The organism is Streptomyces sp. TOM-9, from assembly GCF_056858595.1.
This window is the reverse complement of the sequence record NZ_JBXEQB010000001.1, coordinates 1011126-1119782: the sequence shown is the minus strand read 5'-3', so window position 1 is coordinate 1119782 and position 108657 is coordinate 1011126. Positions and strand designations below refer to the sequence as shown.

Annotated in this window: 115 protein-coding genes and 2 pseudogenes (1 of these 117 cut by a window edge); 68 read left to right on the top strand and 49 right to left on the bottom strand. The window is 71.6% G+C overall.

Translation table 11 applies throughout. The annotated features are described in order from the left end of the window. Positions 1-45 precede the first annotated feature (45 nt). Positions 46-555 carry an SMI1/KNR4 family protein gene (locus AC1VWI_RS05250; RefSeq protein ID WP_499509737.1) on the bottom strand — a complete coding sequence of 170 codons (510 nt, stop codon included), beginning with the start codon at positions 553-555 and terminating at the stop codon, positions 46-48. A 73-nt stretch (positions 556-628) separates the two neighbouring features. Then, on the bottom strand, positions 629-1660 hold the full coding sequence (locus AC1VWI_RS05245) for a saccharopine dehydrogenase family protein (RefSeq protein ID WP_499509736.1): 1032 nt from the start codon (positions 1658-1660) through the stop codon (positions 629-631). A gap of 111 nt (positions 1661-1771) precedes the next feature. Between AC1VWI_RS05245 and AC1VWI_RS05240 the strand changes: the two genes are divergently transcribed. Beyond that, the gene (locus AC1VWI_RS05240; RefSeq protein WP_499509735.1) at positions 1772-2734 is read left to right on the top strand and encodes a helix-turn-helix domain-containing protein; all 963 of its coding nucleotides are present in this window, start codon (positions 1772-1774) and stop codon (positions 2732-2734) included. Between the two features lie 34 nt (positions 2735-2768). On the opposite strand, the gene AC1VWI_RS05235 is transcribed toward AC1VWI_RS05240, so the two are convergent. The 3 genes from AC1VWI_RS05235 to AC1VWI_RS05225 all read right to left on the bottom strand — a co-directional run bounded on the left by AC1VWI_RS05235 (position 2769) and on the right by AC1VWI_RS05225 (position 6316). Then, entirely contained in the window at positions 2769-3419 is a 651-nt protein-coding gene (locus tag AC1VWI_RS05235) for a cysteine hydrolase family protein (protein ID WP_499509734.1), read from the bottom strand. 584 nt (positions 3420-4003) lie between these two features. Continuing rightward, on the bottom strand, positions 4004-5548 hold the full coding sequence (locus AC1VWI_RS05230) for a SpoIIE family protein phosphatase (RefSeq protein WP_499509733.1): 1545 nt from the start codon (positions 5546-5548) through the stop codon (positions 4004-4006). A gap of 66 nt (positions 5549-5614) precedes the next feature. After that, on the bottom strand, positions 5615-6316 hold the full coding sequence (locus tag AC1VWI_RS05225; protein ID WP_499509732.1) for an SDR family oxidoreductase: 702 nt from the start codon (positions 6314-6316) through the stop codon (positions 5615-5617). 163 nt (positions 6317-6479) lie between these two features. Here AC1VWI_RS05225 and AC1VWI_RS05220 point away from each other — a divergent pair, with 163 nt between their 5' ends. After that, positions 6480-7049, top strand: coding sequence for a TetR/AcrR family transcriptional regulator (locus AC1VWI_RS05220; protein WP_499516724.1), 570 nt, complete (start codon positions 6480-6482; stop codon positions 7047-7049). A gap of 61 nt (positions 7050-7110) precedes the next feature. Here the strand turns inward: AC1VWI_RS05220 and AC1VWI_RS05215 are convergent, their stop codons facing one another. From AC1VWI_RS05215 to AC1VWI_RS05205, 3 genes are all read right to left on the bottom strand, one after another. Further along, positions 7111-7719 (bottom strand): type 1 glutamine amidotransferase family protein, encoded by a 609-nt coding sequence (locus AC1VWI_RS05215; RefSeq protein WP_499509731.1) that lies wholly within the window; start codon positions 7717-7719, stop codon positions 7111-7113. Positions 7720-8194: 475 nt separating this feature from the next. Beyond that, positions 8195-9004, bottom strand: a complete 810-nt coding sequence (locus AC1VWI_RS05210; protein WP_499509730.1) for a helix-turn-helix transcriptional regulator — start codon at positions 9002-9004, stop codon at positions 8195-8197. A 79-nt stretch (positions 9005-9083) separates the two neighbouring features. After that, entirely contained in the window at positions 9084-9578 is a 495-nt protein-coding gene (locus AC1VWI_RS05205) for a GNAT family N-acetyltransferase (RefSeq protein ID WP_499509729.1), read from the bottom strand. A 263-nt stretch (positions 9579-9841) separates the two neighbouring features. Here AC1VWI_RS05205 and AC1VWI_RS05200 point away from each other — a divergent pair, with 263 nt between their 5' ends. From AC1VWI_RS05200 to AC1VWI_RS05180, 5 genes are all read left to right on the top strand, one after another. Further along, a complete protein-coding gene (locus tag AC1VWI_RS05200) occupies positions 9842-11302 on the top strand; it encodes an aminotransferase-like domain-containing protein (protein WP_499509728.1) in 1461 nt (486 codons plus the stop codon). A gap of 286 nt (positions 11303-11588) precedes the next feature. Next, positions 11589-12401, top strand: a complete 813-nt coding sequence (locus AC1VWI_RS05195) for a thioesterase family protein (protein ID WP_499509727.1) — start codon at positions 11589-11591, stop codon at positions 12399-12401. Beyond that, on the top strand, positions 12398-13342 hold the full coding sequence (locus tag AC1VWI_RS05190; RefSeq protein WP_499509726.1) for a patatin-like phospholipase family protein: 945 nt from the start codon (positions 12398-12400) through the stop codon (positions 13340-13342). Before AC1VWI_RS05195 ends, AC1VWI_RS05190 begins: the two co-directional genes overlap by 4 nt. Before the next feature lie 120 nt (positions 13343-13462). After that, complete coding sequence (locus AC1VWI_RS05185; protein ID WP_499509725.1) at positions 13463-15289, top strand: acyl-CoA dehydrogenase; 1827 nt, start codon at positions 13463-13465, stop codon at positions 15287-15289. Between the two features lie 213 nt (positions 15290-15502). Further along, a complete protein-coding gene (locus tag AC1VWI_RS05180) occupies positions 15503-15703 on the top strand; it encodes a cold-shock protein (protein WP_499509724.1) in 201 nt (66 codons plus the stop codon). A gap of 88 nt (positions 15704-15791) precedes the next feature. Here the strand turns inward: AC1VWI_RS05180 and AC1VWI_RS05175 are convergent, their stop codons facing one another. Together AC1VWI_RS05175 and AC1VWI_RS05170 are read right to left on the bottom strand one after the other, a co-directional pair. Beyond that, the gene (locus tag AC1VWI_RS05175) at positions 15792-19193 is read right to left on the bottom strand and encodes a S8 family serine peptidase (RefSeq protein ID WP_499509723.1); all 3402 of its coding nucleotides are present in this window, start codon (positions 19191-19193) and stop codon (positions 15792-15794) included. 646 nt (positions 19194-19839) lie between these two features. Then, a complete protein-coding gene (locus AC1VWI_RS05170; RefSeq protein ID WP_499509722.1) occupies positions 19840-20007 on the bottom strand; it encodes a DUF5670 family protein in 168 nt (55 codons plus the stop codon). Positions 20008-20172: 165 nt separating this feature from the next. Here AC1VWI_RS05170 and AC1VWI_RS05165 point away from each other — a divergent pair, with 165 nt between their 5' ends. The 3 genes from AC1VWI_RS05165 (at position 20173) to AC1VWI_RS05155 (ending at position 21798) form a co-directional block, all read left to right on the top strand. Continuing rightward, positions 20173-20355, top strand: a complete 183-nt coding sequence (locus tag AC1VWI_RS05165) for a hypothetical protein (RefSeq protein ID WP_499509721.1) — start codon at positions 20173-20175, stop codon at positions 20353-20355. Between the two features lie 152 nt (positions 20356-20507). After that, the gene (locus AC1VWI_RS05160) at positions 20508-21206 is read left to right on the top strand and encodes a hypothetical protein (RefSeq protein WP_499509720.1); all 699 of its coding nucleotides are present in this window, start codon (positions 20508-20510) and stop codon (positions 21204-21206) included. Next, complete coding sequence (locus tag AC1VWI_RS05155) at positions 21193-21798, top strand: Fic family protein (RefSeq protein WP_499509719.1); 606 nt, start codon at positions 21193-21195, stop codon at positions 21796-21798. The genes AC1VWI_RS05160 and AC1VWI_RS05155 overlap by 14 nt, the downstream gene beginning before the upstream one ends. Positions 21799-22288: 490 nt before the next feature. Here the strand turns inward: AC1VWI_RS05155 and AC1VWI_RS05150 are convergent, their stop codons facing one another. Continuing rightward, complete coding sequence (locus AC1VWI_RS05150; protein ID WP_499509718.1) at positions 22289-23248, bottom strand: SDR family NAD(P)-dependent oxidoreductase; 960 nt, start codon at positions 23246-23248, stop codon at positions 22289-22291. Between the two features lie 161 nt (positions 23249-23409). Between AC1VWI_RS05150 and AC1VWI_RS05145 the strand changes: the two genes are divergently transcribed. Both AC1VWI_RS05145 and AC1VWI_RS05140 read left to right on the top strand, forming a co-directional pair. After that, positions 23410-24003 (top strand): TetR/AcrR family transcriptional regulator, encoded by a 594-nt coding sequence (locus AC1VWI_RS05145; protein ID WP_499509717.1) that lies wholly within the window; start codon positions 23410-23412, stop codon positions 24001-24003. A 105-nt stretch (positions 24004-24108) separates the two neighbouring features. Next, on the top strand, positions 24109-24318 hold the full coding sequence (locus AC1VWI_RS05140; RefSeq protein WP_499509716.1) for a hypothetical protein: 210 nt from the start codon (positions 24109-24111) through the stop codon (positions 24316-24318). A 287-nt stretch (positions 24319-24605) separates the two neighbouring features. Here AC1VWI_RS05140 and AC1VWI_RS05135 read toward each other — a convergent pair whose 3' ends face one another. Next, on the bottom strand, positions 24606-25187 hold the full coding sequence (locus tag AC1VWI_RS05135) for a hypothetical protein (protein WP_499509715.1): 582 nt from the start codon (positions 25185-25187) through the stop codon (positions 24606-24608). Positions 25188-25371: 184 nt separating this feature from the next. Further along, entirely contained in the window at positions 25372-27066 is a 1695-nt protein-coding gene (locus AC1VWI_RS05130) for a SpoIIE family protein phosphatase (RefSeq protein WP_499509714.1), read from the bottom strand. A gap of 797 nt (positions 27067-27863) precedes the next feature. Between AC1VWI_RS05130 and AC1VWI_RS05125 the strand changes: the two genes are divergently transcribed. The 3 genes from AC1VWI_RS05125 to AC1VWI_RS05115 all read left to right on the top strand — a co-directional run bounded on the left by AC1VWI_RS05125 (position 27864) and on the right by AC1VWI_RS05115 (position 29974). Next, complete coding sequence (locus AC1VWI_RS05125; protein WP_499509713.1) at positions 27864-28421, top strand: DUF1990 domain-containing protein; 558 nt, start codon at positions 27864-27866, stop codon at positions 28419-28421. A 100-nt stretch (positions 28422-28521) separates the two neighbouring features. Continuing rightward, positions 28522-29106: a 2'-5' RNA ligase family protein gene (locus tag AC1VWI_RS05120; RefSeq protein WP_499509712.1), complete on the top strand. Its 585-nt coding sequence runs from the start codon at positions 28522-28524 to the stop codon at positions 29104-29106. A gap of 436 nt (positions 29107-29542) precedes the next feature. Continuing rightward, on the top strand, positions 29543-29974 hold the full coding sequence (locus tag AC1VWI_RS05115) for a DUF7144 family membrane protein (protein ID WP_499509711.1): 432 nt from the start codon (positions 29543-29545) through the stop codon (positions 29972-29974). A 68-nt stretch (positions 29975-30042) separates the two neighbouring features. Here the strand turns inward: AC1VWI_RS05115 and AC1VWI_RS05110 are convergent, their stop codons facing one another. Further along, positions 30043-31035: an alpha/beta fold hydrolase gene (locus AC1VWI_RS05110; protein ID WP_499509710.1), complete on the bottom strand. Its 993-nt coding sequence runs from the start codon at positions 31033-31035 to the stop codon at positions 30043-30045. 132 nt (positions 31036-31167) lie between these two features. Here AC1VWI_RS05110 and AC1VWI_RS05105 point away from each other — a divergent pair, with 132 nt between their 5' ends. The 3 genes from AC1VWI_RS05105 (at position 31168) to AC1VWI_RS05095 (ending at position 33472) form a co-directional block, all read left to right on the top strand. Next, entirely contained in the window at positions 31168-31773 is a 606-nt protein-coding gene (locus AC1VWI_RS05105; RefSeq protein WP_499509709.1) for a helix-turn-helix domain-containing protein, read from the top strand. A gap of 258 nt (positions 31774-32031) precedes the next feature. After that, entirely contained in the window at positions 32032-32955 is a 924-nt protein-coding gene (locus AC1VWI_RS05100; RefSeq protein ID WP_499509708.1) for a right-handed parallel beta-helix repeat-containing protein, read from the top strand. 112 nt (positions 32956-33067) lie between these two features. After that, the gene (locus AC1VWI_RS05095) at positions 33068-33472 is read left to right on the top strand and encodes a hypothetical protein (protein WP_499509707.1); all 405 of its coding nucleotides are present in this window, start codon (positions 33068-33070) and stop codon (positions 33470-33472) included. Between the two features lie 243 nt (positions 33473-33715). Here AC1VWI_RS05095 and AC1VWI_RS05090 read toward each other — a convergent pair whose 3' ends face one another. Next, positions 33716-34498 (bottom strand): MFS transporter, encoded by a 783-nt coding sequence (locus tag AC1VWI_RS05090; RefSeq protein WP_499516723.1) that lies wholly within the window; start codon positions 34496-34498, stop codon positions 33716-33718. 295 nt (positions 34499-34793) lie between these two features. Here AC1VWI_RS05090 and AC1VWI_RS05085 point away from each other — a divergent pair, with 295 nt between their 5' ends. Together AC1VWI_RS05085 and AC1VWI_RS05080 are read left to right on the top strand one after the other, a co-directional pair. Next, complete coding sequence (locus AC1VWI_RS05085; protein WP_499509706.1) at positions 34794-35171, top strand: winged helix-turn-helix transcriptional regulator; 378 nt, start codon at positions 34794-34796, stop codon at positions 35169-35171. Positions 35172-35279: 108 nt separating this feature from the next. Further along, positions 35280-35495: a hypothetical protein gene (locus AC1VWI_RS05080; protein ID WP_499509705.1), complete on the top strand. Its 216-nt coding sequence runs from the start codon at positions 35280-35282 to the stop codon at positions 35493-35495. 38 nt (positions 35496-35533) lie between these two features. Here AC1VWI_RS05080 and AC1VWI_RS05075 read toward each other — a convergent pair whose 3' ends face one another. Both AC1VWI_RS05075 and AC1VWI_RS05070 read right to left on the bottom strand, forming a co-directional pair. Continuing rightward, complete coding sequence (locus AC1VWI_RS05075) at positions 35534-35737, bottom strand: hypothetical protein (RefSeq protein ID WP_499509704.1); 204 nt, start codon at positions 35735-35737, stop codon at positions 35534-35536. 81 nt (positions 35738-35818) lie between these two features. Then, positions 35819-36874 (bottom strand): NAD(P)-dependent alcohol dehydrogenase, encoded by a 1056-nt coding sequence (locus AC1VWI_RS05070; RefSeq protein ID WP_499509703.1) that lies wholly within the window; start codon positions 36872-36874, stop codon positions 35819-35821. Positions 36875-37036: 162 nt separating this feature from the next. Between AC1VWI_RS05070 and AC1VWI_RS05065 the strand changes: the two genes are divergently transcribed. Further along, entirely contained in the window at positions 37037-37906 is an 870-nt protein-coding gene (locus AC1VWI_RS05065) for a helix-turn-helix transcriptional regulator (protein ID WP_499509702.1), read from the top strand. 81 nt (positions 37907-37987) lie between these two features. On the opposite strand, the gene AC1VWI_RS05060 is transcribed toward AC1VWI_RS05065, so the two are convergent. The 3 genes from AC1VWI_RS05060 to AC1VWI_RS05050 are packed head-to-tail and all read right to left on the bottom strand — an operon-like array spanning position 37988 to position 40712. Beyond that, positions 37988-38884 carry a metal ABC transporter permease gene (locus AC1VWI_RS05060; RefSeq protein ID WP_499509701.1) on the bottom strand — a complete coding sequence of 299 codons (897 nt, stop codon included), beginning with the start codon at positions 38882-38884 and terminating at the stop codon, positions 37988-37990. Continuing rightward, complete coding sequence (locus AC1VWI_RS05055) at positions 38881-39786, bottom strand: metal ABC transporter ATP-binding protein (RefSeq protein WP_499509700.1); 906 nt, start codon at positions 39784-39786, stop codon at positions 38881-38883. Before AC1VWI_RS05055 ends, AC1VWI_RS05060 begins: the two co-directional genes overlap by 4 nt. Continuing rightward, positions 39783-40712, bottom strand: a complete 930-nt coding sequence (locus tag AC1VWI_RS05050; RefSeq protein WP_499509699.1) for a metal ABC transporter solute-binding protein, Zn/Mn family — start codon at positions 40710-40712, stop codon at positions 39783-39785. The genes AC1VWI_RS05055 and AC1VWI_RS05050 overlap by 4 nt, the downstream gene beginning before the upstream one ends. Positions 40713-40968: 256 nt before the next feature. Between AC1VWI_RS05050 and AC1VWI_RS05045 the strand changes: the two genes are divergently transcribed. Continuing rightward, the gene (locus AC1VWI_RS05045) at positions 40969-41271 is read left to right on the top strand and encodes a hypothetical protein (RefSeq protein WP_499509698.1); all 303 of its coding nucleotides are present in this window, start codon (positions 40969-40971) and stop codon (positions 41269-41271) included. Between the two features lie 42 nt (positions 41272-41313). On the opposite strand, the gene AC1VWI_RS05040 is transcribed toward AC1VWI_RS05045, so the two are convergent. Beyond that, positions 41314-42318 (bottom strand): phosphotransferase family protein, encoded by a 1005-nt coding sequence (locus AC1VWI_RS05040; protein WP_499509697.1) that lies wholly within the window; start codon positions 42316-42318, stop codon positions 41314-41316. Positions 42319-42431: 113 nt separating this feature from the next. Then, positions 42432-43049, bottom strand: coding sequence for a hypothetical protein (locus AC1VWI_RS05035; protein WP_499509696.1), 618 nt, complete (start codon positions 43047-43049; stop codon positions 42432-42434). Positions 43050-43213: 164 nt separating this feature from the next. Here AC1VWI_RS05035 and AC1VWI_RS05030 point away from each other — a divergent pair, with 164 nt between their 5' ends. Next, positions 43214-44575 (top strand): hypothetical protein, encoded by a 1362-nt coding sequence (locus AC1VWI_RS05030; RefSeq protein WP_499509695.1) that lies wholly within the window; start codon positions 43214-43216, stop codon positions 44573-44575. Positions 44576-44606: 31 nt separating this feature from the next. Here AC1VWI_RS05030 and AC1VWI_RS05025 read toward each other — a convergent pair whose 3' ends face one another. After that, a complete protein-coding gene (locus tag AC1VWI_RS05025; protein WP_499509694.1) occupies positions 44607-45020 on the bottom strand; it encodes a (R)-mandelonitrile lyase in 414 nt (137 codons plus the stop codon). Positions 45021-45149: 129 nt separating this feature from the next. Next, positions 45150-45773: a TetR/AcrR family transcriptional regulator gene (locus AC1VWI_RS05020; protein WP_499509693.1), complete on the bottom strand. Its 624-nt coding sequence runs from the start codon at positions 45771-45773 to the stop codon at positions 45150-45152. Positions 45774-45845: 72 nt separating this feature from the next. On the opposite strand from AC1VWI_RS05020, the gene AC1VWI_RS05015 reads away from it, so the two are divergent. From AC1VWI_RS05015 to AC1VWI_RS04985, 7 genes are all read left to right on the top strand, one after another. Then, a complete protein-coding gene (locus AC1VWI_RS05015; RefSeq protein WP_499509692.1) occupies positions 45846-46490 on the top strand; it encodes a hemerythrin domain-containing protein in 645 nt (214 codons plus the stop codon). A 303-nt stretch (positions 46491-46793) separates the two neighbouring features. Beyond that, positions 46794-47060 (top strand): hypothetical protein, encoded by a 267-nt coding sequence (locus tag AC1VWI_RS05010; RefSeq protein WP_499509691.1) that lies wholly within the window; start codon positions 46794-46796, stop codon positions 47058-47060. A gap of 37 nt (positions 47061-47097) precedes the next feature. Further along, the gene (locus AC1VWI_RS05005) at positions 47098-48012 is read left to right on the top strand and encodes an ABC transporter ATP-binding protein (RefSeq protein WP_499509690.1); all 915 of its coding nucleotides are present in this window, start codon (positions 47098-47100) and stop codon (positions 48010-48012) included. Next, on the top strand, positions 48009-49040 hold the full coding sequence (locus tag AC1VWI_RS05000) for an ABC-2 membrane transporter-related protein (protein WP_499509689.1): 1032 nt from the start codon (positions 48009-48011) through the stop codon (positions 49038-49040). The genes AC1VWI_RS05005 and AC1VWI_RS05000 overlap by 4 nt, the downstream gene beginning before the upstream one ends. A gap of 166 nt (positions 49041-49206) precedes the next feature. Beyond that, positions 49207-49962, top strand: a complete 756-nt coding sequence (locus AC1VWI_RS04995; RefSeq protein ID WP_499516722.1) for an SDR family oxidoreductase — start codon at positions 49207-49209, stop codon at positions 49960-49962. 123 nt (positions 49963-50085) lie between these two features. Continuing rightward, positions 50086-50925 carry a helix-turn-helix transcriptional regulator gene (locus tag AC1VWI_RS04990; RefSeq protein WP_499509688.1) on the top strand — a complete coding sequence of 280 codons (840 nt, stop codon included), beginning with the start codon at positions 50086-50088 and terminating at the stop codon, positions 50923-50925. Between the two features lie 267 nt (positions 50926-51192). Continuing rightward, positions 51193-52383, top strand: a complete 1191-nt coding sequence (locus AC1VWI_RS04985) for a zinc-dependent alcohol dehydrogenase (protein ID WP_499509687.1) — start codon at positions 51193-51195, stop codon at positions 52381-52383. A gap of 488 nt (positions 52384-52871) precedes the next feature. Here the strand turns inward: AC1VWI_RS04985 and AC1VWI_RS04980 are convergent, their stop codons facing one another. Then, positions 52872-53096, bottom strand: coding sequence for a CDGSH iron-sulfur domain-containing protein (locus tag AC1VWI_RS04980; protein WP_499509686.1), 225 nt, complete (start codon positions 53094-53096; stop codon positions 52872-52874). After that, on the bottom strand, positions 53077-53733 hold the full coding sequence (locus AC1VWI_RS04975) for a HemK2/MTQ2 family protein methyltransferase (RefSeq protein WP_499509685.1): 657 nt from the start codon (positions 53731-53733) through the stop codon (positions 53077-53079). Before AC1VWI_RS04975 ends, AC1VWI_RS04980 begins: the two co-directional genes overlap by 20 nt. 215 nt (positions 53734-53948) lie before the next feature. Between AC1VWI_RS04975 and AC1VWI_RS04970 the strand changes: the two genes are divergently transcribed. The 10 genes from AC1VWI_RS04970 (at position 53949) to AC1VWI_RS04925 (ending at position 60429) form a co-directional block, all read left to right on the top strand. Then, positions 53949-55676: a PP2C family protein-serine/threonine phosphatase gene (locus tag AC1VWI_RS04970; RefSeq protein ID WP_499509684.1), complete on the top strand. Its 1728-nt coding sequence runs from the start codon at positions 53949-53951 to the stop codon at positions 55674-55676. An 81-nt stretch (positions 55677-55757) separates the two neighbouring features. Further along, a complete protein-coding gene (locus tag AC1VWI_RS04965) occupies positions 55758-56915 on the top strand; it encodes a PP2C family protein-serine/threonine phosphatase (RefSeq protein WP_499509683.1) in 1158 nt (385 codons plus the stop codon). 129 nt (positions 56916-57044) lie between these two features. Beyond that, the gene (locus tag AC1VWI_RS04960) at positions 57045-57881 is read left to right on the top strand and encodes a Rieske (2Fe-2S) protein (RefSeq protein ID WP_499509682.1); all 837 of its coding nucleotides are present in this window, start codon (positions 57045-57047) and stop codon (positions 57879-57881) included. Between the two features lie 39 nt (positions 57882-57920). Then, on the top strand, positions 57921-58397 hold the full coding sequence (locus tag AC1VWI_RS04955; protein ID WP_499509681.1) for a hypothetical protein: 477 nt from the start codon (positions 57921-57923) through the stop codon (positions 58395-58397). 160 nt (positions 58398-58557) lie between these two features. Beyond that, positions 58558-58884 (top strand): plasmid stabilization protein, encoded by a 327-nt coding sequence (locus AC1VWI_RS04950; protein ID WP_499509680.1) that lies wholly within the window; start codon positions 58558-58560, stop codon positions 58882-58884. Between the two features lie 30 nt (positions 58885-58914). Next, a complete protein-coding gene (locus AC1VWI_RS04945) occupies positions 58915-59070 on the top strand; it encodes a DUF6131 family protein (RefSeq protein ID WP_326579019.1) in 156 nt (51 codons plus the stop codon). Between the two features lie 263 nt (positions 59071-59333). After that, positions 59334-59465 carry a hypothetical protein gene (locus tag AC1VWI_RS04940; protein WP_499509679.1) on the top strand — a complete coding sequence of 44 codons (132 nt, stop codon included), beginning with the start codon at positions 59334-59336 and terminating at the stop codon, positions 59463-59465. A 78-nt stretch (positions 59466-59543) separates the two neighbouring features. Next, entirely contained in the window at positions 59544-59774 is a 231-nt protein-coding gene (locus AC1VWI_RS04935; RefSeq protein WP_499509678.1) for a DUF6480 family protein, read from the top strand. A gap of 51 nt (positions 59775-59825) precedes the next feature. After that, positions 59826-60041, top strand: coding sequence for a hypervirulence associated TUDOR domain-containing protein (locus tag AC1VWI_RS04930; RefSeq protein ID WP_499509677.1), 216 nt, complete (start codon positions 59826-59828; stop codon positions 60039-60041). Between the two features lie 214 nt (positions 60042-60255). Next, on the top strand, positions 60256-60429 hold the full coding sequence (locus AC1VWI_RS04925) for a hypothetical protein (protein WP_499509676.1): 174 nt from the start codon (positions 60256-60258) through the stop codon (positions 60427-60429). A 309-nt stretch (positions 60430-60738) separates the two neighbouring features. On the opposite strand, the gene AC1VWI_RS04920 is transcribed toward AC1VWI_RS04925, so the two are convergent. Continuing rightward, a complete protein-coding gene (locus AC1VWI_RS04920) occupies positions 60739-61299 on the bottom strand; it encodes a hemerythrin domain-containing protein (RefSeq protein ID WP_499509675.1) in 561 nt (186 codons plus the stop codon). Between the two features lie 160 nt (positions 61300-61459). Further along, entirely contained in the window at positions 61460-61627 is a 168-nt protein-coding gene (locus AC1VWI_RS04915) for a DUF5670 family protein (RefSeq protein WP_018561957.1), read from the bottom strand. Positions 61628-61736: 109 nt separating this feature from the next. Here AC1VWI_RS04915 and AC1VWI_RS04910 point away from each other — a divergent pair, with 109 nt between their 5' ends. After that, the gene (locus AC1VWI_RS04910; protein ID WP_499509674.1) at positions 61737-62876 is read left to right on the top strand and encodes a winged helix DNA-binding domain-containing protein; all 1140 of its coding nucleotides are present in this window, start codon (positions 61737-61739) and stop codon (positions 62874-62876) included. A gap of 72 nt (positions 62877-62948) precedes the next feature. Here the strand turns inward: AC1VWI_RS04910 and AC1VWI_RS04905 are convergent, their stop codons facing one another. From AC1VWI_RS04905 to AC1VWI_RS04885, 5 genes are all read right to left on the bottom strand, one after another. Beyond that, entirely contained in the window at positions 62949-63257 is a 309-nt protein-coding gene (locus AC1VWI_RS04905) for a hypothetical protein (protein ID WP_499509673.1), read from the bottom strand. 211 nt (positions 63258-63468) lie between these two features. Then, positions 63469-64026, bottom strand: coding sequence for a hypothetical protein (locus AC1VWI_RS04900; RefSeq protein WP_499509672.1), 558 nt, complete (start codon positions 64024-64026; stop codon positions 63469-63471). Positions 64027-64140: 114 nt separating this feature from the next. Next, positions 64141-64617, bottom strand: coding sequence for a MarR family winged helix-turn-helix transcriptional regulator (locus AC1VWI_RS04895; RefSeq protein ID WP_499509671.1), 477 nt, complete (start codon positions 64615-64617; stop codon positions 64141-64143). Positions 64618-64863: 246 nt separating this feature from the next. Continuing rightward, positions 64864-66486: a phytoene desaturase family protein gene (locus AC1VWI_RS04890; protein ID WP_499509670.1), complete on the bottom strand. Its 1623-nt coding sequence runs from the start codon at positions 66484-66486 to the stop codon at positions 64864-64866. A gap of 25 nt (positions 66487-66511) precedes the next feature. Then, the gene (locus AC1VWI_RS04885; protein WP_499509669.1) at positions 66512-66970 is read right to left on the bottom strand and encodes an SRPBCC family protein; all 459 of its coding nucleotides are present in this window, start codon (positions 66968-66970) and stop codon (positions 66512-66514) included. 109 nt (positions 66971-67079) lie between these two features. Between AC1VWI_RS04885 and AC1VWI_RS04880 the strand changes: the two genes are divergently transcribed. Both AC1VWI_RS04880 and AC1VWI_RS04875 read left to right on the top strand, forming a co-directional pair. Beyond that, on the top strand, positions 67080-67919 hold the full coding sequence (locus tag AC1VWI_RS04880) for an SDR family oxidoreductase (protein WP_499509668.1): 840 nt from the start codon (positions 67080-67082) through the stop codon (positions 67917-67919). A 25-nt stretch (positions 67920-67944) separates the two neighbouring features. Further along, the gene (locus AC1VWI_RS04875; protein WP_499509667.1) at positions 67945-68424 is read left to right on the top strand and encodes a DUF5994 family protein; all 480 of its coding nucleotides are present in this window, start codon (positions 67945-67947) and stop codon (positions 68422-68424) included. Between the two features lie 375 nt (positions 68425-68799). Here AC1VWI_RS04875 and AC1VWI_RS04870 read toward each other — a convergent pair whose 3' ends face one another. Both AC1VWI_RS04870 and AC1VWI_RS04865 read right to left on the bottom strand, forming a co-directional pair. Further along, the gene (locus AC1VWI_RS04870; protein WP_499517068.1) at positions 68800-69534 is read right to left on the bottom strand and encodes a hypothetical protein; all 735 of its coding nucleotides are present in this window, start codon (positions 69532-69534) and stop codon (positions 68800-68802) included. After that, positions 69531-70025 (bottom strand): DUF5994 family protein, encoded by a 495-nt coding sequence (locus AC1VWI_RS04865; RefSeq protein WP_499509666.1) that lies wholly within the window; start codon positions 70023-70025, stop codon positions 69531-69533. The genes AC1VWI_RS04870 and AC1VWI_RS04865 overlap by 4 nt, the downstream gene beginning before the upstream one ends. Before the next feature lie 302 nt (positions 70026-70327). Here AC1VWI_RS04865 and AC1VWI_RS04860 point away from each other — a divergent pair, with 302 nt between their 5' ends. Next, a complete protein-coding gene (locus tag AC1VWI_RS04860) occupies positions 70328-71047 on the top strand; it encodes a hypothetical protein (RefSeq protein WP_499509665.1) in 720 nt (239 codons plus the stop codon). Positions 71048-71050: 3 nt separating this feature from the next. Here AC1VWI_RS04860 and AC1VWI_RS04855 read toward each other — a convergent pair whose 3' ends face one another. Beyond that, positions 71051-71548: an Ohr family peroxiredoxin gene (locus tag AC1VWI_RS04855; protein WP_499509664.1), complete on the bottom strand. Its 498-nt coding sequence runs from the start codon at positions 71546-71548 to the stop codon at positions 71051-71053. Between the two features lie 276 nt (positions 71549-71824). Between AC1VWI_RS04855 and AC1VWI_RS04850 the strand changes: the two genes are divergently transcribed. From AC1VWI_RS04850 to AC1VWI_RS04835, 4 genes are all read left to right on the top strand, one after another. Then, positions 71825-72091, top strand: coding sequence for a WhiB family transcriptional regulator (locus AC1VWI_RS04850; RefSeq protein WP_499509663.1), 267 nt, complete (start codon positions 71825-71827; stop codon positions 72089-72091). A gap of 216 nt (positions 72092-72307) precedes the next feature. Then, positions 72308-73531 (top strand): PP2C family protein-serine/threonine phosphatase, encoded by a 1224-nt coding sequence (locus tag AC1VWI_RS04845; protein WP_499509662.1) that lies wholly within the window; start codon positions 72308-72310, stop codon positions 73529-73531. Between the two features lie 146 nt (positions 73532-73677). Next, positions 73678-74409, top strand: coding sequence for an SDR family oxidoreductase (locus AC1VWI_RS04840; RefSeq protein ID WP_499509661.1), 732 nt, complete (start codon positions 73678-73680; stop codon positions 74407-74409). A 48-nt stretch (positions 74410-74457) separates the two neighbouring features. Continuing rightward, positions 74458-75333, top strand: a complete 876-nt coding sequence (locus tag AC1VWI_RS04835) for an RNA polymerase sigma-70 factor (RefSeq protein WP_499509660.1) — start codon at positions 74458-74460, stop codon at positions 75331-75333. Between the two features lie 57 nt (positions 75334-75390). Here the strand turns inward: AC1VWI_RS04835 and AC1VWI_RS04830 are convergent, their stop codons facing one another. Together AC1VWI_RS04830 and AC1VWI_RS04825 are read right to left on the bottom strand one after the other, a co-directional pair. Continuing rightward, positions 75391-75870, bottom strand: coding sequence for a cupin domain-containing protein (locus tag AC1VWI_RS04830; RefSeq protein ID WP_499509659.1), 480 nt, complete (start codon positions 75868-75870; stop codon positions 75391-75393). A gap of 138 nt (positions 75871-76008) precedes the next feature. Next, positions 76009-76470, bottom strand: a complete 462-nt coding sequence (locus AC1VWI_RS04825) for a hypothetical protein (RefSeq protein WP_499509658.1) — start codon at positions 76468-76470, stop codon at positions 76009-76011. 283 nt (positions 76471-76753) lie between these two features. Between AC1VWI_RS04825 and AC1VWI_RS04820 the strand changes: the two genes are divergently transcribed. The 3 genes and pseudogenes from AC1VWI_RS04820 to AC1VWI_RS04810 all read left to right on the top strand — a co-directional run. Continuing rightward, on the top strand, positions 76754-78109 hold the full coding sequence (locus AC1VWI_RS04820) for an NAD(P)/FAD-dependent oxidoreductase (RefSeq protein WP_499509657.1): 1356 nt from the start codon (positions 76754-76756) through the stop codon (positions 78107-78109). Further along, positions 78106-78546 (top strand): MarR family winged helix-turn-helix transcriptional regulator, encoded by a 441-nt coding sequence (locus AC1VWI_RS04815; RefSeq protein WP_499509656.1) that lies wholly within the window; start codon positions 78106-78108, stop codon positions 78544-78546. The genes AC1VWI_RS04820 and AC1VWI_RS04815 overlap by 4 nt, the downstream gene beginning before the upstream one ends. Positions 78547-78978: 432 nt before the next feature. Then, a pseudogene (locus AC1VWI_RS04810) lies at positions 78979-79620 on the top strand (sigma-70 family RNA polymerase sigma factor); the annotation flags it as partial. 25 nt (positions 79621-79645) lie between these two features. On the opposite strand, the gene AC1VWI_RS04805 reads toward AC1VWI_RS04810, so the two are convergent. Continuing rightward, positions 79646-80530, bottom strand: a complete 885-nt coding sequence (locus AC1VWI_RS04805) for a sigma-70 family RNA polymerase sigma factor family protein (RefSeq protein ID WP_499509655.1) — start codon at positions 80528-80530, stop codon at positions 79646-79648. Between the two features lie 289 nt (positions 80531-80819). Between AC1VWI_RS04805 and qcrB the strand changes: the two genes are divergently transcribed. From qcrB to AC1VWI_RS04780, 5 genes are all read left to right on the top strand, one after another. After that, positions 80820-82448, top strand: a complete 1629-nt coding sequence (gene qcrB, locus AC1VWI_RS04800; protein ID WP_499509654.1) for a cytochrome bc1 complex cytochrome b subunit — start codon at positions 80820-80822, stop codon at positions 82446-82448. 77 nt (positions 82449-82525) lie between these two features. Continuing rightward, positions 82526-83476 (top strand): alpha/beta hydrolase, encoded by a 951-nt coding sequence (locus AC1VWI_RS04795; RefSeq protein WP_499509653.1) that lies wholly within the window; start codon positions 82526-82528, stop codon positions 83474-83476. Positions 83477-83709: 233 nt separating this feature from the next. Continuing rightward, on the top strand, positions 83710-84561 hold the full coding sequence (locus AC1VWI_RS04790; RefSeq protein ID WP_499509652.1) for an alpha/beta fold hydrolase: 852 nt from the start codon (positions 83710-83712) through the stop codon (positions 84559-84561). Between the two features lie 400 nt (positions 84562-84961). Further along, a complete protein-coding gene (locus AC1VWI_RS04785) occupies positions 84962-85597 on the top strand; it encodes a DUF1062 domain-containing protein (protein ID WP_499509651.1) in 636 nt (211 codons plus the stop codon). Between the two features lie 247 nt (positions 85598-85844). Further along, positions 85845-87077, top strand: a complete 1233-nt coding sequence (locus tag AC1VWI_RS04780; protein WP_499509650.1) for an MFS transporter — start codon at positions 85845-85847, stop codon at positions 87075-87077. A gap of 16 nt (positions 87078-87093) precedes the next feature. Here the strand turns inward: AC1VWI_RS04780 and AC1VWI_RS04775 are convergent, their stop codons facing one another. After that, positions 87094-87555, bottom strand: a complete 462-nt coding sequence (locus AC1VWI_RS04775) for a hypothetical protein (protein ID WP_499509649.1) — start codon at positions 87553-87555, stop codon at positions 87094-87096. A gap of 113 nt (positions 87556-87668) precedes the next feature. Here AC1VWI_RS04775 and AC1VWI_RS04770 point away from each other — a divergent pair, with 113 nt between their 5' ends. The 3 genes from AC1VWI_RS04770 to AC1VWI_RS04760 all read left to right on the top strand — a co-directional run bounded on the left by AC1VWI_RS04770 (position 87669) and on the right by AC1VWI_RS04760 (position 91359). Further along, on the top strand, positions 87669-88241 hold the full coding sequence (locus tag AC1VWI_RS04770; protein ID WP_499509648.1) for a GNAT family N-acetyltransferase: 573 nt from the start codon (positions 87669-87671) through the stop codon (positions 88239-88241). 84 nt (positions 88242-88325) lie between these two features. Further along, entirely contained in the window at positions 88326-88736 is a 411-nt protein-coding gene (locus tag AC1VWI_RS04765; RefSeq protein ID WP_499509647.1) for a VOC family protein, read from the top strand. 241 nt (positions 88737-88977) lie between these two features. Then, complete coding sequence (locus AC1VWI_RS04760; RefSeq protein ID WP_499509646.1) at positions 88978-91359, top strand: ATP-binding cassette domain-containing protein; 2382 nt, start codon at positions 88978-88980, stop codon at positions 91357-91359. Between the two features lie 74 nt (positions 91360-91433). On the opposite strand, the gene AC1VWI_RS04755 is transcribed toward AC1VWI_RS04760, so the two are convergent. Further along, entirely contained in the window at positions 91434-92516 is a 1083-nt protein-coding gene (locus AC1VWI_RS04755) for an aldo/keto reductase (RefSeq protein ID WP_499509645.1), read from the bottom strand. 178 nt (positions 92517-92694) lie between these two features. On the opposite strand from AC1VWI_RS04755, the gene AC1VWI_RS04750 reads away from it, so the two are divergent. Continuing rightward, positions 92695-93588 (top strand): AraC family transcriptional regulator, encoded by an 894-nt coding sequence (locus AC1VWI_RS04750; protein ID WP_499509644.1) that lies wholly within the window; start codon positions 92695-92697, stop codon positions 93586-93588. A gap of 9 nt (positions 93589-93597) precedes the next feature. Here the strand turns inward: AC1VWI_RS04750 and AC1VWI_RS04745 are convergent, their stop codons facing one another. Next, the gene (locus AC1VWI_RS04745; RefSeq protein WP_499509643.1) at positions 93598-94005 is read right to left on the bottom strand and encodes a nuclear transport factor 2 family protein; all 408 of its coding nucleotides are present in this window, start codon (positions 94003-94005) and stop codon (positions 93598-93600) included. 232 nt (positions 94006-94237) lie between these two features. Between AC1VWI_RS04745 and AC1VWI_RS04740 the strand changes: the two genes are divergently transcribed. Then, complete coding sequence (locus AC1VWI_RS04740; protein ID WP_499509642.1) at positions 94238-94960, top strand: DUF6082 family protein; 723 nt, start codon at positions 94238-94240, stop codon at positions 94958-94960. An 88-nt stretch (positions 94961-95048) separates the two neighbouring features. Next, the gene (locus AC1VWI_RS04735; protein ID WP_499509641.1) at positions 95049-95402 is read left to right on the top strand and encodes a VOC family protein; all 354 of its coding nucleotides are present in this window, start codon (positions 95049-95051) and stop codon (positions 95400-95402) included. Between the two features lie 12 nt (positions 95403-95414). Here the strand turns inward: AC1VWI_RS04735 and AC1VWI_RS04730 are convergent, their stop codons facing one another. The 5 genes from AC1VWI_RS04730 to AC1VWI_RS04710 form a co-directional block, all read right to left on the bottom strand. Then, the gene (locus AC1VWI_RS04730) at positions 95415-95621 is read right to left on the bottom strand and encodes a hypothetical protein (RefSeq protein WP_499509640.1); all 207 of its coding nucleotides are present in this window, start codon (positions 95619-95621) and stop codon (positions 95415-95417) included. Then, on the bottom strand, positions 95621-96217 hold the full coding sequence (locus AC1VWI_RS04725) for a YceI family protein (RefSeq protein WP_499509639.1): 597 nt from the start codon (positions 96215-96217) through the stop codon (positions 95621-95623). Before AC1VWI_RS04725 ends, AC1VWI_RS04730 begins: the two co-directional genes overlap by 1 nt. 79 nt (positions 96218-96296) lie before the next feature. Next, positions 96297-97046, bottom strand: a complete 750-nt coding sequence (locus AC1VWI_RS04720; RefSeq protein ID WP_499509638.1) for an SDR family oxidoreductase — start codon at positions 97044-97046, stop codon at positions 96297-96299. Positions 97047-97212: 166 nt separating this feature from the next. After that, positions 97213-98913, bottom strand: a complete 1701-nt coding sequence (locus tag AC1VWI_RS04715) for an L-aspartate oxidase (RefSeq protein WP_499509637.1) — start codon at positions 98911-98913, stop codon at positions 97213-97215. Positions 98914-99101: 188 nt separating this feature from the next. Beyond that, entirely contained in the window at positions 99102-100346 is a 1245-nt protein-coding gene (locus AC1VWI_RS04710) for an NAD(P)/FAD-dependent oxidoreductase (protein WP_499509636.1), read from the bottom strand. Positions 100347-100555: 209 nt separating this feature from the next. Here AC1VWI_RS04710 and fdxA point away from each other — a divergent pair. The 4 genes and pseudogenes from fdxA to AC1VWI_RS04690 form a co-directional block, all read left to right on the top strand. Further along, positions 100556-100867, top strand: a pseudogene (gene fdxA / locus AC1VWI_RS04705) (ferredoxin); the annotation flags it as partial. A 163-nt stretch (positions 100868-101030) separates the two neighbouring features. Beyond that, positions 101031-101513 (top strand): GNAT family N-acetyltransferase, encoded by a 483-nt coding sequence (locus AC1VWI_RS04700; RefSeq protein ID WP_499509635.1) that lies wholly within the window; start codon positions 101031-101033, stop codon positions 101511-101513. A gap of 138 nt (positions 101514-101651) precedes the next feature. Continuing rightward, the gene (locus tag AC1VWI_RS04695; protein WP_499509634.1) at positions 101652-104105 is read left to right on the top strand and encodes a SpoIIE family protein phosphatase; all 2454 of its coding nucleotides are present in this window, start codon (positions 101652-101654) and stop codon (positions 104103-104105) included. Positions 104106-104132: 27 nt separating this feature from the next. Continuing rightward, on the top strand, positions 104133-104864 hold the full coding sequence (locus AC1VWI_RS04690; RefSeq protein WP_499509633.1) for a DNA alkylation repair protein: 732 nt from the start codon (positions 104133-104135) through the stop codon (positions 104862-104864). Positions 104865-104898: 34 nt separating this feature from the next. On the opposite strand, the gene AC1VWI_RS04685 is transcribed toward AC1VWI_RS04690, so the two are convergent. Further along, positions 104899-105531, bottom strand: a complete 633-nt coding sequence (locus AC1VWI_RS04685) for a response regulator (protein WP_499516721.1) — start codon at positions 105529-105531, stop codon at positions 104899-104901. Further along, positions 105531-106820 (bottom strand): sensor histidine kinase, encoded by a 1290-nt coding sequence (locus tag AC1VWI_RS04680; protein WP_499509632.1) that lies wholly within the window; start codon positions 106818-106820, stop codon positions 105531-105533. The genes AC1VWI_RS04685 and AC1VWI_RS04680 overlap by 1 nt, the downstream gene beginning before the upstream one ends. 212 nt (positions 106821-107032) lie before the next feature. On the opposite strand from AC1VWI_RS04680, the gene AC1VWI_RS04675 reads away from it, so the two are divergent. Together AC1VWI_RS04675 and AC1VWI_RS04670 are read left to right on the top strand one after the other, a co-directional pair. After that, positions 107033-107770, top strand: a complete 738-nt coding sequence (locus tag AC1VWI_RS04675) for an ABC transporter ATP-binding protein (protein WP_499509631.1) — start codon at positions 107033-107035, stop codon at positions 107768-107770. Next, a protein-coding gene (locus tag AC1VWI_RS04670; RefSeq protein WP_499509630.1) for an ABC transporter permease crosses the window boundary here: on the top strand, positions 107764-108657 show its 5' portion. 1560 nt of this gene lie beyond the right edge of the window; only the first 894 of its 2454 coding nucleotides appear in the window; it begins with the start codon at positions 107764-107766; its stop codon lies off the right edge, out of view. Before AC1VWI_RS04675 ends, AC1VWI_RS04670 begins: the two co-directional genes overlap by 7 nt.

Genomic DNA, 108657 nt, shown 5'->3' with positions numbered 1-108657 from the left:
TCGTGCCTGATGCTGAACGGCCGGCTCGTCCGACCCGGTGAGGAATCAGTCCTCGTCGCCGGACTCGGTGGCATCAGGGAAGACGTGGGTGCTGATGCGTCCCGACAGCCATCCGACCAGGAACTCGACCGCACCCACGGGATGGGCGTCGTCATACCAGCCTCGCGGATTCCAGCAGACGACCGTCCACTCGTCCGGCTTCCCGTCGGTGAGCCAGCACACGCGGTCCCCGTTGTCGGTTCCTGCCCACGGAAGGAGTCCGCCCGGCTCCGGGTAGAAGGGGTACGGGCAGTCTTCGGGGTGGCTGTCCCGGAAGTTGCGTTCCTGGTCCAGCAGCCGCTTCGCCGGGCCGACGAGCAGGTCCCGCCCGCCGAAGGGGGTCAGCGGCGTCAGGAAATCGGCGAAGTGGTAGGCCCCGTAGGTTTCGACCAACTGCTTGAAGTCCGACGGGAGTTCCCTGTCAAGTGCTGCCTCCACCTCATTCCAGTCTCCGTTCGCCCACAGCGGCTGCGACGGCGGAGGGACGAGGCGAGTGAGGTCGTCGAACGCGGTCATGGGGTCGAGCTTAGGGGTGCACGTCACGCCCGCCGCATGGGGGCGCAGCGCACCGGGCCACCGGTTCAGTCCGCTACGCGTCCAGGTCCACGGACACGTACGGGGACAGGGCGCGGAGGAAGTCGGGCGCGTCGAAGATCGCTCCGGCGGAGGCGACACCGACCGTCGTGGTCCGTCCCGACAGGATGCGGTCGACCGCTTCCACGACCAGCGGTGCGGTGACGGCGTAGATGTCCTGGCCCTTCGCCGTGGCGCGCCGTTCGTGGCCCTTGGAGCGTACGACGACGTCGACGAGGAAGGTCTGCGCGGACCGCCCGCGCTCGTCGACGGGGGCCGGCGACGGTGTGTCCGGGGAGGCCAGATCCGTGGCCGCCTCGGCCGTCATGTAGGTGCGCACTTCGGGGATGGACAGGTGGCTGGGAACGGTGACGACGTCGGCCATGGTGAACTCCCCGATGACGCTGCGGGGGCCCATCGGGTCGGGGAAGGGCCACGTCAGGGTCGGCGGGGCGTCGTCGCGGTACTCCAGCTGCCCGTTCGTGAAGCGGACGCGTCGCCCGCCCCGCCGCTGCCGGGAGACCGCGCCCGCGGCACGCGTGCCGGCGGTGGGGTGCCAGCTGTCCAGCCCGTAGGCGACGTGTGCCTCGTCCGCCGTCGTCCAGTCGCCCATGGCGGCGGTGGTCAGCAGGTCGCCGAGACCGCCGTAGAAAGCCATGGCAGGGACGATCACAGTCCCTGCCGCGCGGGCGCGGTCGTCGAAGTCCGCGAACGTATCGGCATTGGCCTCGATTTCGGCGGCCACGTCCACGTACGGGATTCCGGCGCGCAGTGCCGCCTCGATCACGGGGGCGGCGGTCGTCGCGAAGGGCCCGGCGCAGTTGACCACGGCAGCCGTACCGGCAAGTGCGCGGTCGAGGGAGGCCGCGTCGTCGACCGACGCCTGGCGGGCGTCCAGCCCGGGTCCGGATGTCGCGAGCTCCTTCAACTTGTCGGTGTCGCGCCCGGAAAGCACCGGGACGAACCCGCGATCCCGCAGATGCGCCACCACGAAGCGCCCGGTGTGTCCGTACGCGCCGAACACCGCCACCTTGAGCCCTGAATCCATGGGTTCCCCCCGTATCGGAATGATCCGTTGTGATCGGCCGAGGAACATCCTGTCCGGGGCGGGCACCGGAACGTGAGTGTCCGGAACGCCATGCCCCGTACAATTCCGGACATGGGCACTGTGGCGCTGGCCGTTACCGACGGGATGCTGCACTTCGAACTCTCCCTCGCGTACGAGGTCTTCGGCTCCGCCCCGGACGGCGTGGCAGGTCCGTGGTACGACCTGGTCGTCTGCGGGCCGGGCGCCGTGCGGGCCGGCCGGTTCGCGCTGGAGCCGGATCACGGCCTCGACCGGCTCCCGGGCGCCGACACCGTGATCGTCCCGGGTTGGGCCGACGTCGACGAGGACCCGCCCGCCGAACTGGTCGACGCGGTGCGCGCGGCCCACGAGGCCGGCGCGCGCGTGGCCTCCCTGTGCACCGGCGCGTTCGTACTGGCGGCCGCGGGCCTGCTCGACGGGAGACGCGCGACCACGCACTGGGCGCACACCGAGGTCATGGCCGCCCGCTACCCGAAGGTGACGGTGGACCCGGACGTCCTCTACGTGGACAACGGCAGCGTGCTCACCTCCGCCGGCAAGGCCGCCGCCATGGACCTGTGCCTGCACATCGTCCGCCTGGACCACGGTTCGTCGGTCACCAACGCCGTCGCCCGCCGCCTGGTCGTGCCACCTCACCGGGACGGCGGACAGGCCCAGTTCGTCACGGCCCCGGCGCCCGCCCCGGACCACCACCCCCTCGCCGAACTGTTCCCCTGGGTGATCGAACGCCTCGACCGGCCCCTGACCGTGGAGGACCTGGCCCGCCGGGCACGGATGAGCTCACGGAACCTGGGACGCCATTTCCGGTCGGTGACCGGCACCACGCCACTGCAGTGGCTGCTCACCCAGCGGATCCGGCACGCCCAGGTGCTGCTGGAGACCACCGACGACAGCGTCGACTCCATCGCGGCGGCCGCCGGCATGGGGACCGCGACAACACTGCGCCGGCACTTCCACCGCACGGTCGGCGTGCCTCCCGACACCTACCGCCGCACGTTCCGTCTGCGCAGCCGCCCGGCCCCGAACGGCAGTTGACCGCCGTTGTGCGCAGGTGGGCCCCGGAGCCGGGTCACATGGCCATCGCCTGGGGCTGCTTGCCCACGATCGTCAGGAATTCGTCGGTGGTGAGGATGGCGTGCGCGTACGCAGGGCCGTTGATGTCGAACGTCGCCTTCATCTCGTCCCAGTTGAAGGCGCCGATGGCGTCGCGGATGAGCGTGACGTGGTAGCCGAGTTCCTGGCCGAAGCGCGCGGTGGTGTCGACACAGGTGTTGGCCTTCATGCCGATGAAGATGACCTTCTGGATGCGGTGTTGCTTGAGCAGCATGTCCAGGTCGGTGTTGGCGAAGCCGCTCGAGGCCCAGTGCTGGCGCATGACCAGCTCGTCCTCGCGCGGCACGAAGTCGGGGTGCCACTCGGCTCCCCAGCTGCCGGCGGCGAAGGTCTGCCCCTGCACGACGCGCTGCTGGGTGGGGGAGAGGTGGTCCCACGTGCGGTAGTCGTCGGGTGTCGTCTGGTGGTGAGGCACGATGAAGACGTGGAAGCCTAGGTCACGTGCCGCACCGAGCATGGCGCGCATGTTGTCGAGCAGGCCGATGCCTTCCGCCACCGCTTTGGCGGCCGGCCACAGCTTCCCGCCCTCGGACAGGAAGTCGTTGTACGGGTCGATGATCAGCAGGGCTGTCTCGTCCGGCGCGTAGGTGTTCGCTTGGACGTCCATCGTTTCCTCGCTCCTGTCTCGTCGCAGATGCCGGCACCTGCGCACCAATGTGACCGATGAGGTTGAAGTCCACTCCCTTGCCTGGGGACGGGGCTCTTCGCCTGGTGCGTCGCGATGGAGTGGGCACAGCGCGAGCGTGCTGACACGGTGCACCCGGATTGCGACCCGAATACGCGACGTGGGAAACGCCGTGATGCCCGAAATCACAGTCTAAAACGGTGCCCATGAACCCGCTCTCCGCCGGTTGCACGGGTGATCGTGCGCCCCTTGCGGCTCGCGGCGATTTGGCGGGGATCGCAGCGCCGAACGGCCTGTGCCGATCACCGACTGCCGCGCCTGGCGAGGTAAACGTCCGGCTCAGCGATGATGTGTCCGATATCGGCGTCCGTGATCAAAGGGGGCGGCGCCTCATCCGGCCCGTCGCAAGACGACCGGCGGTCGCCCCTCAGGCGAGGTGTTCCGCAGGCCGCGGCCACCGCGGGGTCGTCGCTGACGACGGCCCCGGTACGGCGGCGCGACCGGGCTGCCGCCGCCGATCTCGGCGAACTCATCGAAGCCGCCCGGGAGCTCTTCGCCGAACCGCTTCACGTCTGAGCCGCGCCGCCGGCGAGTGCCTGTTCGGCCCAGATGGTCTTGCCCTGGCCGCTGTACCGCACCCCCCAGCACCGCGAGCATTCGGCCACGAGGAACAGGCCGCGCCCTCCCTCGTCGCTGGTGTTCGCCCGGCGGATGTGCGGCGAGGTGCTGCTGCCGTCGGACACCTCGCAGATCAAGGTCCGGTCGTGGATCAGCCGCAGCCGGATCGGCTCACGGCCGTAGCGGATGGCGTTGGTGACCAGTTCGCTCGCGATCAGCTCCGTGGTGAAGCCGAGGTCACCGATGCCCCACTGGTCGAGTTGCCGCACCACGAGGGAGCGGGCGCCCGCGACACCGGCAGGGTCGCGCGGCAGCTCCCAGGTGACCGCGTGGTCGTCGCTGAGTCCGTGCGTGCGGACGAGGAGGAGCGACAGGTCGTCCTCGGCCGCCAGGAGCGGCGCCGCGATGTCCGCGGTGCCCCCGCAGACGTCCTCGACCGACCGGCCGCCGCGCCGCATGGCGGTCCGCAGCAGCCGGGGGACTGCGTCTTCGCTGCCGCACGCGCGCACCAGACTGCCCGTGTGGAAGAGCAGGGTGCTGCCTTCGGCGAGCTCCAGGTCCAGGGGTTCGAAGACCGGCTCGCCCATGCCCAAGGGCCGGTTGCCCGGCAGTTCGAGGACGTGAGCGGATGCGTCCGGACCGGCCACGGCGGGCGGGGGATGGCCCGCGCTGGCCAGGACGCAGCGGCGCCCGACCGGGTCCCACACCGCGTAGAGGAACGTCGTGCCGACCAGTCGTTCCACGAACCACGTGGACCACTGGTCGGGCTCACCCGAGGCATAGCGGGACACGATGTCGTCCAACCGGGCGAGGACTTCCTCGGGTGCGAGATCGAGTTCCGACAGGGCCCGGACCGCGGCGCCGATCAAACCGATGCAGACGGTGGCCTGTACCCCGGAGACCAGGACGTCACCGACGCTGAAGGCGACCCGCATACCGGACAACGGGACGACGTCGCTCCACGCGCCGCTCACCCCCGTGCCACTGCGGGCGGGCACGTAGGAGCGGGAGATCTCGGCCGCGCTGTGGTCCGGTGCGTGAGCGGCCTCCATGCGCCTTCTCAGGCCGACCGCCACAAGGTGCTCGTGGTGGTCGAGCAGGCTGCGCGCCGCCTCGTCCTCCGAGATCTGCGGCAGCGGACCGGCGGTCGCCAAGATCACCGTTCGCTCGCTGCCCGGAAGGGCGGAGGTCACGGACGAGGCCATGAGCGCGACGGGCACAGCGCGGCCGAGCCGATGCATGAGGACGACCGAGAGCCAGGGGGTACTGCTGCTCTCCGCGGCCGGCACCAGTTGCCGGAGGGCGTCCCACGGAAGTACCGGGCAAAGCTCGCCGACCGGTCTGCCCACGACCTCGGGAGTCTCGTACCCCAGAAGACGCTCGGCCGCCGGACTCCATCCGCACACCAGGCCCGCCGCGTCCACCACGAAGGCCGCCGGGCCTCCGTCGAGGGCCGGGGTGCGGGCGGGGGATGCCCCATCCAAGGTGTCCATCTCACCGACCTCGTTCGGTGAGGAAGCTCCTACACGTTGACGATACGACGCCGCCGGGGCGTGCGCTCAGGAAGCCAGCTGCGGGTACAGGGCGGCGGGGTCGGCCGCCAGGCCCGCCTTGACCTGGCGGGACAGCTCGTCGGCCAGCACTTCGTAGGCGTCGGATTCGATGCCGTCCAGCGCCTGCTCGGCGACGCTCTCCGGCGACGACTTCGGGGCGTCGATGTGCGCCGCCAGATCGGTGTCGACGTAACCGACGTGCAGCCCGGTCACGTTGACGCCGCGTGGCTTCAGCTCCAGGCGCAGCGAGTCGGTCTGGGACCACAGCGCTGCCTTGGAAGCGCTGTAGGAACCGGCGAGAGCGACCCAGGACAGGACGGAGTGCACGTTGAGCAGATGGCCGCCGCCGTTGGCCTCGATGATCGGGGCGAAGGCCCGGGTCATCTGCAGGGGGCCGTAGAAGTTCGTCTCGAACTCGCGGCGGACGTCGTCCACCGGGGCGGTCAGGAAGGACGCCGCCACGGCCGCCGCGGCGTTGTTGACCAGGATGGTGACGTCCCGTGCCTGTGCCGCGACGGCGGCGACCGACGCGGGGTCGGTGACCTCCAGGGGCAGTGCGACCGCGCCGGGGTGGGTGACGCTGCGGGGGTCGCGGGCGGTGGCGTAGACCTTCTTGGCGCCCCGGGCGTACAGGGACTCGACCAGGGCCTTGCCGATGCCCCGGCTGCCCCCGGTGACGAGCACGGTCGAACCTGCGATTGCGGTCATGAGCTGCTCCCAGTTGCGTTGCGGCCGACGGTGGAAACCGATCGGTTTTCTGTACCGTAAACCGATCGGTTTCTTCCTGGCAAGCAGCGGGCGTAGCCTGTGGCGTATGACTTCGACCGCATCGGCCTCGTCCGAGTCCGCGCCGGCGGCTGCGACCGCGAGGGTGGCTGCGACCGCGACGAGCCCAAGCCGTGAGCGGCTCCTCGACGCCGCAGCCGGGCTCTTCTACCGGGAGGGCGTGAACATCGGCGTCGAGGCGCTGTGCCGGGCGGCGGGGGTCTCCAAGCGGTCGATGTACCAGCTCTTCACGAGCAAGGACGACGTCCTCGCGGCCAGCCTGGAGCGCGCGGGGTCCCGCTACCTGGCCCGGCTGCTGCCCGCCCCCGGGGCCGACCTGCCACCGCGCGACCGCATCATGCACGTCTTCGAACGGCTCGAGTCGCTGTCCGCGTCCCCGGAGTACCTGGGCTGCCCCTTCCTGGCGACCGCGTTCGAACTCAAGGACCCCCTCCACCCCGCCAGGGTGGTGGCGCGACGCTACAAGGACGCGCTCACCGACTTCTTCCGAGAGGAGGCGAGCCGCGGTGACGCGCACGACCCGGATGTGCTGGCCCGCCAGCTCACCATCGCCTTCGACGGATCCAGCTCCCGCGCCGTAGCCCAGGCCCAAGGTCTGGGCGGGCTGGCCGTCGCCACGGCCGCGGCCATGCTGGACGCGGCGGGCATGGCCTGAGTGCCCGCGGACCCACGCGCTCACGCGCCCTCAGGCGTGAAGCCCGGGGACCCGTGGGGTGTCAGTGCAGTGCGACCTCGCCCGCGCGGACGGCCCGCATGGCGCGCTCGACGGTCTCCTGGTTCTCACCGACCGGGGCCACGTAGTCGATGACGCCGCGCGCCGCGTCCTCCCCGAGCGTCCGGGTGATCACCCATGCGGCGAGGTACTGGGACGCCAGGCAGCCGCCCGCCGTGGCGATGTTCCCCTCGGCGTGGAACGGCGCGTCCAGCACGGTGACGTCGCAGGCCTCGACGAAAGCCCGGCTCTTCTTGTCGGTGCACGCCGGCATGTCACCCAGCACACCGAGGCGCGCCAGCACCAGCGCGCCGGAGCACTGCGAACCGATCAGCTGTCGCGAAGGGTCGAGCGGCAGCATCGAGAGCAACCGGTCGTCGGCGACCACGTCGCGCGTCCTCACGCCGCTTCCGATGAGTACGACGTCGGCCTCGCGCACGAATTCCATCGGGCGCTGCCCGGTGACCTCGAGGCCGTTCATCGAGGTGACCACCGGCGTCGGTGTCGTGATGAAGGCCTCCAGGCCGTCCTTGCGGCACCTGTTGATCAACGAGGCGGCGATGAAGCTGTCGAGCTCGTTGAACCCGTCGAACGTGACCACGGCTACCTGCATCGCAACTCCTCCGAAAATGGCGTCGGACCTCTTGCGCTGAGACCGGACCGGACCGGCTCCGCGGGCGTGCTCGCGATCGGGGTGCGGAAGGGGCCGAGTCGCACACCGGGCGCTCAGCCGGCATCGGCGACCGCGAGAGGTCAGCGGGTTCTCACGGGACCCGAGTCCATGAGGTGCTGCAGGACCGCCGTGTATGGCGATCGCCACACGGCCGGGCATGCCTGGCCGGGCGGGGGGAGCGTGGGCGCCCCTCCCGACCCGTCACCCGATTGCGCCTCCCGCCTGGCAGCCGTGGCCGGCCGGGGCGAGGCTTGGCACGTGCATGAGGGTCCGTCGACCTCCCCCAGACGTCCCCTCGGCCGAGAGCCGGGCCCCCGCCGCTGCGAAGCGCCGGGGGCCTGTCTCTTGAGGAAACGGACTTCAGTGCTACTCAGCTGGAGAGGATCGGATCTCGTCCCGGCTCCGGCTGTCGGTGTCACAGCTGTCCGTTCAGCCGTGCGCGGTGCGCCGCGGCCGTACGGTTGCGGGCTTCCAGCTTGCGCATCGCCGACCGCAGGTACGTCTTGACCGTCTCCAGGCTCAGCCCGAGGCGGTCCGCGATCTCCACGTTGCCCGCGCCCACTTCCACCAGCCGGAGCACGTCGATCTCCCGGGGTGAGAGCAGCGGCCTCACCGTGCCGGGTGCCGACCGACCCGACAGGGCCTGCTGGATCCGCACCAGCCGGGCACGCAGCGCGGGGTCGTCCGTGTCGCGGATGACGGCGGCGAGCTCGGCCAGTGCGCCGCGGGTCTGCGGGGAGCCCGCCCCGGGCGTGGAGCTCAGCCGTTCCTCGACGTCACGCCGCAGCTGGTCGGCCACGACCGCGGCGGTGCGGACCGTCCGCTCGCCGAGGGGACTGCGGCCGCGCACCGCACCGTACAGGACGCATCCGACCTCGCCCCGGATGAGCACGGGTACGGCGAAGACGGAGGTGAGGCGCTCAGCCCGCACGACCCGGTCGTATTCGTGGGTGATCGCCATGGTGGTGAGGTAGTCGTTGACCCGAAGGGGAGCACGGCGACGCAATACGCTCCCGCCGAGCCCCTTGCCCGCCTGTACGACCAGTCCGCGCATCGAGTCGCCCACCGTGCCCAGGAGGCAGTCGAGCACCAGGCACAGGCCCCTGACGTGGTGCCGAGTGGTGCCACCGAGGGCGACCGGCACGCCGGTCGCCTCCCGCAGTCGTTCCAGTCGCTCGGGCAGCAGCGCGTTGATCAGCTGCCGGGCCTCAATGCGGTCGTCCACCGACCGCTACCCGCATCTCAGTAGTAGCACTACTCGTAAGCCTCATAAAAAATGATAGCGCCTGTGCGCCCGTGTCCCGTCAAGCGGCGTGCGGGGTGAGACTGCCGCGTACGGTCACCGTCGCGCCGCTGCGCTCCAGTCGAAGGTCGGGCATCAAGCGACGGAGCCACTCCAGCACGAAGCGGTTCTCGCCGAGTACGTCGCAGCACACCTGCGTGCAGCCCAGCGCTTCGAGGGTGCCTCCCAGTTCACGCACCAGTCGGCCACCGATCCCGCGGTACCGGTACCCCTCGGCGACGACGATCCCCACGTCGACGGTGCGCTCGCCGGTGCGGACCGCCATCACGTGCCCGAGGACGGCGTCCCCGTCCAGGGCGAGCAGGACGAACTGACGGGGCGTTACGGTGACCATCTTCCGGACCAGGGCGGGGCTGACATGCCGGATGGGGGAGAAGAACCGCCGGTGGCGGCTGTCCACGGACAGCCCGGCCAGGAACGCGCCGACCGACTCGCCATCCTGGTGGCGGGCCTGCCGCACGGCGATCCGGTCCATACGTTCGGACCCGGCCGTCATGACGCCTGAGCCTCCCCTTCGCAGAGCCATGAAGATCCTCCGCGCCGAAGACCGCAGCGCCGGCCCGCCGAACCGGGGCCCACCCTTGGCGCTTTCCCAATGTGGACCACGCCGTGACGGGCGGGCCCGTCGCTCCCCTCGAAAGCGGGTGGGCGCTTTGATGGACACGCGTCAACTTGCAACCATGGCGCCGCAGGTCGGAGATCGACGACAGGGTGGCTACGCGATCGCGCGCGTGACCGGAAGCACTATCCTTGTTTATCATGAAAAGAAGTAGCAGATCCGACAGTATCGCAGCGACCCTGCGGCAGGAGCTCGAGCGCTACTCCCCGGGAGAGAAACTGCCGTCCAGCCGGGCCCTCGTCGAGCGCTTCGCGGTCAGCCCGGTCACCGTCTCGCGCGCGCTGGCCGCGCTCGCCGCCGAGGGGCTGGTGATCACCCGGCCCGGGGCCGGGGCCTACCGTGCGCACCACAGCGTCGTCGACACCAGGGCCGTCGACACGTCCTGGCAGCAGATCGCGCTCACGGCCGAGGACCAGCAACACGCCGAGCCCGCACCGCGGATCGTCGACGCCTCCTCCATTTTCGCCAGCCTCGCGCTTCCTCCTCCAGGCGTGATCGCCTTCAACGGCGGCTACCTGCACTCCTCCCTCCAGCCCCAACAGGCCCTGGGAGCGGCCTTCGCCCGCGCCGCCCGCCGTCCCGACGCGTGGGTGCGGCCGCCACTGGAGGGCCTGACCGCACTGCGCACCTGGTTCGCCCGTGAGGTGGGCGGGTCAGGGGGTGGCGTCATCCCCTCACAGGTGCTCGTCACCGGAGGCGGTCAGGCCGCGCTGACCACCGCCCTGCAGGCGCTCGCTCCCCCCGGCTCCCCGTTGCTCGTGGAGTCGCCCACCTACCCCGGCCTGCTGGCCGCCGCCCGGGCCGCGGGGCTGCGCCCCGTGCCGGTGCCGATGGACGACGACGGCGTGCGCGTCGACCTCCTGGAGGACGCCTTCGCCGCCACCGGAGCGCGCGTCTTCTACTGCCAGCCGCTCTTCCACAACCCCACGGGTGCGGTCCTGGCTCCGGACCGGCGCCGCCGCATCACCGAGATCGCGCACGCCGCACGCGCCTTCATCATCGAGGACGACTTCGCGCGTCGTCTCGGCCACGGCGGACAACTCCCTCCGCCGCTCGTGGCCGATGACGCCTACGGCACCGTCGTGCACGTCAGCTCGCTGACCAAGCCGGCCTCGCCGAACCTCCGGGTCGGCGCGCTCGTCGCCCGCGGACCGGTCATGGAGCGACTGCGAGCCATCCAGTTGGTCGACAGCTTCTTCGTGCCGCGGCCGCTCCAGGAGGCCGCCCTCGAACTCGTCGGGACCCCTGCCTGGCCCCGTCATCTGCGCACCATCACCTCCGCCCTGCACGAGCGCCGCGAGGCCATGCTCGCCGCACTGCACCGTTACCTGCCGGGTGTCGCCGCCGGCGTCCGCGCTCCCGCGGGCGGCTACCACCTGTGGCTCCGCCTGCCGGACGGCACCGACGAGGCCGCGCTCACCGCCGCACTCCTCCGGGCCGACGTGGCCGTGTCCCCCGGCCGCCCCTACTTCGCCGCCGAGGCTCCGGGCCCGTACATCCGGCTCAGCTTCGCCGACATCGCCGGCACCGAGGAGATCGCCGAGGGCATTCACCGCATGGCCACCGTCTGCGCCGACTCCGGTATGGCGACCGGTGTCTGACGGAATGGCCCGGGGTCCGACCTCGCCGCATATCGCTACGCATTATTTTTGATAGCGCTACTCTAAATTTGCTATTTGACAGTAGCGATTTACTGGCGGACACTCATTGAAGTGCGCGTTACCCGCGAGTAGGTTCACCGTCTCCGACGCTGAGGCGGCACGACTGGCGACCCCTTCAAGGGGTGTGGGGAGCCGCGCTCGCTCTGCCGGTCCTTCGATCCCGGCCCCGACGCGGCGAGCCTTCTCATCCTGCTCGCCCCCGTGCTTCAGCTGAGGAGAACACCCGTTGACCCCGACCGCCGCTCCCGGTGAGAGCTACTACCACCGCACGGGCGAGCATCGCTACACACCCACCACCCACGCGGAGGGCGCCTGGAACGCGGGGGAGCACCACTTCGGCCCCGTGGCCGGTCTCGTCGTCCACGCGATCGACGGGCACCGGGCCGCCGGCCCCGCCGACGACCTGGTCCTGGCCCGGATCAGCTACGACATCCTCGGTTTCCTCGCCCTCGACGAGTGCGAGATCACCGTGGAGACCATCCGCCCCGGCCGCACCGTCGAACTACTGGAGGCCGTCGTCGCCGTGGCGGGACGTCCGGTGATCCGGGCCCGTGCCTGGCTCCTCACGGCTCTCGACACCGCCGCGGTCGCCGACACCCCCTTCGAACGGCTCGCCCCACCCGGGACCTTCGCACCGTGGGCGATGAGCGAGCTGTGGGACTGCGGTTACACCCGCTCCCTTCACGTCCGCCGACGGGCATCCGGCCAGGCGGGCCGTGCCGCCGCGTGGGTCGGCAGCCACGTCGGCCTCGTCGCCGGCGAACCGAGCAGCGCCCTCGCGGCGTTCGTCGCCCGCGTGGACGTCGTCAACGGCATGGCCGTGCAGCGGCCCCCCACGAAGTGGACGTACCCCAACGTGGACATGACCCTCCACTTCCACCGCCGGCCCGAAGGGAGCTGGACCGGCCTGGACACCACCGTCAGCTTCGGCCCCGATGGGCATGGCCTGACCAGCGCCGTTCTCCACGACGTCGGCGGCCCGGTCGGCCACGTCCAGGAGATCCTCACCGTCCGCCCGCTGGAAGGCAGCCAACGATGAGCGAAACCGTCCTTCAGTTGCTGCGCGAGCGTCAGCGGCAGGGGAGCACCCCCGGACGCCGCCGCGACGACGCGCGCCTGGTCCTCCTGGTCGAAGGCGGAAGCTCCCGCGGCGCCTACTCCAGCGGTATGGCGATCGCCATCGAGCAACTCGGGCTCCTACCGCTGTTCGACGCCGTCTACGGCAGCTCCGCGGGAGCGCTGAACGCGGCGTGGCTGCTGTGCGGACGCGCCGAGTCCACCATGCACGCCTGGTGGACTCCGATGATCATGAGGACGACCATCAACCCACGACGCGTCCTGAGCCGCCGGCCCGTGGTGGACACCCGCTTCCTGGTCCACACCGTGTACACCGAGATCATGCCGATGGGGTTCCAGGAGATCCTCGACAGCACCGTCGAGTTCCACCCGATCGCCACGGACGCCCTCACCGGCCGGCCCACGGACCTGCACGAGCAGATCCGTGACCAGGCCAGCCTGCAGGCAGCACTGCGCGCCTCGGCCGCCATGCCCCTCCTCGCCGGCGGACCCGTCGAGATCGACGGGCGGTCCTTCGTCGACGCCGGCGTGAGCGAGGCCGTCCCCGTACGCACGGCACTCGCGCAGAAGGCCACCCACATCGTGGCCCTGCGCACCCGGCGTACGGACGAGACCCCGTCCGCCCCGCCGCTCGGCCAACGCCTGGTGATGTCGCGCTGGTTCGCCCGGAGGGCACCAGGAGCCCTCATGCCCTGGCTGCAACGCGAGGCCGTCAGGACGGAGGAGGAGCGGCTCCTCGCCTCGCACCCCGCGACCCTGCAGATCCGTCCCCCTCTCGGCAGCGTGCCGATCAGCAACACCGAACGACGCCCGGGCCCGCTCCGTGCAGCCGTCGACACCGGCCGGCAGGCGGCGCTGGACGCGCTGGCGGGCTGCAACGAGGAGCCCCTGGTAGCGGGCTGAACCGACGCACCATCAGCGGGCAGCGGTTGCGCGTCGACGCACACCTGGACACCCCCCGCCCCCGACACCCACCGGCGGGCCCCTCCTCAGGGCCTTCCAGACACTTACGGAGCTCGCGCCATGGGGCACTACAAGTCGAATCTCCGCGACATCGAGTTCAACCTCTTCGAGGTCCTCGGCCGCGAAAAGGTCTACGGAACCGGCCCGTTCGCGGAGATGGACGTGGACACCGCCACGACCATCCTCAAAGAGGTCGCCCGTCTCGCGGAGGACGACCTCGCCGCGTCCTTCGAGGACGGTGACCGCAACCCGCCCGTCTTCGACCCTTCCAGCGGCAGCGCACCGTTGCCCGACACCTTCAAGAACAGCTACCGGGCCTTCATGGACTCCGGCTACTGGCGTCTCGGCCTGCCCGAACGGATCGGCGGCACCCCCGCTCCCCGTTCCCTGATGTGGGCCTACGCGGAACTGGTGCTCGGGGCCAACCCGGCCGTGTGGATGTACGTCTCCGGCCCGGCCTACGCCATGGTGCTCTTCGAGGAGGGCACCGAAGAACAGAAGAGGATCGCCACCCTCGCCGTGGAGAGGCAGTGGGGTTCCACGATGGTGCTCACCGAGCCGGACGCAGGATCGGACGTGGGCGCCGGCCGCACGAAGGCGGTCGAGCAGGAGGACGGGTCCTGGCACATCGAGGGTGTGAAGCGCTTCATCACCTCGGGCGAACACGACCTCAGCGACAACATCCTCCATTACGTCCTCGCCCGCCCCGAGGGCGCCGGCCCCGGCACCAAGGGCCTGTCCCTCTTCCTCGTCCCGAAGTACCTCTTCGACGTCGAGACCGGCGAGCTGGGCGAGCGCAACGGCGTCTACGCCACGAACGTCGAGCACAAGATGGGCCTCAAGGTGTCCAACACCTGTGAGATGACCTTCGGCGACCAGCACCCCGCCAAGGGCCGACTCATCGGCGACAAGCACGACGGCATCCGCCAGATGTTCCGCATCATCGAGCTCGCCCGCATGACGGTCGGAACCAAGGCCATCGCGACGCTGTCGACCGGCTACCTCAACGCGCTGGAGTACGCCAGGAACCGCGTCCAGGGCACCGACCTGGCGGACTTCACGGACAAGAGCGCGCCCAAGGTCACCATCACCCACCACCCCGACGTACGGCGCTCCCTGCTGACGCAGAAGGCCTACGCCGAGGGCATGCGCGCGCTGGTGCTCCACACCGCCACCGTGCAGGACGAGATCGAGGTCAAGGAAGCGGCCGGCGAGGACGCCTCGGCCCTGCACAGCGTCAACGACCTGCTGCTGCCGATCGTCAAGGGCTACGGCTCCGAGAAGGGCTACGAGCAGCTCGCCCAGTCCCTGCAGATCTTCGGCGGCTCCGGCTTCCTGCAGGAGTACCCGATCGAGCAGTACATCCGCGACGCCAAGATCGACACCCTCTACGAGGGCACCACGGCGATCCAGGGCCAGGACTACTTCTTCCGGAAGATCGTCCGCAACCAGGGCGCAGCGCTGACCGCCCTCACCGAGGAGATCAAGAAGTTCCTGGCGGCCGGGACCGGCGGTGACGAGCTGGCCGCCGCGCGCGACCGGCTCGCCCAGGCCGTGACCGATCTGGAGGCCATCGTCGGCGTCATGCTCACCGACCTCGCCGCCACCGAGCAGGACGTGAAGTCCATCTACAGGGTGGGCCTGAACACCACCCGCCTGCTGATGGCGTCCGGTGACGTGCTCGTCGGCTACCTGCTGCTCCGCGGCGCGGCCGTGGCGCAGGCGAGACTGGCGCACGCGTCCGCCAAGGACAGGGCGTTCTACAACGGCAAGATCGCCGCCGCGAAGTTCTTCGCGGCCGACATCCTGCCCGGGGTCACCGCCGCCCGCCGCGGCGCCGAATCCGTCGACGGTTCGCTGATGGAACTGGCCGAAGCAGCCCTCTGACCTGCACCCCGATCATCCCGATTGGTGCCCTACCGGGACGGTACGTTCCCGGTGCGCGGTGGCAGGCCACTCGAGCGACCACTTGGTCCTGCATCGGCGTATTCGGTAGCGCTGTGGCAGGGACATGCGGTAATTAGTGCCCTGGCGGCCCGACTACGGGGGTCCGCCGGCGCACCAAGGGCGCGCCTCAGCAGCATGAAAAGGACGAACTCAGTGGCATCTGGCGTTGTGAAGTGGTTCAACTCGGAGAAGGGCTTCGGCTTCATCGCACAGGACGGTGGGCCGGACGTGTTCGCCCATTACTCCAACATCCAGAGCACCGGATACCGCGAGCTCGTGGAGGGTGAGCGCGTCACGTTCGACGTGACGCAGGGGCAGAAGGGCCCGCAGGCGGAGAACATCGTCCGCGGCTGACCTTGGTGCTGCCGATGCAGCACGGACACGAAGCGGCCTCGCCCACGGTTTCCGGCCGTCGGCGAGGCCGCCTCGTGCGGGAGTCCCCCTACCGTCGGGGGGCTATCCGGAAGGAACGGATGACCGTCTGGTCGACGGCGTCGCCCGCCGCGTCCTTGGCGGTGAGGCGGATCGAGGCGTAACCGCCGGCCGAGGGCGTGGTCAGCTTCACGAAGCCGCGGTCGCCTGCGCGCCAGACCTTGAGGGTCTTCCAGCTCCTGCCGTCGTCGAAGGAGACCCGCAGGCCCAGCGAGGTGGTGACGGCCTTGCTGCCGCGCTCGGCGGCGACGGTGAAGAGGTACGTGCGGCCGCCCGTGACGGTGCCGGAGGCGTTCAGCGGGCCGCCCAGCCGGACGTTCATCAGCGGCAGTTCGGCCGGTTCCGGGCCCGTCGGGCGTCCGGAGGTGAAGGTCCAGGTGGCGGAGGCCCTGCTGCCCAGGCTCGACCAGCCGACCTTGCGGGTGCCGGACGAGGTCAGGGTGTAGGTCGCCTTCTCGTAGGGAACCGCCGCCTGCAGCCGGCCCAGGGAGTCCAGCGACGCGATCTTCACGCCGTCGCGGTACAGGGTCGACGAGCCCGTGGTGTCCCGGGCCTCGCCCGAGTGCGTCGCGGTGTTCTCGGCGGCCGTGGAGAACAGGCCGGGGGTGAGGTACAGCCCGTCCTCGAGCCGCAGGGCGTCCACCGACCGGGCACGCAGCGGCCCCTGGTTCCACCCTCGGGTGTAGGCCTTGCCCGGGGTGAACCGTGTGGTGCCCGCGAACTGGATCTCGTCGTAGCCCGCGGTGTCCTGGGCGCGCATGCCGAGGGTGCGGTCCCAGACGATCGCGGAGTCGTCGGTGTAGTAGCGGGTCTGCCTGCCGGGGACCGGGACCTGGTTGCCGTCCACGAACGTGATGGCGCCGTAGGTCGGGACCGGGGTGTCGATCCGGACCCCGAGCGGCTTGCCGCCCTGGTCGGCGTAGGTCTCCTCGACCCGGGCGAGGGACCTGTCGTGCATCGGGCGGGTGAGGGTGTCCGGGATGCCGCCCTTGGTGTTGACGGCCAGGTTGTAGGCGTAGCTCCAGGCCGGCTTGGTGGCGGTCCTGGGGACCGTGCCGCTCCACCGCTGGGTGGCGAGGAACCAGAACGGGTGGCTGGTGACCTTCGTCGTGGTCGGGGTGGCGTAGACGCGGCTGCCCGGGAAGCCCAGCACGAACTTCTGGGTGCCGTAACGGCCGTCCGCGCTGATCGACGTCGTACTGGCGAAGATGCCGTCGTTCTGCGCCGTGCCCTTGTCGACGGTGAGGTCGACCGGCTTCGCGGTGCGGCCGTCGAGGACGAGCGTGGTGTCGACGGTGAGGTCGACGCCGGGCCGGGAGAAGAGGACCGAGGTCTGCGCGACGGGGTCGAACTTGCTCGCCGAGATGTCGTACTCGCTCTCGGGCAGCTGCATCGCCACCTTGCCGTCGGCGTCGGTGGAGGCGTTGTACTGCAGACCGGTCCGGCTGTCGAAGGCGGCGACGTTGATGTCCGGGCCCACGGGCTTGCCGTCGAGGCCGAGGACGGCCAGCGACAGGGCGCGGGTGAGCGGCTCGGCGTAGACACCGAAGGCGTCGCGGACCGTGGTGGTGCCGTCCTCCGTGGTGGCGACGATGGAACCGCCGTAGGCGCCCGCCATCGTGTCGTCGACGGAGGCGGTGAGGGTGGCGGAGGCGGTGCCGCCGGCCGCGACGGTCACCGTGTCGGCCGACAGGGCGAAGGCCCCCGCGGGAGCGGCTGTGCCTCGGGGCCCGTACGCGTCGACGGAGAGGTGGAGCGTGACGTCGGCTGCGCCGTCGTTGGTGTAGGTGACGGTGCCGGTCCGGGTGACGTCCTGGTGCGGGTAGTCGGCCTTGCCCAGGCTGATGCTGCCCGAGGTGGCGCGTACGTTCTGCGCGCTGGCGCGGGCGACGTCCAGCCGGCCGGTGCCCTGGTCGTACGCGGTCAGGCCGGGCAGGCCCTTGGCGGCACTGGTGAGGGCGGCCTTGAAGTCGGCGGCCTTCCAGGCCGGGTGCTGCTGGGCGAGCAGCGCCACCGCTCCCGTGACGTGCGGGGTCGCCATCGAGGTACCGGACGCGGTGACGTAGGAGGAGCCGACCGGGTCGCCCATGGTGGTGCCCGCCGCGCGGGCCGCGGTGATGTCCTGGCCGGGCGCGACGATGTCCGGCTTGACGGCGAAGTCCTCGATCCGCGGGCCGCGGCTGGAGAAGGTGCTGAGCGAGTCCTGCTTGGTGGTGCTGCCCACGGTGAGCGCGGAGTCGGCGATGCCGGGGGAGCCCACGGTGCCGCCGAAGTAGTCGGCCGCGGGGGCGCCTTCGTTGCCGGCCGCGATCACGAACAGGGTGCCGTGCTCGGCGGTCAGCGTGTCGACCGCCTCGGTGAGCGGGTCGGTCTTCGCGTACGGGGCTGCCCCCAGGCTGAGGTTGACGGCCTTGGCACCCGCCTCGGCCGCCCACGTCATGCCGTTGATGACGGCGTCGTCGGGGCAGAAGCCGTCATCGGTGCAGACCTTGCCGATCAGCAGCTTGGCGTCGGGCGCGACGCCCTTGTACGTGCCGGCGGAGGCCGCGCCGGTGCCCGCGATGGTGGAAGCGGTGTGGGTGCCGTGGCCGTTGCCGTCCACCACCGAACCGGTGCCCGTGAAGTCCCTGGTCCCGCCGGTGGAGGCCTTGTCCGAGAGGTCGGGGTGGGTGGGGTCGTAGCCGGTGTCGAGGTCGGCGACGGTGACGCCCTGCCCGGTGATGTGCGCGCCGGTTGAGTCGACGCTGTCCCAGACCTTCGGGGCGCCGATGATGGCGGTGCTCTCGGCGAGGGCCACGCGGCTGCGGCCGTTGAGCCACAGCTTGTCCAGCGGGCCGCGCAGGCCCTGCGTCCCGCTGACGAACGTCCAGAACGCGGTGGCGTCGCGCTTGGCCGGGGCGAGGCTGCCTCCGTGGAGGACGTCCAGGGTCCGGGTGATCCTGGCGCCGTGCCGCTGGATCGCTCCGCGGGCGGCGGAGGAAGAGGCGCTGTGGCTGGAGTAGATGAGCCGCAGCGAGTCGCTCGAGGCGTCGTCGTAGCCGGCGTCGAGCTGCTCGGTGACGTCGAAGAGACGCGGGTCGAGCTTCCCGGCGGTCAACAGCGGCTGTGCGTCGGACGGGACCACGAGGATGTGGTGGTCCGTGCCCTTCCACTGGTGGGACACGTCGAAACCGATGCGGTCGCGGCCCGGGCCGCGTGTGACGCTGACCGCGGGGACGCCGCCGGCGCCTTGGGTGACGGTGACCTTGTCACCGGTGATCAGGGTCAGGGTGCGGACCGCCTTCGCGCCGGGCGAGGCGGGGCCCAGGGCGGGTACGGGCGGTGCGGAGTTCGGGGATGCCTGCGCGGCGCCTGGTACGGCGCCGGCGACCAGCCCGGCCAACGCCAGGGCCCATCCGGCTCGTATACGCATGTATGAGTACCTTTTGGCCGCCCGGGGAGACCTGGGACGCGGGCGGCGGACAGAGAGGTGCCCGGCGGTCGCCGGCCACCCGGGAGACGGCCTGGGCAGGCCTGCGCTGGGGCGAGTTGCCCCTCAGGTCGAACGCCCGACCGAGTCCTTGGTCACGAGCGATGAGAGAACCACACTTGATCAAGGATGCATAGGGGTGAGTGTCTGTTACCGCTGGTCAGAGCGCAGGCCGGCGCGGAGGAGGGGGAGGTCGCGGCCGTTGGAACGGGAGGGCCTGGCTCGGCAGCCTCGCGCCCAACACGCGCAGGGCGAGGGCCCTTCGGATGGCTGCCTGCGGCGGTGGGTGGCCGGCAGTTGCAACCCACCGCTCACAGGGCCGTGCACATCGGTGGTCAACACCACCGATGCGGCATTCCGAGTCAACCCGATGAGAAGGTGTGAAACCGGGCGGCGTGGCGTGGTGTTGGGCGGTTGTCACTCCAACGGCGGTGTGGCCGCCGGGGAGGTTCCACGCTGATGGCGAACGCGGCGCCGGCGAGCCATCCGTGGTGCGCCCACCGTGACGCGTCCGGGCAGTGCAAAGGGTGGGGTTCGCGGCCCTTCCGGCAGCGCGAACCCCACCCTGGCACGGGGGAGAGGCGTCAGGTCACCATCGGTACCAGCGGCGGCGCCCGCCGCCCTCGGCGGCCCGGAACACGAAGCCGAGCAGCCACACCACCAGCACGATGATGGCGATCCACCACAGGGCCTTGAGGGCGAACCCGGCCCCGAACAGCAGCAGAGCCAGCAGCAGGACGAGAAGCAAGGGAACCATGTCGTCAACCTCCTGACCACGCGTCTGCCCCGACCCACGATCGCCATGCGTGGACCACGGGGCACCGGATGGCGTGCGAACGGGGCCGCCGTTTTCCGCATGGAACCCGAAGGGCCGGAAAGGGGCAGGTCGTGGCCGTCACCGGCCACGCACCGAGGAGGACTCATGGCCACGTCAGAACAAGACCGCCGGAAGAGCGCCGGGACCGGCGACATCACCCGGCGATCCCGCAAGGAATCCCAGGACGAAGGAGGCCGCGACTCCTCGCACCGTGAGCAGGGCACCGTCGGGGACGCCCTCCGCAAGGCGATGGAGGAGGCCGCGGTCGACAGGGAGGACTTCGCCTGAGCCCGGCGAAAACCGTTGGTCAACCTGGTGACCGAGGGCCGAGACTGGAGGGCTCATCACACCGGACGGACAGAGCGGGGCCGGAACTGACGTACAACCGGGACACCCTTCCCCTTCCCGAGAACCGCGTGCCTCCCGCCTCCCTCACGGGCATGCACGACTGGGCCGATCTCGACCCGGGCCGCCACCCGTTCGCCTGGGACGAGGACGAGGAGGCCCGGCTCCGCGCGCTGGTCCGTGAATGGGTGCCACCCGTGCTCTCCGGCATGGCGGGTGGGTGGGAGGGCGAGCACTGGTGCGAACGCCAGGTGGACGCGATCATCCGGGAGCGGTACGGGACCTGGGCGCAGGGATGGAACTGGTGCTACCGGTACGGCGGGGTCGTCGGCAGTTGGGTCACCGGAGCCGGCTCGGTGACGACCCCCGACGAGACCGCCGCCCGCGTCGTCGCGGCGCTGCTGGAGTGGCGGGAGTGGTTGGAGAGGACGGCCCGGCGATTCGCCGAGCTGGCACCGCCACCGGACGCCTCTCCGGAGGATCTCAGCTGGCATCTCGAGCGGGCCTGCGTCCGGCTCGTGACGTACGCACTCGACTCCGGCGCGGAGGGCGGCTGGCACGGGCAGGCAGGTCTGCTCCTGCGCTGGTACCTGACCACCGGCGGCATGAGCCAGGCCGATGCCGGACGGACGGTCGAGGCCGCGATCGGCGGCCGGTTCCGGAGCTGGGTCGCCCCCGCGCGGACACTGATCGAATCGGTCGGTGAGGACCTCGCCGTCGGCCTCACCGGCCACGCCCCCTACCAGGACCACCGTGACCGAGAGGACCTGGAGGAGCGCCATGACCGCTCCTGACAGCCTCGCGACCTGGCTGCGCGTACGCCGCGAGTCCGCCTGGCACCAGGCACCCGCCCTGCGACGGGTGCGGCCCGCGCGCGACGGGTTCCGCGCGTGGTGCGAAGGGCCGGTACGCCGGCGCGACCGCGTCCGCGCGGAGCGCCTGCTCGCCGCCTACACCCTGGCCCGCGCCGACGCCGCCCGCCGGGCCCCGCTGGACTTCGCGCTGCTGGCCGGCTGGCAGCGCGAGGTCTTCGGCGGGGGACAGGCGCCGTTCCGCGAGACGGACGCCTATGCGAAGGCCGGCCGCGAACGCTACGGCCTGACGCCGACGACCCAGGCCGACTTCGCCGCCTGCCTGCGCGAGGCGACCGACCCGCAGGTCCCGCCGGCGGCACGCGCGGCCCGCGCGTACCTCGACGTGGCGTTCTTCCACCCCTTCACCGATGGCAATGCCCGCGCGGCCCTGCTGACCCTGGTCCACGTGCTGGCCCGCGAGGACATCGTCCTCCCGGAGGTCGGCCCGCTCCTGACGACCCGCTACGCGGACGACCCGGCGGGCGCCGCCGACCTGGCCACGCTCATCGGTGTGCTCAACCGGCGCCGGTAGCGCGAGGTCGACAGGCGAGGTCGGCGCGCCGCCGGGACCTCGAAGGGCTCCAAGGGGTCGCCGTCGACGCGCCGACCGGTGCGAGCCTATGCCCCGGCTCGCCTCTCCAGCGTGCCCGAGAGCCGATGGCGCCGCATCCTGTACGTGCGGCCTCGCCGCCTTCCGCCCTGGCCGGCGAGGCCGCTCCTCCCGCCGCGGGATCACGCGGGTTGCCGCAATTCCCGGGGCCGGCGGGGTGACGGTGCGGCCGCCGTGGGCGGCCGCGGTGGCGAGGGGGTCGCGGAACCGCCGGGGTGTGGACCCGGCGCGTCCGGCGACGGTGACGGTGCAGCCGGCCGCCGCCAGGGCGATGGCGCTCGCCCGGCCGATGCCGGTGCCGCCGCCGGTGACCAGTGCCGTGGTGCCGGTGAATGCGTGTGGCATCTCGTGGTGCCCTTCTTGGCGGGCCGCCCGTTCCCGGGCGGCCCGCCGCTCGTGTGCGGGGGTGGTGTCAGGCGCTGGTCACGGAGGACGCGATCATGTCGAGGGAGACCTGCCACAGCAGCGCCGCCCGGTCGGGGTCCATGGCGTGGGCGGCGACGCCGCGGCGTACCCCGGGGGTGTGCGGGGCAGCCTCGTTGCAGTCCTCGAAGTAGCGGCCGGAGATGCCTTCGACCAGCGGCGATGCGGCGAGCAGCACGGAGGTGGCGGCCCCCTGCTCGATGTCCTTCCAGGACACGTCCGTGCTGGTGGCGTCGAAGGTGGTGGGGCTGTTGGAGATGTCACCGATGTGGCGGCCGAGGCGGGTGGTGGTGATGCGGCCGGGGTTGAGGGCGTTGACGGCGATCAGGTCCGGTGCCCACCGGCGGGCCGCCTCGATGGTGAACAGGACGTTGGCGGTCTTGGACTGGCTGTAGGCCGCCCAGGGGTCGTAGGGGTGGTGCTCGAAGTGGAAGTCGTCGAACAGCACGTCGCCGTTCACGTGGCCGACCGAGCTGACCGCGACCACACGTGCCCCGCGCGCCGCGGCGAGGGCGTCGTGCAGGCCGGTGGCGAGGGTGAAGTGGCCGAGATGGTTGGTGGCGAACTGCAGCTCCCAGCCCTCCTCGGTCCGCTCCAGCGGCGGAGCCATCACTCCGGCGTTGAGGACCAGGACGTGCAGCGGTCCCGACCAGGAAGCCACGAAGGCACGCACGGATCCCTGGTCGGCGAGGTCGAGCAGGGCGGCGCGCACGCTTCCCGGGCCGCTCGCGGGGGAGATCTCCCGGGCGACCCGGTTGCCCGCGGCCAGGTCGCGGACGCCGATGGTGACCTCGGCCCCGGCGGCGGCGAGGGTGCGCGCGGTCTCGCGGCCGATGCCGGAGGCCGCCCCGGTGACGATGGCACGCCGGCCCGCGAGGTCGACGCCGGCGAGCACGTCGGCGGCGGTGGTCTGCGCTCCGAAGGGCGTGGTGATGAGCTGGTCGGTCATGACGTTCTCCCAGGAAGGCGGTGATGCGGGGCACGCGTGCGGCCGGTGGCGCACGGGCACGGTGCCGCCGTACTCTCGTATCCGGAACTGGTTCCGGTTCGCTTCGGGACTGTAAGCGGAACCGGTTCCGCTTGCAAGTGGCGGCGGGAAGGGAGACGGGATTGACCGGCGACGACGAGGCCCCGGCACGGCGCGGCAGACCCCTGCGCGCCGACGCGCAGCGCAACGAGGACCGGGTGCTGGAGGCGGCGGCCGCGGCTTTCGCGCAGGACGGCATCGGCGCCTCCGTCAAGGACATCGCCCGCGACGCCGGCGTCGGCGTCGGAACGCTCTACCGCCGCTTCCCCTCCAAGGAACTACTGGTCGAGGCGACCTACCGGCACGAAGTGCAGCGTCTGTGCGAGGCGGCGCCCCACCTGGCGGCCACGCGCCCACCGGAGGAGGCCCTGCGCACCTGGATGGAGTCCTTCATCGACTTCATGGCCGCCAAGCACGGCATGGCCGACGCGCTGCGCGTGGTGCTGACCGACGACAGCGAGAAGATGCACACCCGGGCCCTGCTCGCCGAGGCCATCACCCACCTGCTCGCCCCCAGGGACGGGGGGGACGGGCAGCAGTTGGCGCGCCCGGACGTCGACCCCCAGGACGTCCTCATGGCCCTCGGCGGGATCAGCCTCATGGCCGCCAGCGAGGAACACCGCGACCTGGCCACCCGGCTCATCGACCTGCTGCTCCACGGCATCCTGCGCTGCTGATATGCCGCGGCCGGGCCCGGCGGTGCGGGTCGGGCCGGATGCCGTACGGGCGCGCGCTGCCGCGCGTCCCCGGAGCGGCGGACGGCTCGACCGGGCTCAGGCGCAGTGGTCGTCGAAGCGGGCCCGGTGCCGGACGGCGAAGCTCTCGACGTCCAGGGGGTCGTCGCCGCCGATCCGCTTCACCAGGTCCTTCTTGCCGGAGAAGACGCCGTGACGGTAGTCGACGGCGACGGCGAGGAGGTGCTGGACGAGGTGGGGGAGGCGCCGCGCTTCTCCAGGATGGCGGCGAATTCGTCGAGGTCGATCGGTACGTAGGTGACGTGACGGCCCAGGGCGCGTGACATGGCCTCGGCGATCTCGTAGTGGCACGGGCCGGCTCCCCGCCCTGCGCATGAACGTCGTGACCGGCGGCGGCCAGGGCGGCCCGGCGGTGACGGTCGCGCCCAGCGGCCGCTCGCGCTGACGTACTCCGACGACTACGACCAGAACGGCCACAACGAGATGCGGCTGCGCGACGCCTTCCGCAACGCCTGACCCCGGCACCGGCCGGACGCCGACGGACCCGGCGCACCGAACGGTGCGCCGGGTCCGTCCGGCTCATGTCAGGGCGTGGCCCTGAGCGCACAGGCGACGACCGCGGTCACGGTGTGCGGGCCCACGCCCGCGGGTACCGCGTTCACCGTCCACCCGGTGGAGGGGTTCGCGAACGGGACGCTGGTCACGATCGTGGCCGTGTCGAGCGCGAATCCGCCGCCGACGGCCAACTCGCCCGTGGGGCAGGACAACGTGTGGTCGAGGCCGTCCGCCGCGAACGTGGCGACCAGGGTGTGGGCACCGGAGAGCCCGCCAGGGGGGCCCGGGACACCGGGGGTGCCCTGGGGCCCGGGAGTTCCGGGAGGCCCGGCCTGGCCGGGGGGACCTGCGGGACCGGCCGGTCCCTGCGGGCCGGGAGGACCGGGGATGCCCGGACGGTTCAGGCAGTAGTTGGGGTAGGACGGGTACGGGTAGCACGGGTGCACGGACCCCTGCTGGGCGGCGCCGTACTCCGTGCTGTCAGCCGTCGTGGAGCTGCCTTCCGCGGGCGCCGAGTACGCCGTACCCGTCACCACGCAGGACGCGAGTGCCGCGCTCGCGGCCACCGTCCACACGCGGACACGGCCGTAGCGTCGCTGTGCCGATGACATGGGCCTGGTTATTCGGTACAACACGTCACCTCCAGGTATGGGTTCTGCGGGCGGCCTGTGCAGCCCGCCCCGCCGTACGCAGCGGGGACCGTCACGCAGGACGTCGAACCCACAGCAAGGATTACTGTTCGTACTCATTTGCGCACGCCGTGTAGCCGAAGGGGTGACGTGATGCGGCCGGCTCTCATGACGGGGGCAGCCGCAGGGCGAGGAGGGCGATGTCGTCGACGTTGCCGGGGGGCATGCGGCTCAGGAGCTGGTCGCAGAAGTCGTCCAGCGGCTCGTCGGCCAGTGCGAGGGCGTTGCGGCGGAGCCGGCTGAGGCCGGTGTCGAGGTCGGCGCCGGGGAGTTCGATGAGGCCGTCGGTGTAGAGCAGGAGCGTGGACCCCGGCGGCAGGGGTGTGGTGGCGTCGGGCCGGGGTTCGCGGACGCCGATGCGCGCGCCCAGCAGAGGACTTCGCGCGTCGTCGAGGTAGCGGCCTGGGCCGTCCGGGGTGAGCAGCAGTGGCGGGGGATGTCCGGCGTTGGTCCAGCGCAGGGTCCACGGGCCGTTGCGGGGACCTTCGACGCGGGCGAGGACGAGCGTGGCCATGGGGACGGTCGTGATCACGGGCATGGCGTCGTCGAGGCGGTCGACGACGGCGCCGGGGGGTTCGGTGCGATCCCACGCCAAGGACCGCAGCATGCCCCGGAGTTGGGCCATTCCGGCGGCGGCGGTCAGGTCGTGGCCGACGACATCGCCGATGACCAATGCGGTCGCGCCGTCCTTGAGCTGGAACGCGTCGTACCAGTCGCCACCGACCTGGGACGCGGCGGGTGCGGGCTCGTAGCGCGCGGACATGAGCAGGCGTCCGGGCTGGGGGAGGGGCGTGAGCAGGTTGCGTTGCATGGCCTCGGCGACGTCTCGTTGACGGCCGAACCGGCGCGTGTTCTCCAGGATCTGGCCGACCCGGCGGCCGATGTCCACCACGACCTGCAGGTCGTCGTTGCCGAAGGGGGCGGAGGGGTCGGTGCGGACCAGGGTCAGGGCACCGGTGGAATTCCTCCCCGAGCCCAGCGGAACGGTGAGTGCCGATGCGGCGCCCACCGACTGGAGGAAGCCGTTGTGCAGGGCGGCCAGCGGCGAGTCCGGCCGTGCGGTCGCACCGGCCGGGTCCTGCAGGACGGGCACCGCCCCGCGCACGGCCTGGACCAGCGGGGAACGGGACTCGCCCGCTGGGGGGAGGCGGGCGCTCCAGCCTTCCTGCCCACGGTCCCGGCCCTCCGGTCCGGTGACCGCCACCCGGTGCGTCTCGCTGTCGTCGACGAGCAGGTCGACCGCCACCCAGTCGGCGAGCCCGGGGACCAGCAGGCGCCCCAGGCGGGCGAGTGCCTCGTCGGTCTCGAGGGTCTGGCCGAGCACCGCGGTGATCTGCGCGACCAGCGTCAGGCGGCCGGTCAGGTCCTCCAAGGCGTGCATCTGCTCGGCACGTTCACTGCCGTAGTTGGTCAGGCCGGCGAACAGCATCGCGGTGCCCTTGAACGAGGTACCGTCCGTCACCGGCGCGGCGGACCAGGAGACCTCGACCAGCTTGCCGTCACCGCACAGGTACCTGTCGCCGTCCGCGCGCCCCGCACCCTTGAGGGTCAGCGCTTCGAGCAGCCTGCACCGGGCCCCGGTGCGCTCACGATCCGTGTGCCGGTGCACGAGGTCGTGGAAGTCCTCGCCGACCATCGCGTCGGCGGCGCGGTCCAGCAGCCGTTCGGCGGCCGGGTTGACCGCGACGACCCGGCCGGCGGGGTCGACCACGGCCAGCGATGCCCCCAGATGATCGACGACCTGCCGCCAGAAGCCCGGCTGGGACGCCCACCGCCGTCCCTCGTCAGCGTCGTCCGACACCGCACCCTCCCTGATCGCCTCCGCGGCTCGCCACAAGCGCCTTCCCGGACAGGGGCACCGCGGACGACGACCGTCCCCCCATGCTCCCGCCTGTGGGAACCCGACCGCGGCCGACACGACGGGGTGCCGGCGCCCACGCCTCCGGCCCTCGGCCGGTGCGCGATCCGGGGACGAACCCGTCGTGGCACGGCCTCAGTCGAGGCCGCACGCGCCTGCGCGGCCCACATGTACCGCATTTCCGGGGACGCGTCGCTTCACTCGATTGGGTGGTGCACCAATCTCGGGCCGCCTGGGTGGCGCATCACTTGCGTGAGGATCCACAGCAAGCAGCACCTGGCACGCGGCGGCCCGGCCGCGTTCTCCGGTCTGCTGGCCGCCTTCGCCGAGCTCGCGGTGGCGGAAGCCGTCGGCAGGGGCGCCCCCTGGCCGTCATCACCCTGTGACGGCGGCGGCGAAGCCCGGGGCGGCTGCGCGACGAGCTCGAACCGGGCGGCGAGCCGTGCACTTCCGTCAGGAGGCACGTTTCCGGATGCTGCTTGCGCAGCGTGTACCGGATGGGCAGCCTGAGGAAGTCACTGACGGAGCGATACGGATCGGTGCTGGTCGCGCTGATCTTCGGTCCTGTATTGGGCGCCGTCTACTCGATGACGAGGACTGATACCACGCGGTCGGGGACAGCCCGTAGGTACAGCTCTGAACCGAGCTGTACCGTGCTCCCATGGCCCGGGACAGGTCATTTCGCGGGCGGCCACGTCTTGGACCCATCACCGTTCACTGTTCGGTAGGAGTCTCATCTCATGCCTGAGCGCAGTACGAGCCGCCCTTCGAGTGGTGCGCTCAACTACGGCGCTGTGGGAGCGACGCGGCCCGAGGATCGGCAGTGGTCGGTGCAGGGCACGGGCTTGCGGCCCTTCTCGCGCACCGTCGTCATCGGACGCGGGGACGCGGACTGGCGCGCCGCGGCGGACGCCGTTCTGCGCTGGGGTATGAAGCGGCGAAGCGGCTTCACCGTCACGGGCTGCGACGGCGCCGGGGAGAAGGTCGCCGAGGGAGCCGAGTACCGGATCACCGCGGGCTTCGGCCCGTTCGTGGTGCGGGAGCCCGTGCGGGTCGTGGCGGTGGTCGACATGCCGGACCGTTGCGGCTTCGCCTATGGGACTCTGCCCGGGCATCCTGTCTGTGGCGAGGAGGCCTTCGTCGTCCACCGCGCACCCGACGGTACGGTCTCACTCACGATTCGCTCCCTGACCCGTGCCGCTCCACACGGACCATGGCGACTGCTGTTCCCGGCGTTGCTCTTGGCCCAGCGATTCTTCCGGCGCCGTTACCTACGTGCCCTGATGGCGTCCTCTTGATTTTCGCCCCCCGAGGTCCTCACTCCGCGGGCTCGAAAACCTCCGCCCCTGGAGGTCGTGATCTTGCCGGCGGGGGTCGACTGGCTGAGATCATGTCGCCATGGCAGCAGACGGCGTTGGTCAGTATCGGGCGGGTGAGACAGCACTGATCGTTAAGGTGCCCGAGGCCGAGCCGGTCGTGGGCGGCTGGCGTGAGCGGTTCGACGCGTCGGTGGGGGCCGGGGTCCCGGCGCATGTGTCGGTGCTCTATCCGTTTCTGAGTCAGGACGGCGTCGGTGATCAAGTCTTGGGAGTCCTGGGCGAACTCTTCGGATCCCACAGCGCTTTTGATCTTCGTTTCTGGAGGTGCGGTCGCTTCCCCGGGGTGCTTTACCTCGCCCCGGAGCCGGACGATCAGTTCCGGGCACTCATCCTGGCCGTCGCTGACCGGTGGCCGGAGGCACCGCCGTATGGGGGCCGGTTTGCCGAGGTCATTCCTCATCTGACGGTGGCGCATGGCCAGGAGCCGAGTGTGTTGGACGCCGTTGAGGCCGATCTGGCGGGTCGGCTGCCGGTCACGACGCACGTCAGTTCGGTCCAGTTGCTGGTCTTCGACGGCATCGTGTGGCGTGAACGGGCGGACTTCGCCCTGCGTGCACCACGGGTCGATGCTGGTCAGGCGGCTTCGAGTGGGCTGCCGTCGTAGGTCCAGCGGTAGGGTTTCGCCGTGGCGTCATGCTCGATGACGTAGGTGTCGAGCTTGTCGATGAGGGCGTCGCGGCTGGGGAAGTCTCCGTGCCGCCAGGACCCGGCGGGTCGGGACGGAGAAGAACAGTGTCACCTGGCTCAACCAGGAGGCGTGCGGCGGGGTCCAGTGCATGGTCCAGCACCGGTGTACCCGGCTGGACGGGAAGGACGCACCGGGCGAAGTCATCGGCGCCGCTGCCCAGGGCACCGGTTCCGGCGCGGTCGGCGACAGTTCCCGAACCGCCCCGCCTTACCTCCCGCGAATCGCCGAAACCCCTGCGGACGCATCCGGTCGCGGTGGCGAACGTTTGTGGTGATGCTGTCAGAGACAGCGTGGCCGCTCTCGCGCAAGCAGTGTGCGTCGGTGGCCGCGCCGTACAGGAAAGGCGGCGGTCATGACGGCGATGCCCACAGCACGGCAAGGAAACGGGGGCCCCGGCGGCGGCGAGATGCTCAGTGGCGCGTCCGTGGCCGCCGGGTCCCTGCTGATGCTCAGCGGGCCGCTCAGCATCCTCATGGGTGCGACCGCCATTGCAAAGGACACGCTGTTCGTCACGTCGTCCCACTACGCCTACGAGTTCGACCTGACCGCCTGGGGAGTCATCCACCTTGTCATCGGAGTGGCGCTCGTCGTCGCCGGTTTCGGTGTCCTGATGAACAAGAGCTGGGGGCGGGGGGCCGGCGCAGCGCTGGCGGGGATCAGTTTGATCACCCAGTTCATGTTCGTTCCGTATTACCCCGCATGGGCGATTCCCGTGATGGTTCTCGACCTCATCATCGTGTTCACCCTGACCAGGTTCCACGCTGGGTCCAGCGGCGGCCACTGAACGGTGCGTAAGGGCAGCCGAGCTGAGTGTCCGACAGCGCTACAACGGGCCTGAACTCAGGTGGACGCCTATGCCGGCTGAGGCAGTGCCGCGAGCCAGGTGGTCAGCAGGTGGTTGACCTCTTGGGGCCGTTCCTGCTGGAGCCAGTGGCCGCAGTCGTGCAGGAGGTGGGAGGAGACCAGGCCGGGCAAGGTGGTCGGGTAGGCGTCGATCGCGTCGGACATCCAGGTGGTGGAGGCGTCCAGGGTGCCGCCGATGAACAGGGACGGCTGGGTCAGGGGGGCGCCGTTGAACTCGGCGAGGTCCTCCCAGTCGCGGTCCATGTTCCGGTAGCGGTTGAGTGCTCCCGTGAGGCCGGTGCGCTCGAACTCCCCGGCGTAGTGGTCGAGGTCGGCCTCGGTGAGCCAGGAGGGGAGCCGGTCGGCGGGGAAGCGGTCGCGCAGGGTTCCGCCTGCGCTGACGAAGTGCGGGTCGGGCTGTCCCGGGGCCGGCATGGTGTCGGCGGACAGGGCGGCGTAGAAGCCCGCGAGCCAGCCCCGGACATCGGGCGCGATCTCGGCCTCGGCGCGGCCCGGCTGCTGGAGGTAGGAGACGTAGAACTCCTCGTCTCCGCCCATCTGCGCGAAGACGTCGCTGGGCCGCGGTCCGCCGGGCGGGGCGTAGGGGACGCTGAGCAGGCCCACGGCGCGGAAGACGTCGGGGTGCAGCAGGGCGGAAGCGGCGGCGATGTTCGAGCCCCAGTCGTGCCCGATGACCACCGCTGTCTCCTCGCCCAGCGCGTGCGCCAGGGCGACGTTGTCCTCCACCAGGGCGCGCATGCGGTACTCGCTCGCCTCCGTCGGCGTGGAGGAGCGGCCGTAGCCGCGCACGTCCAGTGCCGCCGCCCGGTATCCCGCCGCTGCCAGGGCCGGGAGTTGGTGGCGCCAGGAGTACCAGGACTCGGGGAAGCCGTGGACGAGCAGGACCAGCGGCCCCCTGCCTTGCTCGACCAGGTGCAGCCGTCCGGCGGGCGCCTCGACGGTGTGGTGACGCAGGTCGCCGGACGGCGTGGGCTGGTGCATGGCTTCTCCTCGGGTTCCCCGGTGGCTGCGGTACCCGTCGATCATGCGGTGTCGACGGACGGGGATGCGAGCCGCGTTGACGAACTGGCAAAATGGCAGGTCAGGGCGGACGCGCGAGGGAGGCGAAGGGCAATGGCGGACGATGTCGCCGCGGTCCTGGCCGCCATGGGGCCGCGGCTGCGGGCCGCGCGCGAGAAGCGCGGGGACACGCTCTCCGAGGTCAGCCGGGCCACCGGGATCGCCTCCAGCACGCTGTCACGGGTCGAGAACGGCCTGCGCAAACCGAATCTGGAACTGTTGCTGCGCCTGGCGAAGGCGTATGGCGTCTCCCTGGACACTCTGGCCGGCACCGCCGAGGCCCCCGCGCAGCAGCCGTCCCGCCCGGTGCAGCGCGCGGTGGACGACAAGGCGGTACTGCCGCTGACCCGCTATGTCGGAGGGCTGCACGCGCACAAGCACGTCCTGCCGGCCACCGACGAACAGCCGCCACGGCCGCGTCAGTCGTCGCACGAAGGATACGAATGGCTCTGCGTGCTGTCCGGGCGGCTGTGGCTGGCACTCGGCGACCATGACCTCGTCCTGACCTCCGGAGAGGTCGCCGAGTTCGACACCCGTACCCCTCATGGATTCGCCAACGCCGGCCTCGGCGCACCAGTCGAATACCTGATCATGTACGGGCCCCAAGGCGAACGCCTGCGCCCCCGCGTCCAGCCGACGGCGCACCACGACCGCCTCTAAGGTGCCGGGCAAGCAGCCCGGGAGACCTCCACGGCGATCGCGCCCATGGCCCGCACCGAACCCGCCGGGGGCCGTCCTTCGGCCGCACGGGTCATTGTCCCAGGCCGTTCGGGGGGCGTGCGGCCTTGCATCGGCGTGCCTCCCACACCGCCGGGGCACCGGTGGTCTTCGGGTGTGGGTGTGCAGGCCGTCCATGCCGGAAGGACGACAGCGGCGCAGGACCCCGTGCGTGCCCCGCGCGGAGACAGGAGAAGCTGCATGCTCAAGGGATCAGCTCGTGCGGCGCTTTCGTCGACGGTTCTGGCGGCGACGACGGGAGCGGTCGGCCTGGTCGGAGCGGCTCCGGCCGCGGCCGCCCAATTCACCGTGGTGGACTGCCGCGGAAACGCCACAGCCCTGCAGCCTGCCATCAACAGCGCCGCCCCGGGGGCGGCGCTACTGGTGAGCGGGACCTGTAGCGGCCCCTTCACCATCAACAAGGACCTGACCCTGATCGGCCTCAAACCCACCGTCCTCGACGGCAACCGAGCCGGCTCGACCGTGACCGTGACCGGAGCCGTCCGGGTGCGACTGGACACGCTGACCATCACCAACGGCACGGGCAGCGGCATCCGCAACAACGGGGGCACGGTGGAACTGACCGGCTCCACGGTGGAGCACAACACGGCAGGCCCAGGTGGCGGCATCTACAACGACGTCAACAGCACGGTGACGCTGACCGGCTCCACGGTGCGCGACAACACCTCTCACTCCGGCGGCGGCATCATCAACTTCGGCGCCGTGAGGCTGACCGGGTCCACCGTGGAGCACAACACGTCGACGATCGACGGCGGCGGCATCTACAACAACTTCAACGGGACGCTGACTCTGACGGGCTCCACGGTGCGCGACAACACGGCGGCGAGATCCGGTGGCGGCATCTACAACATCTTCAACAGCAAGGTGACGTCGACCAGTTCCACGGTGGGCGACAACACGGCGGGAGCCGAAGGCGGCGGCATCTGGAACGACATCAACAGCACGGTCGCACTGATCGGTTCCACGGTGGGCGACAACACGGCCGGAACCGGCGGCGGCGTCTACAACAAGGACGGCACGGTGACACTGACCGGCTCCACGGTGCGCAACAACCGCCCGGACAACTGCGGCGGGCCCGTTCCCGTCCCCGGCTGCACCGGCTGACCTCCCCACATCCCGCCAAGCTCCGCGTCGTGTCGATCACTCCCAGCCAATCCCACGAGCAAGACCCGCGGAATGCCACGGCGCCCCCTCGTGACCGGGTGAAAATCATGCGATGAAGAGAATCGCCCTCGTGGCCCTGGCCTGTGCCGGATCCGTCACCCTGCTGTCCGGCTGTACCGAGCACAGTGCTTCCGCCACCGATGGCTACACCCCTGGCCCGACGGTCACCTCCACTGTCGCGCCCGATCCTGCGGTCCAGTTGGCCGAGCACTACCGCCATTCCGGCGGAGTGACGGACGTGTACGGGCTTCAGCGCGGTTCCGGCCCTGGCGGTGTTCCCCTGGTGACGGTGTGGACGCACAACTCGGACGATGATCCCGAGCCCTTCGAGGAACTCAAGGAATCGATCACCGACTTCCTGCGGCGTGAAGAGGGGGTTTCCTTGAACAAGGGGTACCTGATGGACGTCTTCGGCCCGGATGGTCGCTTGCAGCACCGCCTCGACGCCCGGCCGTAACTCCGGGTCGGCGGCCGTACGCGCCGCCGCGGCCGCAGGAGTTCGCGACTGCGGCGACGAACCGTCCGGGGCGCGGCACCGATCCCGGTCTCACCGGGACCGCAGGCTCCGCCCGGCGGGGAGCTCTGCTTTGGGAAGGGGTAGCGCCATCGTTTCTCTCCCTGTCCGTGGGCCCGTTGGGCCGTGCGCCATGAAGACACCGGCCGGCCCGCCCGTGTGACACCCGGGCACAGAGGTCACCCGTCACGGACGGAGGCGGGGGCCGCGGACGGTGACGATCGCCGCGACCAGTGCGGTCAGCCCCACGAACACCCCGAAGGTGGTGAACGCACCCCGCGGGCCGAGCCACGACTGCGCCGCGCCGACCGCCACGATGGGCACGCTCACCGCGGCCGTCGACCCCGTGAAGGTGAGCCCGAAGCTGGCGCCCGTGAGGCTCGCGCCGACGGAAGGGAGCCCAGGAGACCGGTGACCGACAGCGGCGGCTGCCAACTCCACGCCCAGCGCCAGACAGACCCACGACGGCCCAGCCCACGACGACGGTCGGCGCCTCCCGCAGCAGCGCCGAGCGCGTTTCCCCGCCGAGGTGCGGACGGCGCGGGCGCCACGACCGCGGCGAGGGCCGCCGCCCCCGGCCAGGACGGCGCCCAGCGCGATGCCCGCCGAGGCCGCGGCGCTGTTGGCCGCCGCCGCGCGGACGTCCCGGCGCGGGTGCAGATCCGCCAGCGCGACCCCGGCACCGCTGGTGAGCAGTCCGACGCCGACGCCCTGCACGAGACGTGCCAGGTACAGCGCCCATACCCCCGGAGCGGTCAGGAACAGCAGGAAACCGCAGCCGGGGACGACGACCGCCGCCAGGAGCACGCGCCGGCGTCCCACGTGGCCGCTGAGCCTCCCGCCACGAGCAGCGTGAGGACGGCGCCCGCGGCGTAGCAGGCGTGGACGGGCGTCGTCGTGACCGTGCCGAGGTGCCGTCGCTCCTGGTAGAGGCCGTAGAGGGGGGGAGGGTGTGCTGCTCGCCGCCATGGCGAGGAAGACGATCGCGGTGACCGTCGCGAAGCCTCGCACCGTCCTGGCGGGCGGCGCCTGCGGCAGCTCCCGGATCCGTCGTCCGTGTGGTGTCTCGGGGGCGTCCGCACGCGTGGTCCTCGCTGGTCGTGGTGTGCCGTCCGGCTCGCCGTCCGGCGCCGGGCCCGGGCGCCGGGACGGCTCCCCGGCTGGGCCGCGACCGGGCCCGGCTGCCAGCGAGGACCCTTCCTGGTACCGGCCGTACCAGGCACGACGCCCGCCCGGGCGGCAGGGCAGGGCTACGCTCCGAGGAATGACCACGGGATCCCACGAGACGATCAGCCCCCAGCCGCTGCGCCTGGAGCGCGGCTCGGTCCACGACGAGGCGTGCCCGAGCTTCCAAGGCGCCGTCGAGCTCGTCGGACGCCGGTGGACGGGCGCGATCCTGGCCGCGGCGGCCCAGGGAGCGCGCCGGTTCGGCGAGTACCGTGCCGTCATCGCCGGGATCTCCGACCGGCTGCTCGCCCAGCGCCTGAAGGAACTCGAGGCCGAGGGCCTCATCGAGCGCTCCGTCATCCCGAGCACCCCCGTGCAGGTCCGTTACGCGCTCGCCCCCGACGGCCAGGCGCTCATCGCCGCCCTGCAGCCGCTCGCGCAGTGGAGCGCACGCCGGTTGCGCCGTGCCCGGTAGCGGGGAAGGAGGGGCTGCTGCCATGGAGATGGCCCGGAATGGGTGTATGTCGTGGCGAATGGGTAATAACCACGCAAAATCTCCCGAGGCAGTGCAGAGGGGTGTCTCATGACCCGAGGAGCAGAGGGGTTGCCCTACCCCACTCCCCGCGCGAACGTCGACCTGGCCCGCGAATGCGGAGCCTGCTTCGGCTGGGGAACCGTCATCACCGACCAAGGCCGGCACGAACTCTGCGGGGACTGCCAGGACGACGGGCTCACCGAGCAGCTGCGCGTCAGGGCCGTACGCCTACGGCCGGGCTCCCGCTACAGCTCGCCCCGCTGACCCGCTCCCGCCCGCCCTCACGGATGCGCCGGGCGTCGTCACCACGCCTCCGGGCCGCCCCCACGCCACTCCACCTGACCCGGGTCGGTCAAGCTGACCGTCCCCGCGTCGTACCCGGCGAGCCACAGGTACCGCAACAGGTCCGCCAGGGAGTGCGCGGTGCCGAAGTACTCGCCCCGGATCACGACCCTTGGTCCGTCGACCGGCGGTTCCACGATCACCGGCGGCCCCTCGGTGCGCATAACCCCAGCCTGCAACAGCAACCGCGCCGGGCGCACGGCGGCGCCCCCTCACCCCGGCCCCGGCTCCGGCGCACTCGTCGCTCACCGCGAGGCCCCGAGGGTGGAGACGTCGATGACGAAGCGGTAGCGCACGTCGCCGCGGTCCAGACGCTCCAGAGCGGTGTTGACCTGGTCCGCGGGCAGGGTCTCGATGTCCGCGGCGATGCCGTGGCTCGCGCAGAAGTCGAGCATCTCCTGGTTCTCGCGGATGCTGCCGTTCCTCGTCGAGGTGATGATCCGGCGCGGGCTGCCGAGGAGCATGCCCTGGAAGGTGGCGGCCTCGGCGGTGACGCCCGCGTTGACCAGCACGCCGTCCAGGCGCAGCAGTGCGAGGTAGGCGTTGGTGTCGATGCCGCCCGACACCGTGTTGACGATCAGGTCGAAGCTCTGCCCGTGATCCCGGACGTAGGAACCGTCCTCGGTGGACACGTAGTCGTCCGCTCCGAACCGCAGACCGTCCTCGCGCTTGGACAGGCTCCGGCTGAGCACGGTGACCTCCGCGCCCATCGCGTGCGCCAACTTCACCCCGATGTGCCCGAGGCCGCCCATGCCGACGACGGCGACCTTCCTGCCCGCCGCCGCGCCCCAGCGCCGCAGCGGCGCGTACATCGTGACCCCGGCGCAGAGCAGCGGGGCGGCGACGTCCAGGGCGAGCCCGTCGGGGATGCGGAGGACGTAGTTCTCGTCGACGACGATCCTCCGGCTGTAGCCGCCGAAGGTGGGCCGCCCGTCGTAGTCGAGCGCGCCGTAGGTGAGGACCTCGCCCTTGAGGCAGTGCTGCTCCTCGCCCGCGAGGCAGTTCACGCACGTGCGGCAGGAGTCGACGTAGCAGCCGACGCCCACCCGGTCACCGACGGCGTACCGGGTGACGTCCGGGCCGGTCGCGACGACGGTCCCGGTGATCTCGTGGCCCGGGACCATGGGGAACAGGCCCTCCATCCAGTGGTTGCGCAGGAGGGCGATGTCGGTGTGGCAGATGCCGGTGTACGCGATGTCGATGATGACGTCGTGAGGGCCCGGGTCACGGCGCTCGACGGTCGTGAGCTCGACCGGGGCGTCGGGGCCGGCTGCGGCGAGGGCGGGAACCACGAAAGGCATGCTGTCTCCTGGTGGGGCGACGTCGGACGGGGGGAACTTCCGTCTTCGACTGCACCAGGTGCGGGGCCCCCGGCGAAGAGGGAGCGTGACCGTGCTGAGGGTGCTACTCGCAGAGCCACCTTCGGGGCCCCACGCAGGCGGGGCTCGGCTATACCTGGGGGTATGGACGCTGAGAGGGCCTTGCGGGACTTCCTCGTCTCCCGGCGGGCGGCGATCGACCCCGGGCAGACGGGACTGCCGGTCGGCTACGGCAGCCGACGGGTGCCGGGACTCCGGCGCGAGGAGGTCGCGGCCCTCGCCGGGGTGAGCGTGGCCTACTACACGAAGCTGGAACAGGGGCGGATCGGCCGCATCTCCGAGGAGGTCCTCGGAGCGGTGGAGAAGGCACTCCAGCTCGACCAGCTGGAGTGCGCGCACCTCCGCACGCTGGTACGGAACGCGGGAAGCCGGCCCACCCCCTCGGCGCCGCCCCCGGTGAAGGCCAGGCCGGGCGTCGTCGCCATGGTGCACGCGCTCGACCTGCCCGCCATGGTGCACGGGCCGCGACTGGAGGTGCTGGCGGTCAACCACACCGCCAGGCTCCTCATCGACGACTTCGACGCCATGCCCGTCAAGGAGCGCAACCTCGCCCGCTGGACGTTCCTCAACCCCCGGGCCAGGACCGTCTACCCCGAGTGGAACAGGATCGCGCCCCAGGTCGCGGCGGCGCTGCGCCAGGTCGCCGCGGACCGGGCGGCGGACCCTGTGCTGGAGCAGCTCGTGGGGGAGATCGCGGTGGCCTCGCCGGACTTCGCGCGGTACTGGGCGGAGTACCGGCTGTACGAGCACTCGTACGGCGTGAAGCGGTTCTTCAACGAGACCGTCGGCGAGATGAGCCTGCACTACGAGACGATGGCCCTGCCGGGCGGCAAGGGCCAGAGCGTCATCGTCTTCAGGGCCGACCGGGGCTCGCCGTCGGAGGAGAAACTGCGCATCCTGGCCAGCTGGAACGTGCCCGCGGCCGAGGACGCCGACCGTCACGTCCGGCCGTAGGGCCAGGCCGGTGCCCGCGGGTCATCCGATCGTCGGTCGACGTGGCTCCACAGCAGGGAGCTCGCCGTCACCGGGTGGATTTCAGCCGCGTACGGGTCCGCCGGCGACCGCCGTCACCGTGCGGGTCGTGCGCCCGTGCCGAGCGCGTCGTGTTCCGACGGCCCGGCACGTGGCATAGACGAGGAACGAGATGGTCGTGACGTAGGGGCTGATGGGGATGCTGCTGCCGAGGGCGAGGAGGATGCCGCTCTCGACGGCGAGGACGGCGAAGAGCACGCTCAGCAACGGCAGGAGCAGGGGGGAGGCGGTGACCCGGCCGGCCGCCGCGGCAGGGGTGACGACCAGACTGAGGACCAGGAGCGCCCCGACGACCTGTACCGACAGGGCGATCGTGATTCCCAGGAGGAGCATGAAGGCCACGGACAGCCCGCGGACGGGCAAGCCGCGTGCTTCGGCGACGTACACGTCTGCGCTGGTGAAGGCCAGAGGGCGCCAGATGACGGCGAGGGCGATCAGCACCAGCGCGGACAGGGTGAGCATCCACCCGGTCTGCGGATCGTCGACGGCCACGATCTGGCCGGTCAGCAGGCCGAACTTGTTGGCCGAACGGCCCTTGTAGAGCGCGAGGAAGAGGACGCCGAGGCCGAGCCCGAACGGCATCAGGATGCCGATGATCGAGTTGCGGTCCCGGGCGCGGGAGCCCAGTACGCCGATCGCCAGGGCGGCGATGAGCGATCCGGCGATCGAGCCGGCCACCACGTTCACCCCGAGCAGCAGCGCCAAAGAGGCGCCCGCGAAGGACAGTTCGCTGATGCCGTGTACGGCGAAGGGCAGGTCGCGGAGGAGTACGAAGACTCCGGTCAGTCCGCCGACCAGGCCCAGCACACCGCCCACGATGAGGGAGTTGCGCACCAGGCCGAGCAGGGCGCCGTAGTCCTGGAAGTTGAACATCTGCTGCCACATCTCGGCCGCCGTCATGGGTGCGCTCCGTCCGTTGCGTGTGCGTCCGCGGCGTCGAGTCCCGGGTGGTGCACGGCCTGCTGGTCATGGGTGTCATGGGTGCCGACGACGACGATCCTGCCCCGCACCCGCAGGACGTCGACCCGGGAGCCGTACAGGGCCGACAGGGACTCCGAGGTCAGCACGTCCTCCGGGGAGCCGGTGCGGTGTCCCTGTGGGGCGAGGTAGAGCACCCGGTCCACCAGGTCGAGGACGGGGTTGATCTCATGGGTCACGAACACCACGGCGGTCCCGTGGTCCCGGCGCCTTCGGTCGATGAGCTCGGTCACCGCCCGCTGGTGGTGGAGGTCCAGGGAGAGTGTGGGCTCGTCGCACAGCAGCAGGCGGGGGTCGGTGGCCAGGGCCTGCCCTATGCGGACGCGCTGCCGCTCGCCGCCGGAGAGGGTGCCGAGGGGCGCGTTCGCGTAGCCTGACGCGCCGACGGCGTCCATGACGGCGTCGATGCGCCGCCGGGTGGCGGCGTCGCGCCGGCGGAGCCCGAACCGGTGTCCGTCCAGGCCGTAGCCCACCAGATCACGCGCCCGCACCATGTCGTGCGCCATGGCCGTCCCCTGCTGGGGCACGTACCCGATGTGACGCGCGGCCTGACGGGGTTCGTCGCCGAGCACGTGCAGGGTGCCTGAGGAGAGCGGCCGGCGCCCCAGAAGGGCCTGGACCAGACTCGTCTTGCCGGAGCCGTTCGGTCCGAGCACCGCCCAGAACTCCCCGGGCGCCACGTCCAGGTCGAGATCCTTCCAGAGGGTGCGGTCCCCGTACCGGAGACCGCCCTTCCTCATCCGGATCAGCGGCCCGGGCCTGCCGTCGACGTCCGGGTCGCCCGTGCGGGGCCCGGGTACCGACGGCGAGGGCTGCCGGGTCACTTGTTCAGGGCGTCGGCGAGTGCGTCGACGTTGTCGCTCATCCACGTCAGGTAGTCCTTGCCTTCGGGCAGGGTCTCGGTGACGGGTACCACGGGCACACCGGCCGCCTCGGCCGCCGACTTGACCTTCTCCGTCTGGGCGCCGGAGGTCTGCTCGTTGTAGACCAGGGCCTTGACCTTCTTGCCGGAGAAGAGGTCCAGGGTGGCCTTGAGGACCTTGGCGGAGACGTCGTCGCCCTCCTCGACGGCCTCGCTGAACTCTTCGGGGGTCTGGTTGACCAGGCCGGACGCTGCGAGCAGGTAACCCGGCACGGGCTCGGTGATCGCCACGCCCTCGCCGTCGTGCGCGGACTTCAGGGAAGCCTCCTTGTCCTCCAGCGCGCTGAGGCTCTTCTTGAAGGCGGCGGCGTTCTTGGTGAAGGTGCCGGCGTGGTCCGGGTCCGCCTTGCCCAGGGCACCGGCAACGCGGTCGGCGATCTTGCTCACCGAGGGGAAGTCGTACCAGACATGCTCGTTGAGCTCTCCGCCGGCCGGAGCGGTCCGGCCCGAGACCTCGACGGCGTTGATGACGTCCGCCGAGGCGTTGCCGCTCCCCAGCATCCGGTCGATGAAGTCGTCGTACCCCCCGCCGTTCTCCACCACGAGCTTCGCCTTGGACAGGGCCAGCTGGTTGCGGGTGTCGGCCTCGTAGGAGTGCGGGTCCTGGTCGGGATCGCTGATGATCGAGGTGACGTCGACCCGGTCGCCGCCTATCCGCTCGACGATGTCGCCGTAGACGTCGGTGGAGGCGACGACGGAGACCTTGGACGGGGAAGCGCTGCTCTTGGCGCTCGCGGCATCGTCGGAGGAAGCGCCACAGCCGGCCAGCAGGCCGAGTGATGCGGCACCGGCCAGCAGGATGGCGAGACGGGAAGGGGACTGGGACATGACGGAAGCCTCCGAGGGCTGCGAAAGGGAGTTGCCGGGTGGGCGCAGGGCCACACGCACACCGGCAGCTTAGATGAAAATGAATACCACTATCGACAGGGGGTGGGCAAAGGGCGGCCCGAAGGCCGTCGCGTCACCATCGGAGTGTGTGAATGGCGCATATCGGGCACTAAGATGCTTATCGGTTGTCGATGCTCCACCGGTGACGAACAACCGGCGGCGCGCTCGCATGCGAGGCGTCAGGGAAGGAGTCCTGATGGAGAGCACAGGCCAGCACCGTCCGCACGATCGGCACGAGCACACTCATGGCGAAGGTTGCGGCCACGTCGCCGTGCCGCACGGCGACCACACCGACTACGCCCACGACGGTCACATCCACCGCACCCACGGCGACCACATCGACGAATGCAACGCTCCGGCCCACGTGGCCCACGAAGGGCACGGCCATGAGCACGCCGCGGGCTGCGGCCACGTCGCCGTGCCGCACGGGGACCACATCGACTACGTCCACGACGGGCACCGTCACGCAGCCCATGACGGGCACTGGGACGACCACTGACGTCCTCGCCCGCCTTCGCGAGCGCCGGGAAGGCCGCCCGCTTCAGCCGGGCAGGTCCAGTTCCGCCAGCACGCCTGCCATGCCTCCGTACGTGCCGTGGACCCCAGCGGTGCTGGCCAGGCGATGGTGTTCCAGCCGGATCGCACCGAGGTGACGCGCCCGGTACACGTGGGAGCGCCACACCGCGGCGGGCGAGTCCGCCGGTGAGCCGTAGCCGTCGGCGTCCCAGAACGCGTCCCGCTCGCTGCCGGGCCTGGCCCGTGCCATGTGGATCGTCCAGTCCGCCGCCGGATCGCCCCACAAGGTCCGGTCCAGGTCCAGGACCCCGGTGATCCGGGGCTCGGGAGAACCTTCGGCGATCAGGACGTTCACGGTCCACAGGTCGCCGGCGAGCATGCGTGGCTCGGTGACCTCGTCGAGCACCGCACGGCGTTCCATGGCCACGGCCGCCACCTTGCGGAGATCCGCCGCGTCCAGGCCGACGCCGTCGAGGTCGGTGGCGATGTCCTCGATCGAGGTCACGACCGCCTCGCTCCACGTGGCGTACCCGGGACCGGCGACCGGCCCGAAGTGCGGGCCGCGCACCGAGTGCACCGTCCTGGCCACCGCGCCCAGTTGCCGGAAGAAGCCCGGCCAGGCCGATCGGGGGTACGCGTCCAGATGGCCCGGCGCCGGCACACCGTCGAGCAGGCTCTGCACCATCCAGTCCCGCCCGATCACCTCGTGCGACCAGTCGGCGGCGATCACGCGCGGCATCAACGGGGCGACCACCGACAGCCACGGCACGCTCGCGTACTCGTTGCGCATCAGCTCCCGCTCGGACAGGAACTGCCTGCGTGGCTCCGGTGCGACGCGCAGGATCACCGGCCGTTGCCGCCCGGCCAGTGTGAGGCGGTACGTGTTGTTGTACATCCCCAGGCCCAGCTCCACGGCCGAGACGACCCGGGCCGCGGCCCCGAAGGCGCGGCCGGCGACGGCCTGGATCTCCTGCGCGGACAGGCCCTGCTGAAAAGCGTGTTCGGCGCGCAGGATCGGCTCGAAGTCCACATCCGTCCTTCCCCGGCCCACCGGCCGCCACCTGAGCCGTGCCACCCGGCTGCGCCCGACAGCACCGAGACTAGCCGTATGGGCCTGGAGCGCCGGACGGTGCAGGGCGCCCGTCAGCCGCTGGTCCCCGCGAAGAGACCGGCCGGGTCCCGGGCGGCGCCGTCGCCGTTCGCCGGGAGGTCGCCGCGCTCGGGCCGACCCCGGCCGCCCCCGTCCTCGGACGGCAGGACACGGGCGGACTCCGCGTCGGAGGCCCGGTGGACGTGTTCGGCGGCCTGCCGCAGGACGTCGCGCCCGACGGTGCCCGGATCCGCGGACAGCCGGATCACGCGGCCCGCGTCCTCCAGCACGTACGAGTGCGACGTACTCGTCGCCCGGTACCAGTGGTTCCCCTCCTGCTCGCAGGTCGCCTGATCGGTTCCCGTCCCGCCGGTGTCCTCGGCGCAACCGTCCGGGCCGCTGAAAGCGCGCTCGTCGACCCGCAGTTCGATGGTCCCTCCCTCCGGGCCGCTGTACGAGACCCCGAACCCGTGGTCGCCGATGACGCCGACGGACTGGAGGGCGACGCGGTAGCCGGGGACGTCGGTGACGTACACCATGGCTGGCTCGATCCCCAGGGACCGCGCCCTGCTCTCGAGTGCGGCCCCGTTCGCGGACTGCGTCCCGCAGGCGGACAGCGCCAACAGAGCCGACAGGAGGAGCGGTTGCAGAGCCGATCGGGTGTGCGCCATGCGTTCATGATCTCCTGTCCGATGGTGGGCGGAGGGTGATTCCGCGTCAGCGGGGAGCGGCTGTCACTCCGGGCTGCGCTGGCCGGCTCGTAGACGTCGATCGGTGCCGCTGCCTTGTACCCCCGACCGGTGGAAGGCCGCTGCCGCGCCGCTACGTTGGGCGCATGACGAGCCTCACGCATCCGCGGCTCTCCGGGCTGGGGAGCAATCCCGCGGTTTCCGACGACGTCCTGGTGCGCCTGGCCGCGCACGCCGCCGGTCGGCACGGGGTGGAGCTGCGCGCGGATCGGCTGGCGGACGAGGTCGTCGAGGCCCTGCTGGCGCACGGCGGGAGCGACAGCGCGGTGCTCCTGCGCCGGGACCTGATCTCGCCGCGGATGCGCCGCAGGATCGCCGGGCATCCCGATGCGGCGATCCGTGACGCACACGCGGACTTCGTCCGCTCCATGGTCGACCGTGGGGTGCCGATCGGCATCGACGCTCTCGAGGAGGTCTATGGCGAGCGCCGCACGGCACTCGCCGGCGCGCCGGACCCGAAGCTGCGTGCCGCGGTCGCGCGGACCTGGTGGGAGCGGCCCGTCGAGGTGCAGGTGGCCATGCTCGCCGACCCTGATCCGCAGGTCCGGGCGGCCGCGACGAGGCACGAGCGACCGGGGGTTCCGCCGGAGTGGTGGGACCGGTGCCTCGCCGACCCCGCCACCCGTGCCAACGTGGCGTGCCATGTCCCGCTCACGGGGGAGCAGTTCCTCGCGCTCATGCGAGACGGGGACGAGGACGCCCGGCAGGCTGTCGCCGGAAACCCGCACCTGACGGCCGACATGGTGGCCCGGCTCCTGGACGCGGACGACCCGGTCGTCCGCTTCGTGGCCGCCCAAAGCCGTCACGTGGACCGCGGGACGAGGGACCGGGTGTACGCCTCCGTCGAGGCGGAGAGCGCAGGCGGCAGCATGGGCGCCGACCTGGCGTTGAGCTGGCCCGTCGCGCCACCGCACTGGTTGCGTGAGGTGCCCCTCGAGGAACGCCTGACGTACCTGGACTGCCGCCACGTGGCATTCCGGCGGGTACTGGCCTCCTGCCGCGACCTGCCCGAGGAGGCGTGGCAACGGCTCGACGACGACCCCGACCTCAACGTCCGCCGCATCGCCGCCCGTCGGCCCGACACTCCCCCGGAGGTCCTGGAACGGCTCGTACGTGCCCACGGTGACGAATTCCGCGTACGGCCTCCGCTCGTCGAGCACCCCCACTTCCCCCGCCACACGCTGCGTACGTTCGCCGACGAACCGGATGCCCGTGTGCGTTACGTCGCCCTGCAGGACCCCGAACTGCCCTGGCCGCTCCTGGAGCGACTTGCCGCCGCGGAGGAGTCCTTCCTGCGCCAAGCGGTCGCGCGGCACCCCAACATCACGGATGCGCTGCTGGAACGACTGCTCCGCGACCCGGATCCGGAGGTCGTGCACCGTGCCGCCGCCAACCCCGTGCTGCGCCCTGAGCGGATGCACCGCATCCTCGCCGACGCCGGTCTGTGAAGCCGGACCGTGCCCGAGCGGTGGCGTGGGGTCAGTGGCTCCGGGTGCGGGGACCGCGGTACTGCTCGTCGGCGACCTTCTCCAGCCACGTGGTCTCCGGACGGTCGTCCCCCGGGCCCTCCCACATCGCGAGGTGCTGCATGAACCTCTCCGGCGTCGCGCCGTGCCAGTGGTCCTCATCGGGCGGGCAGGCGACCGTCTCACCGGGGTGGACCTCGAAGAGCGTCCCGTCGCGGGTGCCGACCAGGGCGACGCCCTCGACGACGTGCAGGGTCTGGCCGACGGCGTGACGGTGCCAGGCCGTGCGGGCGCCGGGGGAGAAGCGGACCATGTTCGCACGCATCCGCGAGGGCTCCACGCCCGCGAGGATCACGTCGAACCACACGTCCCCGGTGAACCATTCCTCAGGACCCCTGACGGTGGGCCTGGACGTCACGAATTCCATGAGTCCTCCTTCGGCGTCGGGTAGTCGCGGGCGACGGCGCATGCGCGGTGCCGCGCTTTCCAGGCTGGCACCCCGGCCCCCGACGCACAGCCCGACGACCAGGCCCCGGCCGGAACGACCGAAGTCGCCTCAGGCCGGCTTGAGCAGTTCCCGGCAGGCGGCACGGGCGATCCAGGTCTGGGCGCGGTCGAAGGCCCAGCCCCGTTCACCGACGAGCGTGATCCAGGCGTGCGGGCCGAGGTGGAACCACAGCACGTCGACGGCCTCGGCGCGACTCACCTCGGAGCGGAGCGCGTCGAGCGCCACGAGGCGGTCCGCGACCCGGTTCAGGGCCTGGACGTAGTCGTCCGCCCCCTTGTCCAGCACCGCCTTGACGGCCGGCTCCCCGGGCGGATCCCGGTAGAAGAGCCCGTACACCAGCTCCCAGTGGCGTTCGTGCGTGAGCCGAGTGCCCGCGGCGGTCAGCCCGATGACGGCGCGCGGGTCGTCGCTGGTGTCGACGGCGGCGAGGGAGTCGGCGATGGCGGGGTCGGTGAGGGCCGGCTCCAGCAAGGCCGTCAGGATCTTCGGCTTGTTCCCCACGCTGCTGTACACCGTGGGCACGGCGACCTTCCCCGCCTCCGCGATCTCCCCGATGGTCACCCCGACGTACCCACGGGCGAGGAAGAGCGCCTGGGCGCTGTTCAGGATCGCTTCGCGCGTGCTCGCGGCCGAATGGGCGCGCAGCGGGGAGTGGTACTTCCGGCTCGTCACGGACGCATCGTACCCCTCCACCGTAAGTGACTATATTGACAATAACTATTTCTAATGAATATGTTCCGCTCCATGAACCACTCCTCCCAAGAGCCCATGGCCGTCATCGAGACCCGGCTCGCCCACGAGGTCCACCGCGTGGCCACGACACTGCTGGCGGAAGCGGCCGTTCGGCCTTCCGCACCCCTGGGCACGCTGGCCCAGCTGCGTGACTTCCTCGTGGTGAACCTCCGCCACCACCACGAGACCGAGGACGAGGACCTGTGGCCGCGGATCCTGACGACGGCACCGGCGGCCGCGGACGCGCTCAAGGAGCTGAGCGCGGAACACGAGCGCCTGGAGGAGGGCCTCGACCGGCTCGCCACCGTCGAGCTGGGCGACGGGGAGGGCGACGGAGCCCGGGCCGCGCTCCGCGAGGCGGCCGTCGCCGTGCGCGACACGGTGCACAGCCACCTGGCCCACGAAGAGCCCGTCCTCTTCCCGGCACTGCGGGAGCACATCACCCCCGAGTACTGGGCGGACTTCTCGCAGCGGGTGATCGCCACCACGCCGCCCGTGGCCGGACACCTCATGATCGGATTCCTGGACGAGGTGGGGTCCACCGAGGAGGTCGCACTCATGCTCGCCGCCCTCCCGGAGCCGGTGCGGCCGCTCGTGCCCCTGCTGCGGCAGCAGGCGGCGGACGACCTCCGGAGCCTGCGCGGCGGCGAGGCCTGACCTGCGCACGAGGGGCGGGGTGCCCAGGTCAGGCCTGCGGACGGACGCCGGGCGGCCCCGCCCCGAGGGCGGATTCGGCAAGCGGGAGCGGGGCCGCATCTCCAGGGTGCGCCCCGGAGCGGCCCGGGACACTTCGGGGCGCACGGACACCGGCGAACCGCCCGCGGGCGACCCGCCGGGCCCGGGCGGCGCGAAGCAATAGACGAAGGTATGGGTGCCGTCGCCGGTCGCGACTTTCGTCACCCGTGGAACGCAGACTTTCTGCCGAAGCCCGGCGCCGGCCCGCGCCATAACGTCGTTTCCATGAACCGAACTTCGCGTACGGACACCGTCCTCCCGGCCCAGCGACCCGCACTGCTCGCCGCCGGCCTGCTCGGTGCGGCGCTCCTCCTGCTGGGCGGTGTGCCGCTGGCCGGGCGACTGCTCGCCCATCTGACGCTGTGGGGCGCCGCTCTGCCCGTCCCCGGACTGCCCCACCTGGCCCTCTTCGCCGTGGGCGCCGCGCTGCTGGCCCTGTTCTGGCGACGCCGGTACGCCGCGGCCCCGGCCGCCCCTCCGGCCGGTGAATGACCAGGACGCACAGGAAGACCACACGGACCACCACGTCATGACCGATTCCCCCAACGTCCCCGCCATCGAGACCATCGGGCTGGGCAGGCGCTACCGCCGCGGGTGGGCGCTGCGCGACACCTCCTTCCGCCTGCCCGCGGGGCGCGTCTGCGCGCTCGTCGGCCCCAACGGCGCGGGCAAGACGACCCTGCTGTCCCTGGCCGCCGACCTGATCACGCCGTCCACCGGCACGATCACGCTGTCCGGGCACCGTCCCGGCAGCGCGCGGGCCCGCCAGAGCACCGCGTTCCTCAGCCAGCAGAAGGCCCTCTACCCGCGGTTCCGCGTCAGCGAGGTCCTGCGCATGGGCCAGGAGTTGAACCCCACCTGGCACCAGGAGACCGCCGAGTCCGTCATCGACGCCGGCGGGGTCCCCCTGAACGCCCGGGTCGGCACCCTCTCCGGCGGACAGGCCACCCGCGTCGCCTTCGCCCTCGCCCTGGGCAAGCGCCCCCGACTGATGCTCCTGGACGAGCCGATGGCCGACCTGGACCCCCTGGTCCGGCACCAGATGACCGACATCCTCCAGGCCGAGGCCCGGCGGCACGGTTCGACCGTCGTGATGTCCTCGCACCTGGTCTCCGAGCTGGAGAGCGCCTGCGACTACCTCGTGCTCGTCAACAACGGCACCGTCCGGCTGGCCGGCGAGGTGGAACTCCTCCTCGCCGGGCACCGGCAGCTCACCACGCGCCGGCGGGAGGACCTGGACGGCCACCAGGTCATCGCGACCACCGGCAGCGAGGGAGCGTTCACCTCGCTGGTGCGGACCCCCGACGCACCGCCCCCCGACGCCGACCACCGCGCCCCCACCCTGGAGGAACTCGTCCTCGGGTACCTCAGGACGCCCGACGCACCCGCGCTGTTCACCCCGAGCGCGCAGGTCGGCACCGGCCGCGAGGTGGTGGCGGCATGAGCATCGGGACCCGCACCGGCACGCCCATCGGCACACCCATGGGCACGCGCACCGCCGTCCGCCGCCGACCGCGACTGCACGGGCTGACCTGGCTGATCTGGCGGCAGAACCGCACCGCCTTCTGGATCGGACTGGCGGCCGCGGCAACGATCGCCGTCTACGCCGTCGTACAGCACCAGCACGTAGCCGCGGCCGTCGCCGCGCAGCACCTCGACGCCTGCCACGGCCACGAGTACTCCGACTCCTGCCTCGGCCGCCTCAACACGTTCGGGCAGCGGTACCAGTTCCCGATGCGGCGGCCACTCCAGGCGATGCTGCTGCTGCCGTTCCTGTTCGGGCTGTTCCTCGGCGGGCCGCAGCTCGCGCAGGAGCTGGAATCGGGCACGTACCGCACGGTGGCCACCCAGTCCGTGACCCGCATGCGCTGGTTCGCGGCGAAGCTGGGCGTGCCGCTCGCCATGACCGCGGTCGTCAGCGGCGTCATCGCCGCCGCCATGACCTGGTGGTGGCACCCGGTCGCCAAGGCCATGGGCCCCCTGTTCGACTGGCACATGTGGTACCCGTTCTACGGGGTCGGGCCGCTCGTCGTCGGCCTCAGCGTCCTGCTCTACCTCCTCGGGACGACCCTCGGCCTCGTCCTGCGCCGTACCGTGCCGGCCATGGGCGCGACCCTCGTCACCGGCGCCGGGCTGTTCGCCCTGCTGGAGGCGGTCCGGCCCGGCATCTGGCCGGTCAGCACCGCGTACGCGCAGCACACCTCGGAACCGCCGGCCCCCAGGACCGCGTGGCTGCTGGCGGACGGCCCGCTGTCCAAGGACGGGCGGCGCGTGCCCGAGGCCTGGGACTGCTACGCCGCCGGGAACGTGAAGCAGTGCCTCGCCTCCCGCGGCGTCACCGGCCGCTGGGCGGAGTACCACCCCGCGTCGGACTTCTGGCCGCTGCAATGGACGGCCACGGGCCTGTGCCTGGCACTGGGCGTCGCGTTGATCGCCCTGTCCGTGTGGTGGATCCGCCGGAACCCGGCCTGACCGGATCCGCGCTCCCGGGGCGACCCCGCCAAAGGGGGATCGGCGCTCCCTGGATCGGTGATGCCTTCATCCGTGCGGCGCCCCCGCCGAACCTGGTGGTGAGCGGTTCGGGGCCCGGCCAGGGCCCCGACCGCGGACCGAGGATGCAGGAGAGCTGAACATGAGCGTGAACACGATCGCGGTGATCACCGGCGGCAACCGGGGACTGGGCCGGGCCACGGCCCTCGCCCTGGGCGCCGCGGGGACGGACGTCGTCCTCACCTACCGGAGCAGCGAGAAGGAAGCCGAGGAGGTGGTGGAGGCACTGACCGCCATGGGGCGCCGGGCGGCCGCGCTGCGGCTGGACACCACCGCGTTCACGGACTTCCCGGCCTTCACGCGGACGCTGGGCGACACCCTGCGCAGCACGTGGGGGCGCGAGTCGTTCGACTTCCTGGTCAACAACGCGGGCGTGGGGGCGGTGAGCCCGCTGGGCGCCACCAGTGCCGAGACCTTCGACCTGATGGTCGACGTGCACTTCAAGGGCGTGTTCTTCCTGACCCAGGAGCTGCTCCCGCTGCTCGCGGACGGCGGGCGGATCGTCAACACCTCCACCGGACTGACACGGTTCGTGGGCGAGGGCTGGTCGGTGTACGCGGCGGTCAAGTCGGCCGTCGAGACCTACACCCGGTACCTGGCCAAGGAGCTGGGCCCGCGGCGCATCAGCGTCAACGCGGTCGCGCCGGGTCCGGTCGCGACCGACTTCGGCGGCGGGATGATCCGTGACGACGAGGGGCTGCGCACGGCGATGGCCGAGCGGGCGGCGCTCGGCCGCGTCGGGGAGCCGGAGGACATCGGGCCGGTGGTGGCCGCCCTGCTGGCACCGGGCACCGGCTGGATCACCGGCCAGCGCGTCGAGGCCTCCGGCGGCACGCTCCTGTAGCCCGCCGGTACGCCCGCCCGTACGCCCACCCATTCGCCCGGCCGCCTGCCCGCGGCCGGGCGTACCCTTCGGACCGAGCGGCCGGGGCGCACCCGGCCGCGGCAGTCGCGACGAGGAAACACCATGGACCGAGCACAACTGGCCGACTTCCTGCACACCCGGCGGGAGGCGCTCCAGCCGGAGGACGTGGGCCTGCCGCGCGGGCCGCGCCGCCGCACCCGCGGCCTGCGCAGGGAGGAGGCCGCCGTGCTGTGCGGCATGTCCACGGACTACTACGCCCGGCTGGAGCAGCAGCGCGGCCCGCAGCCGTCCGAGCCGATGCTCGCGGCCATCGCCCGGGGGCTGCGGCTGTCCCTGGACGAACGCGACCACCTGTTCCGGCTGGCCGGGCACAACACCCCCGGCCGGGCACTGCGCGGCGACCACGTCAGCCCGGGCATGATGCGCATCCTGGACCGGCTCGCGGACACCCCGGCCCAGGTGATCACCGCGCTGGGGGAGACCCTGCTGCAGACGCGCCTGTCGGTCGCGCTGCTCGGGGACGAGACACGCTTCACCGGACCGGCCCGCAGCTTCGTCTACCGCTGGTTCACCGACCCCGCCGCCAGGCATGCCTACCACGAGGGCGACCGGCCCGGGCTGAGCCGCCGCTTCGTCGCCGACCTGCGCGCGGTCTACTCCCGGCTCGGCGCGGACTCGCGGGCCGGGGCCATCGTCGAGGCCTTGCTCGCGCAGAGCCCGGAGTTCCGCGACCTGTGGCAGGCACACGAGATCGGCGTGCGGTGCGGCGAGGTGAAGCGGCTGCTCCACCCGGAGCTGGGGCTGCTCGAACTGAACTGCCAGGTGCTGTACGACGCCGACCAGGCCCAGTCCCTGCTCGTCTACACCGCCACCCCGGGCTCGGAGACCCACGAGAAGCTGCAACTGCTCCCGGTGCTCGGCGACCGCGCGCCCGGCACCTGAGCCGCGGCTGCCCGGCCGCGGCGGGCGGGCTCACGGTTCGCCGTGGCCGTGGCGCCCTGGCCACGAGGGCGGCGGCGGTAGCGTCGTCCGCTTCTGCTCGTCGGTGAACCGCCTAGGTGCCCCGGTCATGCGTATCCGGAACGTACGGTCTCCAACGCCTCCGTGCGCGGATCGGCCGGATGACGGCACGCACCGGCGGTTCACCGGCGTGTCCTCGGGTACCCGATGGTCCTGCCGTGAAGGACAACCGCGAGGAAGTGATCGATCATGCGGGCGACCGTGTGGCACGGCAAACACGACGTACGGGTCGAGACCGTGCCCGACCCCCGGATCGAAGAGCCGACCGACGCGGTGGTGCGCGTGACGTCCACCGGCCTGTGCGGATCGGACCTGCACCTGTACGAGGTCCTCGCCCCGCTCATGACGCCCGGCGACATCCTGGGGCACGAACCCATGGGCATCGTCGAGGAGACCGGCTCCGAGGTGGACAACATCTCTCCGGGTGACCGGGTGGTGGTGCCGTTCCAGATCGCCTGCGGCACCTGCTACATGTGCCGCGAGGGGCTGCCGACGCAGTGCGAGACGACCCAGGTCACCGAGTACGGCTGCGGGGCGGAGCTCTTCGGCTACACCAAGCTCTACGGGCGCGTCCCCGGGGCTCAAGCGGAGTACCTGCGGGTGCCGCAGGCGCAGTTCGGCCCGATCAAGGTTCCGGACGGGCCACCCGACGACCGGTACGTCTACCTCTCGGACGTCCTGCCCACGGCCTGGCAGGCGGTGAAGTACGCCGACGTCCCCCAGGGCGGCAGCGTGGTCGTCCTGGGCCTGGGGCCGATCGGCGACATGTGCTGCCGCGTCGCCCGCCACCTGGGCGCGGGCAAGGTCATCGGGGTCGACCACGTACCGGAACGGCTGACCAGGGCGCGCCGTGACGGCGCCCAGGTCTTCAGCCTCGACGAGTACGAGCACCGGGACGATCTCGTGAAGGCCGTCCGGAACGCCACCGACGGCCGCGGCCCGGACGCCGTGATCGACGCGGTGGGTACCGAGGCCCACGGCAGCACCCTCGGGAAGCTGGTCCAGCAGTCCGCCGGCCTGCTTCCACGCGCCTGGGCGGCCAAGCTCATGCAGACCGCGGGCGTCGACCGCCTCGGGGCTCTGCACCTGGCCATCGAACTGGTCCGCCGCGGCGGCACGATCTCGGTGAGCGGCGTGTACGGCGGCATGACCGACCCGCTGCCGATGCTGACCCTGTTCGACAAGCAGATCCAGTTGCGCATGGGCCAGGCGAACGTGCGGCGCTGGAGCGACGAGATCCTCCCGCTCCTGACCGACGAGGACCCGCTCGGCGTCGACGGCTTCGCCACACACCACGTCTCGCTGGAGGAGGCCCCCCAGGCCTACGACATGTTCCAGAAGAAGGCCGACGGCGCCATCAAGGTCCTCATGCACCCGTGAGCGGCGATCCCGCCGGGGAACCCACCGAGCATCCCAAGCCTCCCCACGTCGGGAGGGTCCGTCTGCCATGCCGCGGCGGCCTGGCGGGCGGCTGAGTTCACCCGGTTGTCCCATCAAGGCGGATGCCGCCGTGCCGATACCGCGGTAGTGCGCTGAGGAATCCGATCGACAGGCTCCCTGCGTCCCGCGGCCCCGGGACGTACCCTCCGTTGAAGCTCTGCCCGCCCCGGAAGCGGCTTGGGCACGTGGCTTGGACCAGAGTGATGTGCTGCTGCACGTCGTGCGGGAGCTGTGCGCCCGCGGTCTGCTCACCGTGGGTCCCCCGAGCACCGATTCCGAGGCGCGGATCGTGGCTGACCATCGCCGCTGAGGTCCGGCTTCCGACGCTGAGACGCCACAAAAGTGGCGCCGGGGCGACACCGGGCAGTCATCGAAGGCCCGCATGCCGTCCTCACCGCCGCGAGCCGGGCAACCGCCGTTCCGGCCACCTAATCCGCGGGAGCCGGGGCAGGACGGGCGCGCCGGCGATGGCTGGTGTCGCACCACGGGTACGTGCGGCTGCGGCGGCAGGCGCAGACAGCCACGACGAAGCGGTCGGAACGCACGACACGGCCGTCGTCCAGGATCACCTCGACGGGGCCCTCGAACAGGATCGGGCCGTCCCGGGTGATCGTCACGCGCGTCGGCTCCGGTTCACCGTTCACGTTCGGCACGGATCACCACCAGCTCTTCCTTCTCTTCCCCCGGAACTATCAATCCCCGCGCTTCCAGCCATGCCGACCGGTCGCGCAGCACAGGACCGAAGGGGATGTACCGGCGCTCGGTGACCGCGGCCCGCAGTCCGGCGTGACCTAGCCGGCCCAGGGTGCGCTCGACACAGCAGAGAGCCGAGTGGACCAGGAGCAGGACTCCTCCCGGGGCGAGCAGCGGCGGCGCGTCGGAGCAGATCCGGTCCAGCAGCGCCCGGCCGTCGGACCCCGCATCCCACGCCAGGGCGCGACCGCGGGTCGGCAGGCCCGCCTGCGGCGACGGAACGTACGGCGGATTGGCTGTGATGAGGTCGAAGCGGTGGCCCTTCACCGGTGCGGTGAGGTCGCCGCGCAGGACCTTGACGCGCAGTCCGTTGAGGCGGGCGTTGAGCCACGTGGTGCACACCGCGCCCAGGGATACGTCCACGGCGGTCACCTGCGCAGCGCCGCGCTCGGCGGCGGTCAGGGCCAGCGCTCCGCTGCCCGTTCCCAGATCGAGGACTTCGGTGCCGTCGGCGAGAGGCTCCCGCTTCAGCGCCTCTTCGAGGAGGAGCGTGTCGTCCTGGGGGCAGTACACCCCTGGTGGGGACAAAAGCCACATAGGGCACGACTACCCCGCGGCCCCGGAACTATCATGGATCTGAGGGCAAGGTACGGGACCGGCCGCTCCGTGTGGGCGGCCTCCTCCAGGTTCTGCGCCATCGTGCCGGGCGCTGTCGTCGCGCCTTTTCGTCGGCGAGAGCGTGAGCCGACCGCATGGGATCCTGGTGCGCGGGTAAGCCGAGACAGCTGGGTTGCACCGGAGGACAGGGGAGCATGGACGCCGTCGTACCGGAGACCGGATCGCGCTTCCTGGAGGGATCGCGGGCACTGCGCTTCGCCGCGGCCGACGGCCTCCTGGGAGGCGTGATGGCGCCCGCCTACGTGGTGGACGGCGCGGGGCTGATCATCGCGGCCAACGACGCCGCAGCGACCCTCCTCCAACGGTCCACCGCGGATCTCCTCGATCAGGACGCCCATGACCTGCTGCACCGCGACAGCCATGGCCGCACCCTGCCGCGCTCCCGTTGCGAGATGCGTGACGCCCTGCTCACGGAACGCACCCGGCACGGCGACGTCGGGTGGTTCGCCCGCGGGGACGGCAGCCTGCTCGGGCTGTCCTGGTTCCTGACGCCGTACGCCCTGGGGCCCGGAAGGCCGGGGGCCCTGGTCATGCTCTACCAGCGGCCGGAGGCAGCACATCCCCAGGGGCCGGCAGCGGGGCTCTCGACGCCGCTGACGGAGCTCGACCGTCTCGCCCTCCTCGCGGAGACCACCACCCAGCTCACCTCGACACTCGACGTGAACGAGGCGCTGCACCGCCTGGCCGCCCTCACCGTGCCGTTGCTGGCGGACTGGGCGGTCGTCGACCTCCTCACCGAGAACGAGGAGGTGCGGCGCGCCCTGGTGGTCCAGCACAAGGACGGCCTCCTGATCGAGCGCGCGGACCTGCAAGGGCCCATGCCGCCGGTGCCGCAGGAATCCCCGATGCCGCTGTCCCGCGCATTGCGCGGCGCCGCGTCGACCATCGCCACCGCCTCGACCTACCACGGCCCTCCGGACTCCGGGATCGCGGTCGAGCAGCACCGGCTCTTCGAGCGGACGGGCATGCACTCCGCGGCCATCGCCCCGATCCGTGGGCTGCGGGACGTGCTCGGGGCGCTCACGCTGGGCCGCTCGGAACGCCCGGACGGCTTCACCGCCGGCGACCTGCCGCTGCTGGAGGACGTGACCCGCCGGGCGGGGCTGGCGCTGGACAACGCCCGCCTCTACCAGCGGCAGCGCAAGGTCTCCGAGACCATGCAGCGTCACCTGCTGCCCCAGATGCCCACGATCCCCGGCCTGCAGATGACCGCCAGGTACGTCCCGGCCCCGCAGGCCTCGCAGGTCGGCGGTGACTGGTACGACGCGTTCCCGCTCGTCGACGGTGCCACCGCACTGGCCATAGGCGACGTCGTCGGACACGATCTCGACGCCGCCGGCGGCATGGCGCAGGTCCGGAACATGCTGCGCGCCTTCGCATGGTCGGATCCCGAGTCACCCAGCGCCGTCGTCACGCGCCTCGACCAGGCCGTCATGCACACCGCCGAAGTGCCCATGGCGACGATGATCTTCGCGCGGCTCTCCAGCACCGATGACGGGCTGTGGCGACTGGAGTGGACCAATGCCGGCCATCCGCCGCCGCTCCTGGTGACCCACGACGGGCAGACCAGCTTCCTCACCGAGGGCCACGGCATCCTGCTCGGCACGGGCGCCGACAAGCCGCGCCAGGACGCCGTCGTCACCCTGCCCCCGCAGGCCACCCTCGTGCTGTACACCGACGGGCTGGTCGAGTCGACCAGGCACTCCATCGACGTCGGCCTCGACCGTCTCCGCCAGCACGCCGCTTCCCTGGCCCGGCGCCCCCTGGACTCGTTCAGCGACTCGCTGCTGAGCCAGGTCCGCCCCCAGGACAACGACGACGACGTCGCCTTCCTCGCCCTGCGCACACCCGCCGCCCCGTAGGACCGGGCCGGCCGCCGTCGGAGGGTCCTGTGAGTGAAGCGGCCAGGGCGGGAAGAAGTGCAGGGAGCAAGGGAGGTCGCCGTGGCGCATGACCAGCTCGGGCTCGACGGCGTACTCACGGCGGCGGAGGCAGCCTCGCCGGTGAACTCGCTGGACGTGGTGGCGCGCAACCTGCGGGAGCGGTTCGGGGCCCGCTCGGTGTCGTTGCTGCTCCCCGACATCATCGGCCAGAAGATGGTGCGGGTCAGCGAGGATGCGGACTCGCAGCAGGTCAAGAGCGCCGATCAGATTCCGTTGCACGGCAGCGTCTACCACGACGTACTGCGCAGCCAGCAGGTGACGCGGGTACCCGGCGACGGGACGGGCGAGCGGGTGATCGCGCCCGTCACCAACCGGGGCGACACGATCGGGGTGCTGGAGCTGATCCTGCCGGACGCCACCGACGACGTGCTGGGGCAGGTTGCCGAGGCAGCGCTCGCGCTGGCCTACATCGTCGTGACCGATCGCCGGTTCACCGACGTCTACCACTGGGGCAAGCGCACGACGCCGATGACCTTGGCAGCCGAGGTCCAGCGGCAGTTGCTGCCCACGGCTTCCTGCTGCACGGTGAACGAGTTCACCGTCGCCGGGGCACTGGTGCCCGCGGATTCCATCGGCGGTGACACCTACGACTTCACCCTGGACTACGACACGCTGCACCTGTCGATCACCGACGCGATGGGTCACGACATCAGGTCGGCGATGCTGGCCACCATCCTGGTGAACGCCTCCCGACGCGCCCGCCGTGCCGGGTGCGACCTGGCGGAGCAGGCCCGCCAGATGCACGAGGCGATCCTGGAGCACGGCAGTCACGGGCTGGCCACCGGGCAGCTGGTCCGTGTCGCCCTGGACGGAACCGGCTGTCAATTGGTCAACGCGGGGCACCCATGGCCCCTGCGCCTGCGCGACGGAACGGTCGAGGAACTGCGCCTCTCCGTCGACCTTCCCTTCGGCGTCCCTTCCCCGGCTCCCCACCGGGTTCAAGACCTCGACGTGCGCGCCGGGGACCGGCTCGTGCTCTACACCGACGGCATGCAGGAGCGCCGGGCCCGCGGCGTGGACCTGGCCGTCATGCTCCGCGACTCCGCCGCCGAGCACCCCCGCGAAGTGGTCCAGACGATGACGTCCGCCGTGTCCGTCGCCTGCCACGGCCACCTGGAGGACGACGCCTCGATCGTGTGCCTGGACTGGCGTGCGTAGAAGGCCACGGTTGCCGCACGGCCGGATGCCGGGTTTGTCGTGGAGCGAGGAGGAAAGCCGCTCCACATGAGGCTTATGAGGCTTACGAGTGAAAAGCAAGGGTCCCCGAACGCCGCCCTTCCTGCGGCGATGGACACCCTCGAAGGGCAGGAGTGGCTCGACGGGCTTGCCGCCGTCGTCCGTAAGGCCGTGCGAGCCCTGCCCCTGGGCCGGGGGCGTGACGCGCTGCGCGGCCTGTGGCTCGGCCACCCCGTGCACCCGGTACTCGTCCAGGTGCCGATCGGCGCCTGGACCTCCGCCGGGGTGCTCGACCTGCTCCCCGGCGAGAGCCGCGCCGCCCGCCGTCTGGTGGCGCTGGGCCTGGTCTCCGCGGTGCCGGCGGCCCTGGCCGGATGGGTGGACTGGGCGGAGCAGCGTCCCCGGCAGGCCCGGGTGGGTCTGTTCCACGCGACCGCCAACGCCGTCGCCGTCACCGCGTACGCGTGCTCACTGGCGGCCCGGATCAAGGGCCGCCCGATCCTCGGCCGGGCCCTCGGCTTCGGCGGCATGACCGTGGCCACGGTGGGCGGGGTGCTCGGCGGTCACCTCGCCTACCGGCAGGGCGCCGGCGTGAACCACGCTGAGGCGGTGCCGGTGCTGGTGGAGCCGGGCTGGCATCGCGTCGGCGTGCCGCAGGACTTCCCGTTCGGCGAGCCGGTGCGGCGGATGGCCGACGAGGCGGCGGTGGTCGTGGTCCGCGCGGACGACGGGCGGTTCCACGCCCTGGCCGACCGCTGCAACCACATGGACGGCCCCCTGCACGAGGGCAAGGTCATCGAGGGCTGCCTCGAATGTCCCTGGCACGGCAGCCAGTTCCGCCTGTCGGACGGTGCGAACGTCCAGGGGCCGGCGACCGCGCCGCAGCCCCGCTTCGAGTGCCGGATAGCCGCCGACGGGCAGGTCGAGGTCCGGCTCGCGCGGTCCTGAGCCACCCTGGGCCACCCTGAGTCACGAGGAGGAACTGCCATGAGTCAGCAGGCTCTCGAGATCTACATGAACGACCATCTGGCGGGCTCCACCACCGGGCAGCTGATCTCACGTCACCTCGCCGACCACCACCGCTCCAAGCCGCACGGCGACGAACTGCGGCGCGTGGCGGACGAGATCGCCGAGGACCGGCAGAGCCTCCTCGACCTGATGGCCGCGCTCGACGTCCCGGCGCGGCGTCACAAGGTCTACGCGGGATGGCTCGCCGAGAAGGCGCGCCTGCTCAAGCTCAACGGCCGGGTCGTCCGCCGCTCCGGCCTGAGCACGGTCATCGAACTGGAGGCGCTGCGCCTGGGCATCGAGGGGAAGAGCCTGCTGTGGCAGTCGCTTCTGTCGCTCACACCGAAGAAGGATCTGGACGAGGACCGGCTGCGCACCCTCCTGGACCGCGCGCAGGAGCAGATCGACACGGTGGAGACCGTACGCCGCGAAGCCGTCGGTGCCGGCCTGGGGTGATCCCGGCCGCCGCTACGGCCGCAACGGCGTGCTGTCACGCGCTCCGTGGCAATGCCTGTGGCATCTTCCGCCGTCAGGCCGTTCGGGTGAAAAGTGTGATGATCCTCCGTTTCGGGGTAGCCGTGACTCAAGACCAAGATGAGCAAATGGGGTGAATCACATGCCCGCAGGGTCGAGTCGCAAGCGGGAGCGGCAGTACGAGCACATCAAGGAGAGCGCCGAGAACCGGGGCGAGAGCGAGAAGCGGGCCAAGGAGATCGCCGCCCGTACGGTCAACAAGGAACGCGCCCGGGCGGGTGAGTCCAAGACCGCCAGCCGCTCCTCCATCGAGGACATGTCCTCGGGCGAACGCGGCGGACAGCGCTCCGGCAAGGGTTCCCAGGGACCCACTCGCGACCAGCTCTACGCCGAGGCCAAGCGCCGCAACGTCGACGGTCGCTCCCACATGAACAAGGCCGAACTCCAACGCGCCCTCGGCGACAGCTGAGCGCACGCGGGTCAACCAGCGGAGGACATCATGCTCATCCTCGGCATCATCCTGCTGATCATCGGCTTCCTCACCGGGATCTCGATCCTGTGGACCATCGGGATCATCCTCGTGGTCATCGGCCTCGTGCTCTGGGTGCTGGGCGCCGTGGGGCACAGCGTCGGCGGGCGCAAGCACTACTGGTAGGCGGCGCGGGTCCGGTCGTCAGCCGATCCGGAGGCCGCGCGCGACCGCCACGGCGGCCGCGCGCGGCCACGGCCGTGGTGACGCGACACCCGGGTCTGCCCTGACCGGCTTCCCGTCAAGGCCGCGGGGCAGGGACCGCCATGGCGGACCATGACGCCTCGCCCTACGTCCCCGAGGACGCGGACCTTCGTCGGCCCCGCCGGGAAGGTGCTGCACAGGGCACTGGACGAGTCCGGGATCGATCCGGCCGACCGACGCCGGGCGTGCCCCTCGACGGGGCGCACGTCCTCGCCACCGTCCACCCCTCCGCCGTACTGCGCACCGGCGAGAACCGCGAGGAGATGTACGCCGGGCTGGTGGCGGACCTGCGCGTGGTGGGCGACGCCCTCGGATGATCGGATTCCGTTTCCCGGGCCGGGTCCCGGGCAGATGCTCAGCAGATGCACCGACCGCGTCCCTCTGGGAGGTGTGCCATGAGCACGCCGCATGCAGCCGACCGTTCCGCCCCGAGCAGCAGTGCCGAACGCAAGGTGCCTCCCACGGAGACACCACCGGCGGAAAGCAGCACCACCCACGGGATCTCCCTCCCCGAGCGGCCGGAACTTCGCAAGGCGTGGGGATTCACGCCGCTGGTGTTGATCTTCTGCGTCGTCGCGATCTTCCTCGCGGGAGTGATCGCCATGATCGTCGCACTCTCCTCCTAGGTGTGGCGCAGGGGCACCCGGACATACGAACGCCTTCGCGAGGAGGAATCCATGGCCGAGCGCGACCTGGGCAAGGGCGACGAGGTGTCGTGGAAGAGCCACGGCCAGAAGGTGACCGGCAAGGTCAAGAAGAAGGTCACCAAACGGACCCGGGCGGTGGGCCGCACTGTCGACGCCTCGAGTGCGGAACCGCAATACGAGGTCGAGAGCGACAAGTCCGGGCGCTCGGCGGTTCACAAGCCGGGGGCACTGGGCAAGGACGGGTGAGCCGTCGCCGGCAGGGCCCAAGGACGGGAAGTCGGGGATGAGGCCGTGGGCGCAGCGACCGCGGCGAGAGCGTAGGCCACGCCCCGGGTCGGCGTATCGGCACGCTGCTGCGCTCCAACGAGGGCGGCCTCAGCCAGGGCTCCATGCGATGCCCGCCGTCCGCGGCGGATGTCACCGCGTCCGGTCGATACCGGGCACCCGAAAGGAGACACACATGAAGCGCGACGAGACACCCGAAGGTGCGGAGCACACCGCCCCGCCGCCGAAGGACCAGCAGGACCTCCAGCAGGCCCGCGGGCGCGATCCCGACTCGGCGGAACGGGGACGACAGGACACCGACGTTCCCGACGCCCCGCGCGACCTTCCACCGCAAGAACCCCCCGATTGACGATCGGGCCGACCGGGGAACACGAGGTGGTCCCGGACGCCGGGAGGGGGGACCCGGCGTCCGGGGCATTCACCCACCATCCGGCTGCCTCACCGCAGAATCCGGATGCCCCGGATTCGCGGTCCCACACGCGGGTGGAGGCCGTTTTCCCCGGACCTCATCGGGCAGCCGGCCACCAGGTCCCGCGGGCCGGCCCGCGGGAGGACCTGGTGGCCCATGTGGTCAGGGCCGAGGAGGCCGGCTTCGACTTCTCGGTGACCGCCCGCTCCGGCGGTCGCCCGCCGGAACGGCCCGTGAGGCGGGCTCGCGTCAGGAACGGCCGCGGCCGGTGATGAAGTCGCGTGCCCGGTCCACCAGTCCGGTCCCCGGTGCCAGGAGCTTGTTGCCGGGCGGGGTGTCCGGGGCGCTGGGGTGCGGGCGGGTCGGGGCAACCTTCTTGGCCCGGCGGACCTGGTCCCCGAGCTCGTAGAGCTGCTCGGGCGTGCAGGCCTGCGCCAGGCCTGGGAAGAGCTGCTGCTCCTCCTCCCTGACGTGCTCGGTGACATCGGTGATCAACTTTCCCACCATTTCGTCGAACCGGGCGTCGTCGATGTCGACGTCCTCCAGGTCCTTGAGGACCTGTTCGACCTCGGCGTGTTCCTGGATCTCCTTGTCGGCCAGGGCGTCCCCGCCGGGCAGGTGCTTCCGGACGGCCGGGTAGAGGTACATCTCCTCGGCCACCGAGTGGCGTACGAGTTCGATGGTGACCTCGTCGAGCACGTTCCGGCGTTCCTTGTCACCCGCGGGCAGGGCCCGCAGACGGGCGAAGCACTCCTCCACCTCGCGGTGGTCGGCTGTGAGTTCTGCGATCACGTTTCCGCCGTGTCCCATCACATGACTCCCTTCCGGGTCGGTGTGCGGTCGACGGTCTTCTCCGGGGCTGCTTCCCGGTCCCACGCAGGACACGCCCCTTTGCCGGTCATTCGGGCGATGATCTCCGGTTCGTGCGCAACCCCTCGCATCCCCCGTCGTGCTGCGGGCGAGCGTCAGGTCACCATCGGTACCAGCGGCGCCGTCCGCCGCCCTCGGCGGCCCGGAACACGAAGCCGAGCAGCCACACCACCAGCACGATGATGGCGATCCACCACAGGGCCTTGAGGGCGAAGCCCGCCCCGAAGAGGATCAGGGCGAGCAGCAGGACGAGAAGCAAGGGAACCATGTCGTCAACCTCCTGACCCCGCGTCTGCCCTGGTGTTCCGTCACCATGCACCGCCGTGCCGCGGCGGCCGCCCGGATGGACTGTCGGACCGGGGCGGCATAATCCGGCCATGAGCCTCACGACGCGGCAACTGGCCCTTGCCACCCTGGACCGTCAGCTCCTGCTCGAGCGCAGGCGCATCGACGTGGCCGAGGCGGTCCGCCGCGTCTGCGCGCTGCAGGCACAGTCCCCGGCCTCCCCGTACCTGGCGCTGTGGAACCGGGTGCGGGACTTCGCGCCCGAGGACCTCGACGCGGCGTTCGCGGACCGGCGGATAGTGAAGGCGACCCTGATGCGGATCACGCTGCACGCCGTCCACGCCGAGGACCATGCCGCCTACCACGCCGCGATGGTGGCCACGCTGCGGGCGTCACGGCTGTACGACCGCCGCTTCACCTCGACCGGGCTGGACCCCGCCGACGCCGACGCGCTGCTTCCCGAACTCGCCGGGTTCCTCGACCGGCCCCGAACCGGCACCGAGGTGGAGAACGAGGTCGCGGGACGCTTCGGCGAGCACGCCCACCGCGTGTGGTGGGCGCTGCGCACGTACGCGCCCGTGCATCACGCGCCGGCCGGCGGCCCCTGGTCGTTCACCCTGCCGAACACCTACCGCTCCTCCGCGGCCGTCCCCGCGCCCGAGCCCGAGCAGACCGACGCCGGGGTGCGGCGACTGCTGCTCGCCTACCTGGGCGCGTTCGGGCCCGCCTCGGCCCGGGACTTCGCTCGCTTCACACTGCTGCAGCGCTCCGTCATCACCCGGGCGCTGGACGGGCTCGGCGACCAGGTGGTGCAGGTGGCGGGACCGGGCCGCGCCGCCCTGACCGACCTCGCCGACGCCACCGTCCCCGACGAGGACACGCCGGCGCCGCCCAGGCTGCTCCCCATGTGGGACAGCATCCTGCTGGCCCACGCCGGCGCGGGGCGGGTCGTGCCCGAGGAGTACCGGCCGCTGATCGCGCGCCGCAACGGCGACACGCTGCCGTGCCTGCTCGTCGACGGGCGGGTCGCCGGCGTGTGGCGCGCGACCGGCGACGGCCTGGAGCTGACCGCCTTCCGCAAGCTCGGGAAGGCCGCCTGGCAGGGGCTGGTGGAGGAGGCGGCGAAGCTGTGGGCTCTGCTCGCCGACCGCGACCCGGCCGTCTACCGGCGTTACGGACACTGGTGGGACAAGGGGTTCCCCGGCGTCGAGAGCCGGTTCGTCAAGGCCTGAACGTGCCGCGGCGACGTCACCCGGACAGCGTTGGGCGGGACGCCGCCTGGGCAGCGCCCCGCCGCGCCGGACTCAGGTGGACAGCAGGCGGTTGAAGAAGGACCGGTAGCGCCGGAGCGCCGTGCGCAGGTCCTCCGTGTTCACCTGCTCGCCACGGGTCCACTGGCCTTCCAGGTCCCCCTTGTGCTGGGCGAACGTCGATGCCAACTTCTGCATGACGTCTGCCACCAACTCATCGGCGGCGTGCACGGCATCGCGGGGGTCGTCGACGAACTCGCTCTGGATCCGCTGCCAACGGTCGCGGAAGTTCTCCTGGTCCTGAGAACCCAGCAACTGCGGGGCCTCATCCGAGGCGGTCTCCTGGACAGGAGTGCCCGCCATGTCCTCCGGGGGCGGTCCGCCCCGGGTTCCGGTGCTCTCGCCTGGGTACTCCGGTGCCCGGGAGGCCGCTTCCGGGCGGTCCTGCCCGGGGCCGGCAGGTGCGTGGGTCTCTGCGAGGTCTTCGGTGGCCAGACCGCTTCCGCGGGAGGCACGCTCGCGTTCCATGGTTCTCCGCCTCTCCAGATGGGGTGTTCCGGGACGGGTCCTTCGTTCAGGCCCGGGCGTGGCGCCGCCCACCGCCGTCGGTGAGCAGTTCGTCGAACAGGGCGCGGTAGTGGACCATCGCGCCGCGCAGCTGTTCGGTCGTGGCCTCGTGCCGGGTGCTGAGGTCGTTGACCTCGTGGGCCGCCCGGTAGTGGTCCAGGGTCCGGCCGTGCTCCACCGACAGGTCCTTGACCTGCTGGTCGAAGTTCTCGGTCGGGTAGCCGCGGTCGCGCATCAGGGAGCCCACCAGGCTGTCGGCGTCGTGGACCGCGTCCTCGGGCCGGTCGACGAACTCCTCCTGGACGCTGGTCCACTCCCGCGCGTAGCGGTCACGGATACCGCTCGGCAGCGGCTTGATGTCCAGCGAGTCGTGACGCTTGGTGCGTGCGGCGAGGTCCCGCTCGGCGTCCTTGCGGCTGTCGGCGCCTTCCACCGTCCGGTCGTACTCCGGGCCGAACCGTTCCTTCAGGCGCCGGTGGCGCATGAAGAGGGTGGACGCCACCGCGATCAGGGCGAGTATCACCACCACGGGGATGATGATCGCCAGAAGTGTCCCTGTTGACATGGGGTCGACTCCCTAGCACTTACGGGAACCCCCCTCAGGCTGACGCCTGCCCTGGCGCCGGTATCCAAAACGCCCCTTGTATGGGCATTCGTCACGTATGACGCGAGTGGCTCCTCAGGCCGTACCGTGCACCGCGCGCAAGTGCTCGACGACCGGGGTGAGGGCTTTGCGGAGGGCCGCCTGGTCCTCGGCGGGGAGCAGGTCGATGAAGTGCTCCCGTACGGCGGCGACGTGGTGCGGGGCGACCCTGCGCATGGTCTCCCAGCCTTCGTCCGTGAGGACGGCGAACAGCCCGCGCCGGTCGGACTCGCAGTTCTCGCGGCGGACCAGGCCGGCGTTCTCCATGCGGCTGATCTGGTGCGACAGCCGGCTCTTGGACTGCAGGGTGGCGCGGGCCAGGTCGCTCATCCGCATGCGGTGCTCGGGCGACTCCGAGAGGTTCACCAGGATCTCGTAGTCGTTGATGGTGAGGTCGAACGGCTCCAGGTCGCGTCCGAGCTGGTGGAGCAGTAGCGTGCCGACCTCCAGATAGGTGCGCCAGGCGCGCTGCTCGTCAGCGGTCAGCCATTCGTCGCTCTTGCCCTTCGCCATTTCCCCATCATATCGAGGGCGGAAATTCCGCTTGAAAGCTCCACATTTTAGCCATGGCGATTGACCCGAATGCATCGTCGCGGGGCGGCGCTCGAAGGCCACGCCAGCGACCGTGCCGCTGCCCGGCTGATGATCTCTCTGTAGAAGTCGGACGTCAGCGAGTTCCGCAAGGGCGGGGAATCTGGTTCCGGGGAAACGACGAATCCGCCTGCGTCTGCGTCACCCAGGCCTGAAGGACACGGCGGATCAGGTGGAGCGCCCCGTGCGGCCGCGGCGGGTGAGGGCACGCTGCGCCCTGCTCAGCAGGCGGCTCGGGGAACGGGATCGCAGCGCGGCATGAGCGGCGTTGGCGCCCGGGGCGCCGTGCACGCCGCCGCCCGGATGGGCCCCCGCGGACGCCAGGAAGAGTCCCGAGATCGGTGTCTCCGGACGTCCCGTTCCCGGGAGGGGGCGGAAGACCAGCTGCTGGTGCATGCCCGCGGTGCCCCCGTTGATGGCACCGCCGTGGAGGTTGGCGTCGTTCGCCTCGAGCTGGGGCGGGGCGAGTACACGGCGGGCGGCGACGAGTGAGCGGAAGCCGGGTGCGTACCGCTCGACCTGTGCTTCGACCCGGTCGGCCATCAGGTCCTGGTCGGTGCGGGTCCAGGTGCCGGTGATGCCCGCCCCGCCCGCGTCGCCGCGGACACGGTGGGGGAGGTGGGTGTACGCCCACGCGGATTGCGTACCGGACGGGGAACGCGACCCGTCTGCCGTGGTCATCTGCCCGAACAGGAGGAAGGGCCGCTCGGGCACCTGCCCCATGGCGATCTGCGCGGCGAACCGCGTCAGTTCGTCGACACCTTCGGCCAGGTGCACGGTGCCCGCCTGCGCCGCCGCGGACGACGACCACGGCACCGCGCCCTCCAGGGCCCAGTCCACCTTGAAGGTCGCGAAGTCCCACTGGAAGCGGCGCAGATCCTCCAGGACCCGGTCCGGGAGGTCGTCCCGTTTGACCAGCTGCCCGTACAGCGCGGGCACGGACACGTCGGCCAGGACTGCGCGGCGTGCCGGCACCGCGTCGCCGTCGGCAGTACGGACCCCCACCGCCCGGCCGGAGCGCACCACGACCTCCGTCACCCGCGCTCCGCACCGCAGCGTCCCGCCGCGTCTGCGGAGCCGCCCGACGAGGGCGGCCGTGAGCGCTCCGGCGCCGCCGACGGGCACGGGGAAACCGTACGTCTGCCCCAGCATGGCCATGAGCCAGCCGAATCCTCCGCTCCCCGCGGCTTCCGGGGCGAGATCGGCGTGCAGCGCGCAGCCGGCCAGCAGCAAGGGGCCCAACTCGCCCCGGAACTCCTCCTCGCCCAGACGGCGCACGGGAAGCACCAGGGTGCGTGCCATGCGCAGCCCACCGCCCGCGCGCAGCCGTGCCGCGAGCCGCAGGCCCGGGCGTACCGGCGGGAAGGGTGTGAACAGGGCATCGACGAGGTCGTCGCCGAGGCGCCCCCAGATCGTGCACAGCCGGAGCCATGCCGCGCCGTCGCCGGCGGTCTCCGTGTCGAGGACCGCGGCCGTGTCGATGGCACGCCGGTGCAGCACCGCGCAGCGGCCGTCGAGCAGCGGATGGGCGACGACGGCCGGCGCGTGGCTCCACCGCAGGCCTTCACGGTGCAGATCGAGCCCGCGGATGACCGGCGAGGCGGCCGTGAGGGGGTAGAAGGAGCTGAACAGGTCGTGGACGAACTCGGGATGGACGTCCCGCCCGGAGCGGACTCCGCCGCCGGGCTCGTCCTGGGCCTCGAGTACCTCCACGCCCCATCCGGCGTCGGCCAGCAGGTTGGCGGCGACCAGGCCGTTGGGGCCCGCGCCGATCACGACCGCGTCCGCCATGGGTGCCTCCCGTCGCCGGCGCCGTTCAGCCGCCGTCCGTGCCTTCGCGTGCCGCGTCGGCCTCCACGGCGTCGGCCAGCCGGCTGAGCATGCTGCGGTGCCGGACCTGGAGCAGCGCGTCCAGCGCGGCGTTGTGGAACAGGCCGCCGGGGCCGCGCAGCGGATGCTCGTCGACGATGACCAGGGTGTCCTTGCCCCAGGGGCGCAGGTCGATCGCGATCCGCGCGGAGCCGAGCCATCCGCTGAAGGCCTCCAGTTCCAGCAGCCGAGGGGGCCGGCAGATCCGTACGATCGTCTCGCCGGTCAGCTTCACCGGGCCCAGCGGCACGGTGTACTCGATGCTGGAGCCGACCGCCGGCCAGTCGCCGTCGCCGCGCCGGGACGACGACGGACCCACGACCCAGTCCCCGTAACGCGTGCCGTCGGCCAGCACGGCCCACACGTCCTCCGGCGCGCCGCGGACCAGCCTGTGCCGAACTGCCATGAGTACCTCCGGTGACCTTCGTGTTCACCGCACGCCTGTTCTTCTGCCCTCGGTTACGGTCGTTATAGGCGTGTTTGCGGAGTTTCCTCGTCGCAGCGGGAGGACCAAGGTGACGGACTCCCTGCCCTTGCTGGGACGTACGGCCGTGGTCACCGGCGCCTCCCGGGGCATCGGGCGGGCGGTGGCGCACCTCCTCGCGGCCCGCGGCGCCCGTGTCGCGCTGCTCGGACTGGAACCGGAGGAATTGGAGTGGGCGGCCGCCGGCGTGCCCGGTCCGGCGCGGGCCTGGCACCTCGATGTCACGGACGAGGCCGCCCTGCGCCGCACTGCCGACGAGGTGACGGGGCAGTTCGGGCCGGCATCCGTGGTCGTCGCGAACGCCGGGATCGCCTCCGCGGGCCCCTTCGGCGAGTGCTCCATGGCGACCTGGCGCAGGATCATCGAGGTCAACCTCGTCGGAAGTGCTCTGACCGCCCGGGCCTTCCTCCCACAACTGCTGGCCACCCGCGGCTACTACCTGCAGGTCTCCTCGCTCGCGGCGATCGGCGCCGCCCCGTTGATGTCCGCCTACTGCGCCTCCAAGTCAGGGGTCGAGGCCTTCACGCACTCCCTGCGCGCCGAGGTGGCCCACCGTGGCGTCGCCGTGGGCGTCGCCTACCTGAGCTGGACGGACACCGAGATGATCCGCGATGCCCGGTACGACGCGCCCCTGCGCGAACTGAGGGCCCTCATGCCCTGGCCGGCGAGCCGTACCTACCCCGCCGAGGACACGGCGGAGCGGCTCGTGCGGGGCATCGAACGCCGCGCGCCCGCCGTCTACGTACAGCCCTGGCTGCGCGGCGTCCAAGCGGTGCGCACCCTTCTGCCGGGTGTGGTCGCCTGGCGGGCCCGGCACGCGATGGGCGCCTTGGAACGGCGGGACGGCACGCCGGTGCGGGGAGTACGTTGAAGACGACAAGACGAGCGAGAACACCATGGCCGACTCCGACACCCCCCACCCTCCCGAAGCCCTTGCGGATGAGATCCAGCGAGAAGTGAAACCCGGGACGGCAGTACTGAGGCTGGAGACGACCCCCGACCGCCAGGGCATCCTCGACGGTGCGTGGTGGCCGCGTTCCCGCGACATCGCCTCGGAGCTTCCCAGCCTGATCACCGAGTTGGTCCGTCACCTGGGCCCCATCACGCGCGTCGGCCTGGACGCGAGCGCCTGGGACGAACTCCCCACGCGCCTGACCATCGACGACCGGGTCGTCCACATCGACTCCTTCGCCGTCGGTGACGGAACGGTCCTGATCACCCGGGGCGAGCGGGACCACTTCTCCCTGCTGGTGGTTCCGCCACAGGCGACGCCCGATGCGGCACGCGCCGCGATGGCCAAGGCGGTGGCGGCCGGCAACGTCCAAGGGGCCGAACAGATCCTCATCGACACGGGCACCCCTCCCCGCGGGTCGTGACGCCGGTCCCGGCGAAGCGGCGCGTCCCCTCCGCCCCACGCGCGACGACCCGCGCTCCCGCACCCCGGTGCGAGAGCCTCGCGCAACCGCCGACACAACGGCCCCGGCGCATTCACACGCCAGGGCCGCCCTTCCAAACTGCCGCACGTGAGAGTGCGCCAGTTCACCTCCATGTTACTGCTGCCGGACTCCCGACGCTGAGACACGGAGAGCCGTATCCCCAGCACGCGGGTGCCGTCGCGGATGCCAGGGGGAAGCGCCCAACAGGGCCCGCACCGGCGGTCTGTCGCCGGTCCGGGCCCCGCCGTGAAGCCGGGCGACCCGGGTTCGCCCGCCCCAGCCGCCTGCCGGCCCGATCGGGTACGGGCCGGTACATCACCCCCAGGCGGTTGCCGGCGGCCAGTCGGCCCGGCGGGCCCGGGCGGTGTCCGCTCGTTCGCGGGTCTTCGCCGCTTCGCCCGTGTCATCGCTGCCCGACGCCGGTCGAGCCGCCCGAATCTCTCCCTCGTGCGGGCGGCCGGTGGGGGCCGGATGGCCCGTGCCCGCTCCGGACTGGAACGACTCCACGGCTCCGGGGCCCTGCGTGGTGTCGACCGTGAGGTGCAGGCGGGTGCCACCTTCGGGAGTTGCCGGGTAGCTGCGCTGTTCCGTCCCCGCGAAGTGCCTCCGGAGCGTTTCGGCGACCCGGCGGGCGGCCTCGGGGGACGCGGCGATGATGCGGACCTCGGCGAGCGCGGTCCGGGGCGGTGCCGTCCGCACGGTGTGCGCCGCGGACGGCGGGCGGTCCGCAACGGTGACCCGACGAGGCGAGGCCAGCAGCCGTTCGGGTCGCCGCGCACTCGCTGCCGTCGAACCTGTGGATCGCAGCAGACGACGGCTTCCGCCTCGCGGTTCTTCCTGCACCGTCCCGGCCGGTGGGTTCCCGGGATCGCCGGCGCTGTCCTCCGGGACGGCGACGGTCCGGCGACGACGGTACGGAAGGAGATCGCCGTAGCGGAAGGCGGCGATCCGCTGGTCGTGGCGCTCGTTGAGCGCACGGATCAGGAAGGTGCCCACGGCGATCATCGCGAGGAGCGCGGCCAGGCTGACGAGGAACGTCATCACGCTCACACCCCTCCCGCGCGGACCGGCACCACGACCGTGTCGGCCGCGGACGCGGCTCCGCCTTCCGACTCCCAGTCCGCTTCGTCCCGGCCGTCGGTTCCCGCGGCCGGGAGCAGTTCGTCGTCCGCCAGGATGCCGCTCGCAGTGCGTCGGCACCGGGGGTCGGCCGCGGCTGCCATCAGCCGGGTCGCTGCGGCCAGGTCACATTCCGGCGGGATGACCAGCAGATCGAGGCGGCCCGTGGTGTAGGAGAGCAGCAGCAGTTTGTTCGCGTCCTGTTCGGTGAACCAGCCGACGTGGACGACATGTCCCGAGGCGGGCACCCTGCGCGGGATCACGGGCCAGAGCGAGGGGTGCACCGCGACTCGGGTCACCCGCGCCCAGCAGCGGTCCAGCGTGCCGATCAGGGCCGGGAGTTCACGCGTGAGATCGCGGGAACGAGGCCACCAGGCTCCGTCCAGCAGACCCTGGGCGGCATGCGCCGGCTTCAGTACCAACCGGGGCGGCGGTATCGGTGGTGAGGAGTCCTGCCCATCAGCGATGAGTGGGCGATGGACGATGATCTTCATGGCACGGACCTGACTCCGGGGGCGTTCCCGCTTGCCCGAGATGGCCGTTCGCCGGGAACGACACCGGCATGAGGGCCCGTGTGCGAAGTGCTCCTGGTGTCTCAAGGGTACTCCGGTGAGGACCTGGCGGAGCCGTGGTTCGGCGACCAACAGTGCCGTGATGCCCCGCGGGCGGCTCCCTGGAAGACTCGTCCCACGTACTCGGGGCCAGGCGACGGAAGCGAACGGCCATGGACCGGTACCTGGCGGAGATCCTTCGGGCGCACGGCGGCGGTGACCGCTACGCGCGGTTCCGCGAGGTCCGCGCGACGATCGTCACCGGCGGCGAGCTGTGGGCGCTGAAAGGCGTGCCGCAGGACCCGGCGCCCCGCAGCATGACCGTGTGGCTCCACGAGGAGCGGGCGTCCCTGCGCCCCTATGGCGCGCCGGACCAGCGGACCGACTTCACCCCCGGCCGTGTCGCGATCGAGAAGGCCGACGGTACGGTCGTCGCCGAGCGCGGCGACCCCCGGTCCCACTTCGCGGGGCACACGATGACCACCCCCTGGGACGCGCTGGACCGCGCCTACTTCAACGGCTACGCCCTGTGGACCTACCTGACCACCCCCTTCCTGCTCGCCGGCCCGGGCGTCACCGTCTCCGGCATCGGGGCGTGGCGCGAGGGCGACGAGACGTGGCGGGGCCTGCGCGCCACGTTCCCCGAGGACGTGGCCACCCACTCCCGTCAGCAGGACTTCTACTTCGACGAGGCCCTCCGGCTGCGCCGCTACGACTACCACGTGGAGATCGCGGGCGGTTTCGCGTGCGCGCAGTACGTCCACGACTACGTCGAGGCCCAGGGGCTGCGGATGCCCTCGAAGCGCCGGGTGCACCTCCGCGCCGAGGACGGCAGCCCGCGGCGCGACACGTTGCTCGTCTCGATCGACGTCAGCGACGTGCACTACGCGTGAGGCTCAGGGAGCCAGCGTGAGCGTCGCCGGCGTCCCCCGCGCCAGCATCTTGGTGTAGGGACACAGCGAGTCCGCCCGCCTCAGGAGGGGAGCGGCGGTCGCCGCGTCCGTCCCGGGCCAGGTGATCACCAGGTCCGCCCGCACCAGGTAGCCGCCGTCCAGGGGGTCCCGGCCGAAGGCGACGGAGGCCTCCACCGCGATCGTCGCGGGGTTGCGGCCGGCCTGCCGGGCGACCAGGCTGAGGGCGCCGTGGAAGCAGGCTGCGAGCCCGGCGGCGAACAGCTGTTCCGGATTCGTGCCGCCGCTCTCCCCGCCGAGTTCGGGGGGCAGCCGCAGCACGAGGTCGAGCATCCCGTCGGACGACCGGGCCCGTCCCGATGCCCGTCCGTGGCTCACCTCACCGCCGCTGACGGTCACGGACGTCGTGTAGATGGGGGAGAAGGCCGTGCCGTCGTAGTCCTTCGCCGTGGACAGCCCGGGCCACCGGGTCGGGTCGCTCACGGTGCGGGCGCCTTTCCGCCGCACATGACTGTGGTCTGCATGGTCCGCCCTTCGTCATCCCGGGAGAGGCCCGGACCCGATCAACGACTCTGACCAATCAGCTGATCAACTTGTGACACGCCGGAGGTGAATTCCACGTGAACTCACCCGCGGGCCCGAGCGATTGACGCCCGGGTGGCCCGCGGGGCACCCAAGCGCGGCATATCGGGCGTCACAGCCACGTCGATCCACTGGTCTCCATGAAGAGTCCCGGCCCGCCCCCACCAGGAGGTCTTCATGAATTGGCGTTACGACGCTGCGTGCCGCGAGGAGGATCCGGAGCTGTTCTTCCCCATCAGCAGCAGCGGCCCGGGAATGGCGCAGATCCAGGAGGCCAAGGCCGTGTGCCTGCGGTGCCCCGTCATGGCTCAGTGCCTGCGGTCGGCGCTGTCGGCCGGTCGTCTCGACGGGATCTGGGGCGGCACCACGGAGGACGAACGGCGGAGGATGCAGCGCCGCGACTACGTCGAGCGCTGGCGGAAGACGCGGCAGGCCACCGCCTGATCCGGGTCGGACGCTTATGGGCTTCCCTTGTTCGATGTTCGTCATATGTCGAACAATATCGGTCGGGGGTGGATGGCGCGGCGGAAGCGGATGGGTTCCATGTCACATATGCGGTGGATGTCCTGTCGTACCCGGAAAGCCGGAACGGTGGCGCAGCGCCGCACACGGGCGCGACCGCGCGGCCACGCAATGCCCCCGCACGGAAAGGCAGCGCATGTGATCCCCTCCCTTCCGCTCCGCAACCGCCCCGCCCCCCGCTCGCGGGGGCCGGGGATACAGGCCGCCGTCGCGCTCCTCCTCCTCGCCGCCGTGAGCGTCCTGGACGGGCTGTGCGCACCGGCCGTCGGCTGGGCGGCGACGCTCGTGGCCGCCTCGGCGGCGGCGAGGTTCGCCGGTGCCGCGCTGACCGCAGGAGCCGTCCTGATCGTCGCCGCGGCCGGGACCGGCCTCGTCGTCAGCCCCACGGGGGTTCCGCCGGTCACCACCTCACAGGACGCCGCCGTGCTCGTGCTGTCCGTGGTCGCCGTCGTGTTCCGCGTCCGCCAGGAGCACCAACAGCTGGAGCTGACCGCCGTACGGGCGGTCTCCGAGATCACGCAGCGAGTCGTCCTGCGCCCGCTCCCCGACCGGATCGGCCCGCTGCGCGTCGCCGCCGCCTACCAGGCCTCGGACGCCCACGCCACCGTCGGCGGCGACCTCTACGCGGCCGCCCGCGTCCCCGGAGCGACGCGGATGCTGATCGGTGACGTCCGCGGCAAGGGCCTGCAGGGGATCCACGAAGTGGCGGCCGGCGTCGGCGCGTTCAGGGAGGCGGCACCTCGCTGCGCCACCCTGTCCGAAGTGGCCGCGCACCTGGAGGGCAGCATGCGCACCCACCTGGAGGAGTTCGGGGAGAACCACGACGACGCCGCCGAACGCTTCGTCACCGCGCTGGTGTTGGAGATACCGGACGACCGGCGGGTCATCCGCGCGGTCAACTGCGGCCACCCCGCGCCCCTCGTCTCCGGTGGCGGACGCGTCACCCTCCTGGAGCCCCGCCGCTGCGGGCCGCCCCTCGGCCTGGGCGGCCTGGCCCCCCACGACCACCACGAGGACACCTTCCCCTTCGCCCTTGGGGACGTCCTCCTGCTCTACACCGACGGCGTCACCGAGGCCCGGGACCCGGCGGGCACCTTCTACCCCCTCCAGGACCGGGTCGCCTCCTGGACGGGCGACGAGCCCGGCGGCCTCGTGCGGCACGTACGGGAAGACCTGTGCCGGCACCTCAGGGGCCCGCTGAGCGACGACGTCGCCATCGTCGCCCTCCAGCGGGTTCCCGTTCCCGCGCAGGCGGCCGCCCCCGGGGTGGAGGCCGGGCGGGTTCCGGGCGGGCCGCCGCCGGGCGCGGCGGGGAGTTCCCGTCCGCCGCCCCTTCGGGTGATGGCGGCCTGCACGCCCTGACACCGCCTGCCCGTCGCACCGTGCGGCGCGGTCCGGCGTGCCCTCGGGCGGCCTCCGCGGCAGACCAGGCGCGTCGAGTGCCGCGAAGGTACGTTAAGCAGGTAGGGGCATTAACCGGTCACAGGCATCGGGAGATGGGCAAAGCCATGAAAATCGCAGTCATCGGCGGAACCGGGCTCATCGGCTCGCAGGTCGTGAAGGACCTCAAAGCGGCCGGCCAGGAGGCCGTGCCGCACTCCCTGTCCACCGGCGTGGACCTCCTGAGCGGCGAGGGCGTCGTGGAGGCCGTCGCGGGCGCGGACGTCGTCGTCAACCTCACGAACTCGCCGACCTTCGACGAGGCCTCGCCCGCGTTCTTCCAGACGTCGATGGACAACCTGATCGCCGCCTGTGAGAAGGGCGGCGTCGGTCACATGGTCATCCTCTCCATCGTGGGTGTGGACCAGGTGCCGGAGCTGGACTACTACCGGGCGAAGGTGCTCCAGGAGGACATCCTCAAGGCGAGTTCGATCCCGTACTCCATCGTCCGCGCCACGCAGTTCATGGAGTTCATGGACGCGACGATGTCCTGGACCACCGACGGCGACACCGTCCGGCTGCCGCACACCCCGCTCCAGCCGATCGCCGCCGCCGACGTCGCGCGGATGGTCGCCGAGGTCGCCTCGGGTCCCCCGCTCAACGGGACCGTGGACATCGCCGGGCCCGATGTCTTCTCCCTCGACGAGATCGGCCGGATCACCATCGCCGCCAAGGGCGACGGGCGTTCCGTCGTCGTCGACGACACCGCGGGCATGTTCGCCGTCCCCCAGGGCGACGTCCTCGTCGGTGGGCAAGCCGCCCGCATCGCCCCCACCCACTACCGGGACTGGCTGTCCTGACCGACGGGCGCGTCCCGACCGCGGACGACGCCGACCGAGGACGACGCAGTGGATGACGCCGACGACCTCCAGGAAGCACAGGAGGAGTTCCAGGCCGCCCGTGGCAGCCTGTTCGGCATCGCCTACCGCATGCTCGGCAGCGTGAGCGAGGCCGAGGACATCCTGCAGGAGGCGTGGATCCGCTGGCAGACCTACGACCGCTCCAAGGTGGAGAACCCCCCGGCGTTCCTCGCGACGACGGTCACCAGGCTCGCCATCAACGTGCTGCAGTCGGCCAGGGCCCGGCGTGAGACCTACGTCGGACCCTGGCTGCCGGAGCCGGTGGACACCGAGAGCGACCCCGCGCTGGGAGCCGTGAACGGGGAGGCGCTGGAGGTCGCGGTGCTGATGCTCCTGGAGAAGCTCACGCCCGCGGAACGTGCCGCCTACGTGCTCCGGGAGGCCTTCGAGTACCCCTACGCGCAGATCGCGGAGATCATCGGGCAGTCCAACGCCAACGCGCGCCAACTGGTGAGCCGGGCGCGCAAGCACCTGGCGGCGGAGAAGCGGGCCGGTGTCGTGACCGCCGACCGCCAGCGCTTCCTGACGGCGTTCGTGGCGGCCGCGAAGGCGGGGGAGGTGGGGGTGCTGGAGGACATGTTCGCCGAGGACGTCGTCTCGTACTCCGACGGCGGAGGCGAGGTCCGTGCCTCGAAGTTCCCCGTCGTGGGCCGTCAGCGGGTGGCCAAGTACATCCACGCCTTCGCCGACCGGTTCTGGGTCGGCGCCACCGTGGAGCCCGTCCAGGTGAACGGCGGGCCCGGCATGAAGCTGTCCCGCGACGGTACGGTCTACGCCGTCCTGACGCTGAGCGTCACACCGGAGGGCATCGACCGGGTGATGTGGATGATGAGCCCGACGAAACTCGCCGTCCTGGACAAGTGAGCGCACGGGCCCCCGGCACCGCCCGGGGGGCGCGCGGCGCCGGGGGAGGGGCTCCGGTCAGTCGACGAAGTACGAGTCGTGCTTGTCCAGGAACGCGGCGCGTTCCTCCGCCGTGGCGTTGCCCATCTGCGAGATCTGCTCGAAGTACTCCTCACGCGGCGCGCCCGGCGTGAAGAGCAGCAGCATCTCCGCCGGGGCGTCGGAGTCGTTGCGGAAGGCGTGCAGCCCGCCCTGCGGGACGTGCAGGAAGTCGCCTTCCTGGGCGTCCACCCACTTCTCGCCGTTGTAGAGACGGACGGTGCCGTTGAGGATGAAGAAGGACTCCGAGATGGTCCGGTGGAAGTGCGTCTTGGGACCGCCCGCGTTCGCCCTCATCATGACGCGGTAGAGCCCGTACTCGCCCCGCGTCATGTCCGTGGTCGCCAGGTAGTGAATGCCGTCCCCGGCCTGGCCGACGTTCGGAGGGGCGCTCGCCGGGCGGAAGTTGGCGTTGACCTCGCCGCTGTCCCCGAAGTACACCTGCTTTGGGTATGACATGCCTACCGTCCCTCGCTCGCGTCGTGTGCGCCGTGGCGCACCGGTGGGGCGTGTGCCGGCCGCTCCGGTCGGCCGTCCATGACCACGCCCCTGACGGGGAGACCGGGTTGCCCGCGCGTGTGTGACAGCTCCGTGGCGTCAGGAGACGGCGACGACGCCCACCGCGGCCAAACCGTTGTCCGCGCGCAGGAGGATGTCGTAGAGGTAGGTGTCGCCCGCGCGGGGCGTCAGGACCCGCCGGCCCCCGGAGGGCAGGGTCCCGGTGACCGTCTCGTGCCTCTCGCCGGGCGCCGATCCGCTGACGGCCACGAGCCTGACCGGCGTCCTGCCGATGTTCTCCAGCGTAACGGAGCGGGTCCTCGGACACGTACCGGTGAGCTCGTCGGCGCAGTGGAAGCGCACGTCGCCGAAGTCGGTCAGGCCGCAGGAGACGTCGGTGGCGAAGCTGAAGTGGGCGGAGCAGACGGCACCCCCGCGCAGGGCCGTCGCGGGCGGCGAGGCGTGGGCGTCGTCCGGGGGAGGGCCGTCCGTGCACGCCGTGGCGAACGGCGCGAGCGCGACGGTGCTGACGAGTACGGCGGACAGGAGTGCTGTGCGCACGTGGAGCTCCAGAAGAAGGAAGGCGAAGTGGGGGGCGCGCGTGGCGTCGCCGTGGACGTCGGCCCGGGACGGCTGACGTCGAGTCCTCAGGAACGTAGCAGACAGTGTTGATCCGTCCGGCGAGCGGAGGGCCTGCGGACAGCCACCAAAACGGTCTTTCTGGTGGGAAACATCCCCATACATCCCCGTCGCGATCACAGTGTTCACCACTGAGCGGACATGCTCTGTCACACCGGCAGGGCCTGCGCTGTCTTATTGGTGACGGAGAGAAACAGAGGGAATCATGCGCGAGATCCTGATCGTCGGCGGCGGCTACGCGGGCTTCTACACGGCCTGGGGCCTCGAGAAGACGCTGCGGCCCGGGGAGGCGCGGGTCACCGTCGTCGACCCGCGTCCCTACATGACGTACCAGCCGTTCCTGCCGGAGGTGACCGCAGGTTCGGTGGAGGCACGCCACGCCGCCGTGTCGATGCGGCGGCACCTGCACAAGTCCCGGCTGGTCGCGGGCAGCGTGACCGGGATCCGCCACGCCGACCGCACGGTGACCGTCCGGCCCGTGAAGGGGGAGGAGTACGAACTCCGGTACGACACCCTCGTCGTCACCGCGGGAGCCGTGACCCGTACCTTCCCCATCCCGGGCCTGGCCCGGCACGCCATCGGCCTGAAGCACGTCGAGGAGGCGGTCGCCATCCGCGACCGGCTGCTGACGGCGTTCGACCAGGCCGCCTCGCTGCCCCTGGGGCCCGAGCGGCGGAAGCTGCTCACCGTCACCTTCGTGGGCGGTGGGTTCTCCGGTGTCGAAGGCTTCGGTGAGCTGCTGTCGCTGGCGACCGCGATGCTCAAGTCCTACCCGGAACTGAGCCTGGAGGAGCTGTCGTTCCACCTGGTGGAGGCGCGGGGCCGCATCCTGCCCGAGGTGACCGACGGGCCCGGGGCCTGGGTCGTGCGCCACCTGGAGCGCCGCGGCGGGCATGTGCACCTGAACACCCAGCTGGTCTCCGCCGAGAACGGGCACGTCGTGCTGTCCACCGGGGAGGAGTTCGACTCGGAACTCATCGTCTGGACCGCCGGCAACGCCTCGAACCCCGTGGTGCACAACCACACCGACCTGCCGGTCGACGAGCGCGGCCTGCTCATCGTGCGGCCGGACCTGCGGGTGGGTACGGACGCCGAGCCGGTGCCGGACGTGTGGGCGGCCGGGGACGACGCGGCCGTGCCCGACCTGGCCTCGCCCGTGCCGGGGGCACACACGGTGCCGAACGCCCAGCACGCGGTCCGGCAGGGCAAGCGCCTGGCCAAGAACATCGTCGCGAGCCTGCGCGGCGGCAGGGCCAGGGACTACCGCCACAGCAGCCTCGGCGTGGTCGCCACGCTGGGCCTGGGACGCGGCATCTTCCAGTACAAGGCCATCGTCATCAAGGGGTTCCCGGCCTGGCTGATGCACCGCGGCTACCACGTGCTCGCGGTGCCCACCTGGGAGCGGAAGGTCCGGGTGCTCACCGTCTGGCTCACCGCCGCCCTGTTCGGCCGGGACCTCGTCTCCCTCGCCTCCGTGCAGCACCCGCGGGACGCGTTCGTCACGAGCGCCACCCCCCGGCGTCCCGCGGAGCCGCGGGCGGGCGACCACGCCGGAGTGTGAACGCCGGGAAGGCGACGCTGAGCGGGAGGTGGGGCGCGCTCGACCGGCTCCACCGCCGCATCGAGAACCGCGTCGAGCGGGCTCTGCACGGGCAACTGGGCGTGAGCGCACGGGAGTTCCATGCCCTGCGAGCCCTCCAGGAGAGCATCCGCGACGCCGAGGGCCAGCTCCACTTCGACGAACTTGCCGACGCGATCGGCCTGACCCAGTCCGCGACCAGCCGGCTGGTGACCCGGCTGCGCGACCGGGGATTGATCACCACGCGCACCTCGGCGCACGACCGGCGGAGCGTGGACGTGCACCTCACGCCGGTCGCGCAGGACGTGCTGCGGCTCGGGGTGCCGCTCCTGGAGCGCGCCGTCCACGACGTCGTGTCCGGCCTCCGCGCGGACGACACCGATGCCGACCTCATCCGCTACCTCCAGGGGCTCTCGTAGCCCCTGGAGGCGCGTGCGTCCCGACCGGGCCCGTCACGTTCCGTCACATTGGCATTCGTGTATGCGGAACTTTCCACCACGGATGAATAACGTGTCACTCTTTCTCTGGCGGCAGAGGGCCGAATCTGTGCGGTTTTTGGCGAAGTGCCGGACTCGACATACCTTTTGCCCCGTTTGTCCAGCGTATGATGTGAGGCAACGGTGGGTTGTGAGCCCATGGAACACACCATGCGCTCTCCGCAAGCCTGTTGTTCCGGTGCCGGCGACGACTTTCTCCCGCCCCTTTCTGTCACATGATCGGGCCCTTTCCGGTCTATTCAGCGGACGTGAATGGAGAGATCGTGACGCTCGGTGAGCAGAGACCGTGTAGTGGCCACCCATGTAATGCATCGTGTGACACCCTTGTGTCACACGGCCAGGGGCTGCCCGTAAATGACCTCTGACCGGCGGAACGCGGACGCCGAGCCGTCCCCCTCCGCACCGAGCCTCGACGAGGCGGCCTCAGCGTTCGTCGAACTCCAGCCACGCCTGTTCGGCATCGCGTACCGCGTGCTCGGCAGCGCCGCCGAGGCCGAGGACGTGGTGCAGGAGGTGTGGCTGCGCTGGCAACGGACCGACCGCTCCGCGGTGCTCAGCCCGGCCGCCTTTCTCTCGACCACGACGACCCGGCTGGCCATCAACGTCGCACAATCCGCCCGGGTGCGCCGGGAGACCTACATCGGACCCTGGCTGCCCGAGCCCGTGGACACGAGCGCGGACCCCGAAGCGGGCGTCCAGCGGACGGAGGCCGTGGAGTTCGCCCTGCTGCTGGTCCTGGAGCGGCTGAACCCCACGGAACGCGCGGCCTACGTCCTGCGTGAGGCGTTCGACTACGGTTATCCGGAGATCGCCGAGATACTCCAGCTCAGCATCGTCAACGTCCGCAAGATCGTCAGCCGGGCCCGCAAACACGTGGTGGACAAGCCCCGCGGGACCGTCGACGCCGCGGAGCACCAGCGCCTCCTGGAGACCTTCGTCTCGGCGGCCCGGACGGGGAACCTCGCCCCGCTGGAAGCCCTCCTCGCCCCGGACGCCGGGGCGTGAAGGGCTCGCGGAGCCGTCAGGGCCCGAGGGTGCGCACGGGACGGGCCGGATGGTTCCAGGGCCGGAGCTTGTCGGGGTTGAGGACGATCCAGGCCTGCGAGACGCGGTGGTCGGCGACGTCCAGGCTGATGACCGCCACCACCTGGCCCTCGTAGCGGGCCACCAGACCGGTGCGGCCGTTCACGGAGTGGGCGGACAGGGCCACCCGCTGGCGGTGCGCGAGCAAGGTCAGCAGACTGCGCGCGACCGCCTCGGCGCCGTGCACCGGCCGGACCAGCGCCCGGATCTTCCCGCCACCGTCGAAGAAGGCCGTGGCGTCCGGACACATCAGCGACGTCAGCCGCACCACGTCGCCGCCCACGCAGGCCGCGCGCACCGCGCGCGCCACCGCGTCCTGCTCCTCCGGCGTCACCGGATGCGACCGGCAGGCGCGGATCGTCAGCCGCGCACGATCGGCGAGCTCGGCGCATTCCGGCTCCGACCGCCCCACCACGTCCGCCACGGCGCCCAGCGCCATCCCGAAGCAGTCGTTGAGCACGAACGCCGCCCGCTCCACGGGCGACAGCGCGGCCAGGGCCGTCAGCAGGACCTCACCGATCTCCTGCTCCAGCTCGGCTCCCATGCCCGGCCGTTCCGTGTCCGCCACGGACGGGACGGTTCCCCCGGCGGACGTGGCCAGCCGCTCCAGACAGATCGCGCCGACCGTCTTCACGAGCCACGCCCCGGGCGGATCGATCGACCGGCGGGCCGCCTCCGGCAGCTCGAACCACCGGCGGTAGGCCTCGTCGACGACCGCCTCGGCCTCCGCCGAGCCGCCCACCATCCACAACGCCACGTCCAGCAAGTGCCGACGTTCGTCCAGCAGCTCCGCGATCGGCACCGCGTCACCGGAGAAATCCATGACCCCCGACCTCCCTCGCCCACCACACCGACATGGCACCGGATTCCGGTCCTAGTGGTGAGACCGGGTCCGTGCGGACCTTGTGACATTGAGCCCACGCGCCGGCCGCCGGCGGAGCTGTCCCCGTGCGGGTCCCCCCCCCGTGAGCAAGGCGCGAAACTCCCTTCCGCATTACCGCGCAGACGGCACACGTCACACTTTCGCCGCGTGATCGGTCGTATTGACGGAAGGTGCACGAGAGTGCCGACCCGCGACCCGCCATGGGTGAAACATGAATGGTGACAGGAACATGGACGGTGACAGCCGGCCCGCCGATTCGGAACGACCGCCGGACCGGGGGGTGAAAGTCGCCGAATGGGTCGGCGAACGATTGGGCGTCGACAGACGTACCAGATCGTCCGGGATGCGGAAGGCATTCCCCAGCCATTGGTCATTCATGCTGGGGGAGATATCCCTCTACAGCTTCTTCATCCTCGTCCTGACGGGGGTGTACCTGTCGCTGTACTTCCATCCGTCGATGACGCCGGTGGAATACCACGGCAGTTACGCACCGCTGCAGGGCCAAATGGTGTCCGAGGCCTTCGACTCGACGATGCGCATCTCCTTCGAGGTGCGCGGCGGCCTGCTGATCCGCCAGGCCCATCACTGGGCGGCGCTGATCTTCGTCGCCAGCATGTTCGCCCACATGCTCCGGGTGTTCTTCACCGGTGCGTTCCGCAAGCCGCGCGAGCTCAACTGGGTGCTCGGCTTCTCCCTGCTGGTCCTGGGCATGTTCGAGGGACTGACGGGCTACGACCTCCCGGACGACCTGCTCTCCGGGACCGGACTCATGGTCGTGAACGGCACCATCCTCTCGATACCGGTCGTCGGGACCTACCTGTCGATGTACCTCTTCGGGGGCGAGTACCCGGGCAAGGACCTGATCGCGCACTTCAACACGCTCCACGTCGTGGTGATCCCCGCCCTCATGGCCGGCATCCTCGTCGCCCACCTGGTCCTGGCGCGCCGTCACCGGCGCGCGCAGTACCCGGGGCCCGGACGTACCGAGCGGAACGTGGTCGGCCTGCCCTTCCGGGTGTACGCCGTGAAGTCCGGGGCGTACTTCCTCCTGGTCAGCGGGGTCGTCCTCATCATCGCCTCGACCACGCAGATCAACCCCATCTGGCTGTACGGCCCCTACCGGCCCGACCAGGTCACCGCCGGTTCACAGCCCGACTGGTACATGGGCGTGCTCGACGGCCTGCTGCGCGTCATGCCCGGCTGGGAGGTCGTCTTCTGGGGCCACACCCTGGCGCTGGACAACCTCGTGCCGCTGCTGGCGGGCGCCGGGCTCTTCCTCGCCCTGGGGGCCTACCCGTTCGTCGAGGCATGGGTCACCAAGGACGGCAACCGCGACCACCACATCCTCGACCGGCCCCGCAACCGGCCGGTGCGCACCGCCTTGGGCGCCGCGTGGGTCAGCGTGTACGCGGTGGCGCTGCTGGGCGCCGCGAACGACGTGATCTCCATCCGCCTGCACATGTCGGTCAACTCCGTGACGTGGGCCGTCCGCGTCGGCCTGTTCGTCGTGCCCTTCGTGGTGTACGGCGTGACCAAGCGCTGGGCGCTCGCCCTCCAGCGCAGCGACCGCGACAAGGTCCTGCACGGCCGCGAGACCGGGATCATCAAGCGCCTGCCGGACGGCGAGTACGTCGAAGTCCACCAGCCGCTCGGCCGCGAACAACTCCACCTCCTCACGCAGCACGAGCAGTACGCGCCCATCCGCCTCTCCCCGGACGGCAGGGCGGGCCGTGTGGAGCGACTGCGGGCCCTGCTCAGCCGGGGCCTGTACGGGAAGGGAACACAGATTCCCAAGCCCACCGTGCGGGAATTCGAGGAGATCACCCACGACCACGGTGAGAAGAACATTGTCCACTGAGGTGTCACATATTCAGCCGGTCCTTTGTCATAAGGGCGAAGGAAGTGCACGAGAGTGCCGAACTTGGGAGTTCGACAATGAGCAAGCCCGTCCTCGAGCCTGCGGCTCAGGAAATCGCGGACGCCACGGCGACGCCGCCATTCCTCTACGAGCTCGGTCCGGAAGGCGCCCGTAAGGTCCTCGACGACCTGCAGGCGGCGCCGGTCGAGAAGTACGACGTGCAGGAAAAGTGGATCACCGTGCCGGCCGAGGTGGGCGACGTGCGCGTGCGCATCGTCAAGCCCGTGGGCGCGGAGGAGGTCCTGCCCGTCGTGCTGTACGTGCACGGTGGCGGGTGGGTGCTCGGCAACGCGGGTACGCACGACCGTCTCGTGCGCGAACTGGCCGTCATGGCGCATGCCGCGGTGGTGTTCGTCGAGTACGACCGCTCGCCCGAGGTCCGGTACCCGGTCGCGATCGAGCAGGCGTACGCGACGGCCCGCTGGATCACCGGGAAGGGCGCGGACGAGGGCCTGGACGCCTCGCGCATGGCCGTTGCCGGCGACTCCGTCGGCGGCAACATGACCGCGGCGCTGACGATCATGGCGAAGCAGCGCGGCGACGTGACCTTCGTCCACCAGTCGCTCTACTACCCCGTGACCGACGCGGCCCAGGACACCGGCAGCTACCGGGAGTTCGCAGACGGCCCGTACCTGACCGCGAAGGCCATGGCCTGGTTCTGGGACTGCTACACCACCGACCCGGCCGAGCGGGCGGAGATCACCGCCTCGCCGCTGCGGGCGAGCCTGGAGGACCTCGAGGGCCTGCCGCCCGCGCTGGTCATCACCGACGAGAACGACGTGCTGCGCGACGAGGGCGAGGCCTACGCCCGCAAGCTCACGCAGGCCGGCGTCCCCACCACCAGCGTCCGCTACAACGGCACGCTGCACGACTTCATGATGCTCAACCCCGTCCGTCCCACGCAGGCGACCACCGCCGCGATGGAGCAGGCCACCCGCGCGCTGCACACCGCGCTGCACACCAACTGACCCACCCCACCGCCGGAGCGCGGGGCCGGGCCACTGCGCCGCCCCTGCCCGCGGGCCTCCCCGAGAAGCGCCCGCACCGGTGATTCCTGGTGGTCCCGGACCCGGACGTCCCCGGTTGCCGGCCGCGAGCCACCTCTCGCAGACGTGCGGCGGCATCCCGCCGCACCCTCCGCCGGACCTCGTTCCCGGGGCCCGGACCGCACAACCACCTCCCGCCTCGAAAGGGCCTTCCTGTGAACCGTCATGCCCGTTACCGGACCCTCCGCACCCCGCTCACCGTCATGGCGACGGTGACCGTCGCCGCCGGTCTGCTCGCCGCGACCATGGCCCCCGCCAGCGCCACCAAGGGCGAGCACGGCGCCCCCTCGCACCACCGCAAGCCGACCGTGGTACTGGTCCACGGCGCGTTCGCCGACTCCTCCAGCTGGAACGACGTCGTCAAGAAGCTGAAGCACGACGGCTACCCCGTGGTGGCCGCGTCCAACCCGCTGCGCGGGCTGGCCAGCGACGCCGCGTACGTCCGGGAGCTGGTGGACAGCATCGACGGGCCCGTGGTCCTGGCCGGCCACTCCTACGGCGGCGCCGTGATCTCCAACGCCGCCCACGGCTCCGACAAGGTCAAGGCCCTGGTCTACCTGGCCGCCTTCATGCCCGACAAGGGCGAGGACGCCTTCAACCTGTCGCTGAAGTTCGAGGGCAGCACGCTCGGCGGCGCGCTGAAGCAGGTGCCGGTCACGATGCCCGACGGTTCCAAGGGCGTCGACCTCTACATCGACCAGGCCAAGTTCCACCAGCAGTTCGCCGCGGACGTCCCCGCACACACCGCGGAGATCATGGCGGCCACCCAGCGCCCCGTGTCCGGCGGCGCGCTGAACGAGCCCTCCGGCGAGCCCGCGTGGAAGACCATCCCCTCCTGGACCCTGGTGGCCTCCAACGACCGGAACATCCCCCGCGAGCTCCAGGTCTTCATGGCCAAGCGCGCCAAGTCCCACGTGGAGGAGGTCCGCGCGTCCCACGCGGTGAGCGTGTCCCACCCCAAGGAGTCCGCGCGCATCATCGAGGAAGCCGCGCGCTCGGTCCGCTGACCGCCGGCCCGGTGACCCCGCGGGCGGGGCGGCGCACGATGCGCCGCCCCGCCCGCCGTTCGTGGCCTTCGGGAAATTCGGTTGCCTGACCGCCCGCTGGTCGAACATCATCTCGGCCATGGATCTGTAACCAGTGGCGCACGTGCGGAATGAAGACGGGTTGGAGTCACTCCCCGTCCGGTTCCGGCGTGCCGTTCGAAGCCCGCACCTCGTGATCGGTGCGGGCTTCCTTCACGCGACGTGATGTGCCACGTCGCGCCGGCCGGTGTGCTCCGCTCTCGGACGCCGGCCTCACGCCACTGGATCCGGGGGAGTTCACAGCGCCGCGACGCGCTCCCTGACGCCTCCTCCGTCAGCCCTGGAGTTCGCCGAAGCCATGAACGAGGTCCGCAGTATCCGTGTGTCCGCTGAAGGCGGCGGTTCCGACGTCGACCGGAAAGCGCTGTGGGTGGTCAGGGAGCTCGCTCTGCCCGCCATCGTCACGGCATGCGTGTCGTGCAGGTCCACGCGCCACCGTCCCAGCGGCAAGTTCCGCGTGAACGCGAGCGGCAAGCTCCTCGACGTCTGGATGCTGATCTGCTGCGAGCTGTGCGGCCGTACGTCGAAGATCCCCGTCCACGAGCGCGTCCACGTACAGGCACTCGACCACGAGCGGTTGCTGATGTTCGAGAACAACGATCCGGCCATGGTGCGGCATCTGACGATGGACGGGGCGCTGGCCGGAAGGGCCGGGTACCGGCTCGACTGGACCGGCACATGGGAGCTGGAGACCGACACGCCGTTCTACGACATCGAGCAGGACGCTCCGGCATCGTTCGAGGTCGTCGTCGGTTTCGACCTCCCTGCGCCCGTCCGGGTCGAGAAGCTGCTCATGACCGGACTCGGCCTGAGCCGGTCCGCTGTGAGAGCCATGGCGGCCTGCGGGCGGCTACGCCTGCCCCTGGCCGTCGACGCGAAGGCACGCGGAGACTTCACCTTCTTCGTCATCGCCACCCCACCGCCTTCGCACGACGCGGCCGCGGACCACACGGCCTAGGGTCGCGGCGCCGACTGCCCCGCGCACCGGCCGGCCGGTGCGCGGGGCATGGACATCACCCGCGCCGGCGTCGAGGATGGCCACTCACAACACGTCAAGATTTCTGCCCGGTGATGGAGTCGGTGCGGGGCGCGTGCCCCCTCTCCGCGCCACCACTGGACGGTTTCAGGCGGCTTCCACGGGACGGCACATCCGGGCACCGACGTCCCAGGTGGGCCGTCCCGCCGGGCAGCGAAAGGGAATCGCCGTGCCCTCGGCGAACTACCGTTCCCTGCTGCGTACCCCCGGCGCCGCGGCCTTCTTCCTGCCCGCGTCGCTCGGACGCGTCGGCATCGCGATGACCGGCCTCAGCATCGTCTGGCTCGTGCACAGCCATACCGGCACCTTCACCGCGGCCGGCCTGGTCGGCGGCGGATTCGCGGTGACCGACGCGCTCGTGGCGCCCCAACTGGCCCGGCTCGTGGACCGGTTCGGGCAGACCCGGGTGCTGCCGCCCGCACTGCTCGCCCACGCCTTCGCGGTAGCCGTCCTGGTGTCCCTGGTGGCCGCCGACGCCTCCGACGCCCTCATGACGCTGGGCGGTGCGCTGGTCGGGGCCAGCCTTCCCCAGCTCAGCGCGATGTCCGCGGCACGCTGGGCGGCGCTGCTGCGCACCGATCGCGCCGCGGAACTGCCCACCGCTTTCGCGCTGGAGTCGATCGGCAACGCGGTGGCCTACCTCGTGGGCCCGGCGCTGGTCAGTGCGCTCGCCGCGGCCGGACATCCCGCGGCCGGCGTGGTGCTCGCCGCCTCCTTGTCGGTGGCCGGCGGCCTGGTCCTCGCGGCGCAGCGCGGCAGCGCGCCCCCGCCGGCGGCCGACAGCGCCGTACACGCCCGTGCGGGCCGGTCGTTGCTGTGCGGCGCGGTCTTCGTACTGATGGGGCTCAACCTCGCCCTCGGTGTCTTCTTCGGCGCCATGCAGGTGTCGGTGACCGCCTTCGCGGTGGAGCACGGCGCACCGGGCGCCGCGGCCGTGGTCTTCACCGTCTCCAGTTGCAGCGGTCTGCTGGCCGGTTGGGTGTACGGCTCGCGCCGGTGGGGCGCCGCGCCCCCGGTGCAACTGCTGGCGGCGACCAGTGCGCTCCTGCTCGGCACGCTGCTGCTGCCCATGGTCGGCTCACCGTTCGGGCTCGGGTTGGTCGTCCTCCTGACCGGTGCCACGATCCAGCCCCTTCTGGTGCTCTTCTCCGTGCTGACCGAGTCGGCCGTCCACCGGGCCGTCCTGACCCAGGCGTTCTCCTGGCTCGGCTCCGCCAGCGCTGCGGGCTCGGCCGCCGCCGCGGCGGTCTCCGGCTGGGCGATCGACTCGTTCGGGGCACATGGCGGCTTCGTGGTCACCACCGCGGCGGCGGCCGCGATGACCCTCCAGAGCCTCGCGGGCCTGCGTCTCCTGCGGACGGGGAAGGGACGGCCGGCGCGTGCGGAGCCGACGGCGAACTGAGGGCGGGAACCTTCCTTCAGGCGCGTACGGCGCGGAGGCCGGACGCCAGCTCCGCGCGGTCGATCAGTGCCGTGAGGCTGACGGCCGGCCCGGACGTCAGCGCGTCGCCCGCGAGCGCGCCCACGTCGACCGGCGAGGTCCGCCCGCCCAGCGGATGCGTGAACCCGGTGACGACCCAGCGGCCGCCCACGGGTGAGGCCGAGTCCTCGCACCATGCCCAGCGTGCGCCGTGCACGCCGATCAGGAACTCCGCGAGGCAGGCCACCAGCAGCGTGTGGAGCTCGACCCACTCGTCCCGGTCGAGGAGAGCGGGGATCTCCCGGGCCAGACGCGCGTCGAGGACGTGTGCCGCGGTCCCCGGGTCCGTCCGCAGGAGATCGGGAGCATGACCGAGACCGGCCAGGACGTCCCCGGTACGGCCGCGGCACGCGGCGGCCCACTCGGAGACATCGACCAGGGCGGTGGGATTTGCAGTCATTCCGGTAGGAATATCAGAGCGGACTCGACGGGCCGCACGGCCCCCCGCCCCCGCCGCCGCTGCCAGGCGAAATGCCGTTGTCGGGCTCCGCGAGGCTGCGAGAGCATCCGGGAATGGACGTGCCCGCCGAGATCCTCCGCTCCGACCAGGTCGAACTGCGCCGCTGGCGTACCGGCGACCTCGACGCCCTGGACCACGCCATCCACGAGTCCCTCGGCCACTTGGTGCCCTGGATGCCCTGGGCGGCGGGCCACGGAAGACGGGACACCGCCGGCTTCCTGGCCCGCAGCCAGGACGAGTGGGGGAGCGGGGAGGCGTACGCCTACGCGATCACGTCGGAGGACGTGGTGATCGGCAGCTGCGGTCTCCACCGCCGCATCGGTGCGGGCGGACTGGAGATCGGGTACTGGCTCCACCCCCGGTGGACCGGACGGGGACTCGCCACGGCGGCCGCCGCCGCACTCGTCGGCCAGGGCTTCGGCCTGACCGGCATCGACCGGCTGGAGATCCACCACGACGCCGCCAACGCCGCCAGCGGAGCCGTCGCCCGCCGCCTCGGCTTCACCGAGATCGCACACGTACCGGAACCGGAAGGCCCGTCCGCCCCCGGCGAGGTGGGGATCGAGGTCGTCTGGCGGATGACCTCGGAGCAGTGGTGTGCGTCCCTGCCGGGTCGCGCGCTCTGAGCAAGGGGGGCACCGTGCGCGCCCGGGAGGATCGGTCAGGAATGGAGAAGCCCCCGCGAGCGGGCCGCGGCTAGCGTGACGGGCATGGACATCACCCTTCACTGGACCTTCCTCCCGCACACCGACCCCGAGGCCTCGCTGGCCTTCTACCGCGACACCCTCGGCTTCAAGGTCCGCAACGACGTCGGCTACGGCGACATGCGCTGGATCACCGTCGGCCCCGCCGACCAGCCCGGCACGTCGATCGTCCTGGAGCCGCCGGCCGCCGACCCGGCCATCACCGAGGACGAGCGCCGCACCATCACCGAGATGATGACCAAGGGCACCTACGCCCGCCTCACCCTGGCCACGCCCGACCTCGACGGAGTCTTCGAGCGGCTCGTGGCGGGCGGCGCCGAGGTCGTCCAGGAGCCGACCGAGCAGCCGTACGGGATCCGCGACTGCGCATTCCGCGACCCCGCGGGCAACACGATCCGCTTCAACGAGGTGCGCTGACCGCCCCGCTCCCGCTCCCGCCCCGCCCCCCGGCGGGAACCCGGCCGCCACCCGGTCCGTTCGGCGGGGACCGGGCCGAAGCGGGAGCGGGGCGGCCCGGCGGACGGTTACGGTGGCCGCGCCCCGCCGCCGCGGGGGACCGGACATACTTGACCGAAGCCGGTCAGATCGAGCCAGGCGACGCCGACGGGGACCGCGAGAGCGGCCGCGCACGCACGAGACAGATGGAGAGACGACACACATGGCCAAGAAGGCGGACGCGCAGTCGCCTGCGCCGCACGTTGCCGACAGCCACGATCTGATCCGCGTGCACGGTGCGCGCGAGAACAACCTGAAGGACGTCAGCATCGAGATCCCGAAGCGCCGGCTCACGGTGTTCACCGGAGTCTCCGGCTCGGGCAAGAGCTCCCTGGTCTTCAACACGATCGCCGCGGAGTCGCAGCGGCTGATCAACGAGACCTACAGCGCCTTCGTCCAGGGCTTCATGCCGACACTGGCCCGCCCCGAGGTCGACGTCCTCGACGGGCTGACGACCGCGATCACCGTCGACCAGCAGCGGCTGGGGGCGGACCCCCGCTCCACCGTCGGCACCGTCACCGACGCCAACGCCATGCTGCGCATCCTCTTCAGCCGGCTCGGCACCCCGCACATCGGCCCGCCCAGCGCCTACGCTTTCAACGTGCCCTCCGTCCGGGCCAGCGGCGCGATCACCGTCGAGCGCGGCGCAAGCAAGGCCGAGAAGGTCACCTTCACCCGCACCGGCGGCATGTGCCCGCGCTGCGAGGGCCGGGGCACGGTCTCCGACATCGACCTGAGCCAGCTCTTCGACGACTCCAAGTCGCTCAACGAGGGTGCGATCACCGTCCCCGGCTACAAGGGCGGCGGCTGGAACTCCCGGCTCTACGCCGAGTCCGGCTTCTTCGACCCCGACAAGCCGATCCGCACCTTCACCCAGCAGGAACTGCACGACTTCCTGCACCGCGAGCCGACCCGCATGAAGATCGCGGGCATCAACATGACCTACGAGGGACTGGTCCCGCGGGTGCAGAAGTCGATGCTCGCCAAGGACAAGGAGGCGATGCAGCCGCACATTCGCGAGTTCGTGGACCGCGCCGTCGCCTTCACCACCTGCCCCGAGTGCGACGGCACGCGGCTCAGCGAAGGCGCCCGGGAGTCGAAGATCGCCGGGATCGGCATCGCCGACGCCTGCGCGATGCAGATCAGCGACCTGGTCGCCTGGGTGCGCGCCCTGGACGAGCCCTCGGTGGCGCCGCTGCTCACGAAGCTGCAGCACACCCTCGAGTCGTTCGTGGAGATCGGACTCGGCTACCTCTCGCTCGAACGGCCGTCGGGCACGCTCTCGGGCGGCGAGGCGCAGCGCGTCAAGATGATCCGCCACCTCGGCTCCTCGCTCACCGACACCACCTACGTCTTCGACGAGCCCACCACCGGTCTGCACCCGCACGACATCCAGCGGATGAACGGGCTGCTGCTGCGCCTGCGGGACAAGGGCAACACGGTGCTCGTCGTGGAGCACAAGCCGGAGACGATCGCCATCGCCGACCACGTCGTCGACCTCGGCCCCGGCGCCGGAACGGCCGGCGGCACCGTCTGCTTCGAGGGCGACATCGAGGGGCTGCGGAGCAGCGGCACCATCACCGGGCGCCACTTCGACGACCGTGCGTCCCTGAAGGAGACGGTGCGCAAGCCCACCGGCAACCTGGAGGTCCGCGGCGCCACGGCGCACAACCTGCGCGACGTCGACGTCGACGTCCCGCTCGGGGTGCTCACGGTGATCACGGGAGTCGCGGGCTCGGGCAAGAGCTCCCTCGTACACGGGTCCATCCCCGCCGGCGCCGGTGTCGTGTCCGTCGACCAGAGCCCCATCCGCGGCTCGCGCCGCAGCAACCCGGCGACGTACACCGGACTGCTCGACCCGATCCGCAAGGCGTTCGCCAAGGCCAACGACGTGAAGCCCGCGCTGTTCAGCGCCAACTCCGAGGGCGCCTGCCCCACCTGCAACGGAGCCGGCGTGGTCTACACGGACCTGGCCATGATGGCGGGCGTCGCCAGCACCTGCGAGGAGTGCGAGGGCAAGCGCTTCCAGGCCTCGGTGCTGGAGTACCACCTCGGCGGGCGCGACATCAGCGAGGTGCTCGCGATGTCGGTCACCGACGCCGAGGAGTTCTTCGGCGCCGGCGAGGCGCACACGCCCGCCGCGCACCGCATCCTAGGCCGGCTCGCCGACGTCGGACTCGGCTACGTCAGCCTCGGCCAACCGCTCACCACGCTGTCCGGCGGTGAGCGGCAGCGGCTGAAGCTGGCCACGCACATGGGCGACAAGGGCGGCGTCTACGTCCTCGACGAGCCGACCGCCGGCCTGCACCTCGCCGACGTCGAGCAACTGCTCGGTCTGCTGGACCGCCTCGTCGACTCCGGCAAGTCCGTCATCGTCGTCGAGCACCACCAGGCGGTCATGGCGCACGCCGACTGGATCATCGACCTCGGCCCCGGCGCAGGCCACGACGGTGGGCAGATCGTCTTCGAGGGCACCCCGGCGGACCTCGTCGCCGCCCGCTCGACGCTCACCGGCCGGCACCTGGCCTCCTACGTCGGCGCCTGACGCGCGGCGGGGGCCGGGGCGATCACGCCCCGGCCCCGTGTCGTCACGTACCCCCCCGCACCGTGGGAGCCGCTTCAGTAGCGGGCGCTGTGGGCCCGCAGGAGCGGGGAGGGCATGGACGGGCGGCCGTCGACGCTCGCCCCGGCGAACTGGAGCATCGGCGCCAGCGTCGCGTTGTTGTGGGCGGGGAAGTTCAGCGACGGCGTGGACACCTCGTCGAGCACACCGCGCTGGGCCGGGGTGAGGCTGACGTCCAGGGCCCGCAGGTTGGCCTCGAACTGGTCCATGCGCCGCGCGCCGATGAGGGTGGACGTGACCCCGGGGCGGCCCTGCACCCAGGCCAGCGCGACCGCGGCGGGGTCGGCGCCCGCGTCGGCGGCGACGGCGTGGAGCGCGTCGATGACCTTGTAGTCGGCCTCGCCGGGGGCGCCGACGAGCTGCGTACGCGCGGTGTCCACCGGCCCGGTGGAGGAGCTGGAGTACTTGCCGGACAGGAAGCCGCTGCGCAGCGGCCCCCACGGCATCACGGCCATGCCGAGGGCCTCGGCCATGGGGATCAGCTCGCCCTCCGAGGTGCGTTCGAGCAGGGAGTACTCCAGCTGCAGCGCGACGACCGGGGCCCATCCGCGGAAGCGCGCGATGGTGGCGGCCTCGGCCGTCGCCCACGCCGGTACGTCGGAGAACCCGATGTAGCGGACCTTGCCGTCGCGGACCAGGTCGTCCAGCGCGCGGAGGGTCTCCTCGACGGGCGTGGCCGGGTCGAAGTTGTGGAGCCAGTAGATGTCGACGTAGTCGGTCTGCAGGCGCCGCAGGGAGTTCTCCAGCTGTTGCACGATCGCCTTGCGGCCGGGTCCGCCGCCGTTGGGGTCGTTCTCGTAGAGGTTGCCGAAGAACTTGGTGCCGAGCACGACCCGGTCGCGCAGCGCGGGCCGGCCGGCGAAGTAGTCGCCGACGATCTTCTCGGAGTGTCCGTTGGTGTAGATGTTCGCGGTGTCGATCGAGTTGCCGCCGCGGTCGAGGTAGGCGGCCAGGATGTTCGCGGACTCCTCGGGGCTGCAGCCCCATCCGTGATCCTCACCGAAGGTCATCGTGCCCAGGGTGAAGGGGCTGACGCGCAGTCCCGAGCGGCCGAGCGTGACGTAGGAATCGAGCGGCATGATGGGGCTTCCTCACGGAGAACGGGGTGGGGAGACCGCGCAGGCCGTCCCCTGGTGCTCCTCCATTCGACCCCGCCACCTGGTGTTCTCCTAGACCGATCGGCGCGGATCGTTGCACGATCCGCTCAGCCTTGCCCAGATCGTCCGTGCGCGCGTCGCCATGATGTGGTCCACTGGGATGGTGCGTCACCTGGAAGAGATCGGCGAGCGGATCACGCGTCTGTCCTCGGGGAGCCCGCGGCCGCGGTGGGTCGAGGGAACGGTCGTGTTCGCCAGCGACCACGTCACCGAACCGATGGGCACCGTCAACGAGCCGATGATGGCACTGACGGTCCAGGGGGCGAAGCGCTCGGTCCTGGGTGACCGCATCTTCGACTACCGGGCGGGCCAGTACCTGGTCGCCACCGTGGAGCTGCCGCTGACCTCGCAGATCAGCCGCGCCTCGGCCGCCGAGCCGTTCCTCGGGTTCGGGCTTCCGCTGCGGCCGGCGGTCATCGCGCAGCTGCTGCTGGAGGCCGCCCCTGTCCCGGCCAGCCCGTACGAGGGCCCGGGCCTGGCGACCAGCGATGCCGACGACCGGCTGCTGGACGCGGTCCTGCGGCTGCTGCGCCTGCTGGACGAGCCCCGGGACGTGCCCGTACTGGCTCCCGGGGTGCGGCGCGAGATCCACTGGCGGCTGCTGAACGGGCCGCAGGGAGCGTTGATCCGGCAGATCGGACGCGCCGACAGCCGCATGTCGCTCGTGGCCCGCGCGATCGACTGGATCAAGGCCCACTACGACCAGGTCATCCGGATCGACGACGTCGCCCGGGAGGTGGGCGTGAGCGTCTCCTCGCTGAACCGGCACTTCCGCGCGGTGACCGCCATGAGCCCGTTGCAGTTCCAGAAGCAACTCCGGTTGCAGAAGGCCCGCCTGCGACTCATCGCGGCGCCGGACGACGTCGCCGCGGTCGGTCACGCCGTCGGCTACGACAGCCCCTCGCAGTTCAGCCGCGAGTACCGCCGCATGTTCGGTGCCCCGCCGGGCCAGGACGCGGCTCGCCTGCAGACCGCGGCGGTGGTCCAGGAGTAGACGCCGCCGTCAGCCGCCCCACGCGTCTGCGGACCTGCTCGAATCGAAGAAGCGGTCCCTCGCGCACCGGATCTTGCCGTCCTCGAGATAGACGGCTGACACGATGTCGTGCGCCTCCAGGGAATGTCCCTCCCCATCCAGGAGTTCGTCGGTCCGGCGCACGGAAACGACGTCCCCGTCGGCCTGGATGTGACGTACATCCATGCGGAAGCCGCTCGCGCGGAAGGTCTCCAGGGCACGGCGCAGGTCGTCGAGGAGGGCGTCCAGGCCGTCCACGGGATGGTCGTTGAAGATGACGGACTGCCAGTTGACGTCGGGATGGAGGAACCGGTGACAGGCGGCCACGGCATCGTCATAGGTGGGTCCGAATTCCGCGCAGAAATTCCGGACCGTATCCACGGGCGATACTCGGCTCATGTCCAGCATTCCTTCGTGATCGGAGTCCTCCGGCGCGCCGAGTGTTTCAGAAAAGCGTCGGCCGGCTCCACGAGCCGGTCCCTCCCAACTGGTAGGCGCAGCCTCCTACAAGCGGGGTCACACCCCGGCCCCCGGGCCGGCACGGCACAATCGGCCCGTGGCAACCGGGAGGGCCCGGCTTGGGGGAGGGTGCGCTGTGATGGTTCGTCAACGTCCGGTGGGAAGGGGCTCGTTGGCCCGACGTGTCACCGGGCTTCTGGGGCTGCTGGCGGCCGCGGCGGTCGTGCTGGCGGCGGTCCTGCTGTCCCCGTTCGTGCTGGAGGGGATCTCCGGTTCGCGGGGCGTGGACTGGGACCGGCTGGGCCAGGTCGGTGCCGCCTACGGCTTCACGTCGGCGATCGTCTCGGCACTCGCGCTGGCCGGTGTCGCGGTGTCGCTGATCGTCCAGAACCGGCAGGCCAGGGCCGAGCAGATCCAGGGGATCCGCGGCTACTACCTGGAGCTGGCCCGGCTGGAGCTCGACGACATGGCACTGTTCCAGCCCGTCTGGGGTGCGACGGACATCGCCGATCCGGACGGGCAGAGACGGCACGTCTACGCCGACCTGATGATGAACTACGCGTGGATGGGCTACGAGATCGGGACGATCCCCGAGGGCCTGCTGCGGGACATGCTGGCCGGGATGTTCACCGGGGAAGCGGGGCGCGACTACTGGAGCAGGGCCCGCGCCTCGTGGATCGCCCGCTCGTCCGGGAGCCGTGCGGGCCGTCGTTTCCTGGGCGTCGTCGGCGAGGAACTCGCCCGGGCCGTCGCCGCCGGCCCCCCGGCGCGCACCCCGCGGGTGCCCGGCGCCCCTGCGCCCCGGGGACCGCGCCGGCGGTGGGCCGTGTCCGGCACCCTGATCGGCCTGGGTACCGGTCTGGCCCTGGGAGCGGTCCTGCGGGGCCGACGCTGAAGGCCGTCCCCGGGTGCCGCCCCGGGCGCCCGTCGGGCGATGGTGTGGTGCCGCGCATCCTGATCGCCGTCCTGGCAGGATGGGCGGCATGGAACGTGTGCTGGGAATCGGTGGGTACTTCATGCGGGCGGCCGACCCCGCGGCTCTGAACGCGTGGTACCGGGACTGCCTGGGCCTGGACGCCGACGAGCACGGCCTGTGGCGTCAGGAGGCGGGGCCGACGGTGTTCGCGACCTTCGAGTCCGGGACCGACTACTTCGGGTCCCGCACCCAGCAGACCATGCTCAACTTCCGGGTCCGCGACCTGGACGCCATGCTCGCGCAACTGCGCGCCAAGGGCGCCGACGTGGCCGAGGAGACGCAGGACATGGACGGCGTCGGCCGGTTCGGCTGGGTCACCGATCCCGAGGGCAACCGCATCGAGCTGTGGCAGCCCGCCTGACCGCAGGACTCCTCAGTGGTCGTCGCCCGCGGCCTGGTCGGGGAGGAGACCGGAGCCGCGGAGGCCGCTCAGAGCCTCGGCGACGGTGGTCATGCGATCGGCGACGTCCGCGAGTTCGCGGCGCAGTTCGATGACGCGCCGCTCCAGCGCCACGGCCTGGGCGGCGAGTGCCGCGGCGGTCGCCGAAGTGTCGGGGTGGTGGTCGGCGGATCGGGTCATCACAGGGCCTCCGGGCCGAGTTGCAGCGCTGAGACGCTGAGTTCGAGCCGCGCCTTGTCGCTGAGCAGCACGCCTCCGGTCTCCAGGGGGACGTTCCAGTTGAGGCCCCAGTCCGAACGGCGGAGGACGGCCGAGCCCTCGAAGCCGACCCGTCGCTGCCCGTCGGTGTCGCGGGCGGTGCCGCCGTAGTCGAGGTCGATGTGCAGCGGCAGTTCGACGTCCTTGATCCTGAGGTTCCCCGTCATACGGAAGCGGTCCTCGTCCAGGGGGACGACCGCGGTGGAGCGGAAGACCATGAGGGGGAACGTCGCCGAGTCCAGGAAGTCGGGGCCGGTGATGTGGGAGTCCCGCGCCCGGACGCCGGTGTCCAGGCTGCCGGTCTGCACGCTCACGTGGGCCTCCGAACGGGCCGGATGGCGCGCGTCGAGCCGGAGGAACCCCTCGAACGCGGAGAATCTGCCGCGTACGTTGGCGACCATGGCGTGCCGGACGGAGAAGCCGACCGCGCTGTGGACCGGGTCGATGACGTACGCACCGGACAGTTCCTCCTGCGGACGGGAGCCGGGGACGGTGGTTTCCGCGCAATTCCTGGGCATGGCGGGTCGACCTCTTCGTACGGGTGGGTCGGGGACGGCTGCGGTGGCCCCCACCGGGGGCAGGGGCCACCCGCGGGGGTCACCGCTGCTGCTGGGCGAACCAGTCGGCGAAGCGGGTCGCGGCGAGCTGCGCGCCGGCGCCGGGGACGAGCGAGTCGTCCTGCAGCACGGACCCGTAGTACGGGGCCTGCGGGTCCGCGACGACCTTGCGGGGGTCGTTCTGGGCGGTGAGCACGTCACGGACCAGCTCGTCGAACCGGAACACGTCCGGGCCGGCGATCTCCACCATGCCGCCCAGGGGCGTGCCGGCCGCGGTGCGGGCGACGGCCGTGGCCACGTCGTCGGAGTAGATGGGCTGGAACTTCACGGGCGCGATGCGCACCGTGTCGCCCTCGGTCCCCGCGTCCGCGATGCCGTTCACGAACTCGAAGAACTGCGTGGCGTGGACGATGGAGTAAGGCATGCCCGACGCCTTGATCAGCTCCTCCTGGGCCAGCTTGGCGCGGAAGTAGCCGTTGTCCGGGAGCCGGTCGGTGCCGACGATGGAGAGAGCGACGTGGTGGACGACACCCGCCTTGGCGTTCGCCTCCATGAGGTTGCCGGTGCAGGTGCGGAAGAAGTTCATCACGGCGTCGTCCTCCCACGAGGGCGAGTTGGAGACGTCGACCACGACCTGCGCGCCCTGCAGCACCTCGGCGAGACCCTCGCCGGTCAGGGTGTTGACGCCGGTGTTGGGGGAGGCCGCGACGGCCTCGTGCCCGTGCTCGTTGAGCTTGCTGACGACCTTCGAGCCGATCAGCCCGGTTCCGCCGATGACTACGACCTTCATGATGGAGTCCTCTCGGATGTTCTCGTGCGTGACGCGCAAGGGGCGGTGGGGCGCCCCACCGGCACCGGCCGGTGTCTCTTCGCTGGGAAGACCGGGCAGCGGAGCCGTTTGTGACAGGGGCCCGATGTGGCGGGCCCCCGGATCCCTCACAGGACGCGAGCGGTCCTCACTCGACGAGCTTGCCTTCGGTGGAGACCTCCTGCATCAGGGCGGTGATCTCCTCGGGGATGTCCGGGATGCTCTCCCGGGTGACGCCGGTCCTGGGGGACCAGACGAGGTTGACCCGCAGCGCCGGATCCTGCGCCGGGTAGTCGCTGCGGTTGTGGCAGCCGCGGGTCTCACGCCGCTCCAGCGCCGATTCCAGCGTGGCGCGCGCGGCCAGGGCCGCCGACTTGAGGTCGAAGGCGTGCGCGAGGTCCTGGAAGCCGGCGATGTCGGGGTGGACACCGACGGACTCCATCCGCTGCTCGATGAGGTCGAGTTCCGCCAGACCGGCCCGCAGGCCCTCCTCGTCGCGCACCACGCCCGCGTGTTCGGTCATGGTGTTGCGGATGGCGCGCTGCAGGGCGCGGACGTTCTCCGGTCCGTCCGCCGCCACCAGGTCGTCGACCTCGGCGCGGGCCTGCGCCACCGCCGCCGCCGACCGCGGCTGCGAGGTCAGTCCCAGCGAGTAGGCGGCGGCCGCCTGACCCGTGATGCGACCGAAGACCAGCAGCTCGATGAGGCTGTTGCCGCCCAGGCGGTTCGCGCCGTGCAGGCCGCTGGACGCCTCGCCGATGGCGTACAGGCCGCGGACATCGGTGCTGTGGTCCTCGGGCCGCACCCAGACGCCGCCCATCGAGTAGTGCGCGGTGGGCGCGATCTCGATGGGGTCGCGGGTGATGTCCAGCATCTGCAGGTCCAGCAGCGTCTGGTAGACCCGGGGGAGCCGGTTCATGATGGTCTGGCGCGGCAGGTGGGAGACGTCCAGCCACACGGCTCCCTTGGGGGTGCCGCGGCCCTCCTTGATCTCCGTGTAGGAGGCGAGGGCGACGCGGTCGCGGGTGGACAGCTCCATCCGCTCGGGGTCGTAGCGGCTCATGAACCGCTCCCCGAGCGCGTTGCGCAGGATGCCGCCCTCACCGCGGGCGGCCTCGCTGACGAGCGTGCCGGCCGCGTTCTCCGGCTCGATGATGCCGGAGGGGTGGAACTGGACGAGCTCGGCGTCGCGCAGCCGCGCGCCGGCCTCCACGGCCAGACGGAACGAGTCACCGGTGTTCTCGTCGCGCCGGGAGGAGGTGCGCCGCCAGATCCGGGTGTGTCCGCCGGCCGCGAGGATGACGGCGTCGGCGTGGATGAGGTAGCGCGTGCCGTCGGTGAGGTCGAAGCCGTACGCGCCGAACACGGCGCCGTCGTGTTCGAGGATGCGGGTGATGTAGACGCCGTCGAGCACCGGGATGTCGAGCTGCTCGGCCCGCCGCACGAGCGTGCGCTGGATCTCCAGGCCGGTGTAGTCCCCGGCGAAGGCGGTGCGGCGGTACTTGTGCGCGCCGAAGAAGCGCTGCGAGATCCGGCCGTCCTCCTCCCTGGCGAAGGCCATGCCGTACCGCTCCAGGTCGTCGATGCCCAGGGCCGCACCCTGGGTGACGATCTCCACGGTGCGGGGGTCGGCCAGCAGGTAGCTCTCCTTGAGCGTGTCCGCGGCGTGCTGCTGCCAGCTGTCCTCGGGGTCCATCGTGGCGAGCGCTGCGTTGATGCCTCCGGCCGCCAGGGCCGTGTGGGCGTCGTCCTTGGGCCGCTTGCCGACCGCGAGGACGTCGACACCGGCCTCCGCCAGTTCGATCGCCGCTCGCAGTCCTGCTCCTCCGGTACCGATCACCAGCACCATGGTGGAAATGTGTCGTTCAGTGAGGGCCACGGTCTGCTCCGATCGACTTGGTTGTCACCAAATACGACCGGGCGGTCAGGCCATCTGTGACAGCGGTCCCCGCCCGCCGGGCACCGCGTGGCGGGGCGTCCGGAAGGGCGTGGGACGACCGGGGCGCCCGGCCGTCCCACGCCCACGGGGCCGGATCGTCAGGCGACGACGCGGTCCAGGGGCACGTCCGGGTCGGCCAGGCGCGCGTCGTCGACCGCGGCGCGCGAGGTGATCAGGTCGCGGACCGGCTCGACGACGTCCCACACGTTGACGTTCATGCCGGCCAGGATGCGGTTCCCCGACATCCAGAAGGCGATGAACTCCCGTGCCGCCCGGTCCCCGCGGAAGACGACGCGGTCGTAGCCGCCGGGCTCCACGTAGCCGGTGTACTCCATGCCCAGGTCGTACTGGTCGGTGTAGAAGTACGGCAGCCGGTCGTAGACGGCGTCCTTGCCGAGCATGGCCTGCGCGGCGGTGGCCGGCTGGTTGAGCGCGTTGGCCCAGTGCTCGACGCGGATGTGGCGGTCGAGGAACGGGTGGTGGGCGTTGGCGACGTCGCCCGCGGCGAAGACGTCCGGTGACGAGGTCCGCAGGTGCGCGTCGGTGACGACGCCGTTGCGCACCTCCAGCCCGGCCGCCTCGGCGAGCTGGACGTTGGGGGTGATGCCGACGCCGACGACCACCGCGTCCGCGGGGAGGCGGGTGCCGTCGGCGAGCTGCACCCCGTCGGCGCGGCCGCCGGTGCCGGTGATGCGCTCCACCGTCACGCCGTGGCGCAGCACGACGCCGTGGTCGGTGTGCAGGCCCGCGAAGACCTCGGCGGCCTCGCGCCCCAGGACCCTGAGCAGCGGCAGCTCCTCGTGCTCCAGCACCGTCACCTCCGCCCCGGCCTGCTTGGCGGCGGCGGCGGTCTCCAGGCCGATCCACCCGGCGCCGATGACGACGATCCGCGCGCCCGCGGTGAACGCCTCCTTGAGCCGCTCGCTGTCGCCCACACGGCGCAGGTAGAGCACGTTGTCCAGGTCCGCCCCGGGGACGGACAGGCGGCGCGGGGTCGAACCGGTGGCCAGGAGCAGCTTCGTCCAGGGCAAGCGGCGCCCGCCGTCGAGCTCCACCTCCTTGGCGCCGGCGTCGAGGCCGGTCACCGTCGTACCGAGCATCAGGTCGACGTCGTGCTTGTCGTACCACTCGTCGGGATGCACGTAGATCGAATCGCGCGTCTCCTTGCCGAGCAGATAGCCCTTCGAGAGCGGCGGGCGGACGTAGGGCTTTTCCCGTTCGTCGCCGATGAGGACGAGCCGGCCGTCGTAGCCGTTCTCCCGCAGAGCCTCCGCCGCCTTGCCCGCGGCCAGACCGCCTCCGACGATCACGAAAGTGTTCTCAGGGGACACAATGCACCTCATCTCGGATGTCGCATGCTGCGAACCATGTACGGAGAGTCAACCACCAGACCGCTCGGCACCCCGTCGTGTGACACAGCCGGTCGTGTCGCCCGGCCTCCGGGCGGGCGCCTTGTCACGACGTCAGGGGTGTCCCGGTCATACAGCTGATCGAAGGACGCCCGGGGCAGCCGGCCCACCGGTCCGTCCCCGCAGCGACCGAGGAGCAGAAGGTGGCCTACGTCATCGCGCAGCCCTGCGTCGACGTCAAGGACCGGGCCTGCGTCGCCGAGTGTCCGGTGGACTGCATTTACGAGGGCGGCAGGACGCTCTACATCAACCCCGTCGAGTGCGTGGACTGCCGTGCGTGCGAGCCCGTGTGCCCGGTCGAGGCGATCTTCCGCGAGGACGACCTCCCGGAGGAATGGGCACGCTACAGGGAGGTCAACGCCGAGTACTTCCTGCCCACTTCGGGCTCCGGCGGGCACGGCAGGGCGCTGGTCGGCGACGGGGACCACGCCTTCGTGGCCCGGTTGCCGCCGCAGCGGTCCCGCAAGAAGGACATCGCCCTCTTCGCCATCGGCAAGGAGGAGGCCGAGGAGGCCGACCTGTGGTTCCCGTCGTGACGGCCCCGGGAGGCGAGGGCCGGTGATCCCCTTCGCTCGCGGCCGGCTGCGGAACGCAAGGCCCGCGCGGCAGGGGCCCCACGTGGTCGAAGTCGGCCCCCAGGACCTCGAACGCACCGTGGCCATGCACCTCAGGTGCTCGGCACGCACCCTGTGGAGCCGGTACCACCGCGCGATGGGCGATCCCCGTTCCTACCTGCGCACCCTGCTGTCCAGGCCCGGGGCCGTGCACCTGGCCGTGCAGCAGCCGGCCGGCGACATCGTGGCCGTGGGCCACCTGATGCCGGACCGCGGGAACGCGGAGGCGGCGCTGCTCGTCGAGGACGCGTGGCAGAACAGCGGGCTCGGCAGCCGTCTGCTGCGCGACCTCGGGCACCGTGCCGTCGGCGCCGGGTGGAAGGAGGTCTACGGCCTCGTCCTGCCCGGCGACGAGAAGATCCCCGCGATCCTGTCGCACACCTCCGTCCGCATCCACACCCTGCACGAGGAGGGCGTGACGACCCTCTGGGCGGAGACCGGTGACATAGCCGCCGCGGAGGCGTCCACCGACGCCGGCGCGCGGTGACCCGGCGCCGTGGACGGCGCCGGGGGAGTGCCGGATGCGGGGCCGTCTGTCACAGATCCGGATGCTGTCCGGTCATCACCCCGGAAGACGCAAATCGGGCATTCCGCCCACCCCTGCCTGCCTGAGGACGAGACTTCGATGACCTGCACGGACGCGGTGACACTCGGTAAGCATGTGAACACGCCCGGGATATCCGACTCGGCGTTCGCGCTCTTCGACGAGCGGGGAACGGTCGTCGCGTGGACGCCGGCCGCCGAGCGCCTGGTCGGATACGCCGCCGGAGCCGTGGTCGGCCTGCCCGCCGCGCTGGTGCTGCCGTCCTTCGGGGAGACCCCGTCGATGTCGGACTTCGTCAAGCAGTGCCGTGCCGAGAACGGCTGGCCGGGCACGACGGCGGTGTCCCACCAGGACGGGCGCACGATCGACGTCACCCTGCGGATGACGATGCTGCAGGGCCGGAACGGCACGACACGCTGGCTCGCGACCCTGACCGACACCGGCGTGCTGTCCGGAGACGCGCTGAGCGGATCGGTGTGGGGGCCGCTCCTCGCGCGCGCGCCCATCGGGGTCGTCATCCGCGATCCGCAGCTGCGGTGCGTCTTCGTCAACGACGTCATGGAGGACCACGACGGCATCCCCCGCGACGAGCGACTCGGACGACGGTTCGTCGACGTGCTGGCCGGCGCCAAGGCGGGCGCGCTCGAGGCCGTGATGCGGCAGGTCCTGAAGAGCGGCACCACCAAGGTGCACGAGTACCGGACCTGGCTGCCGGTGAGCAAGGGCCGGGAGCACCCGTTCGCGGCGTCGTTCCACTGCCTGCAGGGCGCCGACGGCGAATCGCTGGGGGTCTGCGTCATCAGTGCCGACGTGGTCGAGAGCCGGCTCGCGCGCGAGCGCCTCGCCGCCGTCGGCGAGGCCAGTACGCGTCTGGGCAGCACCCTGGACGTGATGCAGACCAGCCAGGAACTGGCCGAGCTCGCCGTACCGCTGCTGGCGGACTACGTCGCCGTGGACCTGGAGCAGTCCGTACCGTTCAGCGAGGGACCGCCGGTGCGCATCGACCCGACGGGCCAACGCCTCCCCGCTCTGCGACGCGCGGGTCTGGCCTCGGTCCACCAGGCGGTTCCGGACTCCGCGTGGGTGCGCGGCGAGCCGGTCACCGTGCCGCCCGGCTCACCGTTCGCCCACGTCCTGAGCACGGGCAGGTCCTACCTGGAGCCGATCCTGGACACCGCTCCCGGCATGTGGATCGACAAGGACCCGGCCCTGGCCGCGAGGATCCGCGAGAACGGGGTCCACTCGCTGATGGTCGTCCCGATCCGCGCCCGGCGTGCCCTGCTGGGCGTGGCGCTGTTCATCCGCACCGCGGACCCGGAGCCGTTCCAGGACGTCGACCTGCTGCTGGCCGAGGAACTCGTCGGGCGTGCCGCACTGGCACTGGACAACGCACGCCAGTACGCACGCGAGCACACCGCGGCCCTCACCCTCCAGCGCAACCTGCTCCCGCGCCGGCTGAGGGGCGGCATGGCCGTCGACGCGGCATCGCGCTACCTGCCCGCCGACATGGACCACGGGGTGGGCGGCGACTGGTTCGACGTCATCCCGCTGTCCGGCGCCCGGGTCGCCCTCGTCGTCGGTGACGTGGTCGGCCACGGTCTGCACGCCGCCGCGACCATGGGCACGCTCCGCGCCGCCGTCCGCACGCTGGCCGACATGGAACTGCCCCCCGCCGAACTGCTGACCCGCCTCGACGACACGGTCCAGAGACTCGTCGAGGAGGACACCGACCCCGTGGACCAGACACCCGCCGTCGTGGGCGCCACCTGCCTGTACGCCGTCTACGACCCGGCCACCCGGGTGTGCACCATGGCCAGGGCCGGGCACCCCCCGCCCGCCATCGTCGACCACGAGGGCAGGGTCACCTTCCCCGACCTCCCCACCGGAGCGCCCCTGGGCATCGGCCTCGGGGACCCCTTCGAGGCCGTGGAGCTGGAACTGCCCGAGGGAAGCCTGATCGCCCTCTACACCGACGGCCTGATCGAGAGCCGCGGCGGCGACATCGAGGAAGGGATGGACCGCCTGGGCGCCGCCCTCGGGGAACCGGGCCGGTCCCTGGAGGAGCTCTGCACCCGCGCGACGGAGTCCCTCCCCGCGCAGGTACCGTGCGACGACGTCACCCTGCTCCTGGTCAGGACCCGGTCGCTCAACTCGGCCCACATCGCCTCCTGGACGCTGCCCGCCGACGAGACCGCCGTCTGCCGCGCCAGGAAGCTGGCCGTCGGCCAGCTGACCGCCTGGGGCCTGGTCGGGCTCGAGCACTCCACGAAGCTCCTCGTGAGCGAGCTGGTCACCAACGCCGTGCGCCACGGCACCGGCCCGATCGGCCTGCGCCTGATCCGGCACCAGGCGCTGACCTGCGAGGTGTCCGACACCGACGTCTGCGCCCCGCGCCTGCGCAGCGTGGACTCCATGGACGAGAGCGGCCGCGGCCTCTTCCTGGTCGCCCAGATGTCCCGTCGCTGGGGATCCCGCTCAGCGGTGAACGGCAAGGTCGTCTGGGCCGAACTGGACGTGGCCGCCTCGGCCGCGTAGGGACCGGCCGCCGCGACCAGCGGCCGCATGTGGCACCGTCGTAGGCCGAACCCCGCTCGCGAGGGACAGGAGACCGATGTGGCGCAGACGACGCCGGCCGAGGTGATGACCGAGCTGGCCGCGCTCGAGGACCCCAAGACCCGCGCGGTGAACGAGAGGCACGGCGACGACCACGGTGTGAACCTCGGCAAGCTGCGCGCCCTCGCGAAGCGGCTGAAGACGCAGCACGAACTCGCCTGCGCGCTCTGGGAGACGGACGACACCGCGGCGCGACTGCTGGCGATCCTGATCTGCCGCCCCAAGGCGTTCGGGCGCGGCGAGCTGGACGTCATGCTGCGCGAGGCGCGCGCGCCCAAGGTGCACGACTGGCTCGTGAACTACGTGGTGAAGAGGAACCCGCACGCCGAAGAGCTGCGCGTGGCCTGGCCGGCCGACCCGGATCCCGTGGTGGCGAGCGCCGGATGGGCGCTGACCACCGAACGCGTGGCGAAGAAGCCCGACGGCCTCGACCTCCCGGGGCTGCTCGACGTCATCGAGGCGGACATGAAGGACGCCCCGGACCGCCTGCAGTGGGCGATGAACCACTGCCTGGCCCAGATCGGGATCGAGCACCCCGAGCACCGGGCCCGCGCCGTCGGCATCGGCGAGCGCCTGGAGGTGCTCAAGGACTACCCGACCTCCCCGGGGTGCACGTCCCCGTTCGCGCCCGTCTGGATCACCGAGATGGTGCGCCGGCAGGGCGATGCGGCGGTGGGCTGACCCGCCGAGCCACCGGTGCGGGGCTTCCCGTGGATCAGGCCCGCAGGTAGGCCAGGACGGCCAGGACGCGGCGGTGGGTCTCGTCGGCCGGGGGGAGGTCGAGCTTGGTCAGGATGCTGCCGATGTGCTTGCCCACGGCCGCCTCGGAGACGAACAGGTGGCGCGCGATCGCGCCGTTCGACCTGCCCTCCGCGACCAGCGCCAGCACTTCCCGCTCACGCGGGGTGAGCCGCTCCAGCGGATCGCGCCGGCGGCGCAGCAACTGCCGTACGACCTCGGGGTCGACGACCGTGCCGCCCGCGGCGACCTCGCACAGCGCCTCGACGAACTCCTCGACCTGGCCGACCCGGTCCTTCAGCAGGTATCCGAGGCCCGTCCCGTCGCCGGAGTCCAGCAACTCGGCGGCGTAGGCGCGCTGCACGTACTGGCTGAGGACGAGGACGGGCAGGGTGGGCCGCTCCTGCCGCAACAGCACCGCGGCCCGCAGGCCCTCGTCCTGGAATCCGGGCGGCATGCGGACGTCCGTCACCACCACGTCGGGGGAGTGCTCGTCGACGGCCGCGACCAGCGCGCCGGCGTCGCCCACGGCGGCCACCACCTCGTGCCCGCAGCGGTCGAGGAGGCCGGTCAGGCCGTCCCGCAGCAGGACGCTGTCCTCGGCCAGCACTACGCGGAGCGCTCGGTCCACTCGCAAGGGATCTCCACACGCAGCAGGGTCGGTCCGCCCCGGGGGCTGGACAGGGAGATTCTGCCATCCAGGACGGACACCCGGTCGGCGAGCCCGGTCAGCCCGCTGCCCGCAGCGGGCTCGGCGCCGCCCCGGCCGTCGTCGCGCACCTGGAGGAAGAGCCGCCCGTCGCGGTGCCCGCCGCTCACCTCGGCGCGGTCGGCGGCGCTGTGCCGGGCGACGTTGGCGAGGGCCTCGCGGACCACGAAGTACGCGGCGGCCTCGACCGCCCGGGGCAGCCGTCCGGGCAGTTCCACGTCGACGTCGACGGGGACGGCGGAGCGGTCGGCGGCGTCTGCGACGGCCGCCGCCAGGCCGAAGTCGGCCAGGACCCGGGGGTGGATGCCGTGGATGAGCTCACGCAGTTCCTCCAGGGCCCTGCCCGCCTCGTCGTGGGCCGTGGCGATGCGGTCGGCCAGGGGGCCGGGCGGTGCGTCCAGGCGGGCCAGCCCCAGGGCCATGGACAGGGCGACGAGGCGTTGCTGCGCCCCGTCGTGGAGGTCCCGTTCGATCCTGCGCCGCTCCGCCTCGAAGGCGTCCACCAGGCGCACGCGGGAGCGGGTCAGTTCGACGATCCGGGCGCCCAGGTCCCGCTCGCGCGGGGCGACGAGGAGCCGGGCGAGGCCGGCCCTGGCGCCCGCGGCGGCGCCCAGGACGTAGCCGCCGAGCGCGAGCAGCAGCAGCCCCAGGACGGCTGTGCCCCACGCCGCGGGCCACGTGGTGACGCTCCACTGCTTGAGCACCTTCGCCTCGTGCCCCTCCCCGGCGGTGGCCATCAGCACCGGAGTCGCGACCAGGGAGGCCGGCACCGCCAGCGCGACGGTGACGAGGAGGGCGTCCACCGGCCACAGCAGACCCGCGAACAGCAGGGCGTAGCCGAGCTCCCGCCAGGTCGCCCGCTCCCGCAGCCGGGTGGTCAGCCAGGCCCACAACCCTCCCTCGGCGGGCGGCACATGGGGTCCCGGCGCGGGATCACGGTCGACCAGGCGCAGCCGGCCCCGCTCCAGCACGGCGACGGGGAGGCCCGCGAGCGCGGTGAGCACGAGCAACGGCAGGCCCACCAGCACGACCGCGAGGGCGGCCCCGGCGGCCGCCGCGGTCACGATCCCCACGAGGGTGACGGCGCCCGCGACCACCCCGGTCAGCAGGTACGCCAGCGAGCGCCACGGCCACGCGGACAGCAGGAACCCCGGTCCGGACATCGCCTGCCACACATTCCTGGGTTGCATGCGGATCACCGTAGGACCCGGGCGCGGGCCCGGACCATCGGGCCGGCGTGAGGACCGGGGGTATGCCTGGCCCTACCCCGGCTCTCGCCCCTGCCGCACTGCGCCGGACCCGCCCCACGGGATTTCGTGGAGCCGTCCGGGAGGCGCCGCGTCCCGGAGCACTCCGCCCCGCCGGGCGCGGCGGAGAACCGGCACCGAACGAGTGGGGACAGATGAACGACGACGCCATCCGATTGCGCTCCGTCACCAGGCGGCACGGCTGCGGCGACAACGCCGTGACGGCCCTCGACGAGGTCTCCCTCGCCTTTCCCAGGGGGTCCTTCACCGCCGTCATGGGGCCCTCCGGCTCGGGCAAGTCGACCCTCCTGCAGTGCGCCGCGGGCCTGGACCGGCCCACGTCGGGGTCGGTCCTCCTCGGCGACACCGACCTCAGCGGGCTCGGTGAGAGGCAGTTGACCCTGCTGCGCCGTGAACGCATCGGGTTCGTCTTCCAGGCGTTCAACCTGCTGCCCTCGCTGACCGCCGAGCAGAACGCCGCGCTGCCGCTGCGCCTGGCCGGCCGCCGGCCCTCCCGGGCGCGGGTGCGTGACGTGCTGCGGCAGGTCGGGCTCGGCGACCGCGCCGGGCACCGGCCGTCGGAGCTGTCGGGCGGGCAGCAGCAACGCGTCGCCCTGGCCCGTGCGTTGATCACCCGTCCCGAGGTGCTGTTCGGCGACGAACCGACCGGGGCCCTGGACTCGCGGACCAGCCGCGAGGTGCTGACCCTGCTGCGCGGCATGGCCGACCACGAGGGCCAGACCGTCGTGATGGTCACCCACGACCCGGTGGCCGCCTCCTACGCCGACCGCGTCGTGTTCCTCGTCGACGGCCGCGTCAACGGCGAACTGGCCGCGGCGGGTGCCGACGCCATCGCCGCGCGCATGACCGGGCTGGAGGCCGTGCCGTGCTGAGCCTCGCCCTGCACACCCTGCGCACCCGCTGGGTCACCTTCACCGGCAGCTTCGTCGCGCTGTCGCTGGGGGTCGCGCTGCTGGCCGTGATGGGACTGGTCCTCGCCGCCTCCCAGGACGCGCCCGAACGGGGGCCGGAACGCTTCGCCGCGGCGCCGGTCGTGGTCCGTGGTCAGGACACCCTGCGCGTGCCCACGCCGAGGGGCGAGCGGACGCAGCCGCTCGCGCAGCCGCGTGCCGTACCCGCCGCGACCCTCACCGGGCTGCGGCGGCTCGGCACGGTCGTCGAGGACCGGTCCTTCCCCGTACGGGCCGAGGACGGCCCCGGCGACCTCGTGGGACACCCCTGGTCCACCGCGGCGTTCGCCCCGTACCGGCTCACTGCGGGACGTGCGCCCCGCGCCGCCGACGAGGTCGTCGTGACCGGCGGCTGGGCCACGCCGGGCGCACGGGTGCGCACCGACCGGGGCACCGTCCGCGTCGTGGGCACCGTGCCCGGCCGCGGGTTCGAACACGCCGTGTTCTACACCGACGCGCGCGCCGCCCGACTGTGCCCCGTCAGCGTGCAGTTGGTGGCCGCCGCGGACGCCGCCGCGGTACGGGACGTCGTCCGCGGCAGCGGCGCCCGGGTCCTCACCGGGAACGGCCGCCGTCACGCCGACGCCGACCCCGGCCGGGACACCGAGGCGGTGACCGCGCTGAACGCCCTGTTCGGCACCGCCGGCGGCGTCACCGCCTTCGTGTCGGTGTTCGTCGTGGCGTCCACGTTCGCCTTCGCGGTCGCCCAGCGCCGCCGCGAGTTCGGGCTGCTGCGCACCGCGGGCGCCACGCCGGGCCGGCTCCGCCGCATGGTGCTGACCGAGTCCCTGCTGGTCGGCGTGCTCGCC

What these genes read in the sequence shown, in the direction of transcription:
- AC1VWI_RS05240 (WP_499509735.1), top strand. Translation starts at nt 1,772, where the DNA reads ATGGGCACTGTGGCGCTGGCCGTTACCGACGGGATGCTGCACTTCGAA.
- AC1VWI_RS05135 (WP_499509715.1), bottom strand. Translation starts at nt 25,187, where the DNA reads ATGTCATCGGCACAGCGACGCTACGGCCGTGTCCGCGTGTGGACGGTG.
- AC1VWI_RS05015 (WP_499509692.1), top strand. Translation starts at nt 45,846, where the DNA reads ATGAACCACTCCTCCCAAGAGCCCATGGCCGTCATCGAGACCCGGCTC.
- AC1VWI_RS04960 (WP_499509682.1), top strand. Translation starts at nt 57,045, where the DNA reads ATGGACACCCTCGAAGGGCAGGAGTGGCTCGACGGGCTTGCCGCCGTC.
- AC1VWI_RS05025 (WP_499509694.1), bottom strand. Translation starts at nt 45,020, where the DNA reads ATGGAATTCGTGACGTCCAGGCCCACCGTCAGGGGTCCTGAGGAATGG.
- AC1VWI_RS04755 (WP_499509645.1), bottom strand. Translation starts at nt 92,516, where the DNA reads ATGCCGCTCGATTCCTACGTCACGCTCGGCCGCTCGGGACTGCGCGTC.
- AC1VWI_RS05045 (WP_499509698.1), top strand. Translation starts at nt 40,969, where the DNA reads ATGGAGAGCACAGGCCAGCACCGTCCGCACGATCGGCACGAGCACACT.
- AC1VWI_RS05215 (WP_499509731.1), bottom strand. Translation starts at nt 7,719, where the DNA reads ATGCAGGTAGCCGTGGTCACGTTCGACGGGTTCAACGAGCTCGACAGC.
- AC1VWI_RS04820 (WP_499509657.1), top strand. Translation starts at nt 76,754, where the DNA reads ATGCGCGAGATCCTGATCGTCGGCGGCGGCTACGCGGGCTTCTACACG.
- AC1VWI_RS04985 (WP_499509687.1), top strand. Translation starts at nt 51,193, where the DNA reads ATGCGGGCGACCGTGTGGCACGGCAAACACGACGTACGGGTCGAGACC.
- AC1VWI_RS04720 (WP_499509638.1), bottom strand. Translation starts at nt 97,046, where the DNA reads ATGAAGGTCGTAGTCATCGGCGGAACCGGGCTGATCGGCTCGAAGGTC.
- AC1VWI_RS04775 (WP_499509649.1), bottom strand. Translation starts at nt 87,555, where the DNA reads ATGACTGCAAATCCCACCGCCCTGGTCGATGTCTCCGAGTGGGCCGCC.
- AC1VWI_RS05205 (WP_499509729.1), bottom strand. Translation starts at nt 9,578, where the DNA reads ATGACGGCCGGGTCCGAACGTATGGACCGGATCGCCGTGCGGCAGGCC.
- AC1VWI_RS05175 (WP_499509723.1), bottom strand. Translation starts at nt 19,193, where the DNA reads ATGCGTATACGAGCCGGATGGGCCCTGGCGTTGGCCGGGCTGGTCGCC.
- AC1VWI_RS05065 (WP_499509702.1), top strand. Translation starts at nt 37,037, where the DNA reads ATGGACGCTGAGAGGGCCTTGCGGGACTTCCTCGTCTCCCGGCGGGCG.
- AC1VWI_RS04745 (WP_499509643.1), bottom strand. Translation starts at nt 94,005, where the DNA reads ATGAGCCGAGTATCGCCCGTGGATACGGTCCGGAATTTCTGCGCGGAA.
- AC1VWI_RS04760 (WP_499509646.1), top strand. Translation starts at nt 88,978, where the DNA reads ATGGCCAAGAAGGCGGACGCGCAGTCGCCTGCGCCGCACGTTGCCGAC.
- AC1VWI_RS04955 (WP_499509681.1), top strand. Translation starts at nt 57,921, where the DNA reads ATGAGTCAGCAGGCTCTCGAGATCTACATGAACGACCATCTGGCGGGC.
- AC1VWI_RS04830 (WP_499509659.1), bottom strand. Translation starts at nt 75,870, where the DNA reads ATGTCATACCCAAAGCAGGTGTACTTCGGGGACAGCGGCGAGGTCAAC.
- AC1VWI_RS05090 (WP_499516723.1), bottom strand. Translation starts at nt 34,498, where the DNA reads ATGGCGGCGAGCAGCACACCCTCCCCCCCTCTACGGCCTCTACCAGGA.
- AC1VWI_RS05165 (WP_499509721.1), top strand. Translation starts at nt 20,173, where the DNA reads ATGGCCACGTCAGAACAAGACCGCCGGAAGAGCGCCGGGACCGGCGAC.
- AC1VWI_RS05250 (WP_499509737.1), bottom strand. Translation starts at nt 555, where the DNA reads ATGACCGCGTTCGACGACCTCACTCGCCTCGTCCCTCCGCCGTCGCAG.
- AC1VWI_RS04695 (WP_499509634.1), top strand. Translation starts at nt 101,652, where the DNA reads ATGACCTGCACGGACGCGGTGACACTCGGTAAGCATGTGAACACGCCC.
- AC1VWI_RS05245 (WP_499509736.1), bottom strand. Translation starts at nt 1,660, where the DNA reads ATGGATTCAGGGCTCAAGGTGGCGGTGTTCGGCGCGTACGGACACACC.
- AC1VWI_RS05225 (WP_499509732.1), bottom strand. Translation starts at nt 6,316, where the DNA reads ATGACCGCAATCGCAGGTTCGACCGTGCTCGTCACCGGGGGCAGCCGG.
- AC1VWI_RS04795 (WP_499509653.1), top strand. Translation starts at nt 82,526, where the DNA reads ATGAGCAAGCCCGTCCTCGAGCCTGCGGCTCAGGAAATCGCGGACGCC.
- AC1VWI_RS04840 (WP_499509661.1), top strand. Translation starts at nt 73,678, where the DNA reads ATGAAAATCGCAGTCATCGGCGGAACCGGGCTCATCGGCTCGCAGGTC.
- AC1VWI_RS05060 (WP_499509701.1), bottom strand. Translation starts at nt 38,884, where the DNA reads ATGACGGCGGCCGAGATGTGGCAGCAGATGTTCAACTTCCAGGACTAC.
- AC1VWI_RS04690 (WP_499509633.1), top strand. Translation starts at nt 104,133, where the DNA reads ATGTGGCACCGTCGTAGGCCGAACCCCGCTCGCGAGGGACAGGAGACC.
- AC1VWI_RS04920 (WP_499509675.1), bottom strand. Translation starts at nt 61,299, where the DNA reads ATGGGACACGGCGGAAACGTGATCGCAGAACTCACAGCCGACCACCGC.
- AC1VWI_RS04860 (WP_499509665.1), top strand. Translation starts at nt 70,328, where the DNA reads ATGGACCGGTACCTGGCGGAGATCCTTCGGGCGCACGGCGGCGGTGAC.
- AC1VWI_RS05235 (WP_499509734.1), bottom strand. Translation starts at nt 3,419, where the DNA reads ATGGACGTCCAAGCGAACACCTACGCGCCGGACGAGACAGCCCTGCTG.
- AC1VWI_RS05155 (WP_499509719.1), top strand. Translation starts at nt 21,193, where the DNA reads ATGACCGCTCCTGACAGCCTCGCGACCTGGCTGCGCGTACGCCGCGAG.
- AC1VWI_RS04970 (WP_499509684.1), top strand. Translation starts at nt 53,949, where the DNA reads ATGGACGCCGTCGTACCGGAGACCGGATCGCGCTTCCTGGAGGGATCG.
- AC1VWI_RS05005 (WP_499509690.1), top strand. Translation starts at nt 47,098, where the DNA reads ATGACCGATTCCCCCAACGTCCCCGCCATCGAGACCATCGGGCTGGGC.
- AC1VWI_RS04885 (WP_499509669.1), bottom strand. Translation starts at nt 66,970, where the DNA reads ATGGCAGTTCGGCACAGGCTGGTCCGCGGCGCGCCGGAGGACGTGTGG.
- AC1VWI_RS04715 (WP_499509637.1), bottom strand. Translation starts at nt 98,913, where the DNA reads ATGGTGCTGGTGATCGGTACCGGAGGAGCAGGACTGCGAGCGGCGATC.
- AC1VWI_RS05095 (WP_499509707.1), top strand. Translation starts at nt 33,068, where the DNA reads ATGAAGAGAATCGCCCTCGTGGCCCTGGCCTGTGCCGGATCCGTCACC.
- AC1VWI_RS05030 (WP_499509695.1), top strand. Translation starts at nt 43,214, where the DNA reads ATGACGAGCCTCACGCATCCGCGGCTCTCCGGGCTGGGGAGCAATCCC.
- AC1VWI_RS04770 (WP_499509648.1), top strand. Translation starts at nt 87,669, where the DNA reads ATGGACGTGCCCGCCGAGATCCTCCGCTCCGACCAGGTCGAACTGCGC.
- AC1VWI_RS05185 (WP_499509725.1), top strand. Translation starts at nt 13,463, where the DNA reads ATGGGGCACTACAAGTCGAATCTCCGCGACATCGAGTTCAACCTCTTC.
- AC1VWI_RS05200 (WP_499509728.1), top strand. Translation starts at nt 9,842, where the DNA reads ATGAAAAGAAGTAGCAGATCCGACAGTATCGCAGCGACCCTGCGGCAG.
- AC1VWI_RS04910 (WP_499509674.1), top strand. Translation starts at nt 61,737, where the DNA reads ATGAGCCTCACGACGCGGCAACTGGCCCTTGCCACCCTGGACCGTCAG.
- AC1VWI_RS05000 (WP_499509689.1), top strand. Translation starts at nt 48,009, where the DNA reads ATGAGCATCGGGACCCGCACCGGCACGCCCATCGGCACACCCATGGGC.
- AC1VWI_RS04735 (WP_499509641.1), top strand. Translation starts at nt 95,049, where the DNA reads ATGGAACGTGTGCTGGGAATCGGTGGGTACTTCATGCGGGCGGCCGAC.
- AC1VWI_RS04930 (WP_499509677.1), top strand. Translation starts at nt 59,826, where the DNA reads ATGGCCGAGCGCGACCTGGGCAAGGGCGACGAGGTGTCGTGGAAGAGC.
- AC1VWI_RS04680 (WP_499509632.1), bottom strand. Translation starts at nt 106,820, where the DNA reads ATGCAACCCAGGAATGTGTGGCAGGCGATGTCCGGACCGGGGTTCCTG.
- AC1VWI_RS04945 (WP_326579019.1), top strand. Translation starts at nt 58,915, where the DNA reads ATGCTCATCCTCGGCATCATCCTGCTGATCATCGGCTTCCTCACCGGG.
- AC1VWI_RS04905 (WP_499509673.1), bottom strand. Translation starts at nt 63,257, where the DNA reads ATGGCGGGCACTCCTGTCCAGGAGACCGCCTCGGATGAGGCCCCGCAG.
- AC1VWI_RS05050 (WP_499509699.1), bottom strand. Translation starts at nt 40,712, where the DNA reads ATGTCCCAGTCCCCTTCCCGTCTCGCCATCCTGCTGGCCGGTGCCGCA.
- AC1VWI_RS04875 (WP_499509667.1), top strand. Translation starts at nt 67,945, where the DNA reads ATGGCCGACTCCGACACCCCCCACCCTCCCGAAGCCCTTGCGGATGAG.
- AC1VWI_RS05115 (WP_499509711.1), top strand. Translation starts at nt 29,543, where the DNA reads ATGACGGCGATGCCCACAGCACGGCAAGGAAACGGGGGCCCCGGCGGC.
- AC1VWI_RS05170 (WP_499509722.1), bottom strand. Translation starts at nt 20,007, where the DNA reads ATGGTTCCCTTGCTTCTCGTCCTGCTGCTGGCTCTGCTGCTGTTCGGG.
- AC1VWI_RS05160 (WP_499509720.1), top strand. Translation starts at nt 20,508, where the DNA reads ATGCACGACTGGGCCGATCTCGACCCGGGCCGCCACCCGTTCGCCTGG.
- AC1VWI_RS04915 (WP_018561957.1), bottom strand. Translation starts at nt 61,627, where the DNA reads ATGGTTCCCTTGCTTCTCGTCCTGCTGCTCGCCCTGATCCTCTTCGGG.
- AC1VWI_RS04765 (WP_499509647.1), top strand. Translation starts at nt 88,326, where the DNA reads ATGGACATCACCCTTCACTGGACCTTCCTCCCGCACACCGACCCCGAG.
- AC1VWI_RS05080 (WP_499509705.1), top strand. Translation starts at nt 35,280, where the DNA reads ATGACCCGAGGAGCAGAGGGGTTGCCCTACCCCACTCCCCGCGCGAAC.
- AC1VWI_RS04850 (WP_499509663.1), top strand. Translation starts at nt 71,825, where the DNA reads ATGAATTGGCGTTACGACGCTGCGTGCCGCGAGGAGGATCCGGAGCTG.
- AC1VWI_RS05100 (WP_499509708.1), top strand. Translation starts at nt 32,032, where the DNA reads ATGCTCAAGGGATCAGCTCGTGCGGCGCTTTCGTCGACGGTTCTGGCG.
- AC1VWI_RS05230 (WP_499509733.1), bottom strand. Translation starts at nt 5,548, where the DNA reads ATGGACACCTTGGATGGGGCATCCCCCGCCCGCACCCCGGCCCTCGAC.
- AC1VWI_RS05105 (WP_499509709.1), top strand. Translation starts at nt 31,168, where the DNA reads ATGGCGGACGATGTCGCCGCGGTCCTGGCCGCCATGGGGCCGCGGCTG.
- qcrB (WP_499509654.1), top strand. Translation starts at nt 80,820, where the DNA reads ATGGACGGTGACAGCCGGCCCGCCGATTCGGAACGACCGCCGGACCGG.
- AC1VWI_RS05010 (WP_499509691.1), top strand. Translation starts at nt 46,794, where the DNA reads ATGAACCGAACTTCGCGTACGGACACCGTCCTCCCGGCCCAGCGACCC.
- AC1VWI_RS05190 (WP_499509726.1), top strand. Translation starts at nt 12,398, where the DNA reads ATGAGCGAAACCGTCCTTCAGTTGCTGCGCGAGCGTCAGCGGCAGGGG.
- AC1VWI_RS04895 (WP_499509671.1), bottom strand. Translation starts at nt 64,617, where the DNA reads ATGGCGAAGGGCAAGAGCGACGAATGGCTGACCGCTGACGAGCAGCGC.
- AC1VWI_RS04890 (WP_499509670.1), bottom strand. Translation starts at nt 66,486, where the DNA reads ATGGCGGACGCGGTCGTGATCGGCGCGGGCCCCAACGGCCTGGTCGCC.
- AC1VWI_RS04750 (WP_499509644.1), top strand. Translation starts at nt 92,695, where the DNA reads ATGGTGCGTCACCTGGAAGAGATCGGCGAGCGGATCACGCGTCTGTCC.
- AC1VWI_RS05120 (WP_499509712.1), top strand. Translation starts at nt 28,522, where the DNA reads ATGGCAGCAGACGGCGTTGGTCAGTATCGGGCGGGTGAGACAGCACTG.
- AC1VWI_RS04935 (WP_499509678.1), top strand. Translation starts at nt 59,544, where the DNA reads ATGAGCACGCCGCATGCAGCCGACCGTTCCGCCCCGAGCAGCAGTGCC.
- AC1VWI_RS04950 (WP_499509680.1), top strand. Translation starts at nt 58,558, where the DNA reads ATGCCCGCAGGGTCGAGTCGCAAGCGGGAGCGGCAGTACGAGCACATC.
- AC1VWI_RS05070 (WP_499509703.1), bottom strand. Translation starts at nt 36,874, where the DNA reads ATGCCTTTCGTGGTTCCCGCCCTCGCCGCAGCCGGCCCCGACGCCCCG.
- AC1VWI_RS05110 (WP_499509710.1), bottom strand. Translation starts at nt 31,035, where the DNA reads ATGCACCAGCCCACGCCGTCCGGCGACCTGCGTCACCACACCGTCGAG.
- AC1VWI_RS05150 (WP_499509718.1), bottom strand. Translation starts at nt 23,248, where the DNA reads ATGACCGACCAGCTCATCACCACGCCCTTCGGAGCGCAGACCACCGCC.
- AC1VWI_RS05075 (WP_499509704.1), bottom strand. Translation starts at nt 35,737, where the DNA reads ATGCGCACCGAGGGGCCGCCGGTGATCGTGGAACCGCCGGTCGACGGA.
- AC1VWI_RS04730 (WP_499509640.1), bottom strand. Translation starts at nt 95,621, where the DNA reads ATGACCCGATCCGCCGACCACCACCCCGACACTTCGGCGACCGCCGCG.
- AC1VWI_RS04975 (WP_499509685.1), bottom strand. Translation starts at nt 53,733, where the DNA reads ATGTGGCTTTTGTCCCCACCAGGGGTGTACTGCCCCCAGGACGACACG.
- AC1VWI_RS05035 (WP_499509696.1), bottom strand. Translation starts at nt 43,049, where the DNA reads ATGGCGCACACCCGATCGGCTCTGCAACCGCTCCTCCTGTCGGCTCTG.
- AC1VWI_RS04990 (WP_499509688.1), top strand. Translation starts at nt 50,086, where the DNA reads ATGGACCGAGCACAACTGGCCGACTTCCTGCACACCCGGCGGGAGGCG.
- AC1VWI_RS04675 (WP_499509631.1), top strand. Translation starts at nt 107,033, where the DNA reads ATGAACGACGACGCCATCCGATTGCGCTCCGTCACCAGGCGGCACGGC.
- AC1VWI_RS04805 (WP_499509655.1), bottom strand. Translation starts at nt 80,530, where the DNA reads ATGGATTTCTCCGGTGACGCGGTGCCGATCGCGGAGCTGCTGGACGAA.
- AC1VWI_RS05125 (WP_499509713.1), top strand. Translation starts at nt 27,864, where the DNA reads ATGCCTGAGCGCAGTACGAGCCGCCCTTCGAGTGGTGCGCTCAACTAC.
- AC1VWI_RS04725 (WP_499509639.1), bottom strand. Translation starts at nt 96,217, where the DNA reads ATGCCCAGGAATTGCGCGGAAACCACCGTCCCCGGCTCCCGTCCGCAG.
- AC1VWI_RS05085 (WP_499509706.1), top strand. Translation starts at nt 34,794, where the DNA reads ATGACCACGGGATCCCACGAGACGATCAGCCCCCAGCCGCTGCGCCTG.
- AC1VWI_RS04710 (WP_499509636.1), bottom strand. Translation starts at nt 100,346, where the DNA reads ATGAGGTGCATTGTGTCCCCTGAGAACACTTTCGTGATCGTCGGAGGC.
- AC1VWI_RS04925 (WP_499509676.1), top strand. Translation starts at nt 60,256, where the DNA reads ATGAAGCGCGACGAGACACCCGAAGGTGCGGAGCACACCGCCCCGCCG.
- AC1VWI_RS04900 (WP_499509672.1), bottom strand. Translation starts at nt 64,026, where the DNA reads ATGTCAACAGGGACACTTCTGGCGATCATCATCCCCGTGGTGGTGATA.